The following is a 114,319-nucleotide window of genomic DNA, read 5'->3' as shown; positions in this document are numbered from 1 at the left end:
GGCAACAATAGTTAAGATGGCCTCAATAGAGGAGGCATAGAAAACAGCTAATCCTCAGCGAGATGTTCGCCGCAAGGCGCAATAAAAAGCGGAGGTTTGTTTTGTGAGACATATATCGGTCGCTGCTCTATTGGTGGGTGCCCTGCTTCAAGCCTGCACCATCGTGCCTGGCATGGGCACCGTAGAGCCCTACCAGAGCGCCGAGGATCTTCCACCCAAGTTCCAGTACCTGCCCGACGCGGCGCCCGAAGACCGGATCACCCCCATCACGCCGGCCCTTGTGCGCACGCTGGCCAAGCTGACGCCCAAGAGCGTGCCGCCAGAAGTCGGAGCGCTGTTCGGCAAGCCGCAGCGTTACACCATCGGCCCTGGAGACGTGGTGGGCGTCATCGTTTACGACCACCCCGAGCTGCTGCCCAATGCCGGCGCCGTCATCTCGCAGCAGTCCGACCCTACCGGTGTGAGCGTGGCGCCCGGCTTCATCGTCGACTCGGCTGGCGAAATTGCCTTTCCGTATGTGGGCCGCGTCAGGGTTGCGGGACTCACCGAAGCCGAGGCCGGCGAACTCATCTCCAAGCTGATCGTCACCCAAGTGCGCGAGCCCCAGGTGACGGTGCGCATTCAGTCGTTCAGAAGCCGCCGCGCCTACGTAGAAGGCGAAGTGCGCGCACCAGGCTCGCAGGTCTTCACCGACTTGCCCATGACGCTTGCCGAGGCCATCAACCGGGCCGGCGGCATCACCGCAAACGGAAACTTTGCGAACGTGACACTGGTTCGCGATGGCAAGTCCATCGATATCAACCTGACGCGCCTGCGCGAAGCCGGCCGCGACGGCAACGACATCCCCTTGATGAGCGGCGACACCATTCGCGTGGGCCACCGCGAAGACGCGAAGGTGTTTGTGATGGGCGAAATCTTGCGGCCATCGGCGCTCACGGTGCGCAGCAACGGCCGCCTCAACCTGAACGAAGCGTTGGGCGAAGCGGGCGGGCCGATTCTCACCACCTCCAACCCCGGCCAGATCTACGTGATTCGCCAGGGTGCCACGGGCTTGCCCGCCATCTTCCATCTGGACGCCAAGAACCCGGCCGCCATGGTGCTGGCCCGGCAGTTCAGCCTGGAGGCGCAAGACGTGGTCTACATCGACCCCGTGCCGCTCGTGAAGTGGAACCGCGTGATCAGTTTGATATTGCCCGCCGCCCAAGTGGTGAATCTGGGTAGCGAAACGGCGGATCGGTTCCGCTGATAGCGGCCGGGGTGGTCATGGTGAACGGGTCTTGCCAGGGCACACCGGCCAATTTGGTCGGTTGTTCTCCGAGTTCTTCAAGTCGAACTTGGAGCCTTGCAGTCCGCGGCTTTGCCCAGTTGTGGCTAGAGCGCTTTATCTCCGGGACTAGGCCCGAATGAACTCGAACAATCCAAAAGTTGCCGTAATCGGCTTGGGCTACGTGGGCTTGCCCCTAGCCGTCGAATTCGGAAAGAAGCGCGACGTCATTGGGTTTGACATCAACCCCAAGCGCATTGCCGAACTGAGGGTTGGGCGTGACCACACGCTTGAAACCACATCCGAGGAGTTGAAGACTGCGAGGCAGTTGGTCTTCACCTCCGAGACAGCTGACCTGCGCGATTGCGGAGTCTTCATTGTCACGGTGCCCACTCCTATCGACAACGCCAATCGACCTGACTTGACTCCGTTGATCAAGGCTAGCGAAACCGTGGGCAAAGTCATGCCGCCCGGTGCGATCGTCATTTACGAATCCACGGTCTACCCCGGTGCCACCGAAGAGGTGTGCGTTCCGGTGCTGGAAAAGTTCAGCAATGGCAAGAAGTTCAACATTGACTTCTTCTGCGGCTATAGCCCCGAGCGGATCAACCCGGGCGACAAAGAACACCGCCTGCCCACTATCAAGAAGGTGACCAGCGGCAGTACACCCGAGGTCGCAGAAATCGTCGACCAGTTGTATCGCGAGATCATTACTGCCGGCACCCACAAGTCCAGCAGCATCAAAGTGGCCGAAGCCGCGAAGGTGATTGAAAACACCCAGCGGGACGTGAACATTGCGCTCATGAATGAGTTGAGCCTGATCTTTCACAGGTTGGGCATTGACACGCTAGAGGTATTGCAGGCCGCGGGCACCAAGTGGAACTTTCTGCCTTTTCGCCCGGGACTGGTGGGTGGCCACTGCATAGGTGTGGATCCGTACTACCTGACGCACAAGGCGGTCGAAGTCGGCTATCACCCTGAGGTGATTTTGGCGGGCAGACGCATCAACGACAACATGGCTACGCACGTAGCCGACGAAGTCATCAAGTTGATGCTGCGCAAAAGCTTGCCCGTACTAGGCAGCAAAGTCTTGGTGCTAGGTCTGACCTTCAAGGAAAACTGTCCGGACGTGCGGAACACGAAGGTGGTGGACATTGTGCGCACTCTTCAGAGTTACAACGTCCATGTGGACGTGTTCGATCCTTGGGTCAATGTGGCCGATGCCGAGCATGAATATGGACTGAAATGCTTGAGCCAAACGCCTCAATCCGGCCAATATGCTGCTGTGGTGCTGGCGGTGGGACACCACCAATTTGTTGCCATGGGGGAGTCTGGCATCAAGGCCTTTGGCCAAGCGGGCGCTGTGCTTTTTGATGTAAAAAGCCTTCTGCCGTTGGGTGCTGCGGATGGCCGGCTATGAATACTTCCGCTCTTAGCCTAACTGCGTACGAGCAACTGCTCGGGCGCCTGACCAGCGAACGGCATACCTGGCTAGTCACCGGCGTCGCCGGCTTCATTGGCAGCAACCTTCTCGAGACGCTTCTGAAGCTCGACCAGCAAGTGGTCGGTTTGGATAACTTTGCAACCGGCCACCAGCGAAATCTTGACGAGGTTCGGACTCTGGTTACCGCAGGCCAATGGGCGCGGTTCACCTTCATCGACGGCGACATTCGCAAGCTGGAGGATTGTCGCCGTGCATGCGAGGGGGTGGAGTACGTTTTGCACCAAGCTGCATTGGGTTCCGTGCCGCGCAGCCTTGCAGACCCGATTACCACGAACGCTACCAACATCGATGGCTTTCTCAATATGTTGGTCGCGGCACGCGATGCGGAAGTGCGGAGCTTCACCTATGCCGCAAGCAGCTCGACATACGGCGATCACCCGGCGTTGCCGAAGGTCGAGGACGTCATTGGCAAGCCGCTGTCGCCCTATGCGGTCACCAAGTTCGTCAACGAACTCTATGCGGATGTCTTTGCGCGCAGCTACGGCTTCACGGCGATCGGTCTACGCTACTTCAACGTGTTTGGTCCGCGCCAAGATCCTAACGGTGCCTATGCAGCGGTGATTCCGAAATGGACCGCGGCAATGATCGCCGGTGAGGACATCTTCATTAACGGAGATGGCGAAACCAGCCGCGATTTTTGCTTCATAGCGAACGTCATTCAGGCAAATTTGCTCGCGGCAACTACAACGCTGGCCGATGCGCGCAATCAAATTTACAACGTTGCGGTTGGAGACCGTACCACGCTCAATCAGCTTTTCGAGTCGTTGCGGGATGTGCTGGCAGCAAACGGATTCGCATATGAGAAAAGTCCGTCTTACCGCAGTTTCCGCGCAGCCGATGTGCGGCATTCACAGGCCGATGTGACCAAGGGCGGGAGACTCTTGGGTTACTCGCCCGTTTATCCGATTCGACGCGGAATTGTTGAAGCGATTGTTTGGTACATAACCCGCAATACACGCCCAACCGGCAACGCGCCTGCGCACTAGATGCGACACGCGAGCAAGATCCAAATGTCAAACCAAGTGGTGAATGCTGGACAAGACCGGTATCGTCGCGCCGCTTCAACAGCGGTTATGAATATGGCGGCGCAAATTATCCAGGTGGCGACTGGTCTGATCAGCGTGCCACTTGCGCTCGACTATGTGGGGCCAGAACGGTTCGGCATCTGGATGACTCTCTCGACCGCCTTTGCGTTCATAACCTTTAGTGATTTCGGTGTCGGCATCGGGATGCAAGATCGCATATCCCGACACGCGGGTAAAGGTGACTACAGGGGGGCGCGAAACGCGTTTTATAGCGCATTTACCTTGGTTGGCGGCATCGTAATTGCAGTAGTGGTGATTGGCTACGTTGCATTGCCACGGTTGGAACTGGCTTCCCTGTTCTCCTTGCAGAGTACTGAAGGCCAAAGTGATATCGGTCCAACTGCATTCGCCACTATCACCGTCATCGCGTTGGGATTGCTCGGTGGACTGGTGCAACGTGCATTTAATGCTATTCAAGAGGGATTTTGGGTCGCCGTCCTGCAAGTTCTAGCTCGATTTCTTTCGCTTGGACTATTGTTTGTTGTTGTTCATTTTCGACTAGGCCTTCCTGCATTGGTCTTTGTCGTAGGCGGCATGGCAAGCTGCGTTCTGCTGCTTGCAGGCATACCCCTCCTGCTTTACCGACACAGATGGTTGAGGTTGCGCCGATCAGAGATTTTCAAAGCAATCGACCTTGAAAGCGCAAAAAGTCTGTTATCGGTTGGTGCTATGGGGTTGGGTGCATCTGTGGCGATTTATCTTGTCAACAATTCGATTCCGGTTCTTATTTCGTACAAGCACGGCGCAGAATCTGTTGCAGACTTTGCAGTGCTAATGAAATTGATTGCAATTCCCGGCATGCTTTTGACGTATGTCTTGAGCCCGCTCTGGCCCGCAATCGCCGAGGCGAACCAAAAAAACGACGCACGATGGATTCTAGGGGCGTACCGAAAATGTTCAATTGCATGTATTGGCGTCGCAACAATTAGCAGCGCTGTAGTCTTATTCGGTGGTTCCGTCATTATTGAGCATTGGATAGGCATAGCCGAAATCGTTCCTTCGCCGCACCTTGTCGTCGCATCGACCGTATTTATGGTTCTCGGCTTTTGGAACAGCGTTGCGTCAATCATTTTGAACGGGCTCTCCCGTTTCAAAGGACAGGCCAGCTATGGGTTATTGCTCGCCGCGGGCGGAGTGCTCGCGGCCGCACTTATTCCGAGCTCTTTTTCAAAAGAGTATGCGATATGGATGATCAATATTGGATTCGCCTTCAGGTGCATTTTGATGCAGATCGAAGTCAATACAAGTTTCGCCCAACTCTCGAGAAAAAGTATGGCGAGTTTACGGGCTAATGAATCGAGTATCTCGTGAGAGTACTATTGTATCGGCTCGCTCAAATAGTTCTCCAGCATTTTTTGTCTAAACTCTTGCGGGCTCATATTTTTTGCGACGTTCGCAGACACAAATAGTGATGATTTGCCAATCTATTTATATTCCGTGAATCATTTTTTGTCGCCAGATCGAGACGTGACAAACAAGTTTTGCCTGACATAAGATTTCTAGCTGCTGAGTGAGAGGTATAACGTGAATTCGATTGAGGCAAAGTTTCCGAAGGTATTGGTGGTCAGCGCCGCTCCAATAAATCGTATCGACGCGACCGGAATCACGATGTCGAATTTGTTTGCCGGATGGCCAATCGATCGTATTGCGCAAATTTACGATTCGGCCAGTGCGCCGGATCCGGCGTATTGCGCAAAGGTATGGCGATTCTCGAGCAATGACATCGCTTCGGTCCGACTGGCGAAAAAAATACTAGGGCGGTTTCGAGCGTCGCGCAGTCGCCAAATTGCCATTTCGACTGATACCTCTACCGTCCAAGTCCAAGATTTCTCTAATGACCTAGGATTGCTTGCCGCCGTAGGCGATATTGCACCCTTTCGAGCGTCGCCTACATTGCTCGAATGGGCGGACGAGTTTGCACCGGATGTCATCTACACACTTCTTGGTGGATCGCGCATCTGCGGTCTGGTTATACAGCTTGCCAAGCGTCTCGGTAAGCCGGTGGTCCCCCATTTTATGGATGATTGGCCCAGTACCCTTTATGAGTCGCACCGTCTTCGCAAACTATTTCGAGGTGTGATGGCTCGTCGTCTCACCGACGTTTTCCGCAGAGCCCCTATTGGGCTGGCAATTGGATCGGGCATGGCCGAGGCAATGAATGCCCGATACGATAAGAAATTTGACTATTTCATGAATTGTGTCGAGTGCAATAGCGGCATACCCGTGATTAAAAATTCTGACTCCAATGCAGTCCGATTCGGATATGTAGGTGGACTGCATCTGAATCGGTGGCGGACCCTGTTGGCACTGGCCGAAACACTCGAAGCGACGACCTTTTCCGGCATATCACTTTCGCTCGAAATCTGTGCACCAGCGAAAGACATCGAGTTGTACGGGAAACATTTCTCGTCCTTTGGTTCCGTTTCGCGGTTGTTTTCCGTTCCCCCAGATCAAGTGGCTAACGTATTAGGTTCGTATGATGTGCTAGTACACGCCGAATCCTTCTCGCCCGAGGATTCGCGCTTTACGAAGCTTTCTGTTTCCACAAAGATCCCTCAGTATATGGCTGCAGGGCGTCCTATCTTAGCGATCGGCCCAAATAGCCTGAGTTCGATTCAGTACATCGTGCAGTCACAGGCTGGCCTAATTGTGACAGAAGAAGGAGTTAATTCGATGCTGACTGATGCGCTACGCCAGCTGGCTGAATCGGAAACTCGAAGGTACATGCTTGGCCAAGCTGGCTATCGCACGGCGCTTAAACGCCACGATGCCATTCCCGAGCGACGGCGGTTCGCATTGGTGCTGTCTCAGGCGGCGGCGCAATTATCTGACTAATCCTTTTCTCGGATTTTCAAAATCATGCGAACAAGCAGTTGGATAGCGTATGTGGGCCCATTTCCTTTTCCCTGGGGGCAGGCCGGGTCTCGCCGAATGGTTGGAATCGCTCGTTCGCTTGCACAAACGGGCTATTCAGTTGTGGTTGCAGGCGGTAGTGATGTGCCTGTCGCTGAGCAGAATTTAAACGAAGGCGAGCCGAAGGATAGCATCCGGTATGTCGGAGTTGGAGAGTCTCCGGCCGCGGGAATGTCTTCATTGAAGAAGTTATGGAGAGTATTTGTCGAGTGGGGAGGAAAGACCGTTCAATGGTTAGACCGTCAACCCTCCAAACCATCTCATGTCGTTGTATATGGAGGGAGCGCGCAATATATGCTGAGGTTGTTGCCGTGGTGCAAGCGACACGGCATACCTCTGATTGCAGACGTTGTCGAATGGTACGACCCACGACAGATGAAGGGCGGACGATTTGGTCCGTTCTACCTTAACGCTCAAGTCGCCCTGCGTTACTTTTATCCTCGATGCGATGGAGTAATCGCGATTAGCTCCTTGCTCGAAAACCATTACCGAGAATTGGGATGCAAGGTTGTTCGAATTCCTCCATCGCTTGACGTACAAACCGATCAAAATATTTTCCGACTAAAGAATCCTGGAGCACCCTTGGTGCTTCTCTATGCCGGAACCCCGGGTAAGAAAGACCTGCTGCTACATGTCATAGAAGCGGTAGAGGCCCTCGACGTCACCGGTACAAGGCTTCGACTGAAAATATTGGGGCCTACTTTGGAGCATCTGAAAGCAAGTTATAACCGCTCCGAATTTTCCTCGAATATCGAGGTCTTGGGATACCTGAATCAAACCGAAATTGCACAGCATATTCGCGCTGCCGATTTAACTGTATTGCTAAGAGAGTCTGCGCGTTTTACTAACGCTGGTTTCCCAACGAAGCTGGTTGAAAGCTTAGCGAACGGTACTCCCGTGATTGCCAACCTGACCAGCGACATCGGAATGTATATCCGCGATGGAGTGGAAGGATTGGTTTGCACCGACTGTTCAGTTCGTGCTCTCACGCTAGCCATTGAACGCGCATTGGAACTTTCCGGCCTTCAACTTCAAGCAATGCGGTATTCGGCGATTGAGCAAGCGAAGCGATCTTTTGATTTTCGTGCTCATTCAGAGGATCTGGATTCTTTTTTTAAAAGCACCGAGCGAGCTTCCAGTTGATTCGTATCCCCATTCGCCTTTGCCTCGTTTCTCCGGTGCCTCCCCCGTACGGTGGCATCGCGCATTGGACTGCTTTGATTTCCGCTTACGCGAAAGGCAGGCAAGATATCGTGATTTCGCAGGTCAATACTGCTCCAAATTGGCGCTCTATTCACCAAACTGGTATTGTAATTAGATCCATTGGTGGATCGTTGCAGTTGCTCTTCGACATTGTGAGGCTATGCATTTCCCTGTGTAGCAATCGTTTCGATGCTATTCATTTAACCACATCCGGGCATTTGGGTGTGGTGCGCGATCTAGCTGTAGCCCTTCTCGGGAAGATTTTTGGAGTGCCATTGGTTCTTCATATTCGATTCGGACGTATTCCAGCGATCGCTTTGGCGAACTCGCTGGAGTGGCGCTTGCTTCGGATTGTTATGGGCATGTCATCCCGGGTTGTCCTAATTGATAAAACAACTTATGAGGCGGTGAGAAGTTATTTGCCTGCGAGCAAGGTTGAGCTGATTCCCAACTGTGTGAACACGCACTTGCTGCCATCCGGTCAGCCTCGAGACCCCTACGCGACTCGGTCGATTGTGTTTTTAGGCTGGGTAATTCCGGCAAAAGGTGTTGATGAACTCTTGTCTGCCTGGGGTCGCCTTCAGCCGCAAGGCTGGCGACTCGATTTCATTGGTTCATATAAGCCCGATTATCGCGATCAGCTAGTTCGGAGCCATGGTGCAGAAAATGTGAATTTTCTAGGCGAGTTGCCCCACGATATCGCCATGCAGCACGTGGCGTCGTGTGACTTGTTTGTTCTGCCCAGTCACTCCGAAGGTTTTCCTAATGTCATTGTCGAAGCCATGGCTCTTGGCCGGGCGATCGTGGCAACGAAGGTTGGCGCAATCCCGGAAATGTTGGCGGAGGGCGCTGGCGTGCTTGTAAATTCCCGAGACCCGGACGAATTAGAGCGCGAAATGCGGAGGCTTATTCTGGATGCACAAGCACGAGTGTCCCTTGGAGAGGCGGCAAAGAAAAAAGCAGAGCGCTGTTATTCAATTGATGCTGTTTTTCTGGACTACATGCGTGTTTGGGGCGGGGTGTCGAATCAAAGATAGTCTAGTGGCTCGAATTTAATCAAAAAGATTTATGTTTTCGAACAAGACATTATTAATTAGCGGCGGCACCGGTTCTTTCGGTAATGCTGTACTCAAGCGTTTTATCCCGACTGATATTGGAGAAATTCGCATCTTCAGCCGCGATGAAAAAAAACAGGATGACATGCGAAAGCGCTACAGCCATCCCAAGGTCAAGTTCTATATCGGCGACGTACGTGATTCGCGAAGCGTCGGCGCGGCCATGCGCGGCGTCGACTTTGTCTTTCATGCCGCGGCGCTAAAGCAAGTACCGTCTTGCGAGTTCCACCCGATGCAGGCAGTCCGCACGAACGTGCTTGGCACCGAAAACGTCTTGGAGGCTGCAATTGCAGCGGGCGTCAAGCGTGTCGTATGCCTAAGTACCGACAAGGCGGTCTATCCCATCAACGCGATGGGCATCAGCAAAGCCATGATGGAAAAGGTCATGGTCGCCGCCAGCCGAAATCTTGAAAGCACAAACACCGTTATTTGCGGCACCCGCTACGGCAACGTCATGGCGTCCCGCGGCTCGGTCATTCCGCTGTTCGTGGAGCAGGTGCTGGCAGGTAGGCCCATCACCGTGACGGACCCGACCATGACGCGCTTCATGATGACACTGGAGGACGCGGTCGAATTGGTGCTGCATGCCTTCAAGCACGGCAGCAACGGCGATATCTTTGTGCAGAAGGCGCCGGCAGCCACGGTGCAGGTGCTGACACGAGCCATTCTGGAGGTAATGCGCAAGCCGAATCATGAGGTGCGTGAGATCGGCACGCGCCATGGCGAGAAGCTCTATGAAGCGCTGTTGAGCCGAGAGGAAATGGCCTGTGCTGAAGACCAAGGCGATTACTACCGCGTGCCGCCCGATGGTCGTGATCTGAACTACGCCAAGTACGTGGAACAGGGCGAGCAGCGCATTACCCGCAGCACGCACGGTGAAGACTACAACTCGCACAACACCACCCGGCTCGATGTGGACGGCATGAAGACGCTGCTGCTCAAGCTCGACTTCATGCGACGCATTGCCCGCGGTGAACCCGCCTTGGCGCAGGAGTAAGGCCATGAAGGTATTGATCACCGGCTCCAGCGGCTTCGTGGGCAAGAACCTGCAGTTGCACTTGGCCGAGCGCAAGGATGTGCAGGTGGTTTGCTTCACTCGCGACGACGGCGTGGAGCAATTGCCTGCGCTGTTGAAGGGGGTGGACTTCGTGTTTCACCTGGCGGGCGTCAATCGTCCGCAAGACCCGCATGAGTTCGCTAGCGGCAACACGGAACTCACAAAAAGCCTGTGCCAGGCCATCGGCACCGTGGCCGAGTCCACAGGCAAGAAGGTGCCCGTCGTCTACACCTCGTCCACACAGGCAGATTTAGACAACCCCTACGGCCGCAGCAAGCGCGGAGCGGAAGAAGCGCTGCAGGCCGCTAACCGCAGCCAGGGCATTCCGGTGCACATCTTCCGGCTGCCCAATGTGTTCGGCAAATGGTGCCGGCCAAACTACAACTCAGCCGTGGCTACGTTCTGCCACAACATTTCGCGCGGCCTTCCCATCCGGGTCAATGACCCGTCCGCTGCCGTCACCCTGGTTTACGTGGACGACGTCATCGAGCGCCTTCTTCAGTTGATGGACGGCGCAGATGCTGAGGCCAACGCAGATGGCTTTGCCGCCGTAGCGCCGCAGTACATCACCACTGTGGGCGAACTGGCCCAGCAGATTCAGTCGTTCAGGGACAGTCGCAACACGCTCACCATCGATCGCGTGGGAACAGGGTTGGTGCGGGCGCTCTATTCAACCTATGTGAGCTACTTGCCACCCGAGTCGTTTGCCTACTCGGTGCCGCAGTACGGAGACGCGCGCGGCGTGTTCGTCGAGATGCTCAAGACGCCGGACGCCGGCCAGTTTTCGTTCTTTACCGCGCACCCGGGCATTACGCGAGGCGGCCACTACCACCACAGCAAGACCGAGAAGTTCTTGGTGATCAAGGGGCAGGCGCGCTTCAAGTTCCGGCACATGCAGACGGGCGAAGCACATGAGCTGCTCACCGCGGGCGAGAAGCCTGAAATTGTCGAGACCGTGCCCGGCTGGACGCACGACATCACCAACATCGGCGCTGAAGAGATGGTCGTCATGCTCTGGGCCAACGAGGTGTTCGACCGCGCGCGGCCCGACACCTTCGCCTGCCCGCTGTAGGCCCTTCGATTACTGATTGTTCCCATGAAGAAACTCAAGGTCTTGACAGTGGTGGGCACGCGCCCCGAGATCATTCGCCTCTCCCGTGTGTTGGCGCGTCTGGACGAGCATTGCGACCATGTGCTGGTTCATACCGGCCAAAACTACGACTACGAACTCAACCAAGTCTTCTTCGATGACCTCGGGGTTCGCAAGCCCGATCATTTCTTGAACAGCGCGGCAGATTCGACAGGGGCCGCGCACACCATAGGCAATCTCATCATCGCGGTCGACAAGGTACTTGGGCAGGAACAGCCCGAGGCAATGCTGGTGCTGGGCGACACCAACAGTTGCCTATCCGTCATTCCGGCCAAACGTCGCAAGATTCCGATCTTTCACATGGAAGCCGGCAACCGCTGCTTCGACCAACGCGTGCCGGAAGAGACCAACCGGCGCATCGTGGATCACACGGCCGATGTGAATCTGACCTATAGCACCATCGCCCGCGACTACCTGCTGCGAGAGGGGCTGCCGCCAGACTTGGTGATCAAGACTGGCAGTCCCATGGTCGAGGTGTTATCGCACTACCGCTCGAGCATCGATGCGTCCGATGTGCTCACGCGGCTGAGGCTTGAGGGAAGCCAGTACTTTGTGGTGAGCGCCCATCGCGAGGAGAACATCGAGTCTCACCAGTCCTTCGCCAAGCTGGTCGATGTGCTCAATGCAGTGGCTGAAGATCATGGATTGCCGGTGATCGTTTCCACGCACCCGCGCACCCAAAAGCGCATCGACGCGGCAGGGGCTCACTTTCATGCAAATGTTCGCCTGCTCAAGCCTCTCGGCTTTCACGACTACGTCAAGCTGCAGATGTCTGCCCGCGCAGTTCTTTCCGACAGCGGCACCATCAACGAAGAGTCGTCAATCCTGAACTTTCCGGCGCTCAACCTGCGCGAGGCGCACGAGCGGCCTGAAGCAATGGAAGAGGGCGCGGTAATGATGGTGGGGCTCGAGGTTGCGCGTGTGCGCCAGGGGCTGGCCATCCTCCAGACCCAGCCTCGCGGTGATCTGCGTGGCTTGCGTCAGATTGCCGACTACAGCATGCCGAATGTCTCGGACAAGGTGCTGCGCATCATTCACAGCTACACCGATTATGTGAATCGGGTCGTGTGGAAGAAGTACTGATCCCATGGCCACGCGTGTATTGCTGCTGACGCAATGGTTCGATCCCGAGCCGACCTTCAAGGGCATTGTGTTCGCGCGTGAGCTCGTGCGGCAAGGCTTCGAGGTAGAGGTCGTCACTGGCTTTCCAAACTACCCGGGTGGAAAGGTCTATCCCGGGTACCGCATCAAGTGGCTGCAGCGCGAAGTGATCGATGGCGTCCATGTCACTCGCTTGCCGCTATACCCCGACCACGGCCAATCCGCCATCAAACGGGTGTTGAACTACGCGAGCTTTGCGGCGTCTGCGTTCATCTATGGTTTGCTCTTCGCCAAGCGCCCTGCGGTCATGTATGCCTACCACCCGCCACTGACTGTGGGCGTGGCGGCTGGGTTGATCCGCCTTCTCCGCCGGATTCCGGTCGTCTATGACATCCAGGACATGTGGCCCGACACCTTGCGCGCAACCGGCATGCTCAACAACGAGCGGGCATTGGGCATCGTCGCATCGGTCTGCCAATGGGTCTACAAGCATGTGGATCACATTGCCGTGCTCTCGCCCGGCTTCAAGAAGCTGCTGGTGCAGCGCGGTGTTCCTGAAGCAAAGATAGACGTGATCTACAACTGGGCCGATGAGGCTTCGCTGACGGCGCCGCAAGGCAAATTGCCGGAAGCGTTTCCAGCGGCCGAGAAGTTCCGCATCCTGTTTGCCGGGAACATGGGCAAGGCACAGGCGCTCGATGCGGTACTGAGTGCGGCCGTGCTGCTGCAGCAACGCGAGTCGCGCGTCTGCTTTGTGTTGTTGGGCGGCGGCGTGGAAGTAGGTCACCTTGTCGAGCGGGCCGCACAACTGCGCCTGAGCAATGTGGTTTTCTTGCCGGCTGTGCCAATGGCTGAAGTTGGCACTTTGCTGAATGCGTCAGATGCATTGCTGGTGCATCTGCGTAAAGACCCGTTGTTCGAGATCACCATTCCCTCCAAGACGCAGGCTTACATGGCCGCCGGCAAGCCGTTGCTCATGGCAGTAGATGGCGATGCTGCCAATCTGGTCAGAGAGTCCGGCGCTGGGGTCATTGCTGCGTCTGAAGACCCGCAGTTGTTGGCGGCCTCCGCCGAAGCACTGGCAGCAATGGCGCCGGATGCGCTGGGAGAAATGGGAGCGAAGGCACAGCGTCACTATCGCGAGTACCTGTCGCTGCAGATCGGCGTTGAGAGGTTCGGAGCGCTTTTCAGGCAGCTGGGCGCGAGCAGAAGATTCGATATGAAGCGAGCGTTTGATGTCTTCTTGGCCGCGGTGGCATTGCTGCTGTTTTCCATCCCCCTTGCAATCTTGACGTGGCAGGTGAGTCGCAGGCTAGGCAAGCCGGTTTTCTTCCGTCAGGTTCGGCCGGGTCTTGGAGGGCGGCCTTTCGAGATGGTCAAGTTCCGCACCATGACCGACGCGCGCGACACCAGCGGGCAGTTGCTGCCTGATGCCGAGCGGCTCACGCCATTCGGCCGCTTCATGCGTTCGAGCAGCCTCGACGAGCTCCCCGAACTCTGGAACGTCCTCAAAGGCGAAATGAGCCTGGTGGGACCTCGCCCCTTGTTGACTGAGTACATGCCGCTGTACTCGGCGGAGCAAGCGCGGCGTCACAACGTGCGCCCCGGCATTACCGGTTGGGCGCAGGTCAATGGCCGCAACACCCTTAGCTGGGAAGAAAAATTCAAACTCGACGTCTGGTACGTAGACAACCGCACGCTGTGGCTCGACTTCAATATCCTTTGGCTCACTGTGCGCAAGGTGCTGGTGCGCGATGGAATCTCCGCGGCAGGCGAGGCGACCATGCCGCGCTTTACCGGCTCTGCTACCGCCTCGCCCGGAGGTGAGTCGTGACGCAGCCTTTGTTCGCCGTTTATGGCGCCAGCGGCTGTGGCCGGGGCGTGATGCCGCTGGCGCGCGCGCAGCTGGCGCGGCAGGGCATCGCAGACGCTCGGCTTGTTTTCATAGACGACGCTCCCGTGGCAGCAGTGGTCAACGGCCAGCGAGTGCTGGGCTACACGGAATTCCTGCAAGAAGAGGCGAGCGAGCGTTACGCCGTCCTGGCCATTGCAAACAGCAAGATGCGCGAGCAGTTGGCCGTGCGTTGCATGGCAGATGGCGTGCGTCCCTGGACGGTGAGCGCGGACAACGTGGTGTGCATGGATGACGTGACGCTGGGCGAGGGCGCGGCTCTCAGCCCCTTCGTCACCATCACTTCCAACATTCGCATCGGCCGGCATTTTCACGCCAACCTCTACAGCTATGTGGAGCACGACTGCGTGATCGGCGATTTCGTCACTTTTGCGCCGGGCGTTAAGTGCAACGGCAATGTGGTCATTGAAGACCACGCCTACATCGGCTCGGGTGCCGTTATCAAACAGGGCCAGCCCGGAAAGCCTCTTGTCATCGGGCGCGGTGCCGTAGTCGGCATGGGCGCCGTGGTCACGCGCGATGTGCCGGCTGGCGCCACGGTGGTGGGCAATCCGGCTCGCCTGTTTTCTTCCAAAGGTTGATTGTGCTGAATACCTCGTTTTCTCCCTGGCCCAGCTTCACCGCCGAAGAGGCAGAAGCGGTGCAGCGCGTGCTGCTCTCCAACAAGGTTAACTATTGGACCGGGCAGGAATGTCGCGAGTTTGAAAAAGAGTTCGCCTCGTGGTCGGGCACTGCGCATGCGGTGGCGCTGGCCAATGGCACGCTGGCGCTCGACGTGGCGCTAAAGGCGCTGGGCATCGGCCCGGGCGACGAAGTGGTGGTGACGCCGCGCACCTTCATGGCCAGCGTGTCGTGCGTAGTCAATGCGGGTGCCACGCCGGTGTTTGCGGATGTAGATGCCGACAGCGGCAACCTCTCGGCGCAAACTATTGCACAGGTTCTCACGCCGCGCACGCGCGCGGTCATCTGCGTGCACTTGGCCGGTTGGCCCTGCGACATGGATCCGATCATGGCGCTGGCCGAAGAGCATGACCTCAAGGTTATCGAAGACTGCGCCCAGGCGCATGGCGCGTACTACAACGGGCGCCCGGTTGGCTCCATTGGGCATATTGGGGCCTGGTCTTTCTGCCAGGACAAGATCATGACCACGGGTGGCGAGGGCGGAATGGTCACCACTAACGACGAATCGCTATGGCGCGCCATGTGGGAATACAAGGACCACGGCAAAAGCCACGAGGCGGTGTTCAACCGCGAGCACCCACTGGGCTTCCGTTGGTTGCACGAAAGCTTTGGCACCAACTGGCGCATGCTCGAGATGCAGGCGGTGATCGGTCGCATTCAGTTGCGCCGCATGACCGAGTGGACGGTGCAACGCACCCGCCATGCAGAAGCGCTGTGGGCGGCCTGCCGCCCCTATGCAGCAGTGCGCGTGCCAGAGCTGCCCGAGGTCAGCGTGCATGCGCACTACAAGTGCTATGTTTATGTCCAGCCCGATCGACTGGCACCCGGATGGAACCGCGACCACATCGTGAATGCCATCCAGGCCCAGGGCGTGCCCTGCTACCAAGGCTCTTGCTCGGAGGTCTACCTTGAGAAGGCTTTCGACGGCACCGGTTGGCGGCCGGCCGACCGCCTGCCGGTGGCGCGTGCCCTGGGGGAAACCAGCCTCATGTTCCTGGTGCATCCCACGCTGACGGCTGCTGAAATGGAGGCCAGCTGTGTGGCCGTCAAGCGGGTATTGAAAGAAGCGAGCGCCGCATGAGCTTGCACACTGCGCGAAGCTGGTTGCCTAAGCCAGGAGCCCGGGTCTGGAGCTGGCTGCTGGCGCTGGCCATGTTCGTGCTGCTGGTGTTGAGCCTGGCGCCGTCCTCGCTAGCCTTGCCCACCACCGGCTGGGACAAGGCCAACCATGCCTTGGGTTTTGTGGTGCTGGGGCTGCTGGGCCAATGGGCCTGGCCGGGGCGTACAGCCGTCGTCCTGACCGCGTTGCTGGCCTATGGCGGCCTTATCGAACTGCTGCAATCGTTCACGCCCGATCGCAGTGCCGAGGCTGTCGATCTGCTGGCCGATTGGGTGGGGTTGCTGATTGGCGCCGGCTTGGCGTTCTTGCTGGAACGCCTGCGCCCCGCCGGGCAGGGGGCGCAATGATGGATTCACAGCATGCCGGGTTGGTAAAAACTTCTCCAGGAGGTTCGCATGATCGATCGTATGGCTCAGCCTATGTTGGCGCTGCCGCGCCCCGTAAAGCGGGTGTTGGCCTTGTTGGTGGATGCCGGACTGTGCGTGCTGTGCGTGTGGCTGGCATTCAGTTTGCGCTACGAGCGGTGGATAGAACTGACGGGCGTGCATTGGCTGGCGGTTGCCGGTGCAATTATGCTGGCGCTGCCGCTTTTTGTGGTCTCGGGCCTGTACCGTGCAATCTTCCGCTACGCCGGCAGCGCGGCGCTGATGGCTGTCGTGCATGCCTGCTCCCTGTTCAGCGTCGGCTATGTCCTCATATTCACCGCATTCGGCGTCGAGGGAATTCCGCGCACGGTGGGGCTCTTGGTGCCTGCGCTGCTGTTGTTTACCGTGGGCGCTTCGCGCGTCGTGGCGCGCTATTGGTTGGGCGGCTTGTACACGCAGGTGCTGCGTGGCAAGGCGCTGCCGCAGGTGGTGATCTACGGTGCCGGCGAGGCCGGCCGGCAGTTGGCCGCGGCACTCGCGCACAGCCCGGAAATGGTGGTGCGGAGATTCGTCGACGATTCAGTGCAGCTGCAGGGCAGTACGCTCAACGAACTGCCCATTGATCCGCCGTCCTGGCTCGCGGCCCATGCCGCCGCTGAGGGCATTACCGACGTGCTGCTGGCGCTGCCGTCGGTTTCCTATGGCCGCAGGGCGCAAATTCTGAACGAGCTCTTGTCGTTGCATCTGCGCGTGCGCACGCTTCCTGGCATGGCCGATCTGGCGCAGGGCCGGGTGCAGGTCAAGGACCTGATGGAAGTCGACATCGAAGACCTACTGGGCCGCGATCCGGTGGCTCCCGTCGACGATCTGCTGAATCGCCATGTGCGTGGCAAAGTGGTTCTGGTGACCGGTGCGGGCGGTTCCATTGGCAGCGAGCTGTGCCGCCAGATTGCACAGTTGAAACCTTCGGTGCTGTTGTTGGTTGAATGGAGCGAGTACGCGCTCTACGCCATTCACCGCGAGCTGGAGCAAGAAGCCCCCGCGCTGAGCGTGGTGCCGCTGCTGGCATCGGTTTGCGATGGCGCGCGCATGCGCCAGATCATGAGCGTGTGGCGGCCCCATACCGTCTACCATGCCGCGGCCTACAAGCACGTGCCGCTGGTGGAGCACAACCCCGTAGAAGGCTTGATCAACAACACGCTGGGTACCCTTACAACGGCATTGGCGGCGCGGGACAACGGCATTGACCAGTTTGTGCTGGTTAGCACCGACAAGGCGGTGCGACCGACCAACATCATGGGGGCAAGCAAGCGCCTGGCTGAGATGACGCTGCAGGGCCTGGCGCAGCAGAAGCCGCGCACCTGCTTTTCGATGGTGCGATTCGGCAATGTGCTGGGCTCCAGCGGCTCAGTGGTGCCGCTGTTTCGCCAGCAGATCGAAGCGGGCGGACCCATCACGCTCACGCATGAAGACATCACGCGTTACTTCATGACCATTCCCGAGGCGGCCCAACTGGTGATCCAGGCCGGCGCCATGGCCGAGGGCGGCGATGTGTTTGTGCTTGAGATGGGGTCGCCGGTTCGCATCATCGACCTGGCGCGTCGTTTGGTGGAGCTGTCGGGGCGCACGGTGCGCGATGCTCGGAACCCGGAAGGTGACATCGAGCTGTTGATCACCGGCTTGCGTCCCGGCGAAAAGCTGTATGAAGAACTGCTGATTGGCGACAACGCCATGGCCACTTCACATCCGCGCGTGATGAAAGCTCATGAAGCGTGCCCGCCGTGGGCAGAGCTGGCGGCACAGATCGATGAGCTTCGCACGCTGCTCGCGCGCAACGACGTGCCTGCAATCAAACGCCAGCTGCAGCAGCTTCTGGGCGGCTATCGACCGCACGCGGAGGTGGTCGACTGGGTACACCTGGAGCGTGAGCGCCAGAGTGAGGTACTCCCGGCACAGGTATCAGTCACGCCAGAGGGCGCGACTGCTGGTGCTGCTGTCTCGCCCTCAGCACTCGCCCCGATCTGACGAACAATTTTTCGTTCCAGAAGGCGCGGTAAGTATCAATCCCTGAGCCGCCTGAACTCGCCCGTCCAATGTCAAAAGCGCTGACATCAACGCTGTCTACTTTCTTCCCGCGGGAAAATAATCTCGAGTGGCTGCGACTTGCCTTCGCAGTTCAGGTTGTGCTGCTCCATGCGGCAGAGCATCTGGGTGTGGTTGGACCTGGATTGGCGCTGATTCAGCATTTTCCTGGAGTACCTGCGTTCTTCTTTGTTAGTGGCTTTTTGATCTACGCAGCCTACGTGAACACGCCGGATCATCGGTATTTTCTGAATCGATTTTTGCGGCTTTATCCTGGTCTAGTCTTCGTTACCCTAGGAGGAGCGGCGGTCGCACTGATCGCCCATGGTTGGTCTGATCTTTTGATCAAGTTCTCAACCTATGCGACGTGGTTCTTCGCGCAAACGACGTTGGGCCAAGCGTATAACCCGGAGCATTTTCGAGACATTGGTGTCGGTGTAATCAATGGCTCGCTCTGGACGCTCACCACTGAGATTTTCTTCTATCTTTGTGTCCCGGCCCTCGTATGGTTAGAGCGGCGGTTTCGCTACGCCGTGCTGCTTCTTAGCTGCGTCTCCTTTGCCATTTATGCGCTGGGGCCAACGATCTGGCAAGACGCAATTTATCGGGGCAAGACGGTTTACGATTTCATCGCACTGACCCCTATCGCTTGGGGTTGGATGTTCGGCGCCGGGATACTGGCAGTGAAGCATTTTTCCACGATACAACGCAGCATTAGATTTCTTCCTCTAGCCATCCTGCCTTTGGCCGCATTGACGCTAGTCGAACCGGGTCCATTCCTCGGATCAGCAGGGAATCGACTAGGACTGATCTACTTCGCCCTTTATATGGCCGTGGTTCTATGGTGCGCGTTCGGGACTCCTTTCCTTCCTCTCAGTTTTGACTTGAGCTTTGGCGCCTATGTCTGGCACATGCCGGTGATCAATCTTCTCTTGGTCCTAGCCGTACCCAGCCTTTCGCTAGCATTGTTCTTGACGTTCTCGATCGCTGCGCTGTCGTGGCTCCTAGTAGAGCGTCCTGCTTTGAGACTCAAGCGTCACTCTTTGAAGCCCGTAGCTAAGGCAGAGGCTGTTTTGGTTCGGCAACGGGCGACTAAGTAGTCCGCAGACTCACTACGACAGCCGCATCCAATGCGGCAGGCCATATTGCCCTCTCGCTCGGCGCCTAGCAAGCTGAACCTCAAGACCATGCTTGAGCCTCAGCGCCAGCGGCCCCGCTGGCCTTCGGATGGCTCGGCTCGAGCGGATGATCGAGAGTGGTCGATTTGAAAGGCTACGGCCGCCGAAACTCAGCGTCGCGCCAAGTGCGCCCTACGAAGATCGGTGCCGCGACGCGGCCGTCTTGGTCAGCTCAGAATCGCTGGCGACACCTGCGATGGCTGATGGCCTGATCGTCACCATTGAATCCTGAGACGCCTTTGCCGCTTGCCGTCCAGCTGCTCGGGCGGCTCATATGGATGCTTCGATGCGCCGAAGTACCAGCCAAATGCCATCCACGCGACGGCAGAAGCCTCCCACACACCCGTCATCGCAATCGGCACCCAAGTCACCAATAGCAAGAAACCGCCCTTGCGCACCTCTGGGTTCGCCGATTTGAAGATAGTGCGCCAAAAAACCGCAAGGACTGTGAAGCTGAAAAGAATAACCCCCGGCAATCCCGTCTCTGCGGCCATCGTCAGAATTGCATTGTGCACAGAAATGCCATCACCGTTGGCAGCACGAAATGCACCAAATCCAATTCCCGAGAACATATTCTCAAAGAATAGCTGTGTTGCTAGGGGCCAGACGTATTCTCGGCCTGAAAGATCTACTGCGTCGCTAGATTGAAAAATGGCTTCGGTAAAAAATTCCATCCGATCTCTCACCGAATCTGGGAGGTAGTCAAATAAGAAATAGATTCCGGCAAAAGCGAGGGCAATTGAAGCGACTGACGAAATGAACTGTCGTTTGATGGACAGCAGAAAATAGAGTAACACCGACGCTCCCCCAGCCATCATGGCGCCGCGCGACCCGGTTAATAAGATTGCCGACATCGCTAAGGGGACATACAGCACCGTAGCCAATTTTACGAACCATCGTTGCGGCTGATAGTTGTGGAGGGTCAGTGCCATTGCAATCGATGTGGCGATTGCATAAGCGATGTAGTTAGCGTTTAGTTCTCCTACAGTTGCTCGATCATCGCCTTGTCCCCCTGTCGCAAAGCTTACTGCGGACGTGAGCACTATTAGGCTTGCAACCACGCATCCAAGAACGTAGAAAAGGCCAACAGACTTCCAGTATTTAGGCGAAAGAGATAGCCGCAGCGTTGCTATGAATACCAAAAAAGCAAGAAGCGAAGTGCCAAATATCTGAGCTGAAGAGAGCGCTGAGTCAAGCGACCATAGGAGGGAGAGGAGGCACCAAATCCACAACAGTGCAATGCTAATCTCAACACTTTCAAGTTTGGCCATTCGCCGCTTGCGCAGCGCATCGTAAATTAGGATGGCGAGCGTCGCAAACGCGAGTGTCCTAAAGAGTGAAATTCCCTCAATTAGAATGGTCACACCCCAACTTGCGGAAAAGGCTGTGGCGGCCATCATCAACGCAGCACTGCGAGTTGCGAGCGTGTCCAGGTGTTTCATTATTTCGGCCTGTTGATCGCACGAATTGTAGGGTGAGCGGGGGCTCGCTGACGCCCACGGTCGTCGACTGCTAGTTGTATCGCATCAAAGGCGCCGAGCACTTCTGCGCTAAGAGGGACTTCTCCGAACTCGCGCAAGCTTTCTGCACCACTGTGATTCCGCATCAAAGCTCGAGCCAGCGCTTCGATGCTGGCTGGCTTGTGGGAGACTCGTCGCCACCGTGACCCGTCAGATCGGTCGCAATGCGCAATGAGAGAAATGTGAACTACAGAAAAGACATTCAGATTTTGCGAGGGATAGCGGTGCTCCTCGTCGTTTGCTTCCACCTTGGGTTTCCCGGATTCGCCAGCGGATTTCTTGGTGTGGATGTGTTCTTCGTAATCAGCGGATACCTGATGGCCGTCATGTACGACCCGACGAAGAAGGCGGATTTTTTCGCTAAGCGGGCCAAACGCCTGTTGCCGGCTTACTTTGCGGTTGTACTTGCGACGTTGATGCTCGCCGCAATCATGACCACGCCGAACGAGTACTCGCAGGTTTCAGACCAGACCGTCTTTGCCACCTTCTTCGCATCGAATATCGGGTTGTGGTACGAAAACTCCTACTTCGACAAGAGTGCCTTTAGGCCGCTTCTGCATCTATGGTCGCTCGGCGTTGAGATCCAGTTCTATCTACTGGTTCCGATGCTCTACTGGTTCTTTAAGAAGTTAAAGGCGAGCTATTTTCTTGTCGCCGTTGCTTCGGCTGTACTGTGCTTTGTGATCGTTGGGCTCTCTCCGAAGACATCATTTTTCTGGATGCCACTGCGCCTCTGGGAGTTCCTCGCTGGCTATGGCGTCGCGAAGTATCTTTCGAACATGAGAGCGCACAAAGGGCGGGCCTGGACTTGGCTGGGTGCCGCCGCGATGCTAGCCATCGTCAGCATTCCATTCTTCCGCGTCAACGGCGAGGCGCTGGGTTTCCTGCGCGGTCATCCAGGGGTGGTGTCCGTTCTGATCAGTCTCGCGACCGCGACCGCATTGACCTTCGGCCTCCCTGCCCGCATTGAGGCAAACCCGCTGGCAACTCTGCTTGAGCGTCTTGGGGGCTACTCTTATTCGATCTACCTGGCACACTTTCCGGTGATCGTCCTCTTTCTGTACAAGCCGTTTAACGGGACCGTGATCAAGGCGGAAAACAACTGGCAGACAGTTGCAATGCTCGCCTTGGTTGTAGTGGTTTCAACGCTGCTCTATGCGCTGGTGGAGCGTCCATTCCGTTTGAAGGTGAATCTTCTGGGGTGGTGCTTCGCCGCGGCCACAGCCTCGCTTACGCTCATTCCCATGGGAGGATTTCTCCAGCGAGCGATCTATCCAGCGAATGAGATGTCGGTGTACCAAGCTTGGTCTGATCGCTCTCCCTATCGATGTGGGAAGCTGATGCGGATCGTGGATCCCAAAGCCATCTCCTGCGACTTGACTCGCGGCGTGCCCGCGCTTCATCGACGCGTTTTGCTGGTGGGCAACAGCCATGCCGATGCGATAAAAACAGTGTTTGCTGGTGTGGCGGCCAGCGGCGGCGTGGGAGTCTCGTTCGTGGCCGACAACTCGCCGTTAATGGCGGGGGGCCTTTCGCCGGCCAGCGTTGTCAAAGAGGCAAAGTCTGGTGGCGCTGACACGATCGTATTGCACTACGCATCCCGCACCCTGGGGACCGACGCTCTGAGAAGAGTAGCGGAGTTCGCACGTAAAGATGGAATTGCAGTAGTGTTGATCAAGCCTGTGCCAGTGTGGCCAGATTTGGTGCCGTCGCTAATTCTGCGGAACATGCAGGGCGAGCCGTTGCCAGTTCTTGGCATCGAAGATGTGCAGGCACAGAACGTTGAGTTGCAAAGCGCGCTTGAAACGACACCAAGTGTCAAGGCATTCGAAGTGGCGGATGCATTCTGCGAGCCAAAATGCACACTGATGGACCGAAATGGGAAGCCCCTCTATTTCGATTCGAACCACCTGACGTTGACGGGGAGCGAGCGCCTCAGACCGGTTTTCGAGCGGGTACTCGATATCAGGTCGTCACGTTCATTGCCCTAACACTGGCGGTGCTGGAGGAGTGTCTTCGGACTACCGAAAATTCGGGATCTAAGCCGAACCTCCTTCGACCCAAAACCACAGCATTGGGGGACACCCGCTTTCGGGTCTAGTCGTTGTACTTGTACGCCGTGTACCGGTAGCCGCCGTAGCGGTACCCTTGGCTGCCGTAGTGGCGCCGCGTCAGGTCGATGCCATTGAAGATCACGCCGCTTACTGCCTTACCGCCGTGTGCGAGGCGTTTGGCGCTTTCGTTGAGTTCGCCAAGCTGGGTCTGATCCGCGCGAGCCACTAGCAGCACCGCGCCCATGTACGGTGCTACGGCGGCCGTGTCGGCGGCAACCAGCACCGGCGGCGTGTCGATGACGACCAGTTCGTATTGCGCGGACATCATGTCAAGCAGGCGCACAAAGCTTTCCGACATCAGCATATCAGCCGGATTGGTCGGCAGCTTGCCTGTGGTCAGAATGTCAAGGTTGGGCAGCACCTGCGAGCGGATCGCCTGCTGTGCCGAAAGCTCGCCGGCCAGCAGTTCCGAGAGGCCGTTCTCGCGCGGCAGGCCGAATTGCTTGTTCAAGTGGCCCTTTCGCATGTCCGCATCGATCAGTAGCACCCGCTTGCCAGCGTGGGCCATGATGGCGGCAAAGTTGCCTGAAACAAAGCTCTTGCCAATGCCCGGCGTTGCGCCGGTAATGAGCACCCGGTTGTTGCCGGCTTCGAGAGTGGCAAATTGCAGCGCGATTCGCAGACTGCGCAATGCCTCAATGGATGGGCTGTCAGGGTGAGTCACAGCCAGCAGCTTGATGCCCTTGACACCAGCGGCAATACTTTGGTCTAGCGCCGTCTGTTCGGCTGTGAAAGGCACGACCGAATAGACCGGAAGGCCGGTGTGGGACTCGATCTCCTGCGGATCCTGAACGCCCCTGAAGAGCCAGCTGCGTACGATAGCCAATGCCGTGCCGGCCAGAAGGCCCAACGCCAACGCCAGCGCCACGATCAGCGACTTCTGCGGCTTGATCGGCTGCTTGGGCTTCGCGGCCTTGTCGAGCAGGCGTACATTGCCCGTCTTGCCTTCCTTCACCAAGCGCAGCTGCAGCGCGTTGTTCTGCAGCGACTGGTAAAGACCGCTATTGACCCGCACGTCGCGCTCTAGGCGCAGTGCATCTTGCTGCAGCGTGGGCATGCGGCTCACGCGCGCGTTCAGACCACCGATCTCCTTTTCGATGGCGGCAATCTGGCCATCAATGGTCCTTACGCGCAAGTTGGCATCGGTAAAGTGCGCGGCCAGTTCGCGGCGCTTCTGCTGAGCTTCGAGCAACTTGGTCTGCAGCTCGATGGTCTGGGCCAGCACGCCCTTGGCTTCTTCGTCGAAGGCCACCGTGCCGTTCTTGTTGCGAAAGCGTGTGTAGGCGTCTTCTGAGGCTTCGAGCTGGCGCCTAAATTCAGGCAACTGCTCGTCCAGGAAGATCAGCGTTTTCTGCGCTTCGGCCGCCTTCCGCTCGACGTTCTGCTGCACATATTGTTCGCCGATAGCATTGAGAATGCGGGAGAGCCGGTCGCGGTCGCTGTCTTCCAGTACGACGCTGATCACGTTGGATTGCTTGCCCTGTTCACTGAGTTGCAGCCGCTTTTGCAGATTTTCGACGGTGCGCAGTTGCGAGGCACGCGATACAATGAATTCCGCTCCGGGCTTTCCTTCGAGCTTGTCGATCAGTAGGTCGATGGCGCCGTCTTCTAGCGCATGGTGCAGCGGCTGGCCGACTATGCCGGTCAGCGGCCGGTCCAGCGCCGCATTTTTCAGTGTGTATTTGCCTTCGCCTTGGGCGGTGAGCAAGAACGACGCTTCGTCTTCAAGCTCCGCCGGCACGTCGAAGCGTACGACCCTGATGCTTTCCTTGCCGTTGACGTAGCCGCCGATTCCAAGGAAGCCGGGCTCTGAAAGGCCACTGGCCCTCCGTGCCAGCCAAGTGCCGAGCACCGGCAGGTAGCGCGGCCTGGCGTCGACGTAAGCGCGCGTTTGGTCCACTGCCGCACCTAGCACCATTCGCGATCGGATGACCTGAATTTCGCCGGTGGCGGGGGTCTTCACTTCGAAGAGGCTGGAAGCTTCGCCGAGGAAACCCTTGGCATCGGGTGCAGCGTCCTCGACCTGCACTAACAAGTTGGACTGGTAGATGGGGGTGGCCATCACCGCGTAGGCCACGCCGAGCACCAGCGCCAGCGCGGTGACGGCGGCCACGAGCCACTTGCGATCGATCAGGATGTCGATCCACTCCGAGATGTTGATCTCGTCATCGTCCGCCGCTGCAGTTGAAATTGCAGCAGGCTGACCAGTGCGCGCGCCGCTGGAAGTGGTGACAGCAGTAGTGTTCATTTGAATTGCCGAATGCGTTCGGCCCAGGTCTTGACGCCAGCGTCGATGAGTTGGAGCGCGTGCTCGAAGGCTTCCTGTCCCATACGGTAGGGATCGGGAATATTCAGCTTGGCGGTTTCGGCAAGGCGAAAGACCCTGCCGCGCGTCAGCGGATAGTTGTTTTCGATGTGGCGGCGCTGACCTTCGTCCATGGTGAGGATCAGGTCGGCCTCAACGCACATAGCTTGGGTGACCTGGCGCGCGCGGTGGTAGCCAAGGTCGAGCCCTCGCTCGGCCATCAACGCCTGGGCAATAGGGTCCGCAGGGTGACCGATCAACGCGCCCGTGCCGGCCGAAGACACGGTCATCTGCGGCAGGCTCTTGGCGAGCAAGGCTTCCGCCATCGGGCTTCGGCAGATGTTGCCGATGCAAACGACTAGAACGGTATTCATGGGCTGCGATCGAAGTTCAAGATGTTGTCTCCGGCACGAGGCTTTTTATCTTCAGGGGCCGCAAAGTTGAAGGCGCCTTTGTCGCGCACGGAGGTAAGTTCGTAAAGGGTGTTGCTGCGGCCCAGGCGGGCGCCGCCATCGCGCGTGAGCGGTGACCATCCAAAGCTCAGCGCAAACTTGGTCGACCGCGGCAGCAACGCGTCGAGCGGAATCGAAAGATAAATGCCCTTGTCGAAATCGCCTTCGCCAAAGCGCGCGGCAGAAACGTTGGTCTTGGTTGCATAGGCGCCAAGCACAAAGCCGTTGTCAAAGCGGCGAATCACTTCAAGGGTCACGCCGCGGTCGCCCGCAAGATACTGACCGGCGCTGATCTTTGCCATGACGCCGTTCCAGCCGGTGTCCCAATACAGAGTGGCGTGGCCGGTCGTCACCTTGTAGTCGCGCAGGCCAAAGTCCTGGTTGAAGTCGCGCTGGCGCACGCGGTTGATGTCCACGCCAAAGGCCACGGGCGAGCGTGCCGGCCGATACAGCCACTCGGCGCCCACGCCGGCGAACATGGATTCGAGCAGGCCGCCATACATGCTGTAGTAGTGGTTGCTCGACATCTGCCCCACGTGCGTGAGCTGCAGCGACGGAATGGTGAAGCGCTTTGACGTGACGTACTCGCGCTGGTAGGTGCGCACGCGCGGAAGGTCACTGGGCGCGGTGTAGGTGAACTTGTCGTAGTTGTCGGCCAGCCGCAAGTTCACCGCGCCGCTGAGCCATGTGCGCGGGGTAAAGCGGTATTCGGCCGTGGCCTGGATGCCAAGCTGGTACAAAAGAAATGCGTCCGGCCCGCCAACGATCTGGCCATAGCTCGGCGCAATTCCAAAGGTGAACTTGTCGCGGGGACGCACCCAAGGGGCCTGCGGCTCGGTGGCGGCGGCCTGGCTGGCAACGCTGCTTTCCGCGGTCTTGCTCTTGTTGTCGGGCCGGGGCAGTTCGGGTTCGTAGTCGCGCTTGGACACGGCGCGCGCCGCATGCGGCGGCAGGGCCTGAATGCGCACGGCCACCCACTCGGCCCGGTCGATCGCCTGTGCATGCACCGCGAGCCCGCGCTCCGAGTAATGAAAGACAAAGCTCTTGATGGTGTCCGGCGCATCGTGGTGGAGCACCGCAATGGCTTTTTCTACGCGGGCAGTGCGGTAGACGGTGTTGCTGTCGGTCACCCACACGTGCAGCACGTCGTCCTTGGGCGCAATGCGCTCCACGGTCCACTCGGTCAGTGCTTCGATCTCTGCCGCGGTGGCGGCCCAGCCGGGCGAGCGCTCGGCCGCCTGTGGCCTGAATTCCGGCACCGGCCGATCGGCCGGTTTGGGCGACTGCGACGCCGCCAGGTTGCTTGCCAGCGTGAGGCCAATCATGAACTTGTCGCCGCGCTCGAAGCCGGCGGACAACGTGACCTTGGGCGACACGCGGTAAGAAAGGCCGATGTTGAAGGGCGTGCGCCGGCGCTGGTTGTTGGCCTGCGGCTCGCTTTGGTAGTCGTTGCCGTCGTACTCGAGCTTGAGCGTGAGCGGGTCCCAAGGCGTGCGCCACTGCACACCGCCAAAGAGGGCGGCCGGGCCACGAAAGTAGGAGCCGAATCTGGCTTCATTGGTGCTTGATCGGGAGCGGGTATCGAAGCGGCTGCCCAGCAGCTTGAATGGGTTGCTGATGTTGCCGCTGGTGCCCAGGTAGCCCCAGCCAATGCCAAGGCTGAAATCGAAGTCGTGCCAGCGCTTGCTGGCCACCAGGTATTCGCCGGAGAAAAGGCCGGTACCGCCAAGGTCGCGAAAGCCCAGCGCCAGCTCGGGCACGCGGGCAGTTTCCTTGAGCAGCCGCACCTTGATGTCGATGCTCTTGTCCTTGTTCGACTGGCCGGTGGTGCTGGCCTCATACGCGCGGTTAGAAATCGACGTGTAGCGAAAGCCCGCTTCCAGCCAGTCCAGCGGCTGGAACATGAAGTTCAGCCGCGTGTAGGGCCAGATCGACGTGAACGACGTGCGCACGTCGCCGGCCAGTCCCATGCGGGCCGATGGCGTTTGCAGCAGGCCGATTTCGCCCCAGTCGTTGCCGCTGATGTCGAGCGGGCGGGGCTGCGAGGCCACGGCGTCGGGGAGGGTGCCGGTGGCAGTCGCACTGGGGGCGGCTGCCACCGATGCGTTGGCGGCCGGGGACGCCTTGATTTCCTGCGGCGACGGGCCTTGCACCGCCAGGAACTTGATCATGCCTTCCGATAGGCCAGCCAAGTCGGCCATGCGGCTCGGCGGGGCCCAGATCCACGCGCCGGGCGAGGGTTCATCGGCCGGTTCGGCGTTCCAGCCCGCAACGCCGGCGCGCGCAGTGCGGCCATCGGGCTGCGCAATCCAGGCCCAGTCGGCTTGGCCGCCGAGTCCGCAGGCGCTGAGATAGTCGAGCACCGAGCGTCCACTTTCGTGCGGCACCTGGCAAAAGCTGCCGTCCGGCTGCATCACGGTCACCGACCGCAGCGGAGCCGGCGGAACGGCGAGCCGCTGGCCTTCGCTCAGCACCGGGTCTTCTTTCGGATTCGCCTGCAGCCAGCGCGCATCGACGATGCCCAGAGCCACGCGGCCCGTGGCCGGCAGGCTGTTCAGCATGGCAAGGAGCCGCTCGCGCGACGCGCGTTCCTCGGGTGAGGGGGCCGATCGAATGGCCGCTTCCACGTGAACCATCAGCGTGTCCTTCAGGAACTGCTGGGGCAAAACTTCCTGCGGCACCTGCCATGCGAGGCCCGGGCCGGCTGCTTGCTCGGGCTGGCGCAGCAGCCAATCGCTCAGCCGCTCGCCCGGGCGCACTTGCGCGGCGTCGGCAGGGGCGCTGGTGGTGGCATGGGTGGGGGACATCATCAGCACGCTCGCTGCGGCCAGCAGGGTGAGGTGAAGTGGATGGGTGACCGGGCCGGGCGGGGGCAGGGTCATGAACCAGCGCTTGACGAAGCAACGTTGGCCGGCACGGAGGGATTCCACCGTTCAAAGCTCAAGCACAGATCACGGGAAAGGCACTGCTTGGAATAAACCACCTCGAGCTTGTCGCCAAGCCAGTCGATCGCGAGGCCCGCTATTCCCACAAGGCGTCCCCGGCCCTCGAAAGTGGTGCCCAAATAGCTGAATTCCGGACGAAACGTCGTGTGGGAGTCCGAGGGCGAGGCCTTGTAGAGGTGCCGAGCCGTGGCAAGTATTGCCGTGCAGCCCGAAGAGCATCCGCCCAAAAAAAAGGATGATGCGAGTACGCAGCATCCTTTCTTTCGCACCGCGCCGGCGGTGCGTTGGACTCTCGCTAGGAACCCCCCCTTGCGGAGGGCTCCGTTCATTACCTGGTGCCGGTGCTGCCGGTGGTGCCCGTCCCGGTTCCGGTCCCCCCTGGGCCGGGAAGGAGGAAACCGCCGCCACCGCCGCCACCGCCGCCGCCAGCGGCTGCCGCCAGCAACACTCCGCTGCCAGCAATGATCCCGACCTGTTGTCCGGTGAGGCTACCGCCGCCTGCTGCGCGCACGGCAGCAGCCGCGTCGACCGGCGGCGTGGGCAGTTGCTGGGCCAGTGCAGGCGCGGTCGCAAAAGCTGCGACGGCCATGGCTGCGATCAGGTGACTGTGTTTCATGGATATTTCCCGTTCGGACGAAGCTTGAAAGGCTACCGTGGCTCGTGAGCTGCGATTGGCATTGTTACCCGTGAGCGTCCAAATGTTAACACTTCGTGAGCAACATCAATAGGCAGAAATGGGTAACAACGGGGGCGGCGTTGCGCCCAAACGGCACCCTTCGCGCGACGAGCGAATTGAAGACTTGAGGCTGACAATGAGAATAAAAATTAGAACTTCCTAATTCTTTTGAGAGCGAATTTTTATAAATTGCAGCGCGGTTGAAGCAGAGGCTTCAGTGCTACTGAAATTATTGGTTTCAATTAACGAATCAAGCGCTTGAAATCGGCCGATTCGAAAGCTTGGGCGCTTTGTTTTTTACTGGAGCGCGCAGTTGGGCGCACCCAGCACCAGGCGCTCGAAGACATCGTCCGATCCCATCTGCCCGCCCTTTAGCATGATCTCCATGCCGTCGAGCGCCGGGTTGTCGCTGTGAACCCGGCACAGCGACGCGCCCGCGCCCATGTCGGCCACGTAAGAAAGCCCCCAGGCATCGAGCGCCTGCACGGCGTGGCTCGAGGTGTCGCCCCCGGCAATGCCGACGCGTTGCAGCGGCACCTTGGCCAGCACCTTGGCCAGCAGGTCGCCGCCGGCGCACGCGAGCGCCTGGGCGTCGAGCTTGAATTCCTTGACTTCCTGGCCGGCGGGGCGGGTACAGGCCAGCACGTTGCAGCCGCGTGCCAGCCCTTTGGCAATTTCTTGCGCTTGGCGCTCCAGCGTGGCGGCGTCGCGTTGCGCGAGCCTTGGCGCGTCGAGCCACACGATGTCGAAGGACTGTGCCGCCGCCACCTGCCGCGCCGTTACGGGCGACAAGCTCCCGGCGAGCACCAGCACGGGGCCGCGCGCGGGAGCGACGTGGCGTTGTTCGGCCTTCGCATTGCCGTGCGCACTGAATGCGGTGGCCAGCGCACCGACAACGCTGCTCGGGCCGACGGCAAGCAGGGTGGCACGCCGTGCCTGCGCCCACAGCACATGGCCGATGGCTGCGAGCTGCGGGGCGTCGGCCACGTCGAATAGCACGGCGCCGGTTTCGGCGTCGTCGGCAAAGGGTGCATGCAATGTGCGGTTCAGCGCCTCGCCGAGCACCTTCGCCCCCTGCGAGATGACCGTGAAGGGAATGGAGCGCACATCGGCCAGGCCCTGTTCGGCCAGATGAAGCCGCAGGTCCGCCTCGTGCATCGGCGTGACGGGATGCCGGCTCATGGTCGGATGCCGATCGATGCGAAACACCTCGCCACCGGCGCCGGCCGCCGCGAAAAGATTGCCGAAGAGGCAATGCCGCCCAAGGTTGGGTTGCCCGCCGACGATGGCGGTCCACGGCTGTTCGACGGCGCCGCGCAGTGCGCGCACTGCCGCGCCGATCGAGCCGATGTGCGGTGCGCTGTCGAAGGTCGAGCAAGTCTTGTAGTGCAGCACGCGTGCGCCCAGGGAGCGGAACAGCGCGGCGACGGGTGCCAGTTCGGCCTCGATGGCTTCGGGCGGCATGGCGCGCGCCGCCCCGGCAATGCCCAGCACGTCGAGCGGCCCTGCTTGCGCGAGCCGCGCGGCATCGGGCGTCTTGAGGAACAGCAGGGCACGCAAGCCGGCGCGCGCCGCGGTGCCGAGGGTGTCGGTGGCGCCGGTGAAATCGTCGCCGTAATAAACGATGACCGGAGCCGGGTTCATCGCTTGCCAAAGAAGGCGAGGGCGCGCGCCAGTTCGGGCGCGCTGAGGGCCGCTTCGTCCAGCGTGGTGCCGGCGCACACGGCCGACCAGGCTTGGCGGATGCTGTTCACGCCGGCCGCCGCGCCATCGGGATGCGCGAGGATGCCGCCGCCGGCCATGAAGAGCAGGTCGTCGCTGCCGATGGCCGCCCAGGTGGCAGGCACGGTGCCGGCCCACTGGCCCGACGAGAAGGCGGGCATCACCCGGTCGTCCGCGGCATCGGCCAGCGGCGTGAAGCAGTCGCGCGCCGATTCGATGACTTCGCTGTCGGGCTGCGAGAACTTGCCCTGCAGGCCGTGCACGTGCATGTGGTCCACGCCCGCAAGCCGCCACAGCGTTTGATAAGCCTGGAACGAAATACCGAGCAGCGGATGCCGAGACAGCGCGCCGTAGCCATTGCGGTGCCCATGCAGCGTCAGGCCGGTATGGCGCCGCAGTGTCTGGATGCCCGAGTGGCCGCACCAGTTGAGGCTGGCCATCACGCAAGATCCGCCTTCGCGCTCCACCAGGTCGGCATGCCGCTTCATCGCATCGGTTTCGTCGGTGATGTTGAAGGCCACCATCACGTGCTTGCCGGTACGCTCCTGGTGTGCGCGCACCGCGGCCATCACGGCGGGCACGCGCTCGGCGAGCGGCGCATGCGCGGGGTCGGCGCAAACCTCGTCGTCCTTGATGAAGTCGACGCCCGCGGCGCAGAGCCTTGCGACCAGCTCGGCGGTCTCGGCCGCGGAAAGGCCCACGTTCGGTTTGATGATCGTGCCGACCAGCGCGCCACTTGCCACTCCCGTCGCACGCCGCGTGCCAGCGATGCCGGCGCGCGGCATCTCGAAGCGTGCGCGGTAGGCGGCAGGAAGGCGCAGCGATTCGAGCCGCAGGCCGGTCACTTCGCCCAGGTCGTACAGGTTGCCCGACACCGTCGCCGCAAGCGTCGGCAAGTTGGCGCCGATGTTCGCCACCGGAAAAGAAATGTCGACATGCGCGCGCCGCCACGGCCCGCGCGTGCCTTTGCGTTCGAGCAGTGCATTCGGCAGGCTGGGCGCTTCGGCGGGCGCAAGCTCGTTGATGGCCTCGACCGTGGCACGCGCGCGTTCGCGCAGCGCATCGGTCTCGCCCTCCACACGCGTGAAGGTGCCGCAGGATTGCTCGCCGGCCATCACCTCGGCGACGGCGGCCAGGTCCAGCGGAGTCTCGATGAGGTAGCGAGCGTGGATGCGTTCGGCATGCGCCATCGACGTGCTCACAGCTTGCTCAGGTCGGGGAAGGGCCGCACCGGTTCGCTGCCGTTCCAGCCTTCGGATGCACTGCGGATCAGGTCGAACATCTTGCCCTTGGGGCCTGCCACTTCGGAGAGCTCGATCACCGTGCCCGGGTGGTATTCGGTATCGAAGTAGATGAATCGGCCGCGCTCGCCCACTTCGCCGCTCATCACGGGCTTGAAGCCCTGCGCGGTGAGGCGCGCCAGGTCGGCGTCGTAGTTGGCTGTCCAGTACGCCACGTGCTGCAGCCCGGTGCGCCCGGCCTGCAAGAAGTCGCGGTACATCGAAGGCACGTCGTTGCGGGTCTGGATCAGCTCCACTTGCACGTAGCCCGAATTGGCCAGCGCCACCGAGTTGTGCGGCTCGTGCGCCTCGCCCTTGTAGCGGTAGTTCTTGATGGGCACCTTCGGGTTGTAGAACCACGGGCCCACGCCCAGCGTGGTGCTCCAGTAGTCCATGGCGGCCTCGATGTCGTGCACGACATAGCCCAGCTGGCGGATCTCGCCGAGGAATCGACTCATTGCGGTTGCTCCGGTGATGTGAGTGTGTTGTTGTTGTCAGAACTTGAGAAAGCCGGTCGAGAACCATGGGAAGGCGGCCACGATCACCAGGCCCACCAGCATTGCGGCGATGTAGCCCCAGATGTGCTTGATGCCTTCGTCGGGGTTGACCTTGCTCACCGCGCAGGCGCCGTAGTAGCCCACGCCAAAGGGCGGCGCGAACAGGCCGATGCCCATCGCGAAGATGACAACCATGGCGTAGTGCACCTCGTGCACGCCCGCGGCCTTGGCAATGGGAAACAACAGCGGCCCGAACAGCACGATGGCCGGAATGCCTTCGAGCACGCTCCCCAGCACGATGAAGGCGACGATCGACACCGCCAGGAAGCCGTAGGCGCCGCCCGGCAGCGCGCCCATCACGCGCGCCAGGTCTTGCGAAAAGCCCGACTGCGTGAGGCCCCAGGCCATGGCCGTGGCACAGCCGACAATGAAGATGATCGCGCCCGAGAGCGATGCCGTGTCGATCAGCATCGGCTTGAGCCGCTTCCAGTCGAACTGCCGGTAAACAAAAAGCCCCACCAGCGCCGAATAGACGATGCCGATGGTCGACACCTCGGTGGCTGTGGCCACGCCTTCGACCACGGCCGCGCGAATCACGAAGGGCAGCAGCACCGCCGGCAGCGCGACCAGCAGCAGCTTGCCGATCTCGCGCTTGCTGTGGCGCTGCACGCCGCTCAGGTCTTCGCGCCGGTAGCGCCACCACACCACCACGCACAGCGCGGCGCCGAGCACCACGGCCGGCAGCAGCCCGCCTGTGAACAGCGCGGCAATCGAAATGCCCGTGACCGAGCCGATGGTGATCAGCACGATCGACGGCGGTATGGTCTCTGTCTGCGCCCCCGTGGCCGAGAGCAGCGCCACCAGGTCGCCGGGCTTGGCGCCGCGCTTGACCATCTCCGGAAACAGCACGGGCGCAATGGCCGCCATGTCGGCGATCTTGGAGCCCGAGATGCCCGATACCAGGTACATCGCGCCGATCAGCACATACGAGAGGCCGCCGCGCACGTGGCCCAGCAAGCTCGCAAGAAACTGGATCATGGCGCGCGCCATGCCCGTCATCTCGATCAGCGCACCCAGAAAGATGAAGAGCGGCACCGCAAGCAGGATGAGGTGCGACATGCCTTCGTCCAGCCGGCCTACCATCACCAGCAGCGGCGTGCGTGTGGTGAGCGCCAGGTAGCCGAATGTGGCCAGCGCGAAAGAGAAGGCAATGGGCACGCCCGAGAGCACCGTGGCCGCCACCACCACCACGAAGAAGATCACCAGGTTGAACTTGCCCAGCGTAGCGAACAGCGGCGCCGCGACCCAGAAGGCCGCCACCAGCGCGCCCATGCCCAGCACCGCGACCGCGATCTGCCGCCCCGTGCACACGCGCAGCAAACGCAGCAGGGCCATCACCACCATGATGCCGATGCCGGCCGGGATGGCCGCGGCGCGCCAGGCGTTGCTGATCTCCAGTGCGGGCGTGACGATGAACGACTCTTCGTGCGCGTAGTCGATGGACGGCCAGATGATCAACACCAGGAACGCGATCGAAGCCGCGATCGCGAAAGCATCGAGCATGGCGCGCGTCGAGGGCGTCACCTTCTGCAGCAGCGCCGTCATGCGCATGTGCTCGCCGCGCCGGAGCGCGACCACCGCACCGAGCATCGACAGCCAAAGGAAGAGGATGGACGCGAGCTCGTCCGACCACACCAGCGGCGCATGGAACACATAGCGCGACACCACGCCCGCGAATAGCACGCAGATCTCGGCCAGCACCAGCAGCGCGGCCACCGCCTCGACCACGCTGCCCAGCACGCGGTCGGCGCGGCCCGCCATGCCGCTCAGTGCGTTGGCGGACGGCCCCGCGCCCACGAACGGCGCAGCCTCGAAAGTGGATTCATGCACCATGGACGATCAGGCCAGCTTGCCGACCGCGCCTTCGAGCAGCGCCCACGCTTCGGGGCCGAAGCGGCCCTTCCACTCGCCATAGAAGCCAGAGTCGCGCAGCTTGGCGCGAAAGCTGTCAGCCACCGGCCGATTGATGGTGAGCCCCTTGGCCTGCAGGTCGCCAACGACAGATTCGTTGAGCTTCTTGATGTCTTCGCGCTGCTGCATGCCGGCGTCATTGATGGCGCGCGCGACGATGGTCTTCAGGTCGTCGGGCAGCGCCTCCCATGCGCGGCCGTTGGCAATGAACCAGTAGCCGTCCCAGATGTGGTTGGTGAGCGAGCAGAACTTCTGCACCTCGAACAGCTTGGCCACCTGGATGATCGGCAGCGGGTTCTCCTGCGCATCAACAATCTTGGTCTGCAGGGCGGAGTAGACCTCGCTGAACTGCAGGCTCGCGGGCGCGGCGCCCAGGCCCTTGAACATCGATATGGACAACGGGCTCACTGGCACGCGGATCTTCAGGCCGTCCATGTCCTTCGCGTTGGTGACCGGGGCCTTGCTGCTGGTGGTCTGGCGAAAGCCGTTGTCCCACATCTTCTCGAAAGCGTAGAGGCGCGACTTGGCAATGGCGCCGCGCACGTGCGCGCCGAGCTTGCCGTCCATCGCCGACCAGACCTGGCCGTAGTCGTTGAAGGCAAAGCCCACCGCGTTGATGGCCGCCACCGGCACCAGCGTGGCAATGACCAGCGCCGAGGGTGTGAAGAACTCGATGCCACCCGATCGCACCTGCGCCAGCATGTCGGTGTCGCCGCCCAGCTGGTTGTTGGGAAAGATCTTGATCTCTACGCGGCCCTTGGTTTCCTTGGCGATGCGGTCGGCCGCCTCTTGCGCCCGAATGTTCAGCGGATGCGTGAGCGGCAGGTTGTTGCCGTACTTGTACGAGAACTCGGCCGCGCGTGCCATGCGCGGCACGGCCGCCACGATGCCGGCGGCGGGGAGGGCGGAAAGCGTGCGCAGGGCGCCGCGGCGGGTCAGGCGGGTGGTCGAGGTCATGTCTTGTCTCCGTGATGCGGTTGATGCAATCTGATGCATCCTTGTGTTTGGTGCCCAGTGAAGATAAAAGCCTGCATGATCCAGGTCAAACTCTGGCTTGATGGTTTTTGATGTATGCGGGATAACCCTTCAACCGATGCACGCCGCGCACGCGTGGTCGACATTGCGCGCGCCGCGCAGGTCTCGACCGCCACCGTCGACCGTGTGCTCAACCGCCGCTCTGGCGTGCGCGACGCCACGGTGCAGCGCGTGCTCAAGGCCGCGGGCGAACTCGACTACCTGCCCGGCCCCGAGCTCTACGCCGCGCTCACGCCGCCGCCGCTCAGGCTGGTGTTTCTGCTGCCGGCGGGCACCAACCGCTTCATCCGCATGCTTGGCGACATGGTCGGCTATTCGCAGGAACACTGGGCGCCTTTCAACGTGCAGTGCCGCACGGTGTTCATCGAGAGCTTCAACCCGCAAGAGCTGGCCGATGCGCTGCGGCGCCATGGCCAGCGCTGCGATGGCATCGCGATGATGGCGCTGGAGCACCCCGCGGTGCGCGAGGCCGTGGCGGCGCTCGCTGCGCGCGGACTGCCTGTGGTCACGCTGATTTCGGATCTATCGAACTCCGAGCGCGCCGCCTTCGTGGGACTCGACAACCGGGCAGCGGGTCGCACCGCGGGCTATCTCATCGGTCGCTTCATCGGCGCGCGCGCCGCCAAGGTGGCGCTCATCGCGGGCAGCCTGAGCTACAAGGCGCACGAGGAGCGCGAAGCCGGCTTCCTCCACGTGATCGACGAGATGTTTCCGAAGCTCGAAGTGGTGGGCCTGCGCGAAGGGCAGGACGACGCCGGCAAGAATTACCGGCAGACGCGTGCGCTGCTGGAGCAGTACCCCGACATGGGCGGCATCTACAACATCGGCGGTGCGTCCGACGGCGTGGCGCGGGCGTTGAAGGAGGCGGGGCGAGAGCAGAAGGTGGTCTTCATCGGGCACGGCCTCACACCCGACACGCGCACGCTCTTGATCGACGGCAGCATGGATGCGGTGATCACGCAGAGCCCGCACACCACACTGATGAACTGCGTGCGCATCTTCGCCAACCTGCGCGACAAGCGCGAAGCGCTCAGCGGCGTGGAGACCACCCGCAGCCAGGTGATCTTTCGCGAGAACCTTCCGTAGGTTTTTCTGATCTTGTTTTCAGTAAGCCGCGCGCGAGACCGGCTCTGCAGCAGGCGGCGCGCCGTTGAAATCGGCGGCCAGCTTGCGGGCGGCGCCCGCAAACAACAGCACGTCGACACCGACCGCCACAAAAGTGCAGCCGAGTTCCAGATAGCGCCGCGCCAGCTTCGGATCCGACGTGAGCGTGCCCGCGGCCTTGCCCGAAGCCACGATGGTGCGCATCGCGGCTTCGATCGCGGCCTGCACCTCAGGGTGGCCGGGCCGGCCCCGATGACCCATCGATGCGGCCAGGTCGGCTGGGCCGATGAAGACGCCGTCAATGCCATCCACTTCGCATATTTGCGTCAGGTTGGAGAGCGCCTTCACCGTTTCCACCTGCACCAGCAGGCAGACTTCTTCGTCGGCGATGTCCAGGTAGTCGGTACGCGCGCTCCACTGAGACGCGCGGCCCACGGCGCTGCCGACCCCGCGGATGCCCAACGGTGGATAGCGAGTGGCCGAAACCAATGCGCGGGCCTGATTGGCGGTATCGACCATGGGCACCAGCAGGTTCTTGGCGCCGATGTCGAGCAGTTGCTTGATAAGCGCCGTCTCGCCCTGCACCGCGCGAACCACCGGCTGCGCGGCGTGGGGCGCCACGGCCTGCAGCGCGGCCAGGGTCGAGCGCAGGTCGTTGGGCGCGTGCTCGCCGTCGATCAGCAGCCAGTCGAAACCCGCGGTGGCGCTCACCTCGGCCAAATAGGGGGCGGCCATCGAGAGCCAGAGGCCGATCTGCGGGCGGCGTGCGGCCAGGGCCGTCTTGAAAGAGTTGTGAGCTGGCATGAGGTCTCTTGAATTGGATAGTGTTGTGTGCGCGCCGTCAGCTGACGATGCCCAGATGCCATGGCACGAATTCATGATCGCCCAGGCCCAGCGCTTCGCTGCGCGTGCGTTCGCCGGAGGCATGGCGCAATATCTGCTCGAAGATCTGTTGCCCCAGCTCGGGGACAGAGAGTTCGCCGTCGATCACCACGCCGCAGTTGATGTCCATGTCTTCTTCCAAGCGCTTGAACATCGGCGTGTTGCTGGCCAGCTTGATGGTCGGCGCCGGCTTGCTGCCGAACATCGAGCCGCGACCGGTGGTGAAGCAGATCAGCTGCGCGCCGCTGGCAATTTGCCCGGTGACCGCCACGGGGTCGTAGCCCGGCGAATCCATGAAGACGAAGCCGGCCTTGTCGATGGGCTCCGCGTATTCGTACACGGCCTGCAGCGGCGTGGTGCCGCCCTTCATGGCCGAGCCGAGCGATTTTTCGAAGATGTTGGCCAGCCCGCCGGCCTGGTTGCCGTGCCCGACCACGCCGTTGAACTGTGCGTTCTGGCCGGCCGCATAGCGCTCCCACCAGGCCAGCCGGTCGAGCAGTTTCTGGCCGACCTCGGGCGTGACGGCGCGCCGCGTCAGCATGAATTCGACACCGTGAATCTCGGGTGTCTCGGAAAGAATGGCCGTGCCGCCATGGCGCACCAGCACGTCCATTGCCGCGCCCAATGCGGGGTTGGCCGTGATGCCCGAGAAGCCGTCCGAGCCGCCGCACTCCAGCCCGATCTTCAGGTGGTTTGCACCGACGCGGGTGCGCTGCGCGGCATTGGCTTCGGGCAGCATGTCTTCGATGGCGCGAATGCCGGCTTCGATCGTCTGGCGCGTACCGCCCACGTCCTGCATCACCATCGTGCGCATCAAGCGGCCCTGCTGGAGCCCTTGCGAGTCGACCAGCGCATCGACCTGGTTGCGCTCGCAGCCCAGGCCCACGATCAGCACGCCGGCCAGGTTGGGGTGGCGCGCATAGCCCGCCAGCGTGCGGCGCAGCACGTCGAAATGCTCGCTCGGCGAAGACATGCCGCAGCCGCTGGTCTGCGCAAAGGCGGCCACGCCGTCCACGTTGGGAAAGGCCGCCAGCCGCTCGGGCGTGAAGTGCGCCGCAATGCGCTTGATGACGGTGGCCGAGCAGTTGACCGACGAGAGGATGCCGATGAAGTTGCGCGTGCCCACGCGGCCATCGGCACGCACAAAGCCCATGAAGCTTGCGCGCTCCGCATCGGGCACATAGGCCACCGGCCGCACGTCCTGGCAAAAAGCCGGGTCGCGGTAGGAGTCGACCAGCGTGAGGTTGTGGCTGTGCACGTAGTCACCCGCCTCCAGGTCGCGCGAGGCCACGCCGATGACCGTGTCGTACTTCTTGACCTGCTCGCCGGCCGCAATGGCGCGCGACGCGATCTTGTGCCCCGCGGGAATCTGCGCACGCGCACGCACGCCGAATTCGGCAATCGTTTCGCCCAGGGCGATAGGGCTCTTGGCAACCAGCACGTTGTCGTGCGGGTGCAGGCGAAGCAGGGGGCTGTCGTTCATCTCAACCCTTCTCCATCAGTTCCTTGAGGTTGAGCTTGCGGATCAGCTCGGTCTCCTGCTTGTAGACGGCTTCGACATACTTCTGGTAGTCGGGCCCGTCTTGGTACATGACCGGCGCATCGATGCTGTCGGCCACCTTCTTGAATTCTTCGCTGTTCACCGCCACGCGGAACGCATCGCGCAGCCTCTTTTCCACCGCGGGCGGCAGCCCGCGCGGCGCGCCAATGCCGTTGGGTGCTTCCACCACCACGTCGTAGCCCAGTTCCTTGAGCGTGGGCGTGTCCTTGAAGCGCGGCGTGCGTGCCTCCCCCCAGGTGGCGAGCAGGCGCAGCTTGCCGCTTTCCACGTGCGGTGCCCAGGAGCTGCTGTCGGCCAGCATGTCGACTTGTTCGCCCAGCACGTCCTGCAGCGCAGCGGCGCCGCCCTTGTAGGCGATGGCGTTGAACTTCACGCCAGCCGCCTGAGCGAACTGCTCCATGCCCACGTGCGTGGCGCCCCCCACGCCTGCATGGGCATAGCTGATCACGCCCGGCTTGGCCTTGGCCTGCGCCACCATGTCGCGCAGCGACTTGAACGGCGAACTGGCGGGCACCGCAATGCCGAAGGTCTGGCCCGAGGTGCGGGCGAGATAGCTCAAGTCTTTGAGCGGATTGATCTGCACGGTGCCGATCTGCGCAAAGCGCGTCACCGAAATAGGAATCTGTCCGATCGTGTAGCCGTCGGGCCGGGCCGATGCCAGCGCCTTGGTGCCGATCATTCCGGACGCACCGGCGCGGTTTTCCAGCGCGATGGGTTGGCCGAGTTCCCGCGCAGCGATCTGGCAGATGGCGCGCATGGATCGGTCCGCGGTGCCACCGGCCGGCCACGGGCAGATGAAGTTGATGGGGCGGTCCGGGTAGTCGGCGGCCATTGCGCGGCCGTGTATGGCGGCCAGTGCGGCGGCACCCAGGCCGCCCAGCATCAGTTGGCGCCGCTGCAGAGAGCGATGGAAGGTCATGTGTCTTGTCTCCGACGATTTGTAGTTCGATGAAAGCAAGGCGCATTCTTCAGCAGACAATCATTGCTATCCAATGAAATAGCGGACTCTCTTCATAGCCCAAAGGTTATGAAGCCAAGAAGAGGCCGCAAGAACCCCGATGAGCCAGATCGACCGCGTCCTGCGTTCCAACCTCAAACTGCGCCACCTGCAGATGCTGGTGGCGCTCGACCAGTTCCGCCATCTGGGGCGCGCGGCCGAGTTCCTGTCGGTGACGCAGCCGGCAGTGTCCAAGTCGCTGGCCGAAATCGAGCGCATGTTCGGCCTTGCCCTGTTCGAGCGCTCCACGCGCGGCACCGAGCCCACGCCGTACGGTGACAGCGTGGTGCGCTTCGCGCGCTCGGTGCTCGCCGACTACGACCGCACGCGCGACGAGATTGCCGCGGTCGCCAGCGGCGCCGCGGGCCGCACCAGCGTGGGCGCCATGGTGGTGGCCTTGCCGGTGCTGGTGGCGCGCGCGGTCGAGATGCTCAAGATGCATTCGTCGCAAACCACCGTGCTGGTGGAAGAGGGCGATCTCACGCGCCTCTTGCCCAAGCTTCGCCTGGGTGAGCTCGACTTGTTCGTCGGGCGGCTCGAGCCCGGCTACGCGGCACCGGATCTCGAAACCGAGGCCCTGCTCTCGGAGCCCATGACGGCAGTGGTGCAGCCCGGTCACCCGCTGGTCGCCAAGCGCCGTGTCAACTGGAACGACCTCGCCAAAGAGCGCTGCGTGATGCCGCCGCCGTGGGCGTCTCTACGCGTCAAGCTCGACCAGATGTTTTTCAAGGACGGCGTGAATCCGCCGGCCGACATCATTGAATCGGCGTCATTTCTGGCGCAGATCAGCTTTCTGCAGCAGCGCGATGCCGTGGCCTTCATGGCGCGTTCCGTCGCGCGGCATTTCCAGCAGCAGGGGCTGCTGAAGGTGCTGGCGCTCAAGGTGCCGATTGACCTGCCGCCGGTCGGCCTCATCACCATGCGCGGCCGCAGGCGCACGCCCAGTACGCAGCAGCTGATCGAGTGCCTTCGGCGCGCGGCCAAGGCCAAGTGAGGCGGCGCGAAGGCCAGAGCCCGTTGCACTCGCGGGCTTTTGCTGGGAAAATCCGCTTCAGTTAACATTTTATAACACTTTGGTTGTATTTGAAGGCAGGCAATGCCGCGCCTGGGAGTGTTTTGTCGATGAACCGCCGCGTCCCGCTGCCGGGAGTGCACTCGACCCTGCACAACGGCATTGCCCACAGCCATTTCAGCGTGGCGGCGGAATCGCCGCAGCGGCGGCTGACCGCATGGCGGGAGCGCGTCGGGCACGTGATCGATGTGCTGCCTTCGCGCTCTGACTTTGAGAAGCCCTTCAACGCATCGATCGACCGCTACGAGCTGGACGGCATGGCCTTCACCGATTGCCGCTCGGACGCCATGTCGCTGGACCGCTCGCTCGCCCGCATCTCGCGCGACAGCGTGCGCAATTTCGCCTTGCACGTGTTCGTCGAGGGTGAAATGCGGGACGTCTCGGTGCGTTCGCTCTCGCGAGCCGCCGCGCCCTCTGCCGCCAAGGTGCTCGCGCTCGACATGGGCCAGCCCGTGCGCATGCGGCGCACCGACTGCCGGATGCTCACCTTGTTTGTGCCGGCCGCCGTGGTGCAGGAGGTGTTTCCCGATCCGGAAGCCATCCACGGACTTGCGCTCCAGAAGCTGGCGACACCAGTCGCCAGGCTGGCGGTCGAACATGTTGCCGCGCTCGGCAGCCGCGTCGGTCGTCTGAGCGCCGCTGCCGTGCAGGCGGATGCGCGTGCGGGCGCGCAGCTGCTGGTCGCGGCCCTGGGCAAGCAGGTGCGTCTGGGCGACACTGCCAGTGCGGCCGCGCGCGCCGCGGTGTTCGGCCAGGCGCGGCGCTACATCCAGGCCCACCTGCATCGTGCGGACCTCTCGCCCGACAGCGTGGTTGCGGCGCTCCGAATTTCACGCCCGACCGTATACCGACTGTTCCAGCATGAAGGTGGCCTGGCGTCCTATATCCGGCACCTGAGGCTGCGCCATGCGGCCGATGAGCTGGCCAAGCACCCGGGCGCGATGGTGGCAGACATCGCCTATGGCGCCGGATTCAAGAGCGCATCGGACTTCACGCGGGCCTTTCGACGTGCCTTCGACATGGCGCCGCAGGATTTTCGGGCCGCGGCGGGGAAGTCCGGGCAGGTCGGCGGCCGCGGCTATCCGGTTGCCAAATTCGATGATCACGCCGGAGGAAATAACGGCGAATTGTGAAAGAAAGTCATTTTTTTCCTGGTTTCTCTCCGGAATTGAGACGCACGGTCAAGCCGGTCAGGCTGTAGAGAGCAATCTTGTGCCTGTGCGAGCCGTCGGGAGGCCGCCGCCGACCTAAAGACAAACGCCGCCATGTACCTGCATCCTCTTCTCGCCAAAATGCCGCCGGCCGAGCGCGAGGCGTTGATCAAGCGCAGCGAATTCCGTTCATATAGGCGCAGCGAGACCGTCATGGCTGCGCAGGAGTGGACGGACTGCATCTACTGCGTGACGAGCGGCCTGCTGCGCGTGGTCGAACATGGCAGCGATCCCAGCGGGGACGTGACGACCGATTTCATTCGCCGCAACGACTTCTTTTTGGGGCCCTCGCTCGGCGAAGACCGCTACGTGGCCCGACAGACGCTTGTCGCAGCATTGCCTTCTTCGGCGTACCTCATTCCGATTCCGGTGGCTCGCAAGCTTTGCGAAGACCATCCAGAAGTGGCCATGGGCCTGTTCGAGTTCGCGGCAACGCGCATCAGGGCGCTTCGCAGCCAGCTTCGCAAGATCTCGGCGCTCTCGTCCGAAGACCTGGTGAGCCGGGTTCTGCACCAGCTGACGCAGCTCGCGCCGGCCAGCACCGGCGGCTTCGACAAGCGCATCACCCAGGCGGTGATCGCGTCCTATACGGGGCTCTCGCGCGAAGTGGTCAACAAGATCATGCGCGACCTGGAGAGCCGCGGCCTCGTGTGGCGCGACGGGCAAAGCGTTCACGTTTCGACGGACTTTGCTTCCACCGATATCGGCGGGCTGGAGCCGACGGGTTCCCCATCTTTGAATAAGCGCGAGGCGAACTTGTAACCGCGCCGCTGGCGCTTGGGAGTGGGATCGGTACGACATCCCCCATTTATGGGTATGTGGCGACGGCAACGTCCCGCATCATTGGGGCATGTATTTGAATGCTTTGGTTTCTGGGTTGCCGGCCTTGGAACGTGCAGCGCTGGTCCAGGCAAGCGAACTTCGCTCTTACCGGCGCAACGAAACCGTTCTTGCCGTGGACGAATGGACGGACCGCTTCTACTGCGTGGCCAACGGTCTTTTGCGCGTCGTGGCGCATGGGCGCGGCGGCAGCGGCGACGTCACCACTGAATTTATCCGGCGTGACGATTTCTTTCTCGGATCCTCTTTCACCGAAGACCGGCACCAAGCCACCCAGACACTGATTGCCGCGCTGCCCTCGTCGGTGTACCTGATCCCCATTGCCGCCATGCGCAAGCTGTGCGAGCGGCATCCGCAAATGGCCTTGGCGCTGCTCGACATTGCCATGAAACGTGTGAGCGTGATGCGGGGGCAGCTTCGCAGGATATCCGCGCTGTCGTCCGAAGATCTGGTGAGTCGGGTGCTTCATCAACTGACGCAACTGGCGCCGGCATCCACTGGCGGCTACGACAAGCGCATCACGCAATCGGTGATTGCTTCCTACTCTGGGCTGTCGCGAGAGGTGGTCAACAAGACCATGCGCGACCTGGAGAGCCGTGGGCTGGTTCGCCGCGACGACTACGGCGTGCACGTGCCCGCCGATTTCGCGGCAACCGATTTCGATCTGCCGTCTCCCGAACTGGACTCGGACAAGCCGGCGACATCGTTGCGGAAGTCGTGAATATAGCTAACTTTAGTTTGCGTTTGTGAACTGCGCCACATCCGCTGGGCGAAAGCCAATGCCACAGAGCGGCGTTGTTCGTAGCATCGAATCAGCTTCATTCATGTTCTCCGGGGCTTGCAACGCGATGGTGTTCAGGTCCCAGTCTTGCGGAACGCCAGAGCCGGCGAGCTTTTGAAATGTCCAACGCAAACATCGAATCGACGATCACGTGGTACCCGTCCTTGAAACAGGGGGACCGATTTCCCATTGGCTCGCTTCCGGGATCTGCCGCAAATGACGATTGGCGCGTGAATTCCACCGCGGCCGCGGGTGTTGTGCGCGATCTCTTCGCAAAAGCCAACGCCACGGATCTCGCTTCGCTGATGCGCTCGATCGAACTCGGCAACTCTCCGGCAGCCTCTCAAATTGCTCGGCGCATCCTGGGCTCGTTCGGCACGCCCGCCGCGCCGAAGCCCGTCGCGGAAGCGAAGGGTCTTTTGTCGCCCCGCGAGCTGAAGGTGGTGCGGTTCATCTCGGAGGGGCAGAGCAACCGGCAGATTGCCGAACAAACCCATCGTTCGATCAACACGATCGAGGCGCAACTCAAGAGCATCTACCGCAAGCTGAACGTCCAGTCGCGCACCCAGGCGGTTCGCACGGCCACCCAGATGGGCCTGCTGAACTGGGACGAATCCTGCTGAGCCGCAGAGGCTCGGCGAGCCCGGCTACTTGCTTTGGCTATTTGCAGGTGCTGGCGCGGTCTGCGGCGCAGTGGTACTTGAAGGCGCCGTCTGCGGCGCAGTGCTCGAAGGAGCGCTCTGCGAACCGGTGGTGCTCGAAGACGGAAGCTGCGGTGCGCTCTGGGTCGGCGTCGACGGTTTGACCGGGCCTTCTTCGCGCGTCTGCGCCAGAAAGTTGTAGGCCAGTGCCAGCAGGAAGATGAAGATGGCGGCGCCGATGCCCCATCGGATCACGCGCTGGTTGTCTCGTTCGTCGCTCCTGGCTTGTTGAGGCTTCATTCTTGATCACCCTTCAGTGCAGTTTTCGAACGCTGCACCGGTGCGCGCGAGCAAGGTGTCGGACAGCGTGCCGGATCGCTGTCGCGAAAAAACAGAAGCACGCGGCGCCGATTCAACGCCGCAGTGCGCTGCACGTCAGCCATTGGAGACGGCTGCATCGCGATGCGAGCCTACGTGGCGATTCTCCCCATCGCACGCGCGCAAAAGCGCAGAGCGGCCAAGCTCGCCGCATGCGCGATGAAACGAACAGCACATCCGCCCCGGGCCCGGCAAGGTCGGCCATGCGAACCGGGTTGATCGCGGGCGCCTTTGCCAGCGTGGCGTCGAGCATTGCGCTCGCGGTGTGTGGTCGCCATGAAGCGGGAAGCTCGGTGGCGCCGACCAATGCCATCAGCCATTGGGTCTGGGACCGCAAGGCGCTGTTCAGGAAATCGCCTTCGCTGCGCTACACCGTGCTCGGCTACGCCATCCACCACGCTTCCGCAACCTTCTGGGCCGTGCTCTATGCGTGGCTGCACGCCAACCGGCGGCCAGCGCAGTCCTTGCCCGCTGCGCTTTCGAGCGCGGGCATTGCCGCAGCGACCGCATGCGCCGTCGACTACATGGCCACACCCCGGCGCTTGACGCCCGGGTTCGAGCACCATCTTTCCAAAGCTTCGCTGGCGGCGGTGTATGCGAGCTTTGCAGTCGGCCTGGCGTTGGGTTGCGCAGTGGCAAACCGCGCGCCACGGCGTTGAAGCCCGGCCTGCCGCGGCACGGCGAAGGACGAGCGATGAGAGTGGTGATCGTCGGGGCGTCCGGGTTTCTCGGCCGCGCGTTCGCCGAAGCATTCGCCCATCGCGGCGCGGACCTGCTGTGCACAGCACGTGACGCTGAGACTGCCCGCACGCAGGCCTCCTGGCCGCAGGCACACACGGAATGGATCTCCGCCGACCTCGCGCAGGTTCCGCCGGCTTCCTTCTGGACGCACCACCTGCGCCGCGGCGACGTCGTCGTCAACGCGGCCGGCCTGCTGCGCGAGCGCGGCAGGGGGGAACTCGAGGCCGTGCATCACCACGGCCCTGTGCAGCTGTTCGACGCCTGCGTCGAGGCCGGCGCCGCGCTGGTCATCCAGATTTCGGCACTGGGCGCTGCACCCGATGCCATCAGCGGCTATCACCGCAGCAAGGGCGAGGCCGACTGCCACTTGCGGCAATGCCGCGTCGCGTCGGCTATCGTGCAGCCCTCTCTTGTGTGGGGCGATGAAGGCGCGAGCGCAGCGCTGTTTGCGGCGCTCGCGGTGATGCCGCTGCTGGCGCTGCCCGGCGGCGGCCGGCAGGCGGTGCAGCCGGTTCACCTGGACGATGTGGTGGCAGGCGTGCTGGCGCTGGCAGAGGCGCGCCCGGTGCGCAGCCGCACCATCGATTTCGTCGGGCCCAAGCCGGTGAGCTTTCGCGATTACCTGGCCGACCTGCGCGTGCAGCTTGGCTACGCCCGCGAGGCATGGGTGCTGCCAATACCCGAGGGCCTGTTCCGCTTTGGCGCAATGCTGGCGGGCCGGTTCAAGGGCAGCTTTCTCGACACCGACACGGCCGGCATGCTGCTGCGCGGCAATGCCGCTCCGGCCGACGACTTCGCGCAGTGGCTCGGGCGCGCGCCGCGCTCGCACCGCGCCTTCGTTCCCGCCCATCGCGCAGAGGCACTGCGCCGCGCCTCGTGGCTGCAATGGATGCTGCCGCTGCTGCGTGTGTCGGTGGCGCTGGTCTGGATCTGGACCTTTGCCGTGTCCATCGGGCTCTATCCGCGCGACCAGAGCCTGGCGCTGCTGGCCCGCGTGGGCGCCAGCGGTGCGTGGGCCGAGCTGCTGCTCGATGGCGCGGCGCTGTTCGACCTGGCGCTGGGCATCGGTACGCTCGTGCTGCCGGCTGCCTGGCGCGCCCGGGTGCTGTGGCCGTTGCAGCTTGCCCTGATCGCCTTCTACATGGCGGCCATCAGCTGGGCGATGCCGGAGTTCTGGCTCCATCCCTTCGGTCCGCTCTCCAAGAACCTGCCGATGTGCGCGGCCATCGTGTTGCTGTGGGCCATGGAGCCGCCCGTGCGCCGCGGCCGGCGCGCCGCACGGCCGCCTCGGGAAAAGCCGCCATGGAATACCTCCTCCTGAAATACGTGCACGTGATCTCGTCGACCCTGCTGTTCGGAACCGGCGTCGGCTCGGCCTTCTACCTGCTGGCCACCACGCTGTCGCGCGACGTGCGGGCGGTGGCGGTCGTGTCGCGCATGGTGGTGCGCGCCGACTGGCTCTTCACCGCGACCACGGCCGTGCTGCAGCCGGTCACGGGGCTTTGGCTCGTGCATCGCATGGGCATGCCGCTGTCCACGCCGTGGCTGGCGGCCTCGCTGGCTTGCTATGCGCTGGCCATCGCGTGCTGGCTGCCGGTGGTGTGGCTGCAGATGCGGCTGCGCGACCTGGCCGCGCAGGCGGCACGCGAGGGCACCCTGCTTACGCCGCGCTACTGGTTCTTCTTCAAGTGGTGGGTGGCACTGGGCGTGCCGGCCTTCTTTCTTTTCCTGGCGCTGTTCTGGCTGATGATCGCCAAGCCCGCGCTCGGCGCCTGATCAGGCCACGGCTTTCGCGTGCTCGATGATTTCATGCACCGTGTACGAAAGGCTGGAGAGATAGCGCGCATCCGCCGCAAACGAACGGCTCATGGCCCCGATCAGCTCGCTGAAGTCCTCGTCGGCGGGGCCGTCGCCGGCATCGCTGCACCCGTGCGACAGCAGATCGTTGATCCGGGTCTGCACGCGCATGTAGTCGGCGCGCAGCAGCACGCTGCGGGCGAGCAAGACATCCAGGTTCAAAAGGTCCAATGCGGTCATGGGATGTTCCTTTCTTCAGCCCAGCGCGGTGTCGAGCACCATCATCACCACGAAGCCGAGCATCAAGCCGCCAGTCGCGAAGGCTTCGTGTCCTTGCCGGTGCGATTCAGGAATGATCTCGTGGCTGATGACGAACAGCATCGCGCCCGCCGCCAGCGCCAGCCCCCACGGCAGCAGGCTGGCCATCAGCGTGACCACTGTTGCGCCCAGCACGGCCATGGCGGGCTCCACCAGGCCGGAGGCCACGCCCAGGCCCACCGACAGGAGCCGCCCGTAGCCCACGCCGCGCAGCGCGAGCGCCACCACCATGCCTTCGGGCACGTCCTGGATCGAGATGCCCGTGGCCAGCGCGGTGGCCGCCACCGGATCGGAGCCTGCAAAGGCGACGCCGATCGCCAGGCCTTCAGGCAGGTTGTGCAGCGCGATGGCCAACACGAAGAGCCAGACCCGCTTCAGCTTGAGCGCCTTCGGTCCTTCGACGCCTTTCACGAAGTGCTCGTGCGGCACCAGCCGGTCGATGGCCAACAGCAGCGCCGCGCCCAGCAGCACGCCGGCGCCCACGATGCCGCCCGCACCCCACGAACCGGCACCCTGCGAGCGTGCCGCCTCCAAGGCTGGAATTACGAGCGAGAACGAGGTGGCCGCCAGCATCACGCCTGCACCAAAGCCCAGCATGCTGTCGAACACGCGCTGCGAGAACTGTTGTGACAGCAGCACCGGTATCGTGCCGAGGGCAGTGGCCAATGCCGCCAGGCTGCCGCCGAGCAAGGCGCCGCGCACGCGCGCATCGCCGGCGGCAATCGCTTCCGCCGCCTCGAACATCAGCAGGGCCAGGCCGGCCGCGACGATGGCAAAGCCAAACACCCGCCGCAACGGTCGCATCCTGGGGCCGCGTGCACACAGCAGATCAAGAGTCGTCATCTTCGATCAGGGCGAGAGGAAGGGCCCGCAAAAAAAGCGGCGGCCACCACGGCCGCCGCCTAACTCGCACCTGCATGAACAAGGTTGTCGAGCCGGTGTCGTCACCTGTCGGCAGATTCGGGTGGCGGCGGAATGCGCCGCGTAGGAACCTTTCTCGTGTGAGTCGGCTGCGCAGACTACACGTGCACGCCCAAGCCGATGCGGGCATGCCGTTTGCCCCTCTCGCGGCGTCCTTCCTCTTCTTCTTCAACGCCTTGGATGTGCCGCCATGAAAAGATCGCAATCGCGCGTGGGCCACGCCAGCGAGTGCTATGAACTGCTTGAACTCCTCTCTCGCCGGCAGATGCCCGTGGTGTGTTCCGAGCCCGACGACATTCACAAGATCCTTGCGCTGCGCAGCGCGTCACTGCTGCAGGCGATGACCGAGCCGACGGTCGTCCTGCGCACGGGGGAGCGGCGGATCGCGCGCGCCATCGTGACCGGTATTACCGCAGAAGGCCGTGCCGCCTGCATGTTGCGCAACGCAACTGCGCTGCCGGCCGGCCGGCGTTGAGAGAGCGAGAGGCAGCGCGCCGCGTGCGCGTGCCCTTCAGAACTGCCCCTGGCCGTCTCCCGTGCGGTCGTGCACCCAGCGCATGGCTTGCTGCTGCGCGTGCCGCAGCGCCTCAGCTTCGGTGGCGTAGGCGATCTCGTCGGTGTCGTCGGGCAGCATGGTTTCCTGGTCATCGGTTCCTTGGCCGAGGCAGACCACCACCGGTCGGTACACACCCGTGCGCATGCGCGGAGCGCTGTATGCGAAGCGCCAGCCCCGGTACACGAAGATGTGGCGCTGCTGCTGGTCTCCGGCAGCCGAAGGGGAGCCGGGCGCCATCTCCGGTGGGTCCTGCGCGGTCATCGGACCTGCTCCACCAATGCCGCCGCGGCTTCCGCCTGGCGGGGAGGACGCGCACTGGCCAGGTCGAGCGCGCTGCGGCCGTCCGGCGTGAGCGCGAGGAACCGGGCCACCTCGGATTTTCCGGCGACGGGCCTGAGCGTCAGGGCCACCACGAGGCCAGCGGCGCGCAGCACCAGCAGCTTGTTGATGTCCTCGGGATCGGTGAGCGTGAGAGGCGCGCGGCACTTGGCGAGCGTGTGCAAGAAATCGATGGACATGGTTCTCCTTGTGCTTATGGTGCGGGCGACATGCGGCGGCGCTCGAAGGGGTCGATGTTCATGCTCTGGCGGTACTTGGTGACGGTGCGGCGCGCAATGCGGAAGCCCTGTTGCGCAAGCTGGCGAGCCAGCGCGGCGTCACTGAGCGGCGCCACGGGCTTTTCCACCGCAATGAGCTCGCGGATGAGACCCTGCAATGCCACCGGCGCGCTGGCGCCGCCGGCCGCATGGTTGAGCCCGCGCGAAAAGAAGTGCTGCAGCTCGAAGACGCCAGCCGGCGTGGCCATGTACTTGTTGTGCACGGTGCGCGAGACGGTGGATGGATGCACCCCCACTTCATCGGCGATCTCGCGCAGCCCGAGCGGCTTCATGGCGAGCGGGCCGTGCTCGAAGAACATCTTCTGGCGCGCGACGATGGCGCGCGCCACGTCCAGGATGGTGTTTGCGCGCTGCGACACGCCGCCGACCATCCAGCGCGCCTGTTCCAGGCATTCCTTCATGGCGGGGCATTGGCTTGCGCCGTGTTTCTCGAACATCTGCGCGTAGGCCGTGTTCAGTTTCACGCGCGGCAGCGCGCTGGCGTTGAGCGATGTCTTCCACGTGCCGCGCACCTTCTTCACGGTCACGTCGGGGATCACGATGCGCGCCGCCGTTTCGCCGAACTGCCAGCCCGGATGCGGGTTGAGGCGCCGGATGCAATCGATGGCCGACTGCACTTCATGCGCCGACGCGTCGAGTGCCTTGGCAAGCTTGCTGACGTCGTGCGCCGCGAGCAGGCCGATGTGCTCTTCGACCATACGGCGCGCGAGCCGGCGAATGTTTTCGTCCCCATGATCGGAGGAAGCCGCCAGTTGGAGGCACAGGCATTCGGCCACGCTGCGTGCCGCCACGCCCGCCGGGTCGAGCGCCTGCACGCGCCGCAGCGCCGTGCGCAGTTCGCGTTCGGCCTCCGCGCCGGTTTCACCCAGGGCGGTGCCGATGTCTCCGAGCGCAATGCGCAGGTAGCCGTCGTCGTCCAGGGCCTCGACCACGGCGCGCGCAAAAGCCATCTCGCGCGCGGACAGGCGCAGCACGCCGAGCTGTCCGTGCAAGTGGGCGCGCAGCGAATCGGGCAATGGCACGCGCTGCATCAGGTCGAAGCTTTCGTCATGCGACAAATGCCTGTCGCTCGAGGCGGGCGCGGCGGTGATGCGGTCGACGGCGGCTGCCGCTTCAAGGTCTGCGGCGGCCTCGGTTTCGGCTTGGGCCAGTGCCTGGGCCGGCGCGGTTTCGGCAGCGTCGTCGTCCTGCGGCGGCGCATCAATGTCGAGAAATGGGTTCAGTTCGGCCGCGTCGCGCAAGGCCTGCGCGTATTCCTGCGCCGACATCTGGAGCAGCCGCACGGCCTGCTGCAGCCGGGGCGAAAAGACAGGAGCCTGCACCTGGCGGGTTTGCAAAACAATCGATGGTTTCATGGTTCTCCGTAGCGCCTGCCACCCCGTGGCCGGATTGGAAAGTGCAACGGTCGTGCCAGGCATTTCGTGCCCGAAATGGCTGAAACTCAATAGAATTTTTGTAAAAATGCGGCCGATCCAACGCGGCGCCGGCAGCCTTGCCGTAAATCTTGCGGCGCTCCGAGGGACAGACAGGGAAGGCTTCTTTGTCGCAAACTTCCGCCATGAAAAATTCATCGCGAGAAGCCGCGGGCGCTGCGGCGGGCACGGCAATGCTGATCGGCCTGAGCGCCGCGGCTCTTGCGGGCATAAGCCTCGCGCTCCGGCAGAAAGCGCGCTCCGACAAGGCAGCCGCCGACCTGCTCGCAACCCACCAGGCGCACCAGGCCCGGCAAGCCCGGCAGGCCATGCAGGCGCAACGCCTCGAACACGATCTGCGCAGCCCTATCGGCGCCATGGCCGTGGCGCTGGAGCTCTTGCGCACCTCTGATGACAGCGCCACAAAGCTCGAAGCCCTGCAGGTGCTGGAGCGGCAGGTCGCGCGTATGACGTCTCTGACAGAGCAAGTGCACCAATTCGCACAGGGCTTGAACGATTGAGCCGTCCGGTGCGCGTGCGTTCGAAGCGCAGTATCTTCACTGGAGCGAGACGAGTCGGAAGCAAAGCAAGAAATCGCGGCGAAGCAGATACAGCGCAGCACGGGCATCACGCCAGGAACGAAGTTGGGCCACGCACTCATAGTTGAAGACGACGAGGACTCGGCGAAGATGATCGCCGCCTTGGTCGCACGCGAAGGGCACACGGTCATGTGCGCCCACGCCATCGCTGCGGCCCGCCGGCTCATTGCCATGCAGCGGCCCGACCTGTTGCTGCTCGACCTGCATCTGCCCGACGGAAACGGCTTCGACCTGCTGGACGACCCGCAGATCGTGAGCGACACCATGCTGGTCCTGATGACCGGGCAGGCGAGCCTCGAGACCTCCATCCGGGCCCTGCGCCTCGGCGCGGCCGACTATCTCGTAAAGCCCATCAACCCGCAGCACCTGAAGGGCCTGCTCAAGCGCCTGATCCCTCCATCGCAGCTGCGCGCCGAGCTCGACGAGGTGCAGGAGCTTTGGCGCGAGACGGGGCGCTTTGGTCACCTCATCGGCCGCTCGCAACCCATGCAGCGCGTCTATCGGCAGATCTCACGGGTGGCCGGCACGGCCGTGACCGTGTTCATCCATGGGGAGAGCGGCACCGGCAAGGAGCTTGTGGCCCGCGCGGTGCACGACCTGAGCCGGCGGCGCGATCAGCCCTTTCTTGCGGTCAACTGCGGTGCGCTGTCGCCACACCTGGTCGAAAGCGAAATCTTCGGCCATGAGCGCGGCAGCTTCACCGGGGCGGAGCGCCAGCACCAGGGCTTTTTCGAACGCGCGCACGGCGGCACGCTGTTTCTGGACGAGGTCACCGAAATGCCGCCCGAACTGCAGGTGAAACTGCTTCGCGTGCTGGAGAGCGGCACCTTCATGCGGGTGGGTTCCACCCAGGTGCAGCAGACCGACGTGCGCATCATCGCGGCCACCAACCGCGACGCCGCCGAGGCTGTGGCGCGCGGCAAGATGCGGGAAGACCTGCTGTACCGCCTCAACGTGTTTCCGATCGGGCTGCCGCCGCTGCGCGAGCGCGGCGACGACATCGCGCTCATTGCCACCAGTTTTCTGCAAGACCTCGGCCGCCAGGAAGGCGGCACCAAGCGCCTCACACCGGCGGCGCTGGCGCGGCTGGCGGCGCACCGCTGGCCGGGCAACGTGCGCGAACTGCGCAACGTGGTGCAGCGCGCCTGGGTGATGGCTTCCGGTAACGAGATCGACGAGGAATGGCTTCCAGCCGGCGGCTCTTTGCCCGAGCCGGAGCTAGAGCCGGCGCTGGGCCAGGCGTTTGCGCCGGCCGCGCTCAACGGCCATCGCAACGGCGCCGAGGCGGTTACCCCGCCCGGCGCAGGGGAAGACCAGATCGTGATCGAAGTGGGGACGCAGCTCGCGGAAGTGGAACGGCGCGTCATCCTGGCTACCTACGAACGGTGCGGACGCCACAAGGAGCGCACCGCGGCGCTGCTCGGCATCAGCATGAAGACGCTCTACAACCGGTTGAAGGAGTACCAGCAATGAGAGGAATGCGGCTGCGTCGGCGCATGCCGACGGCCGCGTGAAGAAGGGCCGGTGGCCGCAGCCGAAGCGCGCATTTGCGCACGGTGGCGTTCCTTCCATCCGCGCAGGCGCAACCGGTACGCCGCGGCGCCTGCGGGATCGAAGTCGGTTCCCAGATAGTTCGCCGGATCTTCCAGGGGATGGCGGGCGAAATAGCTGCTGAGTTCGTTCATTGCGTGTCTCCGGTGCGTGAGGGTTCTCGCTCGGCGAAGGTCTCGCGCAAGGCAACCCGGCAAACAGCGTGCCAGCCGGTGCCGCAGCCCCGGGCCGGAACGCCGTTTGCCGCAGAAAAGGAGAAAACGCATTGGATGCAATGACCCCCGACGAGGCCGAGGAAGAGCAGGGCGATCAGAACGACGACGCCGTGCCTTCGCGCGGCTATCGCATGCTGCCCGTGGTCGGCCTCGGCGGCGCCGCCGGCGGCATCCAGGCTGTGGGCGGCTTCCTCGAGGCCACGCCGGTCGACACAGGCATGGCCTTCGTGGTCGTGCTCTCCCTGCCGGCAGAGGAGGAGGACACGTTGGCCCAGGTGCTGCAGCGGTCCACCCGCATGCCGGTGGTGCCGGTAGCCGGCAAGGAGCGCATCGCGCCCGACACGGTGTACGTCATTCCGCCCGGCAAGGCGCTGCGCACGCGCGGCGAACACATCGAACTGGCGGCGCTGCCGCCGGGCCAGGGCCGCCATGTGGCGGTCGACTTCTTCTTTCGCACGCTGGCCGATACGCACGGCCCGCATGCCATTGCGGTGGTGCTCTCGGGCGCGGACGGCGACGGCACCATCGGCGTCAAGCGCATCAAGGAACGCGGCGGACTGACCATCGCCCAGGAGCCGCAGGAAGCCCTGCACGGCGGCATGGCGCAGTCGGCCATTGCCACCGGAATGATCGACTGGGTCTTGCCGGTGCGCGAGATCGGCGCCCGCGTCCACGCCTATTGCCGCATCGAACGGCAACTCAGGCTGCCGCCCGAACAGCTGCCGGACCACGGTGAGGACGGCGCACCGCCGGCCGAGGACGTCGACGAGGCGGCTTTCCGGGAAGTGCTGGCTTTCGTGCGCAACCGCAGCGGGCGCGATTTCACCCACTACAAGCGCTCCACCGTGCTGCGGCGCATCGGCCGCCGCATGCAGGTGAACGGCGTGAGCAATCTCGCGGCCTACCTGGATTGCCTGCGCACGCGCCCCGGCGAGGCCGGCGCGCTGCTGCAGGACATGCTGATCAGCGTGACCAACTTCTTCCGCGACGGCGAATGCTTTGCGGCTCTCGAAGGCATGGTGCACGAGCTGTTCCGGGGCAAGACGGCGGCCGACACGGTGCGCGTGTGGGTGGTGGCCTGCGCCACCGGCGAAGAGGCCTACTCGATTGCGATGCTGCTGGCCGAGCACGCCCGCATGCTCGAGAGCCCGCCCTCGATCCAGATCTTTGCCACCGACCTGGACGAGGATGCGGTGCAAGCCGCCCGCGAAGGCATCTACCCGATGGTCTCGGAGGCGGATGTCTCGGAAGAGCGCCTGCGGCGTTTCTTCGTCCACGACCAGCGCGGCTACCACGTGCGCCGCGAATTGCGCGAGATGGTGCTGTTCGCGGTGCATGATGTGCTGAAGGATTCGCCGTTCTCGCGCATCGACCTGGCCACCTGCCGCAACCTGCTCATCTACCTCGACCGCGAAGCGCAGGCGCGCGTGTTCGAGACACTGCATTTCTCGCTGCTGCCCAGCGGGCGGCTGTTCCTCGGCGCCTCGGAGGCGGTGGATGAAGACAGCCCCCTGTTCTCGGTGCTCGACAAGAAGCACCGCATCTATGTGCAGCGCCATGCGCCCAAGGCCGCCTCGCCGGTGCCGGTGGGCCGCAGCAGCACGGCCATGGCGCTGGAGCACAGGCGCCCGCCGCCCGTCATTCCAGGTGCGGCCTTCGCGGCCCTGCAGCGCGGCACGCCGCCGACGCTGTCCGACGGCCGCCCAATCACCTGGGCCGAGCTGCACCTGCGGCTGCTCGACCGCCTTGGGCCGCCCTCCATCCTGCTGGACGCCGAGCACGAGATGCTGCACATCTCGCCCGCGGCAACGCAGTTTCTGCACTTCAGCGGCGGCGAGCCGTCGCGCAACGTGCTGCGCGCTATCGTGCCCGACCTGAAGGCCGAGCTGCAGACCGCGCTCTACCACGTGAATGAACGGCGCGAGCCGGTGGAAGTGGCGCCCGTGAGGATACGGCTGGGCGCGACGGGCGAGGCCGACGTGTCGCTGCGCGTGGTGCCGGTGGAAGAGCTGGGGGGCGGTTTGCTGGTGCTCTTGAAACGCGACGATCCGGCGAGCGGCGGCGGCACCATCGTGGTTCCGCGGGTGGACGCCGAGCCCATTGCCGAGCATCTGGAGCGCGAGGTCGGGCGCCTCAAGCTGCAACTGCGCGAAACCGTGGAGCAGTACGAGACGTCGACCGAGGAGCTCAAGGCGAGCAATGAAGAATTGCACGCCATGAACGAAGAGCTTCATTCGGCGACCGAAGAGCTCGAGACCAGCCGCGAGGAGCTGCAGTCCATCAACGAAGAGCTCACCACCGTCAATCACGAGCTCAAATGCAAGGTGGACGACCTCGGCCAGGCCAACAGCGACATGCTGAACCTGATGGACGCGACGGCCATTGCCACCGTGTTTCTGGACCGCGAGTTCCGCGTGACCCGCTTCACGCCCAGTGCGGTGTCGATCTTCAAGCTGATTGCAACCGACCTGGGGCGGCCGCTGTCGGACCTGACCACGCCGCTGGACTACCCGCAGCTGCCTGCCGACGCGCGCCGCGTGCTCGAGACGTTGCAGCCCACCGAGCGCGAGGTGGGCGACAGTGCAGGCAACTGGTACCTTGCGCGCGTGCGGCCCTACCGGACCATCGAGGACCGCATTGCCGGCGTGGTGCTGACCTTTGTAGACATCACCGAACGCAAGGAGGCGCAAGAGTCGCTGCGGCAATCGCAGGAGCGCTTCAGCGCCATCGTCAACCAGGCGTCGGTGGGCGTGGCGCAGACACGGCTCGACGGCGAGATCACCTTTGCCAACACCTGCTACCACGCGCTCATGGGCTATGACGAGAACGAGCTCGTCGGCCAGCGCGCGCTGGACCTGGTGCATGCCGCGGACCACGCGGCCATGTCGGCCTTGTTCGGGCGGCTTGCGCAGTTCGGCGAGCCGTTCCAGTGCGAGAGCCGCAACGTACGCAAGGACGGCTCCTTCATCTGGCTGCACAAGAGCGTGACGGTGCTCACGGATGCGAGTGGCAAGCCCGACTCTGCGCTCATCGTGTGCAGCGACATCAGCGAGCGCAAGGCCGCGGAGGAAGCACTGCGCGAAAGCGAGGAGCGGTTCCGGCTGATGCTGGAGAACGCGGTCGACTACGCCATTTTCTCGGTCGACATGGAGCGCTGCGTGAAAAGCTGGAACACCGGCGCCGAGCGGCTCCTGGGCTACACCGAGGCCGAGATCCTGGGCCGCTCGGCCGACGTCATCTTCACCGAGGAAGACCGTGCGGCCGGTGCGCCCGAGGAAGAAGTGCGCACCGCGCTTCGCGCCGGCAGGGCCTCCGACGATCGGCTGCACCAGCGCAAGGACGGTTCGCGCTTCTGGGCCAGCGGCGCCCTCATGCCCATGCACAACGGCGACGGCGCGGTGATCGGCTTGGTGAAGGTGCTGCGCGACCAGAGCGAACAGCGCGCCGCGCAGCAGGAAGTGGAGCAAAGCCGAAGCGAACTGCTCGATGCGCTGCGCGCCAATGAGGCCGCGCGCAAGGCGCTCGAAGCCGCGGACGCCGCCAAGGACCGCTTCCTGGCGGTGCTCTCGCACGAGCTGCGCAATCCGCTCGCCTCGATCAGCGGCGCCGCGGAACTGCTGGCGCCAGTGGAGCTTCCCACGCCGGAGCAGGGGCGCGCGGCGCGCGTGATCCGGCGCCAGGCTTCGGCCATGAAGGTGCTGCTGGGCGACCTGCTGGACGTGTCCAGCCTGCGCCGCGGACGGCTGGTGCTGCGCCGCGAACGCGTCACGGCACAGGGCATCGTCGAAGCGGCGCTGGAGGCGACCGACCCGCTGATCGAATTTGGCCGCCACAAGCTGGAGCTGGATGTTTCCGGCGACGAGATATTGCTCGACGCCGACCCCATGCGCCTGACCCAGGTGGTCTCGAACCTGCTCTCTAACGCCGCCAAGTACACGCCCGACAAGGGAGAGATCCGGCTGTCCCTGCACGCCGATGGAGGCGATGCGGTTTTCGCGGTCACCGACAACGGCATCGGCATGGACCCGGAGACGGTCGAGACGATGTTCGAGATGTTCACGCAGAGCGTGCATGCCCATGACCGCGCGGCGGGAGGGCTGGGGATCGGTCTTGCGCTGGTGCGCAACATCGTCGAGCTGCATGGCGGCACGGTCACGGGCGAGAGCAAGGGGCTCGGCCTCGGCAGCCGATTCACGGTGCGCATTCCGCTGGCCGAGCGGCGCGTGGCCGAGACAGAGCCTGCGCAGGAAACTCCAGCGGCGGCCTTGTCATCGGCGATGGCTCCTGTAGAGGCCGGCGCGCCGCGCGTGCTGCTTGCGGACGACAACGTGGATGCTCTGTGGGGCATGGCCCGCATGCTGTCCATCTCGGGCTTCAGCGTGAAGACCGCCGACAACGGCGTCGATGCGCTGCGCGTGGCGGAGCACTTCAGGCCCGATGCCGCGGTGCTCGACATCGGCATGCCAGGGCTCGACGGGCACGAGGTGGCGCGCCGCATTCGCGCGCAGCCGTGGGGGCGCGGCATGCTCCTGGTTGCGGCCACTGGCTGGAGCCAACCCGAGGACAAGCTCGCGGCGCTGGAGGCGGGCTTCGACGAGCATCTGGTGAAGCCAGTGGCGGCGACCGATGTGCAGCGCCTGCTGCGTGCGCGCGATGGAAGCGCCGTGACCGACGGCTGACCCACAGCCCTTGGCGCGTGCCGGGCACGCCGCTTGCCACGCAGGAGGGATTCGCCGTACTTCTGCTTGTCAGGAATGCCCCATTCGCCCGAACAACAGGCCATCTTCATAGGCGCTTCCGCGGGAGGCGTCTATGCAATGCTCGATCTCGTCCGTGCGCTGCCGGCCGCGTTTCCCGCGCCCATCTTCTTCGTGCAGCACATCGGCGCCCACCGCAGCCATCTCGCCTTCCTGCTCGACGGCCGCGGCCCCATCCGCGCCGTCGAGGCGAGGGAGGGCGACGTGCCGGCGCCCGGCACCATCTACATCGCGCCGCCCGATCACCACATGCTGCTGGAAGGCGGCGTGGTCCGCCTGACCCGCGGACCCAAGGAACACCATGCCCGCCCCGCCATCGATCCGCTGTTTCGTTCTGCCGCGCTGGATTGCGGCACGCGCGCCGTGGGCGTGGTTCTCACCGGCATGCTCGATGACGGCAGTGCCGGACTGCGCGCCATCAAGGACTGCGGCGGCATCGCCGTCGTGCAGGACCCGGCCGAAGCCCATGAACCCAGCATGCCGCAGAGCGCAATGGCCGCGGTGGAGGTGGACCACGTGGTCCCGCTGCAGGGCATGGGCCAGCTCCTGTTCGAGCTTGCACAGCCGCGCACCGGCCTGCCGGCTCCTGAGGCCCCGGCGACGCTGCGCCGCGAATACGCCGTGGCCCTGGGGGAGCGCGCCGTGGAAAACCTGAAGGCCATCGGCAAGCCCTCGATGTTCAGCTGCCCCGATTGCGGGGGCGTGCTGTTCGAGCTGAACGACAAGCGCCTGGTGCGCTACCGCTGCCACACGGGCCACGCGTTCAGCATGCGCAGCCTGGCCGCCACGCAGGAGCAGGTGACCGATTCCGCACTTTGGACCAGCCTGCGGGCCTTGCAGGAGAAGGAGTCCATCCTGCGCCGGCTGGCCGAAGTGCAGAAGGCGGAGGGCGTCGGCAGCGCCGAGGCCTCGCTGCGCGAAGCCGACGAACTCGCGGCCGCGAGCGCCGCACTGCGCAAGCTCACGTTGAAGGCGCCGAGCTCGGCGAGCTTCGACGCGAGCTGAGGCGGCGCCCGGGCCGCGCGCCTGCGCGCACCGGAAGCGGGCACGCCGGTTGCCAAGAGATCGGTCGGCGCGCAGAGGTTGTGCGCACAGGCCCGCACTGTGTTCGCGGATCGAAGGAAATCACCCAATGAACGACCAAGAAGGGCGTATTCGTACCCGTCGCGGCTTTGCCGGCATGGATCCCGAACGCCAGAGAGAGATCGCCAGGCAAGGCGGTCGCGCGGCCCACGAGCTGGGGCGCGCGCATGAATTCACCCCCGAGGAAGCCCGGCATGCGCGGGCCAAGAGCCTCAATGGACGGGCGCAGGCGGCCGGACGGCTGCAGGAGTGAGCAGGCGGGCAGCAAGGCGCAGCCGCCGCGCTCAGGCGATCGCGGCTTGCAGTGCAGCGGGCTCGAAGCTTCTTGCGAGCACGGCATCGAAGCCTGCAATGCCGCCACTGTCCTGCGGCTCGCGTTGCTCCTGCGCCAATGGAGAATCCTCGACCGCAACCATGCGGCCTTCGAAGCCGGCGCCCCGCGCGCGCTGTCCCAGCGAGAGCGCCGTCCCGGTCGAGGTGCGCACGTCGATTACCGCGATCTCGGGCGCGCGCTGCATGAGGGCGGCATAGCCGCTGTCACAGGTCGCCGCCAGCTCGACCCTGTAGCCCGCGTCCCAAAGCAGCCCACCCAGCACCGCCAGCAGTCCCGCGTCGTCGGACACGGCCAGCGCGCGGCCGGCGTTGCCGGCGCCGCGCTGTGCATGCGCGACGAGCTCGGTCATGTGCGCCGAGAGCTGGCGAACCTGGCGCCCCACCACGATGCTCGCATCGCGCAGCACCGCGTGCGGGAGCTCCACGCGCGCGAGCACCTCGCTCGCCGACGAGATCGCAGCCAGCGCGTTGCGGGCGTCATGCACGCAGCGGTTCAGATCCAGGTTGTTGTCGGGGGGGGAGATCGGGCATGTGAATCCATCGCGTGGAGATGCGAGACGCCATGGCATACGGCGTGCCCGGTAGCAATGGCAAGGCAAGGCAAGGCGGGCGCTATTTGCGGCAAGTTTTGCAGGAATGGCCGGCTCGGTTGCAATGGTGAACGCGGCGCTAGCCGACCACGGCCTCCAGGAACTCGATCAACGCCTTGGATGGATCGTTGCGCGCGAGTGGAATCATCTCGATGCCCCATTGCGCGAGCACGGCCTGCTGCACTTCGTTGGCCGAGGGCGAGAACAGGTAGGAAACCGGCTGCGCCACGTCGGGCACCGACTGCTTCCAAAGTCGCGAAAGTTTGTAGAACAGGTAGCGGATGTTCACGTCCGCCAAGCTGTAGCCGATGAAGACGACCGAGCGGCCGAGCACGTCGGCGCGCAGCTTGATGTCCAGCGGCGACTCGAAGTCCAGCCGCGCAAAGTAGCTGCTTTCATCGAGCACGATGGAGGCGTCGTCCTCCAGGTCGCCGTGGAACTTGATGATCTGCGTGGTGCCCGGATGCAGCTTGGCAAGGTCGGCCACGCTCACGATCTTGGTGTACTTGACCTTGTGGTGATCGAAAGCGGCTTCGAGCCAGCGGTCGTAGTTGGTGGTGTAGATGATCGGAAAGCGGCCCTTCGCCAGCAGCTCGTGGATGCGCGAGGTCTCCACGCGCACGTCGCCACGGTGCCATTCGCGGTCCATCCAGCTGCGCAGCGGGCCGATGCTGCCGTGCCGAAGTCGGAAGTATTCGGCCAGTGTCAGGTAGCCGCCCTTGTCGCCGAAGGAGCGTGCATCGATGCCGAGCTCGCGCGCCATGTGCTCGATGAGCGCCGACCACGGCGGCAGGCCCAGGTCCATCGAGATGCCGGCCCCCACGAATAGCACCACCTTGCCGCGTCGATGGGCTTCGCGCAGCTGCGCCAGCTTTTCGTCGTGCGGCTTGCGCACTGAAGGGCGCGGCGCGACAGGGGGTGCGCTGCGTTTTCTGGCAACGTGTTTTTCGGTGCGGCGCGTGGTGGACATGGGCAGGGCACTAGCGGAGGCTGCCCGGCGTTCGCACGCGGGCCAGCACGCGGTTGAAATCGGCGGCGAAGCGGCGGCGTTGCGCCTCGGCCAGGTACACGGCCACGGGCACGCGAGTGCGGCCGCTGCACAGCGCCGGCGGGTCGGCATCGGCCCTGCATTCGAGCCGGGTCCAGCATGGGTTCAGGCGGACGGTGGCTGAACGAAAGCCCCGCGTGGTGTGCACTTCGAGTGTGTCGCCGGCCAGCACGAGCTCTTCGCCGTCGAGCGCGTGAATCGCCTGGTGAATGAAGGCCGCGGCAAGTGCCAGGGCCTGCAGTGCGCAGAAACCGAACACCATGGGATAGCCGACGATCCAGAAGCCGATGCCGATGGCGCAACTCAAGCCGGCCGCAGCGCCGATGTGCAGCATGAAGGCATGCGGTGTCATCGCAAAGTGGCGCCGGAGGTTCCAGCCAAAGGCCGGTGGTGCGCTGTCGTTGCCCGTTGTAGCGGCCTGCGCGTTGCCGCTTGCGGTGTGATCGATGAGGTCTGGCATTCTTTTTCTCCAGCATGTGTCACGCCCACAGGCATTTTCTCAAGCAATGGGTGTGCCCATTCGCGCTGTGGGCTTCGTCCGACGAGGCCTCTGGGCGTCTGCTGGCGCGGTGTACTGCCATGCGGCCGATGCTGAGTGCGTTTCCCACTTTTCCCGGAGGCAATGGCATGAAGAAGGACTCGGTCAAGGAGATTCGGCCCGGCGCGTCCTCGCAATCGGTGCCCGGCGAAGAAGACCCGGGCGCCTCGGTGGACCTCGTCCAGACGCCGCCGATGCAGCCTGGTGACGAGGCACCGCGCGGCGTGCCCGGAACCGGTGAAGCCATCTGCCGCCTGTGCGGCGGCAGCGGGCGCAGCAAGGGCGGCGAGACCTGCCCGGAATGTGGCGGCACGGGCAAGGTCAACGTGGGCGTCGGAGGCGGCTGAGCACAGGCCGCACTTCATCTCGTCGCCGCCAACCCGCACCATGTCGGCGCCGGCATCGCGAAAAACCCTGGTGGCCGGCGGCTCCGGCCCGTTCGCGGGCTTTGAACGGCTCAAAACCGAGGGAAAAAACCGGCGACAAAACCGGAAACAGCAGCCGACAAAGGGGCAAAATTTAAGGACTGAAACGAGCGCACGGCAAGCCTGGGGTTCCCGCTCCGCCACCGACTTTCAATGCCCACATCGAACCCGCCTCCGCCTTCTTCTCCCGCCAGCGCTGAACGCGAGCTCACGCCCAGCACGCTGAGCTTCCCGATCATCGGCATCGGCGCCTCCGCGGGAGGTCTGGAAGCATTGATCCGTTTCTTCGAGCAGATGCCCGCCGACCCTGGCATGGCCTTTGTCGTCATCCTGCATCTTTCGCCCAAGCACGAGAGCAACGCGGCCGAGATACTGCAACGCTCCACCCAATTGCCCGTGACCCAGGTCACGCAGCCGGTGCCAGTGGAGGTGAACCATGTCTACGTGATTCCGCCGGGCATCGAGCTGACCATGAACGACGGCTACGTGCGGGTTGCGCCCGGCGAGCGCGTCAGGGGCCACCAGGTGGCGGTGGACGTGTTCTTTCGCACCATGGCCGAGGTGCACAAGGAGCGGGCCGTCTGCATCGTGATGTCGGGCACGGGCAGTGATGGTGCGGTCGGGCTCACGCGCGTGAAGGAAAACGGCGGCTTGACCATGGCGCAGTCGCCCGAGGACGCGGCCCACGACGGCATGCCGCGCGCGGCCATCGGCACCGGCATGGTCGACATCGTGCTGCCCGCGGCCGAGATGGGTCCGCGCCTGGTAGAGCATTGGAACAATGCCCGGCGCATTCGCATGCCGGTCGACGAGCAGGTGGACCTTGCCCCGGAGGCCGACGGCGGGGACGCGGCCCGGCAGGCCGAGAAGGCGCTGCAGGAGATCATGGCGCTGCTGCGCACCTACACGCGGCACGACTTTCTCCACTACAAGCGCGCCACGGTGCTGCGCCGCATCGAGCGCCGGCTGCAAGTGAACCGCCTGGCCGACCTGCCGGCGTACCGAGACTTCCTGTACAACCATCCCGAAGAGGCGACGCCGCTGCTGCAGGACATGCTGATCAGCGTGACCAACTTCTTCCGCGACCCCGAGGCCTTCGAGGCGTTCGAGCACGACGCGATTCCCAAGCTCCTTGCAAACAGGCAGCCCGGCGAGCAGGTGCGCGCCTGGGTGGCAGGCTGCGCCACGGGCGAGGAAGCCTATTCGCTGAGCATGCTGCTTCGCGAGCAGGTCGACCGGCAATCCAAGCCTCTCGACATCCAGATATTTGCCACCGACATCGACGAGCGCGCCATCGCCACGGCACGCCGGGGCCTTTACGCGCAGGGCATTGCCGAGGACATCTCGCCCGCGCGGCTGCAGCAGTTCTTCGTGGTCGAGCAGGACCAGTACCGCATTGCGACCTCGGTGCGCGAACCGGTGCTCTTTGCGCTGCACAACCTGCTGCGGGATCCGCCGTTTTCGCGGCTGGACATCATCTGCTGCCGCAACCTGCTGATCTATCTGGACCGTGCGGCGCAGGCCCACGTGCTGGAGATGTTCCGCATCGCGCTGCGGCCGGGCGGCTACCTGTTCCTGGGCACTTCGGAATCGATCGACGCGGTGGGCAGCCTGTTCACCGCGGTCGACAAGAAGAACCGCATCTACCGAGTGAACCCCGATCTGCCGCCCGCGCGGCACGTGCCGCTCATCAGCGATGCGCCGGCAAAGCCCGGTTGGGCCGGCCCCATGGAGGCGCTGCGTTCGCCCAAACGTGCCGCAAGGCTGAGCTTTGCGGAACTGCACCAGCGTGCACTGGAACAGTTTTCGCCGCCCAGCGTACTGATTAACAGCGAACACGAGGTGCTGCACCTGTCCAACGGCGTGGGCCGCTTCATGGAGCGGGCCAGCGGCGAGCCGTCGAACAACCTGCTGAGCAATGTGCGGCCCGATCTGCGCCTGGAACTGCGAACCGCGCTCTTCAAGGCGGCGCAGACGTCCGGCAGTGTGGAGACGCGGCTGGTGCAGCGGCGGGAGGACGGGCGGCAGGTGTTCCTCAACATCACGGTGCGTCCGCTGCAGCAGCAAAAAGACAACGAGAAGGAAGCCGCTCCGCAGCTCACACTGGTGGTGTTCGACGAGGTGGAAGAGAGCATGCGCCCCGAAGGCGGCGAGCCGGCCGATGCGGCGCGCGAGCTGCTCATCGGCCAGATGGAAGGCGAGATCCGCCAGCTCAAGCTGCATCTGCAGGACACCATCGAAGGCGCCGAGACTTCGACCGAGGAACTGAAGGCCTCCAACGAGGAACTGCAGGCCATCAACGAGGAGTTGCGCTCCGCCACCGAGGAACTCGAGACCAGCAAGGAAGAGCTGCAGTCGATGAACGAGGAGCGCGTGACGGTGAACTTCGAGCTCAAGATGAAGGTGGAAGAGCGCGGCCGCATCAACGACGACATGCAGAACCTGATTGCGTCGTCAGAGATTGCGACCGTGTTCGTGGACCGTGGCATGCACGTCAAGCGCTACACACCGCATGCGAGCAACCTGTTCAACCTGATTGCAACCGACCTTGGGCGTTCGCTGTTCGACATCACCAGCCGGCTCGACTACCCGCAGTTGGCGGAAGACACTGCCGCGGCCTTCAAGGAGCTGCGCACCAGCGAGCGCCACGTGACCAGCACGGAAGGGCGACACTACCTGGCGCGGATCCTTCCGTACCGGACGGCGGAAGACAAGATCGAAGGCGCGATCCTCAACTTCTTCGACATCACCGACCTCACCGCCGCCGAAGAGCGGGTGCGCGCGGGCGAAGAAAGGCTGCGGTTGGTGGCGGCCACCACGCGCGACTTCGCCATCATCACGACCGACGACCGCGGCCTGATCGCCACCTGGAACGTGGGCGCCCGCCGCATCTTTGGCTACACCGAAGAAGAAATGCTGCGCAAGCCGCTGGCGACGATCTTCACCGCCGAAGACCAGGCGAACGGCGTGCCGGAAAAAGAGATGCGGCGCGCGCGCGAAGTGGGCCGGTCCGAGGACGAGCGCTGGCACCAGCGCAAGGACGGCAGCCGCTTTTTCTGCAGCGGCGTGACCACGCGGCTGGAGCCCGCGGCAGGCGGCGGCTACGCCAAGATCGCGCGCGACATGACGGGCACCAAACAGCATGAGCTCGCACAGGAGCACCGGCTCTTCAAGGAAAGGAAGGCCAGCCTCAGCGCGCAAATGGCCAACGAGCTCAAGGACAAGTTCCTGGCCGTGATGTCGCACGAACTGAAGCAGCCGCTCAACCTGATCCAGATGAACGCCGAGCTGCTGATGCACACGCCCGCCACCGCCGACAACCCGATCGTGCGGCGCGTGGGCGAGACCATCAAGCGCGCCGTGGCAAGCCAGACGCGCATCATCAACGACCTGCTCGATCTCTCGCGCATCCGCACCGGCAAGCTGCGACTGAACCGCGTGGCTGTCGACCTGGGCGAGCTGGTGCTGGCCACGGCGCACGGCGCGGTTGGCGGCGCGGCCGGCAAGAAGCTCGAGCTGGAGGCGGACTGCGAAGCCGGCGTGATCTGCGACGGCGACCGCGTGCGCATCGAGCAGATCGTGTGGAACCTGCTCAGCAACGCAGTCAAGTTCACGCCCGACGGCGGATGCATTTCAGTGCGCGTGAAGGCCGACGACGAAAACTTTGGCCGGCTCACGGTGCGCGACACGGGTTGCGGCATTGCGCCGGAGTTTCTTCCGCACGTGTTCGGCATGTTCAACCAGGCCAGCAGCGACGCCACGCCGCCCAACGGCGGACTGGGCATCGGCTTGGCGCTGGTGCAGGAGTTGACGCGCGCGCATGGCGGCCGGGTGGAGGTGCATTCGAACGGCGTCGGGCAGGGCGCGGAGTTCGACGTCTGGCTACCGCGAGTGGGCGCGCATGTGCAGGTGCCGGTGAATGAGGTCCCTGCCGAGGTCGACTTGCGCGGCTGGCGCGTGCTCGCGGTGGACGACTATGCCGATGCGCTAGCCCCCTTTGCCGAGGTGCTGCGGCTCGAGGGCGCGATTGTCGACGTCGCGCAAAGCGCGAAAAAGGGCCTGGAGCTGCTTGACGCGAACAATTACGACCTGCTCGTGTCCGACCTGGGCATGCCGGAAATGGACGGCTACCAGTTCATTGCCGAGGTGCGTCGGCGGCCGGCCACGCGCGAGCTGCGTTCCATCGCCATGTCGGGCTTTGGCCGGCGCGCCGACGCGCGGCGTGCGCTCGAAGCGGGATTCAATGCGCATCTGCCGAAACCCGCTTCGCTCGAGGAGCTCAAGGCGGCCATCGGCCGGCTGTGAATCGGCGCTGTCAGCCGATCCGGCGGAAGATGAAGCCGCTGGCCGGTGCGATCCATTCGACCTCGATGCTTGTGTGCGCCGCCGGCATTCCGGCAGTGCCAGTGAAGAGGAAGCGTTCCTCGGCCAGCAGAAATTGTCGCGCGGCCGAGCCATTGTCCGCGGGCCTTGAGTGCAGGGCGTGCAGCGTGGAGCCACCCATGTCGAGGGTCTCCCCAGGTTCAGGCCACAGCACCGTGGCATCCGGCCATGCGGACGATCGGAGCTGTTCGAGCGCGGCGGCCGCTTCTTCAGTGCGCGCTGCGGTCGAGAGCAGCCAGCGCACGCGACCCGGAGCCGCCTCGCTTTGCGCCGAGCCAGGCGGTGCAGGGTCGATCAATGCCCACTGTCCGCCGTCGCTGCCGACGAAGTAGCTGTGCGGCAAACCTGCCTCGCCCGCCACGCGGCGGATGCGTGCCGACAGCTGCGTGACCAGGCCGGCTTCGAGCGCATAGCGCGCATCGCCGCGGCCATCGGGATCGAGGCGGCCGATCTCCTCATAGGCCGCCTCGTCGATGTTCACCGCGCGCCGACCTGCAGGTCCGTCGGCCAGGCGCGGCATGTTCAGCGGAATGCCGGAGAGGGCGCGCGCATGGGCCATGCAATGTTCGGCACTGTCGAAAGCAGCCAACTGCTCAAGCGTGCGCCGCGTCACATTCATCAGCTTGAGACCGCGCGCGGGGTCTACCGCCTCAGCTGGCTTGAGCCACGAGTGAGCCACGATCTCCCGCCCGTCGGGCTTCACGTCCTGGGCGGGAGGCATCCGTGCGATGAAGAAACGGGTGTCGAAGCGGCGCGGCATGCCGGGCGGCGTCAGCCAGTGGCTGAAGTAGGCCAGCCGGTCCATCGCCAGAAGCCAGCCTTGCGCTTCGCACATGGCAAGCAGCGCATCGGTGCCTTGCTCGGCCGCATGGCGCATGGCCTCGAGCCGACCGTCGGGCAACCTGTCGAGTTCGACCAGGCGGTCTTCGCTGTCGCTCGCGAAAAGGATGCCGGCTTCCTCGAAGCATTCGCGCACCGCGGCGGCGTAGTAATCCAGGCCGCCATCAGGCAGGCCCAGGCGCGTGCTTGCCGCGCCGTCGTCCAACCCCTTGCACATCAGGTGCAGGCTGCGGTCGTGCGTGTCCACCACGCCGCCCGGGAACACGCTGGCGCCGCTGTTCTGGTCGTCGGCTTTTTCGGCGCGGCGCAGCAGCAGCACCTCCATGCCGCGGTCGCTGTCGCGCAAGAGAATCAGACTGGCTGCGGTGCGGATGGGGCGCAGCACGGACGATGGCGGGGCCGGCGCGGCCGCCTGAGGCTTGGCGTTCATGGGCGCCGATTGTCGGGCCAAAGCCTCAGATGGCGCGCTGGTTCACCCGCTTCGAAAGCTGCTCGGCGCTTTCCTTGCGCTCGCTGTAGCGGTCGACAAGGTAGTCGGCGGCGCCGCGCGTGAGCAGGGTGAACTTCACGAGCTCTTCCATCACGTCGACCACCCGCTCGTAGTACGAGGAGGGCTTCATGCGGCCGGCTTCGTCGAACTCGAGGAAGGCCTTTGCGACCGACGACTGGTTGGGAATGGTCAGCATGCGCATCCAGCGCCCGAGCACGCGCAGCTGGTTCACCGCATTGAACGACTGCGATCCGCCCGACACCTGCATGACGGCGAGCGTCTTGCCCTGCGTCGGCCGTACGGCGCCCACGCTGAGCGGGATCCAGTCGATCTGCGCCTTCATGATGCCGGTCATCGAGCCGTGGCGCTCGGGCGAGCACCACACCATGCCCTCGGCCCATTGCGCGAGTGTGCGCAGCTCCTGCACCTTGGGATGATCGTCGGGTGCGCTGTCCGGCAGCGGCAGGCCGGCGGGATCGAAGATGCGCGTTTCGCCGCCCATGGCTTCGAGCAAGCGCGCGGCTTCTTCGGTCAAGAGGCGGCTGTAGGAACGTTCGCGCAGCGAACCGTAGAGCAGCAGGAAGCGCGGTGCATGGCGCGGCGATGTCGCGCTGGCCAGTCGCTCGGACGAGGGCCGGTCGAACTGCTCGGCGTCGATGTTGGGGAGTTCACGCAGCGCGATGGACACGGCGGCCCTCCGCATCAATGACGGCTTCGCCGTCTTCCTTGGTGAACGCGCCTTGTTGCGGCGAGGGCAGGATGTCGAGCACTTCTTCGGAAGGGCGGCACAGCCGCGTGCCCAGGGGCGTGACCACGATGGGCCGGTTGATTAGGATCGGATGCGCGAGCATGAAGTCGATTAGCTGCTCGTCGGTCCACTTCGCATCGTCCAGGCCGAGCTCTTCATACGGCGTGCCCTTCTTGCGCAGCAGCGTGCGCGGTGCCATGTTCATTGCGGCAAGCAGCTCGCGCAGCGTCTCCTTGCTGGGCGGCGTCTTCAGGTATTCGATGACCTGCGGCTCTTCGCCGCTGTTGCGGATCAGCGCCAGCGTGTTGCGCGAAGTGCCGCACGCCGGGTTGTGAAAGATGGTGATGGAAGAAGAGGGCTGTGTTTGCATTCTTGCAATTATGCAACTATTATTGAAATATGGAAGAACAAGACATCGTCAGATCCCTCGCAGCGTTGGCCCAGCCCGTACGCCTGCAGGTCTTTCGCGCGCTGGTGGTGGCGGGACCAGCGGGCCTTACGCCCGGCGCGCTTGTCGAAGCGCTCGACGTGCAGGCCACCAGCCTGTCGTTTCACCTGAAGGAGCTCACCCATTCGGGGCTGGTGACGCAGGAGCGCAGCGGCCGCAACCTGATCTACCGGGCTGCGTTCGAACGGATGAATGCGCTCGTCGGCTACCTCACCGAAAACTGCTGCCAGGGCGAGGCGTGCCTACCGCACGCAGCGCAGGCTTGTGCATGCTGAATTAACGAAAAAATGAAGCAACTGCGTATCCATCCAAAGGCCCAGGTCGCCATGGCGAGGCCGCTTCTTTCATGAGCTCCAATCCCGCCGCCGTGGTGCCGTCCACATCTTCCGCACCGCCCCCCGCCATCGGCTTCTTCGAACGCTATCTCACGATCTGGGTCGCGCTGTGCATCGTGGCCGGCATTGCGCTCGGCCAGTGGCTGCCCGGCGTGTTCCGCGGCATTGCATCGCTGGAGGTGGCCAAGGTCAACGTGCCGGTGGGCATGCTCATCTGGGTGATGATCATTCCGATGCTGCTGAAGATCGACTTTGCGGCGCTCGGGCAGGTGAAGGCGCATTGGCGCGGCATTGGCGTCACGCTCTTCATCAACTGGGCCGTCAAGCCTTTCTCGATGGCGCTGCTCGGCTGGATCTTCATTCGTCACGTGTTCGCGCCGCTGCTGCCGCCGTCACAGCTGGACAGCTACATCGCGGGCCTGATCCTGCTGGCCGCGGCGCCGTGCACGGCGATGGTGTTCGTGTGGAGCCAGCTGTGCAAGGGCGATCCGTACTTCACGTTGTCGCAGGTGGCGCTCAACGACGCGATCATGGTGGTGGCCTTCGCGCCCGTGGTTGCGCTCTTGCTCGGGCTGTCGTCGATCACGGTGCCGTGGGACACGCTGCTGACCTCGGTGGGCCTGTACATCGTGGTGCCGGTGATCATTGCGCAGCTGCTGCGAAGGCAGCTGCTCAAGAAGGGCACGGCGCACTTCCAGGCGGTTGCCGCGCGGCTGGGGCCATGGTCGATCTCGGCGCTCTTGCTCACGCTGGTGCTGCTGTTCGCCTTCCAGGGCGAAGCGATCCTGCGGCAGCCGCTGGTGATTGCGCTGCTCGCGGTGCCCATCTTGATCCAGGTGTTCCTGAACTCGGGGCTGGCGTATGTGCTCAACCGCAAGTTGGGCGTGGCGCACTGCGTGGCGGGCCCGTCGGCGCTGATCGGCGCCAGCAACTTCTTCGAGCTGGCGGTGGCCACGGCCATCAGTTTGTTCGGCTTCCAGTCGGGCGCTGCACTGGCCACGGTGGTGGGGGTGCTGATCGAAGTGCCTGTGATGCTGCTGGTGGTCGCGGTGGTCAACCGGTCGCAGGGCTGGTACGAAAAAGGCGCCAAGGCGGCCTGACGCCACGGGTGATTGGCGGCCGCGGGCCGATGCGCCTCAGGGCATGTTCTCCGACATGGCCGGTGCGGCTTCAAGGCCATGATCAGGACTCTCGATTCTCTTCTTCGATGCAGAGTCCATGAAGATTGCGACCTTCAACGTCAACGGCGTGAACAGCCGGTTGCCGCGCCTCCTGGAGTGGCTGGCCGAGTCCCGCCCCGACGTGGCATGCCTGCAGGAACTCAAGTCGCCCGACATAGGCTTTCCCGCGGCCGCGATCCGCGAAGCGGGCTACGGCGTGGTGTTCCATGGGCAGCGCTCGTGGAACGGCGTGGCCATTCTGGCGCGCGGAAGCGAGCCGATCGAAACGGGCCGTGGCCTCGACGGCAATTCCGAAGACAGCCAGAGCCGCTACATCGAAGCGGTGGTGAACGGGGTGATCGTCGGTTGCCTGTACCTGCCCAACGGCAACCCGCAGCCCGGGCCCAAGTTCGACTACAAGCTCGAATGGTTCGAGCGGCTCAACGCCCATGCAGCGCGCCTCTTCCGCTGCGGCCTGCCGGTGGTGCTGGCCGGCGACTTCAACGTGGTGCCGACCGACGCCGACATCTACAACCCGGCCTCATGGCGGGACGATGCGTTGCTGCAGCCCGAAAGCCGCGCCGCCTTTGCGCGCCTCCTGGCGCAGGGCTGGACCGACGCCATCCGCACCCGCCACCCCAGCGAGGCGATCTATACCTATTGGGACTACTGGCGGAACCGGTGGCCGCGCAATGCGGGCCTGCGCATCGACCATCTGCTGCTCAACGACGAACTCGCGCCCTTCCTGGTCGATGCGAACGTCGACCGCGAGGTGCGCGGCCGGCCCGGCGCAAGCGACCATGCGCCGACCTGGGTCGACCTGGCGCTGCCCGCAAGCTGAGTTTTTGGGGCAGAAAATGGGCAACTGGCGCGTAAAAACGACGGATCGCCGGAATCGGTGACATACCGGTTACATTTGAATACTGTGCACTATTCAATTACCCTGGCCCATTCCTGAGGATCCATTCCTGTGATTACCGGAGCAACGGCCAATGCCACCATTCCTCGGGGTTACGACTCCGGGTTTGTCATGGCCTTTCAGCCAATCGTGGATTTCGAGCGGCGGGAAGTCTTTGCGCATGAAGCGCTGGTGCGGGGCGCCTTGGGGGAGGGCGCGCTGGAGGTTTTCTCGCGCGTGACCCCGCAGAACCGGTTCGCGTTTCATGAGGCTTGCCGCGTTAAGGCCATTGAAACCGCATCCGCCCTGGGCATGGAATCGAAGCTCAGCCTCAACATCATGCCCAACGACGTGGCCGGGCAGACCGAGTGCTTTCATACCGCCATGGCGGCCGCCGAGCGTTGCAACTTTCCCGTCCATCGGCTGATGTTCGAGATTACCGAAGGCGAACGCGTGGCCGACCTGCCGGGTTTGGCGGCTGCCTTCCGCACCTACAAGGGCTACGGCTTTACCTCGGCCATCGACGATTTCGGCGCCGCCTATGCGGGCTTCGAACTGCTTGCGGGGTTCCAGCCCGACGTGGTGAAGATCGACATGGGCCTGGTGCGCAACATCCACAATGACCCGGTGCGGCTCAGCATCGTGCGGGGCTTTGTCGGCACCTGCCTGGAGCTCGGCATCCGTGCCGTGGCGGAAGGCGTCGAGTCTTCCGACGAAGTGCATGCGCTCCAGTCGCTGGGCGTGGAACTCTTCCAGGGCTACCTGTTCGCACGTCCCGCCATCGCCACGCTGCCGGCGGTGGCGTGGGATGCCGCCTGAGCGGGGTATCGCCCGGCGCGTTCCGGCGCCAACTCACATGTTGCTGGTGGCCCGGACCTCTTCAATGGTGGTCTTGCCCGCAAGCACCTTGTCGATGCCGTCCTGGCGCAGGGTGCGCATGCCTTCCTGCATGGCCGCTTCCTGCAGTTCCTCGGCGCGGGCGCCGTTCTGGACCAGTCGGCGCAGCGTCCTGGAGATCATCATCAGTTCGTGAATGCCGACGCGGCCGTTGAAGCCAGAACTGTCGCAGTGCGGGCATCCGGTGCTGGTGAAGACTTGCAGCTGGCCATCGCGGCCGTATTGGCCGAGCCATTTCTTACGCACCGCCTCGCGTTCGTCCGGCATGGCCTCGTGCGCGGCGAATGAATGCATGTAGTCGGACAGCAGTTCTTCGACTTCTTCGTCACGCATGGGCCGGCTCTGGACGCAACGTTCGCAGAGGCGGCGCACCAGCCGCTGCGCCAGCACCGCCAAGAGTGAATCGGCGAAATTGAACGGGTCCATGCCCATGTCCAAGAGCCGCGTCACGGTTTCAGGCGCGCTGTTGGTGTGCAGCGTCGACAGCACGAGGTGGCCGGTGAGCGAAGCCTCGATGGCTGTCTTGGCGGTTTCCTCGTCGCGGATTTCGCCGACCATGATCACGTCGGGATCGGCTCGCACGAAGGCCCGCAGCGCCTTGGCAAAGGTCCAGTCGATGCGCGGATTGACCTGCACCTGGCGCAGGCCCGGCTGGGTGATTTCGATCGGGTCTTCGGCCGTCCAGATCTTTCGCTCGGGCGTGTTGATGTGCATCAGCGCCGAGTGCAGCGTGGTGGTCTTGCCCGACCCCGTAGGGCCCACGCACAGCACCATGCCGTAGGGACGCTCGATCGCCTGCGTCAACTGCGCCAGGTTTCGCTCGGAGAGGCCAAGCTGCTTCAGCGCCAGGGGTTGCGCCGAGGCAAGGATACGCATCACCACGTCTTCGAGGCCGTTGGCGGTGGGAATGGTGGCCACGCGCAGCTCGATGCGGTGCTGCGGCGAATACTTGGCGAAGTTGATCTTGCCGTCCTGCGGCTTGCGCCTCTCGCTGATGTCCAGGTCGCACATGATCTTGATGCGCGCCACCACCACGTTGCGGTAGGTGGCCGGCAGCTCCAGGTGGGTGCGCAGCCGCCCGTCCTTACGAAACCGGATGCGGGTCTTCTCCTGTCCCGGATAGCTTTCGATGTGGATGTCCGACGCGCCTTCGCGGTGTGCGTCGATGATCATGCTGTTGATCATCCGCACCAGCGAGTTGTCCGACTGTTCGATGGGCGCCTCTTCGATCGTGGTCGGTCGCTCTTGCCGCTCTTGCCGCTCTTCCTTCTCCAGGGTGACCAGCAGTTCGCTGGTGTCCGCCGTGTCGAACTCGAGCGGCCGCGAGGGATCGTGGACGATGGTGGGGTCGGGCGTGTCCTGCCCGAGCTTTCCGTAAGCCTTGTAGAGCACGGTGTCCAGCACCAGGCACTCCCCGATCACCGGCACCACCTTCATCTGCGTGATGAACTCCACCTCGTCGATCGCGGCCAGGCGGCTGGCTGGATCGTCGAGCGCAAGAATGAGGCGCCCCTCGTGGATCATGAGCGGCATGACCTGCAGGCGCCGCGCCGCGCCGTGGGTGATGGTTCGCAGGGCGTCCACGGCCACCGGGAACACGTGCAGGTTGACGAGCGGATAGCCCATCTTGCGCACCAGCGCCGTCTGCAGCTGGGCCCGCGTGACCACACCCATGCGCACCAGGGTTTCGCCGAGCGGCACGCTCCGATCGAGCTTCTGCTGCTCCAGCCCCGCACGCAGCTGCTCCTCGGTGAGCACGCCGAGCGCCATCAGCGCCTGGCCGATGCGCAGGATCGGCATGCGGCTTTGAACCTCCAGCGCATGCAGCAATTGCTCGGGCGTGACGACTTCGGTGGGGGACATGAATGGATCTCCTGTGGGGTGATTCTGAGGGGGCCGGACGGCCTTGTCAGCAAAGGCGCGCCGGCGGCGCAGTGCGGGCGCAACGCAGCACTACGAAAGTATTCAGAACGACCTGGGCGCGGCTGAGGCGCGTCAATCGGAAAAGCCGAAGGTGTTGCGGCCCGACGACTTGGCGCGGTAAAGGGCTGCGTCGGCGCGCGCCAGCAGGTCGGCGTCGGTGACGGCCGTGTCGGTCGGCTGGTGAAACGCAATGCCGATACTGGTGGTGACCCTGAGGCTCTGGCCATCGAGTTCAAAAGGCGAGGTGCCGATCTGGCTGACGATCTTGCGAGCCACGCTCACTGCGGCTTCGCGCGTGTGGACGTTTTCCAGCACCACCACGAACTCGTCGCCGGCAAGGCGGGCCACCGTGTCGGTGCTCCGCACGCTGGCCAGCAGGCGCTTCGCATACTCGACCAGCACACCGTCGCCGGTCGCATGGCCGAAGGTGTCGTTGATGGTCTTGAAGCGGTCGATGTCCAGGAACAGCACCGCCAGCGCATTGCCCGAGCGCTGGGCGCGGGCCAGGGCGCTCGGCAGGTATTCGTTAAAGGCGAGCCGGTTCGAAAGCCCGGTGAGCGGGTCGAGCCGCGCCAGGTCGATCAGCTGGCGCTCCACCGCTTTCAAGGCGCTGATGTCCAGGCTGAGCGAGAAGATCCCGCGCGTGACGCCGTCGGGACCGATGTCCGGCACGTAGCTCACGCGGGTCGTGCGGTCGAAATCCTTGGTTCGGGTCTTGGCCTCGAACTCCACGCGCTCTCCGGCCAGCGCACGCGCGATCATGGCCTTGCGCGAAAGATAAAGTTCTTCGCCCGCTACCTCGCTCACATGGCGGCCCAGCAGCCGGGCGGGATCCAAGCCCATCCACTCGCGGTAGGTCGCATTGGCAAAGGTGATCTTTTCGTCGCGGTCGATGTAGGTGATGAGCGCCGGCAGGTTGTCGGTGATGGTGCGCAGGCGCATTTCGCTCTCTGCCTGCCGCAGCTCCGCCTGCTTCAAGGCGGTGATGTTGAAGGTCATGAGATAGAAGCCGATGAACTTTCCCTCGGCATCCAGGTCGGGAATCAGGTTGACCTGAAAGTACCCGGTCTTTCCATGGAGCGGCGCCTGCACCGGAAAGCGCACCGACTTGCCCTCGCGCACCAGCGGAAGGTAGGGCCGCTGCTGCCGGTACACCGCCTTGCCCACGGACGAGCGCAGGGTCACGCCGTCCAGCGGGCCGTCGCCAAGGCCGGCCATGCGCCGCGAGCGGCTGTTGGCGAACAGGCAGTTCTCGTTGCTGTCGAAGTAGCCCACCAGTGCCGGAATGCTGTCGGTCACGTCGCGCAGCCGTTTTTCCTGCGCGGTCAAGGCTTTGCGTATGTTCACCTCGTCGGTGATGTCGAAGGTCATGGCGAACACGCCCTGCACCACGCCGTTCGCGTCCTGGTCTGGAATGTAGTGAGCCTTGTAGGTTCGGTCGCCAATGCCCAGCGCCGCGTCGCCGGCTTTCTCGATGACCACCGTTTCGCCAGCCAGCGCGCGCTCATAGGCTGGCTCCACGAGCGAGAAATCAGCCGGACCCCGAACCTCGGGCATCGAGCGGCCGACCATCGCGCGTTCCTTGTGCAGCGCCCTGACCTGGGCGTTGACGAAGGTGTAGCGCAATGACGCATCGACGTGCGACACCAGCGCAGGGATGTTATCCGCGATGATGCGCACCTGCGCTTCGCTGTGCGCCAGGCTGAACTCGATGCGCTTGCGCTCCGTCACGTCCGAGGTCATGGCGTAGTAGCCGCGAACCTGTCCGGCCTTGTTGCGGTCGGGAATGAGCTCGGTCTGGAAGTAGCGGTCTTCCTCGCCGCGGCGCGCATCGCCCCTTCTTTCGAAACTGACGGCCTCGCCGGCCATCACGCGCTGGACGGCGGCCTCCATGGCCTCGTCGTCGTCTCCGAAGCTGCGCGCCTCGCGTCCGATCAGCTGGGCCGCGCCGCGATCGAGCTTTCTGCAAAGCGGAGCGTTCACGAAGGTGTAGCGGCCTTGCGCATCGACGTGCGACACCATCGCGGGCAGGTTGTCGGTGATGTCGCGGAGGAATTTCTCGCTCGACTTGCGCTGCCACATCAGCGTGTCGAAGGTGCGCGCGATGTCGCCGATCTCGTCCTTCGGATAAGTGCGCGGCACGGCGGCTTCGAGCGCGGGGTTGTCCACGTCGAGCATGTGCCGGTGCAGATGCGTGAGCGGCCTGAGTTGCCGGCGCACCAGCGCCAGTGCCAGGGCGCCGGCAAGCGTTGCGAGCACCACCGCGCCCATCCAGGCCGAGCGCTCGATCGCGTCGATCCGGGCAAAGGCCTCCTTGGTGGGATACATGGAGCCCATGACCCAGTTGGTCTCGCGCAGCCGCTTGAAGGCGTACAGGGCGTGCACGCCCGCGTGGTTGACGCCCTCGGCCGCGCCTTCGTAGCCTTCCATCGGACGATCGATCTCGGGATTGCCGACCCCCTTCAGGCCCGTCTGGTTGATGATGCGCTCCGTCGACGGATGGTCGATCACGCTGCCTTCCGTGCTGGTGATGAACAGGTAGCCGGTCTGGCCGAACCTGACGTCGGCGAGCTCGCCCAGGATGTTCCGCTCCCGCAGGTTGATGGCGCCCGAGATCACGTACTTCACGTTGCCGGCCGTGTCCAGCACCGGCTCGGTGAGGGCAATCTGAGCCAAGCCGTTGAGCCGGTTCAGATAAGGATCGGAGAGGACGCCGGTTTTGGACGCGATCGTCTGCTTGAAGTAGGGGCGGTCCGCGATGTTCACCTTGCCGGGCTGCTGCGCGCCGCTGAGGCTCGCGATCAGGTCACCATCGGGCGTGAAGAACGCGACATTGCTGAACGCCTTGCGAAGCGAAGGGTGCTTTTCGATGAAGGCCTGCAAGCTTGCCGCGTCTGCAAAGCCGTTCGTCTTTACGCTGTCGGCAAAGGTCTCGAGCAGCGTGCGCCGGCTGACGAACTTTTGGTCTACCGTGTTCGCAATGGCAGACAGCCGCGCGAATGCTTCGCTTTCGATCGAGCTCTTCATGCTGGTCTTGACCAGCTGCAATGCCACCGTCGCAATAGCGAAGGTGGCCGCCAGGACCACCGCGGCCACGCCGAGACTTAGGCGCGTGTTCAAGCTGATGTGGATGTTCCGGAGACCTGATGAGTTCATTGGCGTGGAAAAAGCAGCGCGATGCGGCCCGCGCTGCGCGCCTAGTGTGTCAGAAGAGGGGGGATGGGTACCTCGCGCAATCCCCCATAACTCGTGGGTTGGCGGGCGGCGTCACATCTCTTCGCGCTTGAGCAGGTAATCCAGAGGGCCGACCCGGAACCACCGGTACCCGTAGGGCTCCAGAAGCATGCAGTGCGTGCCCTTGGAGTTGGCGCGGCTGTGCGCATTGGAGAGCAGGTTGATCAGCTGCCCGCCATGCCGGCCGAACGACTTGGCGTCGAGCTTGATTTCGAGCGGGTCGGCGCGAAAGTTGTGGATGAAGGCCACCGCATTGCCGCGCCATTCGTAGCGGATCACGAGCACGGACTTTTCCACGTGGGGAATCACCTTGAAGTCGCCCCATCCGATTTCCGGCACCTCCTTGCGCATGCGGATCACGCGTTCCATCCAGTTGAGCAGCGAGTCGGGGTCGCGCCGTTGCGCCGCCACGTTCACGTGCTCGAAGCCGTAGGCGCCGCCCGAGATCACCGGAATCACCGGCTTCGACGAGGTGGTGAACCCGCCCTGGCGTTCGGTGGACCACTGCATCGGCGTGCGCGCACAGGTGCGCTCGGGCAGATTGAGGTCGTCGCCCATGCCGATCTCGTCGCCATAGCGCATCACAGGCGTGCCGGGCAGGGTGAGCATGAGGCTGTAGGCGAGCTCGAGCCTGCGCCGGTTGCCGCCGAGCATCGGCGCGAGGCGCCTGCGAATGCCGCGGTCGTACAGCTGCATGTGTTTCTCGGGGCCGAAAGCATCGAACACGCGCTGGCGCTGAGCGGGGCGCAACCGCCCGAGGTCGAGCTCGTCGTGGTTGCGCAGGAACATGCCCCACTGCGATGTAGCGGGCCGCTCCCTGGTGGACTCCAGCGCCTTGGCCAGCGGCCGCGTGTCGCCAGCGGCCATGGCATAGAACAGGTTCTGGTTAACCGGAAAGTTGAACATCATGTGCAGCCGCTCGCCCTCGTCGCCGAAGTAGGCCATGTTGGTCTTCGGCAGCACGTTGGCCTCGGCCAGGATGATGGCGTCGCCGCGGCGCCATTGAAGCAGCTCGCGGAACTCCCGCAACATGTCGAATCTTTCGGTCGGGTGCACGACCTTCGGGCCCTTGGCGCCGATCACGAAAGGCACCGCGTCCATGCGGAAGCCCGACACACCCATCTGCGTCCAGAAGCCCATGATCTTGAGGATCTCCGCCTGCACGGCGGGGTTTGCCGTGTTCAGGTCGGGTTGGAATTCGTAGAAGCGGTGAAAGAACCAGCGCCTTGCGATCTTGTCGAATGTCCAAGTCGATTTCTGCACGCCCGGAAAAACCACACCGTCGCTGAAGTGGGGCGGCTTCTTGTCGGACCAGACATACCAGTCGTGGTATTTTGAATTCCGGTCCTTGCGCGCTGCCTGGTACCAGGGGTGCTGGTCCGAGGTGTGATTGACGACAAGGTCCATCAGCACGCGCATGCCGAGCTGTTCGGCCGAATGCGTGAACTCTACGAAGTCGCCGAGCGTGCCGAATCGGGGATCGACGTTGTAATAGTCCGAAACATCGTAGCCGTCGTCACGGCCCGGCGATGGATGGAACGGCATCAGCCAGAGCGTCGTCACTCCCAGGCCGTGAAGGTACTCCAGGCGCCGTGTCAGGCCTTCGAAGTCGCCGCAGCCGTCGCCGTTCGAATCCATGAAGGTTCCCACGGACAGGCAATACACCACGGCGTTCTTGTACCAAAGGTCGTTGATCATGCCGGGGAACCTCCTAAGAATAGGTGCCTCGCAATGCAACAACACGAAAGGAAATTCGATGTCGGCCGATGCTTGGTGGAAGAACGGAATCGTTTATCAGATCTATCCGCGTTCGTTCCAGGACAGTGATGGAGACGGCATCGGCGACTTGCGAGGCATCCAGAGGCGGCTCGATTATCTGGTCGAGCTTGGCGTGGATGCCGTCTGGATTTCGCCGATCTACCCCTCACCAATGGCCGACTTCGGGTACGACATTTCCGACTATTGCAATGTCGACCCGCGCTTTGGCACGCTGGAGGACTTCGATGCGCTTGCGGCCGAGTGCAAGGCGCGCAGCCTGAAACTGGTGCTTGATTTCGTCCCCAACCACACGTCGGACAGGCACCCGTGGTTCGTGCAGAGCCGGGGCTCGCGCAACAACCCCAAGCGCGACTGGTACCTGTGGCGAGACCCCGCGCCCGGCGGTGGACCGCCCAACAACTGGCTCAGCAATTTTGGCGGACCCGCATGGACCTTCGACGAAGTCAGCGGGCAGTATTACTGCCACTCGTTCCTGAAGGAGCAGCCCGATCTCAATTGGCGCAATCCCGAGGTGCGCCAAGCCATGTACGACGTGCTGCGCTTCTGGCTGCGCCGCGGCGTGGACGGCTTTCGCGTCGACGTGCTGTACCACCTCATCAAGGACGTGGAGTTTCGCGACAACCCGCAGAACCCCTCGTTCCAGGTGGGCCAGGATCCTTCGCACCAGCTGCTGCCGCTGTACACCACCGACCGGCCAGAGATGCAGGACATCATCGTGGAGATGCGCCGCGTGGTCGACGAGTTCAGCGACGAGGCTTCCGCGCGCGTTCTGATCGGCGAGCTCTATCTGCCGCTGGAGCGGCTCATGGCCTACTACGGGCGCACCTCCGACGGGCTGCTGCAGGGCGTTCAGCTGCCGTTCAACTTTCAGCTCATTACCGCGCCGTGGCATGCGGCCGACATCGACCGCATCGTGCGCAACTACGAAGCGGCATTGCCGCACGGCGCTGCGCCCAACTGGGTGCTGGGCAACCACGACAAGCCGCGCATCGCGAGCCGTGTCGGGCAGGAGAGGGCGCGGCTCGCGGCCATGCTGCTCCTCACGCTGCGCGGTACGCCCACGCTCTACTACGGCGACGAGATCGGCCTCACCGACGTTCCCATTCCGCCCGATGAAGTCCAAGACCCGTTCGAGAAGAACGAGCCCGGCAAGGGTTTGGGGCGCGACCCGCAGCGCACGCCCATGCAGTGGAGCGGCGCGCACGCCGCCGGCTTCACGGACGGCACGCCCTGGCTGCGCCTGGGCGGCGACTGGGGCATGCGCAACGTCGAGGCGCAGCAGGGCGATTCCGCCTCCATGCTGCAGCTCTACAAGAAGCTGATCGCACTGCGGCGCAACGAGCCCGCGTTGCACGAAGGAAGCCACGAGCAACTCGAAGCGGGTGCCGATGTGCTGGCCTATGCGAGAAGCGCAGGCAAGCGGCGGTTGGTGGTGCTGCTGAACTTCACGACCAGCGAGACCCCCGTGGCCGCGGAACTGCTGCCGGCCGAGACCGTCGTGCTCGTCTCGACCCATGCGGACCGCACCGGCGCATTGAAGGGCGGCCTGGTGCTGCAGCCGCTCGAGGGCGTGATCGTCGCGCAGTAGGAGGCAGAGCTCCCTTTGGGGGGCGCTTCTACTTGCCGGAGGGATAGGTTTCCGGCACCTCGATATCCGGCGCGGCCGCATCGCGCTCCAGCGGATCGACCGCGCGGGTCCGGTCGAAGTGCAGCAGCGCATCGAACTGGACCGGCAAGCGCGCGAAGAAGTAGTGGCTTTGCCGCTCGGTCTCGGGGCGGTAGATGACGCCGATGGCGCGCTCCAGTCGGGGTTCCCGCAGCGCGAAGAAATGGCTTCCTTCGCCGCGCAGGGGCAGCATGAAGCGTTCGAGGCCAGTGTCGTGCATGAGCCCTTCATAGCTGTCGGGCCGCGAGGCGAGAACCTGCTTGCGCTCGGGCGCCGCACCCCAGTCGGACGCCGCCATGACGGTGCCCGTGTGGGTGGTGAAGCCCACCAGCACCGCATCGCGGCCCTGGCGTTCGCGAACCAGCTGGCCGACGTTGAGCTCGCCGCGCTGCTCGCCCATTTCGGTCGCGCGCGCATCGCCCAAATGCGAGTTGTGGGCCCACACCACGATCTTCGGCCGTTCGCTCGTGCGCCACAGGTGGCGCTCCAGTTCGCCCAGCGTCTCGACCATGTGCCGGTCGCGCAGGTTCCATGACGACACGTCGTGGAGGGACATCGAGCGATAGTAGGCCTCTGCGTTCTTCACCAGGCGCGCGTTCTGCTCGGCATTGAATGCCTCTTCCTCGTTGACTGCATTGCCGTTGCGCCAGGCCTCGCCTGAAGCACGGCGCATCTCGACCAGCATGTCGATCACTTCCTGCCGGCATGAATCCGACTTGCCCAGGCCCGCCATCAGCCCGTAGACCTGCCCGCCGTCGCCGAAGCGATCGAAGCAGCCATAACGTTCGCGAGCGCTGCGTGCGGTGTCCGGATCGGTGCGATCGAAGTAGGCCAGCACGGCTTCGATCGAGGCATGCAGGCTGTACAGGTCCAGCCCATAGAAGCCGGTCTTTCCCTGCGCCGGGTTTGCCGCGTTGAAGGCGCGCTGCCACTCGACGAAGCCGGCCACGTCTTCGTTGCGCCACATCCAGGTGGGAAAGCGCCGAAAGCCCGCCAGTGCATCGCGCGCACTGGCGTCTTCGCCGTCGCCGCGCACATAGCGGTTGACCCGGTAGGCATCAGGCCAGTCGCCTTCGATCGCCACGGCGTTGAACCCCTTTTCGGCCAGCAGGCGGCGCGTGATGTCGGCGCGCGCCGCATAGAACTCGTGCGTGCCGTGCGAGGCTTCCCCGAGCAGCACGTAGTGCGCGTCGCCAATAAGGTCGAGCAGGGCGTCATGGTCGCCCGCGGAGCCGTCCATCGGGCGGGCTGCGGCGCGCAATGCGTCGGTCTCTCGTGAAATGCGTGATGGCTGCATCGTTCGTTGTCCTCAGGCGGAGCGCGGGCTGTGGCGGTTCGCGTCGTCGAGCAGGTGGCACACTTCTTCGTCGCTGGTCTGCGAAAAATCCAGGTACCAGCGGCCCACGCCCAGGAAGGGATCGGGCATCTCGGCGCATACCACCTCGTCGGCCTCGCCGCGCAAAAGCTCGCAGGCTTCGGGCGCCGCCACGGGCGCGGCCACCACGACGCGGGCTGGTGACTGCCGGCGCACCGCGCGTACGGCAACGCGCATGGTCGAGCCGGTGGCAAGCCCGTCGTCCACCAGGATGACGGTGCGGCCACCCAAATCGGGCGCGGGCCGTCCGCCGCGGTACACGCGCTCGCGCCGCTCGAGTTCGTATGCTTCGTTGCTCGCTACTTCCTCGACGTCCCGGGTGGAGATGCCGAGCTCGCGCACCAGCATGTCGTCGATGAGCCGTTCACCACCGCTTGCAATGGCGCCCATGGCAAATTCAGGGTTCCACGGCACGCCGAGCTTGCGCACCACCAGGACGTCGAGCGGAGCATGGAGTGCCTTGGCCACTTCATAGGCGACCGGTGTGCCGCCGCGCGGCAAGGCAAGCACCGTCACGTCGCGGCGGCCGGCGAAGAGTCCCAGGCGCTTGGCGAGCGCGCGGCCCGCGTACTTGCGATCGCGGAAAGATTCGAAAGCCATTTCGATGTCCTTGCTCCCACCTTATTTTTGCGGGCGCGAGGGCGTTGTAGGGGGATGCGCACATCGGCGTAGGCATGCGCTGCCACGCGGAGGGCAGGGTGCCGTGCGGGCGCCGGCTTCGCCTCAGGCGCCGCGATGCCTGGGTTCCGGCCGCGCTTGCTGCGCGGCCTGCCAGGCATTGACGATCAGCTCCCGCGCCTTCGGGTGCTCCGGATCGGTCACCACCCATTCGGGATACGCATCCGGCAGGCTGGCGGCGGTGACGCGTATCGCATCGAACTCGACGGGCGAAAGCGGCGCAGTGGCGCTGGCGCGGTGCGCCAGCGTCTTGTGCAGGCCCGCCTTCCATGCGTCCGGCAGGTGCTCGACGGCGGGCAGAAGCGCCAGCGCGATGTGCGCGGCGCGCGGGCTCAGGGCTGCGGCGTCGGCGCGCAGGCGCGCCAGTCGTTCGGTCCCGCTCATCGTTCATCACCTCCGGAGCGCATGTGGCATCACCCAATCAAGCCAATCAGGCAAGTCAGGCCACTCAGGACGCCTGGATCTCAATGCGGCGCGGCTGGGCGTGCTCGGCCTTCGGGATGCGCAGCTTCAACACGCCCTGCTTGAGTTCCGCCGAGATGTTGTCGGTGTCCAGCTCCTTGCTCAGCGTGAACACGCGGCGGAAGCGGCCCAGGCCCACTTCGGTGTGGCTCGACTCGAGCGCCTCGGGCACCGACAGGTCGGACTCCGCTTCGATGGTCAGCGTGTCCGACGCCACGTGCAGGCCGAGCTTGTCGCGCGAGACGCCGGGCAAATCGGCATAGAGCGTGATGCCACCGCTGTCCTCGATCACGTCCACCGGGGGCGTGAGCGCGGCGTCGCTGTAGCGTGTGTCGTCTTCCTTGCCTTTGCGGGCGAGCTGCGCCCGTTCGGAAACGCTAGGCGATGTGTTGGTAGTCATGGTCGTCTCTCCTTTCGTCTCTTGTCTTACTGAACGGTGATGCGGCGCGGCTGCGACGAAGCGCGGCGCTGCACCGAGATCTGCAGCACGCCGTCGCGGTACTTGGCCGTCACGGCATCGGGGTCGGCGTCGTCGGGCAGGGTGAGCACCCTGCGGAACGTTCCCTCGAAGCGTTCGTTGATGTGGATGGCCGCCTTCTCGTCCTCTTGCGGCAGCGCGTTCTCGCGCTTTCCGGCAATGGTGAGAAGGCCGCGCTCAAGGTTGACCTCAAGGCTCGACGGGTCGACGCCCGGCGCAAACGCGTAGATCTCCACCGTTTGCGGCGTGCCGCCGATGTTCAGGGCCGGGAAGCCGTTGCGGCCGAAGCCACGGATGGTCGGAGACAGATCGAAAGCCTGCTGCATCTCGCGCTGCAGGCGATCCATTTCGGCGAACATGTCGCGCGGGAACAGGGATCGATACATGGCGAAAACCTCCATTCAAAACTAAAGTTGAACGGAGCGCCGGAGGCGTCTCCAGCGCTTCCGATAAGCGAAATAGACGCTGGCTGCGCTTTTTCAAGAGGGGTTTTTTCGCGCTTTTTGCGTTGGTCGCGCCGATTGCTTGCGTGCTATGGAACGCGCCTCACGAAGAAAAAAAACCAATCGTCCGGGCTCTTGAAAGCTCGGCCGCCAAACCTATGTCGTTCGTCGTCGAAATCGTCAATCGTCATTCCAAAGCTAAAGGAGATTTGCCATGTCGATGGACCTGCTCAAGCAGATTGCCGCATCCCGCCTGCCCGTGTCTTTTCGGACGCCCAAAGAGATGGACGCAGTCCGGATTCTTCGCCAGGCCGGGCTCGTGATCGCTTTTGTTCCGGCACCGTCTGATCCATTGAAACTGTCTGGCGCCGAGCCCGCGGCGCAGGTGCTGGCCATCACCGAAAAGGGCCGCGAGGAACTGGCCCGCATCCGGTATCCGGGCGAGGCAGAGCAAGCCGGCTCGCGCCACATGGGCCTGAAGAACTGGCTCATCGGTGGGCGTGGCGGACATGGATTGCAGCAAGTCTTACGCGCACGAGGCCACGATTCCCGGCCCTCTTAACGCATGTAGGGCGCATCCTTCTTGAATATGCGCGGAAGTCCATCCCGACGGGGGCGTGGAGCCGCGCTGAATTCGAGTTGCAGATGAACGCGCTCGAAAGATCAGGAGACAGCCATGGATTTTGAAGGGATCTACTGCTTTGACACGGCGACCGTCCGATTCGCCATTTATCCCGACGGCCATGATGGCGCGCGCATCATCGCGCAGATCTCGGAGGAGACCCTGCACGATGTCTTCGACACCAGGAACCTGGGCGACCGCCTGCTCGACACCTGCAGGATGCACTGCGAAGCCCTCAGCGCCGCCGCGCTCCGTCGCTACATGGCCAACCCGCGTGCGCCCATCGTCCTGACCATCGAGGACTTCTCGCCGCGCTTTGCCACCACGCAAGACGCGGCCTCGTCTGAGGCGCCGGTTGCCGCGTAAGTAAAAAAGCCGCATCGCGCCCGGGTTTTGCATACCCCGGTCGCGTGATGGGCAACTCTCCGACACGGCAAGGCGGCTTCAGCCTTAACTGCGGGGGCCGGTTTTTTTGCAAATTGGGCGGTCAGGTCTTGTGAAAGCCGCAAGCGTGCTCCTTTGGGCACCCGGTTCGCTGGCCTTCTGCACGCAAGGAACACCGGTGCCAGTGAACCCGCCGCCAAGAAAGCCAGAAGCACAAGACGCCTACCTGTTCCGAGAAGGAACCCATTCCCGCTTGTACGACCTCCTGGGTTGCCACCCGGATAAAGACGGCGGTGCGCATTTCGCCGTCTGGGCACCCAATGCCGAATCGGTGTCGGTAGTGGGCGACTGGAACTACTGGTCGGGCGAAGCCGATCCGCTTTCGCCATCGCCCGACAGCACGGGCATCTGGCAAGGCCATGTGCCCCACGCGGCGCTGGGCCAGGCCTACAAATACAGAATCCGGTCCCGCTTCGGCGGCTTCGTCGTCGACAAGGCCGACCCTGTGGCGTTCTGTAGTGAGCCGCCGCCCGCCACGGCCTCGCGCATCTGCAAACTTTCTTATGAATGGCAGGACCACGAATGGATGGCTATCCGCGGCGCGCGCAACGCACTGGACGCGCCCATGTCCGTCTACGAGGTGCACCTGGGTTCGTGGCGCCGACGCGATGGCCAGTTCATGAGCTACCGGGAGATCGCGCATGAACTTGCGGCCTACGTGAAGCAGATGGGCTTCACGCACGTCGAGCTCATGCCGGTGACCGAGCATCCGTTCTACGGCTCCTGGGGCTACCAGACCACGGGCTACTTTGCGCCCACCGCGCGCTTCGGTTCGCCGCAGGATTTCATGTACCTGGTCGACCATCTGCACCAGAACGAGATCGGCGTGCTGCTCGACTGGGTGCCCTCGCACTTTCCGACCGACGAGCACGGCCTTGCGTATTTCGACGGCACGCACCTCTACGAGCATGCCGATCCGCGGCAGGGCTTTCATCCGGAGTGGAACTCGAGCATCTTCAACTACGGGCGCGCGGAGGTGCGCAGCTTCCTCGTGTCGTCGGGCCTCTTCTGGCTCGACCGCTACCACCTCGACGGGCTGCGCGTCGATGCCGTCGCGTCGATGCTTTACCTGGACTACGCGCGCAATCACGGTGAATGGATTCCCAACCGCCACGGCGGCCGCGAGAACCTGGAGGCGATCGATTTCCTGCAGACGCTGAACCGCGCCGTGTACCGCGAGCATCCCGACACGATCACCGTGGCCGAGGAGTCGACTGCGTGGCCGCGCGTCTCGCGGCCCACCGACATGGACGGCCTGGGCTTCGGCGAGAAATGGAACATGGGCTGGATGCATGACGTGCTCGCCTACATGAAGGAAGAGCCCATCCATCGCAGGTACCACCACCACAAGATGACGTTCTCGCTGGTCTATGCGTTTCACGAGAACTTCGTGCTGCCGCTTTCGCATGACGAGGTGGTCCACGGCAAGGGCTCGCTGCTGGGCAAGATGCCGGGCGACCCGTGGCAGCAGTTTGCCAATCTGCGCGCGCTGTTCGGTTTCATGTGGGCGCACCCGGGCAAGAAGCTGCTCTTCATGGGCGGCGAGTTCGGGCAGCGGCGCGAATGGACGCACGACGGCGAACTTGAATGGTGGGTGTGCGACCTCGAAGGGCACTCGGGCCTGCAGCGGCTGGTGGCACAACTCAACCGCGTGTACCGCGCCGCGCCCGCGCTTCACCAGCAGGACTTCACCGCCTCGGGTTTCGAGTGGGTCACCGCGGACGATGCCGAGCACAGCGTGTTCGCCTTCTTGCGCAAGGGGCAGGGCGGCCATCCGCCGCTTTTGGTGGTCAGCAACATGACGCCGGTCCCGCGCACCAACTATCTCCTGGGGGTGCCGCAGGGCGGCTTCTGGCACGAACTCATCAACACCGACGCGGTGGAATTCGGCGGTTCGGGCTGGGGCAACCTGGGCGGCGTGGAGTCGGCGCCCGTGCGTTCGCATGGCCGCATGCAGTCGGTGTCCATGACCCTGCCGCCGCTTTCCACGCTGATCCTCGAACACCGGCCATCATGAAAAAACTGTTCGCTACCCCGCAGTCACCCGCAACTTCAAGAATGCCCGAGGTGCGCGACGGCGAACGGCGCGCGGTCATCGACGCCATCTTGCCGTCGGTGGACAACGGCCGCTTTCCGGTCAAGTGCGTGGTGGGAGAAATGGTGCGCGTGAAGGCGCATTGCTTCACCGATGGCCACGACGTGCTGCGCGTGCAGCTGTGCTGGCGGCCGCACGACAAGGCCGAGTTCCGCGAAGTGCCGATGAAGCTGCTGGTCAACGACGTATGGGAGGCTTCCTTCTCGCCGCCCGCACTCGGGCGCTACTACTACACCGCGGTGGCGTGGGTCGATCCCTTCGAATCGTGGCGCAGCGAAATGACGCGCCGCGTGGAGGCCGACGACGTGCGCATCGCGTCGCAGGTGGGCGCATTGGAAGTGGCCGCGGCCGCCGAGCGCGCAGAGGGTGCCGACAGGCAGGCGCTCGCGCGATGGGCGACCGAGCTCGATGCCGTGGCGGCTCATCCGTCGTCCGAGGTGTCGACCCTCAAGGCGCTGGCGCTCGACGAAGAACTGGCCATGCTCGCGCGCCGTCATCCCGACCGCCGCCATCTGGTGCGCTTTCCGGTCGAGCTGCCGCTGGAGGCCGAGCGCGAGCGCGCGCGCTTCAGCACGTGGTACGAACTGTTCCCGCGCTCGGCCAGCCCGACGCCCGGCGTGCACGGCACCTTCAAGGACGTGGAGGCGCGCCTGCCCGCCATCGCGGCCATGGGCTTCGACGTGCTCTACTTTCCGCCGATCCACCCGATCGGCCGCATACAACGCAAGGGGCCCAACAACGCGCTCACCAGTGGGCCCGACGACGTGGGCAGCCCCTGGGCCATTGGCGCGGCGGAGGGCGGGCACAAGTCGATTCTTCCGGCTCTCGGCACTGCCGAAGACTTTCGCCATCTTTATGCGGAGGCCGCGAAGCACGGCCTCGAGATTGCGCTGGACATCGCGTTCCAGTGCGCGCCCGACCATCCCTACGTGAAGGCGCATCCCGACTGGTTTCGCTGGCGGCCGGACGGCAGCGTGCAGTACGCCGAGAACCCGCCCAAGAAATACCAGGACATCTATCCCTTCAACTTCGAGAGCGAGGATTGGCGGGGCCTTTGGGCGGAGCTGCGCAGCGTCATCGAGCATTGGATCGGCGAGGGCGTGCGCATCTTCCGCGTCGACAACCCGCACACCAAGGCCTTTCCGTTCTGGGAATGGGCCATCGGCGAAATCCGGCGCGAGCACCCGGAGGCGATCTTTCTTGCCGAGGCTTTCACCCGGCCAAAGGTGATGCACCGGCTGGCCAAGCTGGGCTTCTCACAGTCGTATACCTACTTCACCTGGCGCAACACCAAGCAGGAGCTCATCGAATATTTCACCGAGCTTTCGACGCCGCCCGGTGTCGACTACTTCAGGCCCAACGTGTGGCCGAACACGCCCGACATCCTGCACGAGCAGCTGCAAGGGGGCGAGGCCTCGGTGTTCATGGCGCGGCTGGTGCTTGCCGCCACGCTGTCCGCCAACTACGGCATCTACGGCCCGGCGTATGAGTTGCGCGAGCACCTGCCGCGTTCGACCGGCAGCGAGGAATACCTCAACTCCGAAAAGTACCAGCTGCGCCACTGGAACCACGACGACCCGGCGAGCCTGGCGCCGTTCATCGCCCGCGTGAACCGCATTCGCCGCGACAACCCGGCGCTGCAATGGGACCGGAGCCTGCGCTTCTTGCCCATCGACAACGACCAGCTGCTGGCCTATGCCAAGACTTCGGAAGGCGGCGACAACGTGATCGTCACGGTGGTCAACCTCGACCCGTACAACGTGCAGACGGGCTGGGTGGAACTCGATCCTGCGAGCGTGGGCGTGGACCCCCTGCGCGGGTTCCAGATGCATGACCTCTTGAGCGGACAGCGGTTCAACTGGCAGGGCGGGCGGCACTACATCCGGCTCGATCCGCACAGCGTGCCCGCGCACATCTTCGTCGTGAGGCGGCGCCATAGCGACGAGCGCGACTTCGACTACTTCCTGTGAGGCCGCGCCCATGAACGCTCCCGTCTCCCACATTGCACTAGAAACGGTCGAAATCGACATCAGCGACGACCCGCTGTGGTACCGCGACGCGGTGATCTACCAGCTCAACGTCAAGGCGTTCTTCGACTCGAACAACGATGGCATGGGCGACTTCAAGGGCGTGACGGCCAAGCTCGACTACGTGAAGGAACTGGGCGTCAACACCATCTGGCTGATGCCGTTCTACCCCTCGCCGCTGCGCGACGACGGGTACGACATTTCGGCCTACGAAGACGTGAACCCGCAGTACGGCACGCTCGACGATTTCCGCGAGATGCTTGACGCCGCGCACGAGCGCGGGCTGCGCGTGATCACCGAGCTGGTCATCAACCACACCTCGAGCGACCACCCCTGGTTCCAGGCCGCGCGCCGTGCGCCCGCCGGCTCGCCCGAGCGCGACTTCTACGTGTGGAGCGATACCGACCAGATCTACCAGGGCACGCGCATCATCTTCACCGACACGGAGACCTCGAACTGGGCCTGGGACCCGGTGGCCAAGGCCTACTACTGGCACCGCTTCTTCAGCCACCAGCCGGACCTGAACTTCGACAACCCCGCTGTGCTGGAAGCCATCTTCAAGGTGATGCGCTTCTGGCTCGACATGGGGGTGGACGGCTTTCGCCTGGACGCGATTCCCTACCTGGTGGAGCGCGACGGCACCAGCAACGAGAACCTGCCCGAGACCCATGCGGTGATCAAGAAGGTGCGCGCCGCCATCGATGCGCAGTACAAGAACCGATTCCTCCTGGCCGAAGCCAACATGTGGCCGGAAGACGTGCGTGAATACTTCGGCGATGGCGACGAGTGCCACATGGCGTACCACTTTCCGCTGATGCCGCGCATGTACATGGCCATTGCACAGGAAGACCGGCACCCCATCGTGGAGATCATGCAGCAGACGCCGGACATTCCCGAGGGCTGCCAGTGGGCGATCTTCCTGCGCAACCACGACGAGCTCACGCTCGAGATGGTGACAAGCAAGGAGCGCGACTACATGTACACCATGTATGCCGCCGACATGCGTGCGCGCATCAACCTGGGCATCCGCCGGCGCCTGGCGCCGCTGATGGAAAACGACATCGACCGCGTGAAGCTCATGAACGGCATGCTGCTTTCGATGCCGGGCTCGCCCATCATCTACTACGGCGACGAGATCGGCATGGGCGATAACGTGTTCGTGGGCGACCGCAACGGCGTGCGCACGCCCATGCAGTGGAGCCCCGACCGCAATGCCGGCTTCTCGCGCGCCGACCCGCAGCGCCTGTACCTGCAGCCCATCATGGACCCGATGTTCGGCTACGAGGCGCTCAACGTGGAGGCGCAGGCGCGCGACAGCAGCTCACTGCTCAACTGGACCAAGCGCATGCTCGCAGTGCGCAAGACCAGCCATGCCTTCGGCCGCGGCAAGCGGCGCTTCCTGAAGCCGGGCAACCGCAAGATCCTGGCCTACCTGAGCGAGTACGGCGACGACATCATCCTGACGGTGTTCAACCTCTCGCGCGCCGCGCAGCCGGTGGAGCTCGACCTGTCAGCGTTCAAGGGCCGCGTGCCCATCGAGATGCTGGGCCGCGCGCCGTTTCCGCCCATTGGCGAACTGCCATACCTGCTCACGTTGGCCTCGTACGGCTTTTACTGGTTCAGGCTCACGTCCGACGCCGAAATGCCAAGCTGGCACCAGGAGGGCGTGGCGCTGCAGGAGTGGCCCACGCTGGTGCTGTTCGACGGCTGGACCAGCTTCTTCCGCGACCGCGTGATGCCGTGGCGCATCGGCATGTCCGAGCGCATGCGCAATCAGTTCGAGCTGGAGACGCTGCCTCGCCACATCGAGATCCAGCGCTGGTATGCGTCGAAGGGCACCACCATCGAACGGGCGCGCCTGGCAGACCACGTCATCTGGGAGGTCGGCCCGCTGAGCTGGATGCTGCCCCTGCTCGAACTCGACGGCCCGCCCGGCGGTGCCACGTATTTCATGCCGCTGGCGCTGGCCTGGGAAGAGCGCGATGAAGAGCGCATGGCCGGCGTTGCGCAGGCGGCGCTCGCCAAGGTGCGGCAGCAGGCGCAGGTGGGGCTGATGGGCGATGCGTTCTACGACGAGGCGTTTTGCCGCGCGCTCTTGCAGGCCATCCGCAGCGGCATGGAACTGGAAACCGCCAACGGGCGGATGCGGTTCCGCGCGACGGCCGCCTTTGCCGCGATGGGCCGCGACATTGCCAGCCTGCCGGTCGGGCGTCCGAGCGGCGTGAGCAGCAACACCGTCGTGACGGTGGACGAGACCCTGTTCCTCAAGGGCTACCGGCACCTGCGCGAAGGCCTCAACCCCGAACTGGAGATGGGTCGCTTCCTGACCGAGGTGGCCAAGTATCCGCACTGCGTGCCGGTGCTGGGCGCGCTCGAATACACCGGCAACGACGGCCGCACCATGACACTGGCGATGGTGCAGTCCTATGTGTCGAACCAGGGCGACGGTTGGGACCACACGCTGGGCTACCTGGAGCGCTTTCTGCGCGATTTCGCCACCACCAGCGGTGCGCTGCCCAACCCCGTTGCGGTGCACGGCGGCTTTCTCGCGCTCATGGCCACGCTGGGCCGGCGCACGGCGGAGCTGCATCAGGCGCTGTCGATGCGCACCGGCGCGGCAGCGTTCGACCCCGAGGCGCTGCTGGCCGAAGACATCGCGCGCTACACCGCGCAGGCAAGGGCCGACGCCAGTGCCACGTTGGGGCTGCTGCGCGAAAGGGTTGGTCAGCTGCCGGCCGCGGCACAGCCCGATGCGCAGGCACTGCTTGCAATGGAAGACGCGCTGCTGGCGGCGGTCGACGCGCGCAAGCCACGGGCGCAGGGCGCCATCAAGAGCCGTTACCACGGTGACTTCCACCTGGGCCAAGTGCTGCTGCGGGACAACGATTTCGTGATCATCGATTTCGAGGGCGAACCGGCCCGCGGCTTCGACGAGCGCCGGGCCAAGGGATCGCCGCTGCGCGACGTGGCCGGCATGCTGCGCTCGTTTAACTACGCGCGATGGTCGGCCCTCCGGCGTGTGGCCCAAAGCGCGGAAGAAGCTGCCTACCTCGCGCCGGCCGCGGCCGGCTGGGAGCAGGCCGCACGCCAGGCCTTCATGGACGGCTATACAGGGGTGTTTGGCGAGGAGAGTGGCGCGGCGCGCATCGACACCGAACTGCTCGCGCTGTTCGAGCTCGAGAAGGCGCTGTACGAGCTTCGCTACGAACTCAACAACCGCGCCGACTGGGCACAGGTGCCGTTGAACGGCGTGCTCGCGATCTTGCAGGCGGAGCGGCCCGGTTGATGCTTGCACCGCATCCACCGCTTTCGTTTGCCACCGCAACCGCACTCGCAACCGCAATCACGCACCGGAGAGAAACATGGACAGATTTGGCATTCACCTGGAGCCGCTGAACGCAATGCTCTACCAGGTTGGAGCCTTCGTGCCCCGCCTGGCCATTGCGCTGGTCGTGGTGCTCGCCGGCTGGCTCATTGCCAAGACGGTGCGTTTTGCGGTGACCAAGGCGTTGCGCGCCATCAATTTCAACGTGCTGACCGAACGCGCCGGACTGGACAACTTCCTGCGCCAGGGCGGTTGGCCCGGCGACACCAGCAGCCTATTCGGCGTGCTGGCGTATTGGCTGGTCATTCTGGCTGCGCTGCTGATGGCGTTCAACGGCATGGGCCTGAGCTACATCGCCGACTTGCTCGGGCGCGTGGTGTGGTTCGTGCCGAATCTCTTTGTGGCCTTGCTGGTGTTGGCCTTCGGTTCGTATTTCGCCCGCTTCGTGGGAGAGGCGGTGTCGAGCTACTTTCGCGGCGCGCAAATGCGCGATGCCGTGCTGCTGGGGCAGATCGCGCGCTATGCCGTCATGGCTTTCGTCATCTTGATCGCGCTCGACCAGGTGAAGGTTGGCGGCGACATCGTGCGCGAAAGCTTCCTGGTGGTGCTGGCCGGCGTGGTGTTTGCCCTGGCACTGGCCTTCGGGCTGGCAGGCAAGGACTGGGCCGCGGAGCAGATCGAGCGCTGGTGGCCGCGCCTGCCGAAGGACAACATCCCGCCCAAAGGTCCGCACGACGAGCGGCCGCCGCGTTGACATTTTTCTCTCCCACATTCCAATTTGATGACACGCAGCCAACGCAATTCGATCACGGCCGTGTGGCCGGGACGCCCTTATCCGCGGGGCGCCAACTGGGACGGCGAAGGAGTGAATTTCGCGCTTTTTTCGCAGCACGCGCAAGGCGTGGAGCTGTGCCTCTTCGACGAGAAGGGCCGCCATGAACACCAGCGCATTCAGATCCGGGAGCGCACCGACGGTGTGTGGCACTGCTACCTGCCCGAGGCGCGTCCCGGGCAGGCCTACGGCTACCGGGTGCATGGGCCGTACAAGCCGGAAGAGGGGCACCGCTTCAATCCGCACAAGCTGCTGGTCGACCCTTATGCGAAAGACACGGTGGGCGAGCTGCGTTGGGGCGATGCGCTCTACGGCTACACGGTAGGCAGCAAGCGCGAAGACCTTTCGTTCGACCGCCGCGACAGCGCGCCGCTGGTGCCGAAGGGCCGCGTGCTGGAGCCCGCCTTCACCTGGGGCAACGACCACCGGCCGTCGGTGCCCTGGCAGGACATGGTGATCTACGAGCTGCACGTGCGCGGCTTCACCATGCGCCACCCCGATGTTCCGCCCGAGCTGCGCGGCACCTACGGCGGCCTGTGCTGCGCGCCCGTGGTCGACTACCTGAAGCGCCTGGGCGTGACCACCATCGAACTGCTGCCGGTGCACAGCTTCCTGAACGACCGGCACCTGGCCGAGAAGGGCCTGCAGAACTACTGGGGCTACAACTCGCTGGCCTACTTCGCCCCCGAGATGCGCTACAGCGCCTCGGGCAAGGTGAAGGAGTTCAAAACCATGGTGAAGACGCTGCACTCGGCGGGCATCGAGGTGATCCTCGACGTGGTCTACAACCACACCTGCGAAGGCAACCAGCTCGGGCCCACGCTCTCGATGCGCGGCGTGGACAACGCCTCCTACTACATCGTCAACGCCGAGCGGCGGCGCTACTACGACGACTTCACGGGTTGCGGCAACACCGTCAACCTCGAGCATCCGCATGCCCTGCAGCTGGTGATGGATTCGCTGCGCTACTGGGCGGAGGAGATGCACGTCGACGGGTTCCGCTTCGACCTGGCCTCGGCGCTCGCACGCGAAGCCGGCAAGGTCGAGAACCTGGGCGGCTTCTTCGACGCGATCCGGCAGGACCCGACGCTCAACCGCGTCAAGCTCATTGCCGAGCCCTGGGACCTGGGGCACGGCGGCTACCAGGTGGGCAACTTTCCGCTCGGATGGGCCGAGTGGAACGACCGCTATCGCGACGGCATGCGCGGCTTCTGGAAAGGCGATCCGGGCGTGATCGGCGAGGTCGGCAAACGGCTTTCGGGCTCGGAAGATCTCTATGGCTGGTCGGGCAAGCGGCCCAATGCGAGCATCAATTTCATCACCGCGCACGATGGCTTCACGCTCAACGACCTGGTCTCCTACAACGAGAAGCACAACGAGGCCAACGGCGAGGACAACCGCGACGGCAACAGCCACAACATCTCATGGAACTGCGGTGCCGAGGGGCCGACCACGGACCCGGAGATCGAAAGCCTGCGCGAACGCCAGAAGCGCAACCTGCTTGCCACGTTGCTGCTGTCGCAAGGTGTTCCGATGATCTTGGCCGGCGACGAACGCGGCCACACGCAGAACGGCAACAACAACGCCTATTGCCAGGACAACGACATCAGCTGGATCGACTGGACGCCCACGCCGGAACGCCAGGCGCTCATCACCTTCGTGGAGCGCACCATCGCGCTGCGGCGCGCGCATCCTTCGTTCCGGCGGCGCAGCTTCTTTGCCGGCAAGCCCTCTGAGGCCGAGAGCGTGACGGACGTGGTCTGGCTCAAGCCCGACGGCGCCGAAATGCGCCCCGAGGACTGGAGCGATGCCAACGCCCGTTGCCTGGCGATGTACATGTCGGGCGGCGGCATCGCCGACCGCGGACCGCGCGGCGAGGCGCAGCACGACGACGATTTTCTGGTGCTGTTCAACGCGCATCACGACGAGATTTCGTTCACGCTGCCGGCCGCACGTTATGGCGCCTGGCGTTTGCTGCTCGACACAGCCAGCGGCACGCCGCCGCCCGCCACCGAAGACGTGGCCGCGCTTGCACCCGCCTGGTCGGAGCCCGCTTACCCGCTGCAGTGCCGCTCGCTGGTGGTGCTGAGCCGGCCGGACGTGCGGCCATGAAACGTGTCCACGCAATGCCCTTTGGCGCCACGGTGCATGGCGGCGGCGTTGACTTCGCGCTTTGGGCGCCTTCGGCCAACGACATCTTGCTGCTGTACACGCCCGCCGGAGCAGCGACTGTGTCGCACGCCATGCAGCGCAGCGCCGATGGCTGGCACCGTCTCACGCTGGCCGATGCGCACCATGGCGACAGCTATGCCTACCGCCTGCCCGACGGCATCACCATGCCTGACCCAGCCTCGCGCTTCAACCCGCAAGACGTGCACAAGCCGAGCCAGATCGTCGATCCCGTCCGCTTCAACTGGACCGATGCCGAATGGCGCGGCCGCCCGTGGCATGAGGCCGTGGTGTACGAGCTGCACGTCGGTACCTTCACCGAGGAAGGCACCTTCAACGCCACGCGCGAGCGGCTCCGCGAATTGGCGGAACTCGGCATCACCGCAGTCGAGCTCATGCCGCTCGCGGATTTTCCGGGCGCGCGCAACTGGGGCTACGACGGCGTGCTGCAGTTCGCGCCGGACGCGAGCTACGGCCCGCCGGAGGATCTCAAGGCGCTGGTTGCCGCCGCACATGCGCTGGGGCTCATGGTGCTGGTCGACGTGGTCTACAACCACTTCGGCCCCGAGGGCAACTACCTGCATGCGTGCTGCCCCGAGTTCTTCAATACGGCGGAGCGCACGCCCTGGGGTTCGGCCATGAACTTCGACGGCCCGCACTCGCGCACCGTGCGCGACTTTTTCATCCACAACGCGCTGTACTGGGTGGAAGAGTTCCACGTCGACGGCCTGCGCATGGATGCGATCCACGCCATTCGCGATACCTCTCCCAAGCACATCGTGCAGGAGATTCGCGAGGCGCTGGACGCCGGCCCCGCGCGCGAAAGGCACGTGCATCTGGTCCTGGAGAACGACGCCAACCAGGCCTCGATGCTCGCGCGCGACGGCAGCGGCCGGCCCATCGCCGGCACTGCGCAATGGAATGACGATCTTCACCATGCGGTGCACACACTGGCCACTGGCGAAGGCGACGGCTACTACGCGGACTATGCCGACGACCCGGCAGCCGGCTTTGCGCGCGCGCTGGCCGAGGGTTTCATTTACCAGGGGCAGCCGTCGGCTTTTCGCGGCGGGGAGCCGCGGGGCGAACCCAGCACGCAGTTGCCGCCCACGGCCTTCGTGTCTTACCTGCAGACCCATGACCAGGTGGGCAACCGCGCGTTCGGCGAGCGCATTCATACGCTGGGCGACCCGGTGCTGGTGCGCGCCGCGTTCGCCTGCCTGCTGTTGTCGCCGCACGTGCCCATGTTCTTCATGGGCGACGAGTTCTCGGCCTCTTCGCCATTCCTTTATTTTTGCGACTTCGGGCCCGAGCTTGCTTCTGCGGTGGCCGAAGGGCGCCGCGCAGAGTTCGGCGGCTTCGCGGCCTTTGCCGACGAAGCGGCCCGCGCACGCATTCCCGATCCCAATGCCGAGGAGACGTTCCTTGCGTCGAAGCTGCGGTGGCGCGAGCGGGGCACGCGACCGCACTTTGCGCGGCTGTGCGAAGTGCAGCAGTTGCTCGACGTGCGCTATCGGCTGTTGGTGCCGCATCTGGCGGGTGCGCATCGTGCGGGAAACCATCGCGTTGAAGCAGGCGTCATCCAGCTCGATTGGGAGCTGGGCGAAAAGCGTCTTCATCTGGTCTCCAACCTTGGCACGCAGACGGCCGTGCAAGCTGCGGCACCGCCCGGCGCAGTGATCTACAGCACGGGCTCCGCGGCCGATGCAGCGGGCCTGCGGCTCGAGCGCGGCGCCGTGCATGCGACGCTGGAGGACATGGGCGTTGACTGATCCGAGCCACTGGGACCACGGCGCGCTGGAACGCCTGTGCCGGCACCACGGCATTTCGCCCGCCTATGTGGATGCGTTTGGAACGCAGCGCCACGCCACGCCCGAGAGCCTGGCAGCGCTGCTGGGCGAGTTCGGCGTGCATGCGGGGGCCGCCGAAGTGGACGCCGCCGGTTCGTCGCCCGTTCCCGCCATGCCGCCGGTGCTGGTGGTGCAAGCGGATGCGCGGCACTGGTCGCTGCAGCTGCCGCATCTTTCCGGCAGGCTGCATTGGCGGTTGAGCGACGAGGAAGGGCGTTCGCGCCAGGGCGAAGCCGACGCACAGCCATGGCCGCATGGCTGCTGCACGATGGAACTCACGGAGCCGCTCGCGCCCGGTTATCACTGGCTTCACATCGATGGCCTGGTGGGCCGCACCCTGGTGGTCGCATCGCCGGGCCGCTGCTACCGGCCGCCCGCGGTGCGCGATGGCGGCCGGGTGTGGGGGCCGGCGGTGCAGCTGTATGCGCTGCGCTCGCAACGCAACTGGGGCATGGGCGACTTCGGCGACCTGGAGGCGTTGATCGACGGCATGGCCGGGCAGGGCGCCGACGTGGTCGGGCTCAACCCGCTGCATGCGCTGTTCCCCACCGACCCGCTGCGCGCCAGCCCCTACAGCCCGTCGTCCCGGCAGTGGCTCAACGTGCTGTACATCGACGTGGAAGCGGCCGATGATTTTGCGCACTGCGAAGCCGCGCGCCGGCGCGTGGAGTCGCCTGAGTTCCAGGGCCGCCTCGCGGCGCTCCGGGCTGCGCCAATGGTCGACCATGCCGGCGTCGCGGCCGTAAAGTTCGAAGTGCTGGAGCTGCTGTTCGAGCACTTTCGCTCGCATCACTTGTCGCCGGCCGGTGCGCCCGATGAAAGAGGCGAGGCGTTCCTTGCCTTTGTGTCCGCGCATGGCGAACCGCTGCGGCGGCATGCGCTTTTCGAGGCGCTGCAGGCCCACTTTGCCGCGGCCGATCCGCACTGCTGGGGCTGGCTCGCATGGCCCGAAGCCTACCGCGAGGTCGATTCGCCCGAGGTGAAGGCCTTCGAGGCGCAGCACGAGAGCCGCCTTCAGTATCACCAGTATTTGCAATGGATCGCAGATTGCCAGCTGGCACGCGCCGGCAAGCGCTGCACGGCGCTCGGCATGGGCATCGGGCTCTACCTGGACCTGGCCGTTTCGGCGGACCGCGGCGGGTCCGACGCATGGACGTCGCAGCATTGCTTCGCGGTCGGCGCCAGCATCGGCGCACCGCCCGACGAGTTCAATCCCGCGGGACAGAACTGGGGCCTGCCGCCGCTGCGCCCTGACCGGCTTCGCACCCATCACTACGAGCCCTTCGTCCAGATGCTGCGCGCCAACATGCGGCATGCGGGCGCGCTGCGCATCGACCACGTGATGGGCCTGATGCGCCTGTTCTGGATCCCGCCGGGCCGCACCGCGCATGACGGCGCCTACGTCCGCTACCCGGTGGAGGAGATGCTCGCCATCGTGGCGTTGGAGAGCCATCGAAACAGTTGCATGGTGGTGGGCGAAGATCTGGGCACAGTGGAAGACGCGATGCGTGAAGCGCTCGCGCGCGCCGACGTGCTGTCGTACCGGCTGCTGTACTTCGAGAAGCAGCAGGACGGCGGCTTCACACCCCCCGAGACCTATCCCGCGGCGGCGTTGGTCGCCATCAGCACGCACGACCTGGCCACGCTGTCCGGCTGGTGGTCGGGCCATGACCTTCGGCTGCGGCTGGCGCTCGGGCTCTTTCCCGATCCGCGTTTGTTCGACGCGCAGCTGCTCGGCCGTGCGCAGGAGCGCATCCGCTTGCTGCTGGCGGTGCGCGAGGCGGGCCTGCTGTCGCAAGACGAAGCGGCGCAGGCGCTGGCGCATGCCACGCCTTCAACGCGCACCATGCAGGCGGTGCATGCCTTTCTTGCCGCGGCGCCGTCGGCGCTGATGGTGTTTCAGCTGGAGGACGTGGCCGGGGAAGTAGACCAGGCCAACATGCCCGGTACCACCGACACGCATCCCAACTGGCGGCGCAAGCTGGCACCGACGGTGCAGGAACTCGTGGCCGGCGATGCGATGAAGGGCCTCTCGGAGCGCCTGCGCACGGCGCGCCCGCGCCGCACCATGGGCGCGGAGCCGACGCCCCAGCGGCTGCAGGCGCGCGTGCCGAGGGCCACCTACCGCCTGCAGTTTCACCAAGGCTTCGGCTTCGATGACGCGATTCGCGTGCTGCCCTATCTTGCGCAGCTTGGCGTGAGCCACGTGTATTGCTCGCCGATCCAGCGGGCGCGCGCCGGCAGCACGCACGGCTACGACGTGGTGGCCCATGCCGAGATCAACCCCGAGCTCGGCGGCGCCGAAGGATTCGCACGCTTCGTCGAAGCACTGCACGCGCACGGCCTGGGGCAGCTGCTGGACATGGTGCCCAACCACATGGGCGTGCTCGGCGCCGACAACGCTTGGTGGATGGACGTACTGGAGAACGGCCCGGCCTCGCTGTTCGCGCATCATTTCGACATCGACTGGCAGCCGCTCAACAAGGAACTGGCTGGCAAGGTTCTGCTGCCAGTGCTTGGCGGCCATTACGGCGAGGTGCTTTCCAGCGGAGAGCTGGTGCTGCATTTCGAGGCGGCGGAGGGCAGCTTTGCGCTGCGCTACTTCGACCACCGGTTTCCGCTTGCGCCGGAAAGCTACCCCGTGGTGCTGGCGCGCGCGCTGCCGCACCTGAAGGACCCGGCGCTCACGGCGCAATTGGCCAGCCTCTCGACTGCCTTTGGGCACCTGCCCGGCCAGCACGCGCAAACGACCGCCGAGTGCACGGAGCGCGTGCGCGACAAGGAGCTGTTCAAGGCGCGGCTCGCGCATCTGGCGCAGGCGCATCCGTCGTTGGCGCGCGCCGTGCTGGCGGCCGTGGCCGAGCTCAACCTGAGTTCGCCCGAGGCCCGCGACGATCTGCACAAGCTCATCGACGTGCAGGCCTACCGGCTCTCCTACTGGCGCGTGGCGGCCGACGAAATCAACTACCGGCGTTTCTTCGACATCAACGACCTGGCGGCGGTGCGCATGGAGCGCGACGAGGTGTTCGAGGCCACGCAGTCCTTCGCGCTCGACCTGGCGGCGGCCGGCGTGGTGGACGGCTTGCGCATCGACCACCCCGACGGCCTCTACGACCCCGCGCGCTACTTCCGGCAACTGCAGGAAGGCTATGCGCGCCGCGCGGGTATCGTGCTGCCGGCCACCATGGACGCGGACGGCCGTCCGCCGCGCCCGCTCTACGTGGTGGCCGAGAAGATCGCCGCATCGGAAGAAGAAGTGCCTGTGCAATGGCATGTGCACGGCACCACCGGCTACCGCTTTGCGAACGTGGCCAACGGCGTGCTGGTCGACATCACCGCGGCGGGCGCCTTGCGCAAGACCTGGCATGAGTTCACGGGCGAGACGCAAGAGTTCGATGCCGTGGCCCGGTCGAGCAAGCGCGAGGTCATCCGCAATGCGCTGTCGTCGGAACTGAACGTGCTCTCCACAGAACTGCTCAGGATTGCGCGGGCCGACCGCAGTACGCGCGACTACACGCTCAATGCATTGCGCCGCGCGCTCACCGGCGTGGCGGCGTGCATGCCCGTGTACCGCACCTACATCGTCGATGCGCCCTCCGCGCAGGACGCGCATTTCATTGAAGCTGCCACCGAGTCGGCCGAACGCCAGAGCCGCGACGCCGACCGCTCGGTGTTTGCTTTTGTGCGCCGCGCGCTGCGCGGCGAAGCGGCCGAGCATGCGACGCCCGCGCTGGCCGAACGCGTGCGCCGCTTCGCGATGCGCTTCCAGCAGTTCAGCGCACCGGTGGCGGCCAAGGGCGTGGAGGACACCTCGTTCTATCGCTACTTTCCGCTCAGTTCGCTGAACGAAGTGGGCGGCGAGCCCGATCACTTCGGCTTCGACGTGCCGGAGTTTCACTTGCTCAGCGCCGACCGCGCGCGGCACTGGCCGCACACCATGCTTGCGACTTCGACGCACGACAACAAGCGTTCGGAAGACGTTCGCAACCGCATCGACGTGCTCTCCGAAATACCCGGCGAGTGGCGCGATGCGCTCGCGCGCTGGCATGCGCTCTGCTGCGGCGGGCAGGAGGCTGCCGCACCTTCACGCGCCGACGAATACCTGCTCTACCAGACCCTGCTGGGCACTTTGCCGTTCGGCGGCCTCGATGCGGACGCAGTGCCGGCATACGCCGCGCGCATCTGGCAGTACATGCAGAAGGCCGCGCGCGAAGCCAAGCTCCACACGCGCTGGACCCAGCCCGAGCCTCAGTACGAGGGGGCGCTCGAAAGCTTGGTGCAGCGCATCCTGTCGGACCGATCGGAAAGCGGCTGCCTCGCGGACATCCAGCGCATGGCCGATCGGCTGTCGTGGTTCGGCGCATGGAACGGCCTGACCCTCACGCTGCTCAAGTACGCCTCACCCGGCGTGCCCGATCTGTACCAAGGCAGCGAGCTCATCGACCTGAGCCTGGTCGACCCGGACAACCGGCGGCCGGTGGACTATGAACTGCGCACCCGGCGACTGGATCAACTCCGGACGATGGCAGGCGAGCCCGACCTGCCAGCGCGCGTGCAGGCGCTCGCCGCGGCGCCGCACGACGGCGGCGCGAAGCTCTGGTTCATCTGGCGGATGCTGTCGATGCGGCGCGAGTGCGCGGGGCTTTTCCGCGAAGGCGGGTATGAAGGGTTGCCTGTCGAAGGGCCGCTGGCGCGGCACGTGGTGGCTTTCGCGCGCAGGCACGAAGGGCGTACGTTGTTGGTGATGGCCGGGCGGTTGTTTGCCGGAATGCCGCGCGAGGCAGAAGGCAACGCGCCGATGCTTTCGGATGCGGCGGCTTGGCAGGGAACAAGGGTGACGTTGCCCGAAGGGTTGGAAGGCGCGGGGTTCGAGAACGTGCTGACGGGAGAAACGCTCGCGGTCAAAGGGAATGTTGTTCCGCTCGACGAGGCGTTCTGCCGCGTGCCATGGGCTGCTTTCAAGATTGAGCGATAGGCCGCGGCGTCTTTCCAAACCCCGCGGCCCGCACCCTCCTATAACCCGTAATACTTGTCGATCGTCCCGCTGTACCTGTCGTCGTAATCCGGCACCTGGTCATTCGCGTAGCGCGGCGCGCCGTCGATTTGCTCCTTGGTCAACGGCACTACGTAGCCGTCTTGCGAAGTGTCGTACTTCAGCATGGACCAGGGGAGTGGATAGCGGTCGGTGCCCATGCCCAGGAAGCCGCCGAACTCCAATACGGCGTAGCGGACCTGACCTGAGATCTTGTCGATCATGAGATCGTCGATGCTGCCGAGTTTGTCTCCTGCCGGGTTGTAGACGGCTGTTCCCTCGACACGCTCTGAAGAAATAACTGAATTGGCGCTTGCCATGGAAGTAAGTCTCCGGTCGCCATTTCTGGGGAATGACGGCGTTGGTTGCAATGCCCAGACACGCAACTTTCGGCGCGGAAAATTTCCGGCGCATCGGCCATGAGACCGTCGTGCTGTAGGAGTTGGTCGGGCGCGCGGCGTCAGGTCAAACCAGGACCAGCAGCAGGACGCAGGCTGCGGTCACGGCCAATGCGGTCATGTCGGCGCGCGACATGCTGCGCACGCGGCGCACGGTCAGTGTCGCCAGCGGCAGCAGCAGTGCGAGGCCGATCCAGCGGTCCAGCGGCATGAGGCAGATACGCGCGAGCGCCCACAGCCAGGCGCAGTGGCCGACAAAGCCCCAGAACTCGGCGCGGCTGGTGGGGGACGCCAGGTCGAGCGCGCTGCGCCAGCCGCTGGCCACGGTGTCCCACCAGCTGATCTGTTCGTTGTCCAGCAGCTTGAACAGGCCGTGCAAGGCCAGCACGCACAGGAGAACAGGGCCGAAGTAGAGGCTCCACAGCGCAATGCCGGTGAAGAGGGGATGGCCGTAGCCCGTGCCGCCGCTGCTCACGCTTGCGGTGGCCAGCACGGTCATGCCCGCGCCCGCCAGCAGCGTGCCTGCCGATATGACGAGCTTCGGCATGCCGAGGCGAAGCAGGCCGCGCCCGGCGGCGAACAAGCCAAGGGCGAGGACCGTGGCGCCAAGGAAGTATTTCAGCGCCTCCATCGAACCCTTCCAGCCCTGGTGGGGCTGCGCGGCCCAGCGGCTCGAGACAGGCGGCTCCAGCGCACTCGCGCCGGGGGCCCACTGCCGCGCGGGCTCGTGGCGTGCCGTCAGGAGCCGCCGGCTCCACTCTTCGCCCTGCGGCGCGAGTGCCGCAAGCGCCGCCTCCAGGTGATACAGGCGCCGTGCGTTGTCCAGGTCATGCGGCACGAGGAGCGGTTTGGCGGCGGCGCCGACGGCTATGAGCGCGGGCAACTGGTCGCGCCAAAACATGGGGACGGGCTGCGCATCGCAAGCCAAGGGCGCGGATGTTTCGCCGGGTTGCACCAGGGTCACTGCATTGGCCTCCATCTCGCTCAGGCGGCGCTCCGGGCGATCCCAGGCGCAGGCAAAGGCCAGGCTGTCGAGACCGCTGCCGGGCGCACCGCCCAGGACGATGCCGGGCCGGAATATCGGCAGCGGCTGCGTCGAGGTGTTGACCAGGCGCAGCGCCAGCATCAGGTGGACTTTGCCGCCGGCCGCCGGCGCGGCCCAGAGGCCGGGTGCGACGAGCTGCATGTCGCGCATCTCGAAGGTGAAGAAGGGAGCGCGCGCGGCGCCGGTCTCCCATTGCGGGGCCAGGCCCTGGTTGAGTGCTCCTTGCCATGCGGCGCGAAACGGTGCGTCGAGCACGGGGCTTCGCGCTTGGCCGCGGGCGATCGCGGCGGCGACGGTGTCTGCGGGGGCAGGGGCCATGCCCGGCAGCCGGCGCTTCAGGGACGCCCAGGGGCCGGGCCGGGGCGCGGGTGCCGGCGCCGGGCCGGTGATCTGCCCCACGTACGCATGCAGCAGCTCCTGGCGCAAGGCCTCCACCTCGGCAGTCGGCGCTCCGGCGCTGCGCATCAGGCCGACGAGGAAGAAGGCCTGGGCCGCGTTGCCGCCGAGCGTTGTCTCTCGCAGGGCGGTGGTGAATCGGGAGGGCTCCGATGCCAGCACCCAGGCCGGCAGGCAAAGCAGGACAACACAGAGAACGCCGCGCAGGGAGTGCGTCATGGGCGATGCCGGCTGGCGGCGGAGTCAGGGGGGGCGAATCTTAGTGGAGTTGCCGGCTTGCCTTCGGGTTGGGCGATCGCTTGACGGCCCCGGATGCCGCGGCCCGCAAGATGCGCTGGAAGGTCGGGCATTCCATGTGGCTGGGCGCGGGGCAGGCCGCGGCGTGGCGCAGGCCGTCGCGCATGGCGCTGAGTTTGCGGATGGTCTTGTCCAGTTCGTCGGCTTTCGACGCGAGCATCTTGCGGTCGATGCTCGGCTTGCCGTCCCGCGCGAACATGCGCCCGATCTCCTCGAGCGAAAAGCCCGCGTCGCGACCGACGGCAATCAGCGCTAGCTGTTCCAGCACGCCAGAATCGAACAGGCGGCGCAGGCCGCGCCGGCCGATGGAGGCGATGAGCCCCTTTTCTTCATAGAAGCGCAGCGTCGATGCGGGAACGCCCGATTGCTGCGCCACCTGGGAAATATCTAGATGTGTTGTCGCCACCTCTTGACCTCAAGTCGACTTGAAGTTGCACAGTCTAGCTTTCGCCTCTCGAGGCCAGCCAAGGAGAAACGATCATGGACATGACGCAACAGCAATACCAACAGCAAACCGAAGCCGATCAGGCGGCGCTCTGGAATGGCCGCGCCGGTCGCGCCTGGGTCGATGCGCAAGCGTCCCTCGACGCCATATTGCAGCCCTTCGAAGACCGGCTCGTCGACGAGGTCCGCGCCGGTTCCGCGCAGCGGGTGCTCGACGTGGGCTGCGGCACCGGTGCCACCACACTTGCAGTGGCGCGGTTGCTGGCTAGCGCGAAAGGGCAATGCGTGGGCGTCGATATCTCGGAGCCGATGATCGCCGCCGCCCGCGAACGCGCCCGGCGCGAAAGCTCCCCGGCCGCCTTCATCTGCGCCGACGCGCAGCGCCACGTTTTCGCGCCCGCAAGCTTCGACATGGTCATCTCGCGCTTCGGCGTCATGTTCTTCGACAGCCCGGTGCAGGCCTTCGAAAACCTGCGTCAGGCGGCACGGGGCGGCGCGGTACTCCGTGCCCTTGCCTGGCGCAGCCCCGCGGAAAATCCGTTCATGACGACGGCCGAGCGTGCCGCCGCACCGTTGCTGCCGAAAATGCCGGCCCGCCAGCCGGGCGCGCCGGGGCAGTTCGCCTTTGCCGACCGCGAACGCGTGTCTTCCATCCTGGAGGAGAGCGGCTGGACGGGTGTCGACATCCAGCCGATGGATGTCGAGTGCGCGATGCCCGAGAAGGACTTGAACGGCTATTTCACCCGGCTCGGCCCCGTGGGCCTGATGCTTCAGGAAGAGCCCGACGAGCACAGGCGCTCACAGGTCATCGAAACCGTGCGTACCGCCTTCGAGCCCTTTGTACGAGGCGGGGAGGTCCGCTTCACCGCCGCCTGCTGGATGATCGGCGCCCACGCGCCTTCCGCATAGAAGCGCCTACCCCAGCAGCCGTGGCACCAGTTGCACCGTGAGCGCTCCCAGAATGCCTTGCGCGGTCACGCAGTGCCACATCGGGGCCGTGTTATCGATCGTCGCGCGGGCCGCGGGCTGAAGCCGGCCGGCCCACGAGCGCACCAGCACATAGCCGCCCATCAGCAGCAGCACGGCGATGTGAAAGGCCTGGTAGCCCAGCAGCATGCCGACCGATGCGCTCCAGCCTTGCGCGCGCGGCTCGAGCCCGGTCAGCAGATGGCCGCCGATGTCGAGCGCAGCCGAGGCGGCCGCACAGGTCATGGCCAGCGCCATGAGAAGGCGCAGCCCGTGCTGTTTGCGCGCATCGGCCGTGCGCAATGAACGCGTGGCCAGCGCCATGGCGGCGGAGCCAGCCGCGAGCAGCAGAGCCGCGCCGACCGGCCAGCGCGCGGCCGGTAGCGCGGCGCCGGGCGGCGGGCACACGTCGCTCGCCATGGCAAGGTGCAGGTGGGTGTACAGCAGCGAGATGAAGATCGTCATGTCCACGGCGACCAGCACGATCATGGCCCACCACGAATGCGAGGCCCGGCCCTCTGCACCGACCGGCAGTCGCAGGCCGTGTCCCACGTCCGCCATGGGGATGGGCGGTGGACGGTCGGAATCCCAGAGCCAGCGCAGGATGCACGCCACCGCGACCACGCCGCTCGCAAGGGCAAGCAGCGTTTGCGACACCGTGAGAAGAAGAAAGAAACCGGCTGTGCCTGCGGCTGCCGCCAGCGGCCACCAGTTGTCGGTCGGCAGGCGCAGCAGGTGCATCGGGCGGGCATCGCGCCAGCTGGTCACCAACGTTTCGCGGCCGCCGAGAACGGTGCCTGGCAGCAAGTGCCGGCCGGCATCGACCTCTTGCGGCAGCGTGGGGTGTTTCCACAGCGGATAGTCCGAGTCGACCTGCGGAATGCTGCGCGCGCCGTATTCGCGCGTCGGCAGCCATTCGAGCGTGCCCGCACGCCATGGGTTGCCGTGGTCGCGCGAGGGCCGGCGCAGCGTGCGAATGGCATCGACGAAGAAGAGCAGCACGCCGGCCGCCAATGTATAGGCGCCGAGGGTCGACAGCATGTTGAGCGTGTTCCAGCCCAGGTCGCCGCCATAGGTGTACACGCGCCTAGGCATGCCGAGCATGCCCGCGATGTGCATTGGGAAGAACGCCAGGTTGAAGCCGCCGAACATGAGGCCGAACACCCAGCGGCCCCAGCGCTCCGAAAGGCAATGGCCGTTGAAGAGCGGCGCCCAGTAGTAAAACCCCGCGAACACCGGAAACACCATGCCGCCGATCAGCACGTAGTGCAGATGCGCCACCACGAAGTAGCTGTCGTGCGCCTGCCAGTCGAAGGGGAGCACCGCCACCATCACGCCCGTGAGCCCGCCCAGCACGAAGATGAAATGAAAGCCGAGCAGGAACAGCGTCGGCGCGTTGAGCATCACGCGGCCGCGCCAGAAGGTCGCGATCCACGCGAACACCTGCACGCCGCTCGGCAGGGCGACGATGAAGCTCGCGGCGGACACCACCAGCAGCGACAGGTTGCCAAGGCCCGCGGTGAACATGTGATGCGCCCAGAGCGCAAAGCTCACCACGCCCACGCCGATGAGCGCCAGCACCACCGCTCGGTGGCCTACCAGCGGCGTGCCCGCGAGCGTGGCCACCATCATCGAGACCATCCCCGCCGCGGGCAGGAAGATGATGTAGACCTCCGGGTGGCCGAAGAACCAGAACAGGTGCTGCCACAGCAGCGGATCGCCGCCGCGTGCGGGAATGAAAAAGGGCCAGTCGAACGCGCGCTCCAGTTCCAGCAGCATGGTGGCGGCAATCACCGCCGGGAAGGCGATGACGATCATCAGCGCCGTGATCAGCATGGCCCAGGCAAAGATCGGCATGCGCGCGAGCGTCATGCCGGGCGCGCGCGTGAAGAGAATGCCAATGATCAGTTCGATGGCGCCCGCAATGGCCGAGATCTCGATGAAACCGATGCCGAGCAGCCACCAGTCGGCGCCGCGCCCGGGCGAAAATTCCTTGCCGGTGAGCGGCGGGTACATGAACCAGCCGCCGTCGGGCGATACGCCGAAGAAGATGGTGCAGAAAAAAGCCAGCCCGCCGATCGCATAGGCCCAGAATGCGTAGGCGGACAGCAGCGGAAACGGCAGGTCGCGCGCGCCGAGCATGCCCGGCAGCAAGTAGACGGCCACCGCTTCGACGATGGGAACTGCAAACAGGAACATCATCACGGTGCCGTGCATCGTGAAGAGCTGGTTGTAGGTCCGCGGGTCGATCAGGCCGTTGTCGGGCACCGCCAGCTGCGTACGCATCATCAGCGCCAGCACACCGGCCAAGACGAAGAAGAGCATGGCCGTCACGATGTAGAACACGCCAATGCGCGTGTTGTTCACCGCCGAAAGCTGCCGCCATCCCGTTGGCGCGGCCCATGCGCGCTCGAGCGCCTCGCGCTCTCCATCGGGGCGCGGCGGCGGGTTCGAAACGGCGTCGAGGGCTTGCGTCATTTATTTCAATTGCGTGAGCCAGGCGGCGATCGATTGCAAGTCTGCGTCCTCGATGCGTTCGCCCGACGAAGGCATGCGCGCGCCCGGCTTCAACTGCTGCGTGTGGGCCACCCATGCGGCGAGTTGCGCTGCGTCGTTGGGCACGGTGCCGGCACCCAGGTGCAACCGGCTGCCCACGTGGGTGAGGTCTGGCCCGAGGCGGCTTTCTTCGCTCACGCCGCGCACCGTGTGGCAGGCGTTGCAGCGATTTGTCAGGAAGGCCTCGCGGCCGCGGTCGACCTCGCGCGGCGCCGCCGATGCGGCAGCGGGCTTGGCCTGCGCCGCCAGCCAGGCGTCGAACGCGGCCGGAGCTTCGGCCACCACGTGCAGCGCCATGCGCGCATGCTGCTCGCCGCAGTATTCGGCGCACTGTCCGCGCCACGTGCCGGGCCGGTCGGCCTGCAGTTGCAGGTGCTGCACGCGGCCGGGTAGCATGTCCATCTTGCCGCCGAGCGACGGCACCCAGAAGCTGTGGATCACGTCCGCGCTGCCCAGCCCGAAGTACACCGGTCGACCAACCGGAATGCGGATCTCGTTGGCCGTGACCACCTCGGCGCCGGTGGCGGGGTCGCGATAGCGCACTTCCCACCACCACATGTGGCCCGTGACCCCCACGATCAGCGCGTTGGGCGGCGGAACGGGTTTCCACGGCGGCCGGTGCCATTCGCTGTAGGCGAAGAGCGCCGCCAGCACCACGCCCGGAAACACGAGGCCGCCGCCGATGATCCACCAGCGGGTGTCGATGGCGCTGCCGCTGCGGCGACGCACGGCAAGGACAAGCAACAGCATCACCCCGGCAAAGATCAACGTACCGCCCACAGCCAGCACGCCGCTCACTTCGAGCAGCATCTCCGCCACCGGACCCGCGGCGCGCAGGGCGGATTGGGGCTGCCCGTCCGCCATGGCCTTCATTCGAGCGCCAGCAGGTACGCCGCCATGTCGCGCGCGTCTTCCGGCGACACACCCATTGCCGGCATGGTGGTGCCGGGCACCACCGCAGCGGGCGTCACGATCCAGCGCACCAGTTGCTCGGGTCCGTTGGGCACGTGGCCGGCGATGTAGCTGCGGCGCCCGAACGCGCTGAGCGTTGGGCCCGTGCGTCCGCGCGCGGCCTGCACGTCGGGAATGGTGTGGCAGCTGCCGCACTGGTATTGGGCCAGCAGCAAGCGCCCGCGCTCGCGCTGAGAAGAGGGCGCGCGATCGTGTTGTTCCTCGGGCCTGCAACCGCCCGCGAGCAGCGCCAGAACCAACAGGGCGCAAGGGCAGACAGCGCAGTACGACGGGGCGGCCACCATGCCGCGATTCTGCGGACCGGAACGCGGCTTGCGCCGACACGCCGGCGCCGGTGCGCGTCGGACAATGCCGCCAATTGAATGCTGCCGATGGGTGCGCCGAAGACCGTTCTCCTCACTGTGGCCGCGCTGGGCCTTGCAGGCGCGGCGGCCGGCGCGCTGGTGGTGTACGGCGGCTTGTACAACGTGGCCGCCACGGTGCAGCACACGCAGCCGGTTCATTCGCTGCTGGAAACCGCCATGCACCAATCGGTGAAGCTGCGAGCCCGCAACATTGAGCCGCCGCGGCTGGACGACGAGCGGCTGGTGATGCGCGGTGCCGCGTGTTTTCGCGACAAGTGCGTGCAATGTCACGGCGCGCCGGGTGTGGCGCAGGGCGACATCGGAAAGAGCATGCAGCCGCTGCCGGGCCCGCTGGTGGATGCGCGCCACCATTGGAAGCCGCGCGAGCTCTACTGGATCACCCGGCATGGCATCAAGATGAGCGGCATGCCGGCGTGGGAACACAGAATGTCCGAGGAAGACTTGTGGGCCGTTGTGGCATTCCTCGCGCGCCTGCCAGACCTCACGCCGCAGCAGTATGCGGAGGCCACGCGCACAGAGCCCCCAGGTGTACAGGGCCTCCTCGCCGCACCGGCATGCGGCGCGGCGTCCGGTGCGGCACCGGCGCATCCCGGCGATGTGCGGCGCGGCGCGCGAGCGATTTTTCAATATGCCTGCAATGCCTGCCACACGATCCCCGGAGTCACCAGTTCGTCGCCCAACGTGGGACCGCCGCTCGAGGGCATTGGCGGCCGCTCGCTCATTGCGGGAAAGCTGGCCAACACACCCGACAACATGGTCCGCTGGCTGCGCCATACGCACGAGGTCGACCGCCTCACGGCCATGCCAGAAATGGGTGTGACGGAGCAGGACGCGCGCGACATCGCCGCGTACCTTGCCACGCTGCGGTGATGTTTTCTTTCGATGTGGACCCTGGTTCGGGTCCGACGCCCTGGCTAGTATTTGGCGGCCGTGCGCTCGTCGTCGACGGTAGCGATCCGCAGCCGCGCCCGCTCGTGCTTGATGACGAGTTCGGCGCAACGCTCCTGCATGGATGTGTCCGCCGGCGGGCCTTCTCTGCATTCGACGAGAAGTTTCGATTCGTCGAAGTCGAGCCCGTGAAGAACCTCCTGGCCATGCGAATTGATGGCCAGGAGATTTTCCGCCGCCAACTGGGCGCGCAGGGCCTCCGAAATGGCGAGCGTCTGCAATGGCGTCACCATCTCGTCTTTAGAGGGCTGCTTTGCGCCATTCATTACTTTTTCATTGCCTTGATGTCGGCCTTGCCCTTGGCCTCTTCGGCCTTGGCCTGCTTCACGCAGGCGTCCTTGGCATCGCCCTTCTGGTCGTCGCACTTTTCCTTGGCAACGTTGTAGGTGGCTTCCACCTTGGCTTCGGCGACCTTGCGGGCGTTGCCATCGCTGGGCTTCTGCTTCTGGTCGAGCTCGGCCTTGGCAATCTTTTCCTTGCCCTTGGCTTCTTCCATGCAGACGTCCTTGGCGTTGTCCTTCATGGCATCGCAGGCAGCCTTGGCGGCCTTGTAGTCGGCCTCGATCTTGTCGCGTGCAGCCTTGTATTCGGCCATGGCCGGATCCGTTGCTGCCGAGGGCGTGGTGTTCACTTGCGCATGCACCTGGACGACAGTCAGGCAGGAAGCCGCGGCGCACATCAATAACAGTTTCTTCATGGTGTGATCTCCTGGACGCACGGCGGGTTTGTCTGCAACGGAGAGTCCGGCGTCGGAATCAATATAGAGATCGGCAGAGCTGAGACGGTAGGACGCTTCGCGAAGCGGCCGTAAGCACACGCCGACGTTTTGGCGCAAGGTGTTTTGTGCCATGCGGTCGTCGGCAGGCACCGCCGTGGGTCATGCGCCGTGTCCTACCGGGCAGAGGGGAGCGGGGCGCACACTGGCTGGACGCGGATGTAAGGAGATCGCCATGCAAAAGCTTCACGCGTTGTTGTTTGTTGCCCTTTGGCTTATGGGCGCAGCCGTGGTGCCGGCAGCAGCACAAACCCCGCCGCCGCACCCGGCCGAGATCGACCCCACCATCGTCGAATACGGCGCCGCCCGCGAGCGGATCGGCGCCACTTCCAAGGCGGCCCTGGAGAAGTGCGAGGCACTGGCTGGACCGGGCAAGACCGTATGCATCAAGGAAGCCAGGGGCCGCGAAAAGATTGCCCTGGCCGAACTCGACCAGCAGCGCAATCCGAGCGACGCCAATGCCCGCCGACTCGCGGAAACCAAAGTGGCCGTGAACTACGAGATTGCCATCGAGAAATGCAACGACCGCCAAGGCGGCGACAAGGCCGAGTGCCTTTCACGCGCCAGCGCGGACGAGTCGAAGGCCCGTGCCGGCATGAAGGCGGGACAGTAACGAATCGGGGCGCTGTTCGGACCAATGGCGCTGGCCGCGCACCCAGTGCAGCCACCGCCAGACTGCTCCGACGCACAAGCCCTGCGTCTTCCGACCCAATCGGTGGGTGGGCGGTGCACGATGCAATTTCCTTCACACTTCAGGAGAGCAATCATGCCGAGAGGTGACAAGTCGTCCTATACGGACAAGCAGAAACGCAAGGCCGAGCACATCGAGGAAGGCTACGAGCATCGCGGCGTGGGCAAGGCCGAAGCCGAGAAGCGCGCATGGGCCACGGTGAACGCCGAAAGCGGCGGCGGCAAGAAGAGCGGCAGCGGCCGCGGCAAGGCCGAGAACCATGCGCCTTCGCGCAAGGGCGGCCACAAGGGCGGGGCAGCGGCTGCATCGCGTACCGCGGCGGAGCGTTCCGCATCGGCCAAGAAGGCCGCGGCCACCCGCAAGCGCAACGCCGAGCATCGCAGCAGCTGACCAACGATGAATCCGGGAGATTCAGAATGACCCGCGTATCCGAACTCATGACCCGCGGCGTGCGGTCCCTGTCGCCCTCCGACTCGGTGGCGCTGGCGGCCCAGGCCATGGACGAGCTGGACATCGGCGCCATTCCGGTGTGCGACGGCCAGCGGCTGATGGGCATGGTGACCGACCGCGACATCGTTCTTCGCGTGGTGGCGCAGAAGCTTTCGCCAGACACCGCGT

The 114,319-nt window shown here is 64.3% G+C and carries 95 protein-coding genes and 1 pseudogene (1 of these 96 only partly in view); 54 read left to right on the top strand and 42 right to left on the bottom strand.

What is annotated here, in order from left to right:
* Positions 1-172: 172 nt before the first annotated feature.
* The 17 genes and pseudogenes from J2X92_RS07135 to J2X92_RS07055 all read left to right on the top strand — a co-directional run bounded on the left by J2X92_RS07135 (position 173) and on the right by J2X92_RS07055 (position 19,652).
* The gene (locus J2X92_RS07135) at positions 173-1,246 is read left to right on the top strand and encodes a polysaccharide biosynthesis/export family protein (protein WP_307574748.1); all 1,074 of its coding nucleotides are present in this window, start codon (positions 173-175) and stop codon (positions 1,244-1,246) included.
* A gap of 157 nt (positions 1,247-1,403) precedes the next feature.
* On the top strand, positions 1,404-2,684 hold the full coding sequence (tviB, locus tag J2X92_RS07130; protein WP_307574506.1) for a Vi polysaccharide biosynthesis UDP-N-acetylglucosamine C-6 dehydrogenase TviB: 1,281 nt from the start codon (positions 1,404-1,406) through the stop codon (positions 2,682-2,684).
* Entirely contained in the window at positions 2,681-3,754 is a 1,074-nt protein-coding gene (locus J2X92_RS07125) for an NAD-dependent epimerase/dehydratase family protein (protein ID WP_307574505.1), read from the top strand. Before tviB ends, J2X92_RS07125 begins: the two co-directional genes overlap by 4 nt.
* A 24-nt stretch (positions 3,755-3,778) precedes the next feature.
* The gene (locus J2X92_RS07120) at positions 3,779-5,164 is read left to right on the top strand and encodes a lipopolysaccharide biosynthesis protein (protein WP_307574503.1); all 1,386 of its coding nucleotides are present in this window, start codon (positions 3,779-3,781) and stop codon (positions 5,162-5,164) included.
* A gap of 213 nt (positions 5,165-5,377) precedes the next feature.
* Positions 5,378-6,688 carry a hypothetical protein gene (locus J2X92_RS07115; protein ID WP_307574501.1) on the top strand — a complete coding sequence of 437 codons (1,311 nt, stop codon included), beginning with the start codon at positions 5,378-5,380 and terminating at the stop codon, positions 6,686-6,688.
* A gap of 96 nt (positions 6,689-6,784) precedes the next feature.
* Complete coding sequence (locus J2X92_RS07110) at positions 6,785-7,909, top strand: glycosyltransferase (RefSeq protein ID WP_307574500.1); 1,125 nt, start codon at positions 6,785-6,787, stop codon at positions 7,907-7,909.
* The gene (locus J2X92_RS07105; RefSeq protein WP_307574499.1) at positions 7,906-9,006 is read left to right on the top strand and encodes a glycosyltransferase family 4 protein; all 1,101 of its coding nucleotides are present in this window, start codon (positions 7,906-7,908) and stop codon (positions 9,004-9,006) included. Before J2X92_RS07110 ends, J2X92_RS07105 begins: the two co-directional genes overlap by 4 nt.
* Positions 9,007-9,037: 31 nt before the next feature.
* On the top strand, positions 9,038-10,081 hold the full coding sequence (locus J2X92_RS07100) for a polysaccharide biosynthesis protein (protein WP_307574497.1): 1,044 nt from the start codon (positions 9,038-9,040) through the stop codon (positions 10,079-10,081).
* A 4-nt stretch (positions 10,082-10,085) separates the two neighbouring features.
* Positions 10,086-11,213 (top strand): UDP-2-acetamido-2,6-beta-L-arabino-hexul-4-ose reductase, encoded by a 1,128-nt coding sequence (wbjC, locus tag J2X92_RS07095; RefSeq protein WP_307574495.1) that lies wholly within the window; start codon positions 10,086-10,088, stop codon positions 11,211-11,213.
* Positions 11,214-11,237: 24 nt separating this feature from the next.
* Complete coding sequence (wecB, locus tag J2X92_RS07090; RefSeq protein ID WP_307574493.1) at positions 11,238-12,374, top strand: non-hydrolyzing UDP-N-acetylglucosamine 2-epimerase; 1,137 nt, start codon at positions 11,238-11,240, stop codon at positions 12,372-12,374.
* A gap of 4 nt (positions 12,375-12,378) precedes the next feature.
* A pseudogene (locus J2X92_RS07085) lies at positions 12,379-13,464 on the top strand (glycosyltransferase family 4 protein); the annotation flags it as partial.
* A 147-nt stretch (positions 13,465-13,611) separates the two neighbouring features.
* Positions 13,612-14,226 (top strand): sugar transferase, encoded by a 615-nt coding sequence (locus J2X92_RS07080; protein WP_307574746.1) that lies wholly within the window; start codon positions 13,612-13,614, stop codon positions 14,224-14,226.
* A complete protein-coding gene (locus J2X92_RS07075; RefSeq protein ID WP_307574492.1) occupies positions 14,223-14,885 on the top strand; it encodes an acetyltransferase in 663 nt (220 codons plus the stop codon). The genes J2X92_RS07080 and J2X92_RS07075 overlap by 4 nt, the downstream gene beginning before the upstream one ends.
* A 2-nt stretch (positions 14,886-14,887) precedes the next feature.
* Complete coding sequence (locus J2X92_RS07070) at positions 14,888-16,066, top strand: DegT/DnrJ/EryC1/StrS family aminotransferase (protein ID WP_307574490.1); 1,179 nt, start codon at positions 14,888-14,890, stop codon at positions 16,064-16,066.
* Positions 16,063-16,452: a VanZ family protein gene (locus J2X92_RS07065; protein ID WP_307574489.1), complete on the top strand. Its 390-nt coding sequence runs from the start codon at positions 16,063-16,065 to the stop codon at positions 16,450-16,452. The genes J2X92_RS07070 and J2X92_RS07065 overlap by 4 nt, the downstream gene beginning before the upstream one ends.
* 48 nt (positions 16,453-16,500) lie before the next feature.
* Positions 16,501-18,495: a polysaccharide biosynthesis protein gene (locus J2X92_RS07060; protein WP_307574487.1), complete on the top strand. Its 1,995-nt coding sequence runs from the start codon at positions 16,501-16,503 to the stop codon at positions 18,493-18,495.
* Between the two features lie 68 nt (positions 18,496-18,563).
* Positions 18,564-19,652: an acyltransferase family protein gene (locus J2X92_RS07055; RefSeq protein WP_307574485.1), complete on the top strand. Its 1,089-nt coding sequence runs from the start codon at positions 18,564-18,566 to the stop codon at positions 19,650-19,652.
* 293 nt (positions 19,653-19,945) lie between these two features.
* On the opposite strand, the gene J2X92_RS07050 is transcribed toward J2X92_RS07055, so the two are convergent.
* A complete protein-coding gene (locus tag J2X92_RS07050) occupies positions 19,946-21,172 on the bottom strand; it encodes an O-antigen ligase family protein (RefSeq protein ID WP_307574484.1) in 1,227 nt (408 codons plus the stop codon).
* A gap of 260 nt (positions 21,173-21,432) precedes the next feature.
* On the opposite strand from J2X92_RS07050, the gene J2X92_RS07045 reads away from it, so the two are divergent.
* Positions 21,433-23,241 carry an acyltransferase family protein gene (locus J2X92_RS07045; RefSeq protein ID WP_307574483.1) on the top strand — a complete coding sequence of 603 codons (1,809 nt, stop codon included), beginning with the start codon at positions 21,433-21,435 and terminating at the stop codon, positions 23,239-23,241.
* A gap of 106 nt (positions 23,242-23,347) precedes the next feature.
* Here J2X92_RS07045 and J2X92_RS07040 read toward each other — a convergent pair whose 3' ends face one another.
* From J2X92_RS07040 to J2X92_RS07000, 9 genes are all read right to left on the bottom strand, one after another.
* Positions 23,348-25,612: a polysaccharide biosynthesis tyrosine autokinase gene (locus tag J2X92_RS07040; RefSeq protein WP_307574482.1), complete on the bottom strand. Its 2,265-nt coding sequence runs from the start codon at positions 25,610-25,612 to the stop codon at positions 23,348-23,350.
* Positions 25,609-26,043, bottom strand: coding sequence for a low molecular weight protein-tyrosine-phosphatase (locus J2X92_RS07035; protein WP_055804661.1), 435 nt, complete (start codon positions 26,041-26,043; stop codon positions 25,609-25,611). Before J2X92_RS07035 ends, J2X92_RS07040 begins: the two co-directional genes overlap by 4 nt.
* Positions 26,040-29,003 (bottom strand): YjbH domain-containing protein, encoded by a 2,964-nt coding sequence (locus tag J2X92_RS07030; RefSeq protein ID WP_307574481.1) that lies wholly within the window; start codon positions 29,001-29,003, stop codon positions 26,040-26,042. Before J2X92_RS07030 ends, J2X92_RS07035 begins: the two co-directional genes overlap by 4 nt.
* Positions 29,004-29,394: 391 nt before the next feature.
* Complete coding sequence (locus J2X92_RS07025; RefSeq protein WP_307574480.1) at positions 29,395-29,682, bottom strand: hypothetical protein; 288 nt, start codon at positions 29,680-29,682, stop codon at positions 29,395-29,397.
* Positions 29,683-30,039: 357 nt separating this feature from the next.
* Complete coding sequence (locus J2X92_RS07020; protein WP_307574479.1) at positions 30,040-31,386, bottom strand: four-carbon acid sugar kinase family protein; 1,347 nt, start codon at positions 31,384-31,386, stop codon at positions 30,040-30,042.
* Positions 31,383-32,654, bottom strand: coding sequence for a ribulose-bisphosphate carboxylase large subunit family protein (locus J2X92_RS07015; RefSeq protein ID WP_307574745.1), 1,272 nt, complete (start codon positions 32,652-32,654; stop codon positions 31,383-31,385). Before J2X92_RS07015 ends, J2X92_RS07020 begins: the two co-directional genes overlap by 4 nt.
* A gap of 8 nt (positions 32,655-32,662) precedes the next feature.
* Positions 32,663-33,202, bottom strand: a complete 540-nt coding sequence (locus J2X92_RS07010; protein WP_307574478.1) for a VOC family protein — start codon at positions 33,200-33,202, stop codon at positions 32,663-32,665.
* A 36-nt stretch (positions 33,203-33,238) separates the two neighbouring features.
* Complete coding sequence (locus J2X92_RS07005) at positions 33,239-35,134, bottom strand: TRAP transporter large permease (protein ID WP_307574476.1); 1,896 nt, start codon at positions 35,132-35,134, stop codon at positions 33,239-33,241.
* Between the two features lie 6 nt (positions 35,135-35,140).
* Positions 35,141-36,169, bottom strand: a complete 1,029-nt coding sequence (locus J2X92_RS07000; RefSeq protein ID WP_307574475.1) for a TRAP transporter substrate-binding protein — start codon at positions 36,167-36,169, stop codon at positions 35,141-35,143.
* Positions 36,170-36,283: 114 nt separating this feature from the next.
* Between J2X92_RS07000 and J2X92_RS06995 the strand changes: the two genes are divergently transcribed.
* On the top strand, positions 36,284-37,333 hold the full coding sequence (locus J2X92_RS06995) for a LacI family DNA-binding transcriptional regulator (RefSeq protein WP_307574474.1): 1,050 nt from the start codon (positions 36,284-36,286) through the stop codon (positions 37,331-37,333).
* An 18-nt stretch (positions 37,334-37,351) separates the two neighbouring features.
* On the opposite strand, the gene hpaI is transcribed toward J2X92_RS06995, so the two are convergent.
* Genes hpaI through J2X92_RS06980 form a run of 3 tightly spaced genes read right to left on the bottom strand, consistent with a single transcriptional unit; the run spans position 37,352 to position 40,713 of the window.
* Positions 37,352-38,155, bottom strand: a complete 804-nt coding sequence (gene hpaI / locus J2X92_RS06990) for a 4-hydroxy-2-oxoheptanedioate aldolase (RefSeq protein ID WP_307574473.1) — start codon at positions 38,153-38,155, stop codon at positions 37,352-37,354.
* 37 nt (positions 38,156-38,192) lie between these two features.
* Entirely contained in the window at positions 38,193-39,716 is a 1,524-nt protein-coding gene (locus J2X92_RS06985) for a UxaA family hydrolase (protein WP_307574472.1), read from the bottom strand.
* A 1-nt stretch (position 39,717) separates the two neighbouring features.
* Positions 39,718-40,713, bottom strand: coding sequence for a tripartite tricarboxylate transporter substrate binding protein (locus J2X92_RS06980; RefSeq protein ID WP_307574471.1), 996 nt, complete (start codon positions 40,711-40,713; stop codon positions 39,718-39,720).
* A 139-nt stretch (positions 40,714-40,852) separates the two neighbouring features.
* Here J2X92_RS06980 and J2X92_RS06975 point away from each other — a divergent pair, with 139 nt between their 5' ends.
* The 5 genes from J2X92_RS06975 to J2X92_RS06955 all read left to right on the top strand — a co-directional run bounded on the left by J2X92_RS06975 (position 40,853) and on the right by J2X92_RS06955 (position 45,318).
* Complete coding sequence (locus J2X92_RS06975) at positions 40,853-41,785, top strand: LysR substrate-binding domain-containing protein (RefSeq protein ID WP_307574470.1); 933 nt, start codon at positions 40,853-40,855, stop codon at positions 41,783-41,785.
* 128 nt (positions 41,786-41,913) lie between these two features.
* Positions 41,914-42,996 (top strand): AraC family transcriptional regulator, encoded by a 1,083-nt coding sequence (locus J2X92_RS06970; RefSeq protein WP_307574743.1) that lies wholly within the window; start codon positions 41,914-41,916, stop codon positions 42,994-42,996.
* A gap of 132 nt (positions 42,997-43,128) precedes the next feature.
* Positions 43,129-43,836, top strand: coding sequence for a Crp/Fnr family transcriptional regulator (locus J2X92_RS06965; RefSeq protein ID WP_307574469.1), 708 nt, complete (start codon positions 43,129-43,131; stop codon positions 43,834-43,836).
* A gap of 88 nt (positions 43,837-43,924) precedes the next feature.
* Positions 43,925-44,635, top strand: coding sequence for a Crp/Fnr family transcriptional regulator (locus J2X92_RS06960; protein WP_307574468.1), 711 nt, complete (start codon positions 43,925-43,927; stop codon positions 44,633-44,635).
* A 179-nt stretch (positions 44,636-44,814) separates the two neighbouring features.
* Positions 44,815-45,318, top strand: a complete 504-nt coding sequence (locus J2X92_RS06955) for a response regulator transcription factor (RefSeq protein ID WP_307574467.1) — start codon at positions 44,815-44,817, stop codon at positions 45,316-45,318.
* A 24-nt stretch (positions 45,319-45,342) separates the two neighbouring features.
* On the opposite strand, the gene J2X92_RS06950 is transcribed toward J2X92_RS06955, so the two are convergent.
* Positions 45,343-45,636, bottom strand: coding sequence for a hypothetical protein (locus J2X92_RS06950; RefSeq protein ID WP_307574466.1), 294 nt, complete (start codon positions 45,634-45,636; stop codon positions 45,343-45,345).
* A 281-nt stretch (positions 45,637-45,917) separates the two neighbouring features.
* On the opposite strand from J2X92_RS06950, the gene J2X92_RS06945 reads away from it, so the two are divergent.
* From J2X92_RS06945 to J2X92_RS06935, 3 genes are read left to right on the top strand one after another with little or no spacing between them, the layout of a single operon-like run.
* Positions 45,918-46,373, top strand: coding sequence for a hypothetical protein (locus tag J2X92_RS06945; RefSeq protein ID WP_307574465.1), 456 nt, complete (start codon positions 45,918-45,920; stop codon positions 46,371-46,373).
* Between the two features lie 35 nt (positions 46,374-46,408).
* Positions 46,409-47,776 carry an SDR family oxidoreductase gene (locus J2X92_RS06940; RefSeq protein WP_307574464.1) on the top strand — a complete coding sequence of 456 codons (1,368 nt, stop codon included), beginning with the start codon at positions 46,409-46,411 and terminating at the stop codon, positions 47,774-47,776.
* Positions 47,758-48,231, top strand: a complete 474-nt coding sequence (locus tag J2X92_RS06935; protein ID WP_307574463.1) for a DUF2269 family protein — start codon at positions 47,758-47,760, stop codon at positions 48,229-48,231. The genes J2X92_RS06940 and J2X92_RS06935 overlap by 19 nt, the downstream gene beginning before the upstream one ends.
* Here J2X92_RS06935 and J2X92_RS06930 read toward each other — a convergent pair whose 3' ends face one another.
* Both J2X92_RS06930 and J2X92_RS06925 read right to left on the bottom strand, forming a co-directional pair.
* The gene (locus tag J2X92_RS06930; protein ID WP_307574462.1) at positions 48,232-48,492 is read right to left on the bottom strand and encodes a hypothetical protein; all 261 of its coding nucleotides are present in this window, start codon (positions 48,490-48,492) and stop codon (positions 48,232-48,234) included.
* A gap of 15 nt (positions 48,493-48,507) precedes the next feature.
* On the bottom strand, positions 48,508-49,413 hold the full coding sequence (locus J2X92_RS06925; protein WP_370878332.1) for a ZIP family metal transporter: 906 nt from the start codon (positions 49,411-49,413) through the stop codon (positions 48,508-48,510).
* 268 nt (positions 49,414-49,681) lie between these two features.
* Here J2X92_RS06925 and J2X92_RS06920 point away from each other — a divergent pair, with 268 nt between their 5' ends.
* Positions 49,682-49,966, top strand: a complete 285-nt coding sequence (locus tag J2X92_RS06920) for a hypothetical protein (protein ID WP_307574461.1) — start codon at positions 49,682-49,684, stop codon at positions 49,964-49,966.
* Between the two features lie 36 nt (positions 49,967-50,002).
* Here J2X92_RS06920 and J2X92_RS06915 read toward each other — a convergent pair whose 3' ends face one another.
* The 3 genes from J2X92_RS06915 to rpoN are packed head-to-tail and all read right to left on the bottom strand — an operon-like array spanning position 50,003 to position 52,019.
* Positions 50,003-50,308, bottom strand: coding sequence for a hypothetical protein (locus tag J2X92_RS06915; protein ID WP_307574459.1), 306 nt, complete (start codon positions 50,306-50,308; stop codon positions 50,003-50,005).
* Positions 50,305-50,565: a hypothetical protein gene (locus tag J2X92_RS06910; RefSeq protein WP_307574458.1), complete on the bottom strand. Its 261-nt coding sequence runs from the start codon at positions 50,563-50,565 to the stop codon at positions 50,305-50,307. Before J2X92_RS06910 ends, J2X92_RS06915 begins: the two co-directional genes overlap by 4 nt.
* Before the next feature lie 14 nt (positions 50,566-50,579).
* Positions 50,580-52,019: an RNA polymerase factor sigma-54 gene (gene rpoN, locus J2X92_RS06905; protein ID WP_307574457.1), complete on the bottom strand. Its 1,440-nt coding sequence runs from the start codon at positions 52,017-52,019 to the stop codon at positions 50,580-50,582.
* 203 nt (positions 52,020-52,222) lie between these two features.
* Here rpoN and J2X92_RS06900 point away from each other — a divergent pair, with 203 nt between their 5' ends.
* Positions 52,223-52,597, top strand: coding sequence for a histidine kinase dimerization/phospho-acceptor domain-containing protein (locus J2X92_RS06900; protein WP_307574456.1), 375 nt, complete (start codon positions 52,223-52,225; stop codon positions 52,595-52,597).
* A 123-nt stretch (positions 52,598-52,720) separates the two neighbouring features.
* Positions 52,721-54,148, top strand: a complete 1,428-nt coding sequence (locus J2X92_RS06895) for a sigma-54-dependent transcriptional regulator (RefSeq protein ID WP_307574455.1) — start codon at positions 52,721-52,723, stop codon at positions 54,146-54,148.
* On the opposite strand, the gene J2X92_RS06890 is transcribed toward J2X92_RS06895, so the two are convergent.
* Positions 54,118-54,360: a hypothetical protein gene (locus J2X92_RS06890; protein WP_307574454.1), complete on the bottom strand. Its 243-nt coding sequence runs from the start codon at positions 54,358-54,360 to the stop codon at positions 54,118-54,120. The two genes, J2X92_RS06895 and J2X92_RS06890, sit on opposite strands and share 31 nt — an antisense overlap.
* A 140-nt stretch (positions 54,361-54,500) precedes the next feature.
* Here J2X92_RS06890 and J2X92_RS06885 point away from each other — a divergent pair, with 140 nt between their 5' ends.
* From J2X92_RS06885 to J2X92_RS06875, 3 genes are all read left to right on the top strand, one after another.
* Positions 54,501-59,120, top strand: coding sequence for a PAS domain S-box protein (locus J2X92_RS06885; protein WP_307574740.1), 4,620 nt, complete (start codon positions 54,501-54,503; stop codon positions 59,118-59,120).
* Between the two features lie 75 nt (positions 59,121-59,195).
* Positions 59,196-60,203, top strand: coding sequence for a chemotaxis protein CheB (locus J2X92_RS06880; protein ID WP_307574453.1), 1,008 nt, complete (start codon positions 59,196-59,198; stop codon positions 60,201-60,203).
* A 127-nt stretch (positions 60,204-60,330) separates the two neighbouring features.
* Positions 60,331-60,534, top strand: a complete 204-nt coding sequence (locus tag J2X92_RS06875; RefSeq protein WP_307574452.1) for a KGG domain-containing protein — start codon at positions 60,331-60,333, stop codon at positions 60,532-60,534.
* A 31-nt stretch (positions 60,535-60,565) separates the two neighbouring features.
* On the opposite strand, the gene J2X92_RS06870 is transcribed toward J2X92_RS06875, so the two are convergent.
* The 3 genes from J2X92_RS06870 to J2X92_RS06860 all read right to left on the bottom strand — a co-directional run bounded on the left by J2X92_RS06870 (position 60,566) and on the right by J2X92_RS06860 (position 62,712).
* Entirely contained in the window at positions 60,566-61,099 is a 534-nt protein-coding gene (locus J2X92_RS06870) for a hypothetical protein (protein ID WP_307574451.1), read from the bottom strand.
* A 184-nt stretch (positions 61,100-61,283) separates the two neighbouring features.
* Complete coding sequence (locus J2X92_RS06865; RefSeq protein WP_307574450.1) at positions 61,284-62,174, bottom strand: SIR2 family protein; 891 nt, start codon at positions 62,172-62,174, stop codon at positions 61,284-61,286.
* A gap of 10 nt (positions 62,175-62,184) precedes the next feature.
* Positions 62,185-62,712, bottom strand: a complete 528-nt coding sequence (locus tag J2X92_RS06860) for a DUF2244 domain-containing protein (RefSeq protein ID WP_307574449.1) — start codon at positions 62,710-62,712, stop codon at positions 62,185-62,187.
* Between the two features lie 167 nt (positions 62,713-62,879).
* Here J2X92_RS06860 and J2X92_RS06855 point away from each other — a divergent pair, with 167 nt between their 5' ends.
* Positions 62,880-63,137 (top strand): hypothetical protein, encoded by a 258-nt coding sequence (locus J2X92_RS06855; protein WP_307574448.1) that lies wholly within the window; start codon positions 62,880-62,882, stop codon positions 63,135-63,137.
* A 231-nt stretch (positions 63,138-63,368) separates the two neighbouring features.
* Positions 63,369-67,520, top strand: a complete 4,152-nt coding sequence (locus J2X92_RS06850; RefSeq protein WP_307574447.1) for a CheR family methyltransferase — start codon at positions 63,369-63,371, stop codon at positions 67,518-67,520.
* A 10-nt stretch (positions 67,521-67,530) separates the two neighbouring features.
* On the opposite strand, the gene J2X92_RS06845 is transcribed toward J2X92_RS06850, so the two are convergent.
* The 3 genes from J2X92_RS06845 to arsC are packed head-to-tail and all read right to left on the bottom strand — an operon-like array spanning position 67,531 to position 70,046.
* Positions 67,531-68,868, bottom strand: coding sequence for an NUDIX hydrolase (locus J2X92_RS06845; protein ID WP_307574446.1), 1,338 nt, complete (start codon positions 68,866-68,868; stop codon positions 67,531-67,533).
* 25 nt (positions 68,869-68,893) lie between these two features.
* A complete protein-coding gene (gene arsH, locus J2X92_RS06840; RefSeq protein WP_307574445.1) occupies positions 68,894-69,631 on the bottom strand; it encodes an arsenical resistance protein ArsH in 738 nt (245 codons plus the stop codon).
* Positions 69,597-70,046, bottom strand: a complete 450-nt coding sequence (gene arsC, locus J2X92_RS06835; RefSeq protein ID WP_307574444.1) for an arsenate reductase (glutaredoxin) — start codon at positions 70,044-70,046, stop codon at positions 69,597-69,599. The genes arsH and arsC overlap by 35 nt, the downstream gene beginning before the upstream one ends.
* A gap of 29 nt (positions 70,047-70,075) precedes the next feature.
* On the opposite strand from arsC, the gene J2X92_RS06830 reads away from it, so the two are divergent.
* The 4 genes from J2X92_RS06830 to J2X92_RS06815 all read left to right on the top strand — a co-directional run bounded on the left by J2X92_RS06830 (position 70,076) and on the right by J2X92_RS06815 (position 73,336).
* Positions 70,076-70,399 (top strand): ArsR/SmtB family transcription factor, encoded by a 324-nt coding sequence (locus tag J2X92_RS06830; protein ID WP_307574443.1) that lies wholly within the window; start codon positions 70,076-70,078, stop codon positions 70,397-70,399.
* A 71-nt stretch (positions 70,400-70,470) separates the two neighbouring features.
* The gene (gene arsB / locus J2X92_RS06825; RefSeq protein ID WP_307574442.1) at positions 70,471-71,559 is read left to right on the top strand and encodes an ACR3 family arsenite efflux transporter; all 1,089 of its coding nucleotides are present in this window, start codon (positions 70,471-70,473) and stop codon (positions 71,557-71,559) included.
* A 118-nt stretch (positions 71,560-71,677) separates the two neighbouring features.
* Positions 71,678-72,460: an exodeoxyribonuclease III gene (locus J2X92_RS06820; protein WP_307574440.1), complete on the top strand. Its 783-nt coding sequence runs from the start codon at positions 71,678-71,680 to the stop codon at positions 72,458-72,460.
* A 189-nt stretch (positions 72,461-72,649) separates the two neighbouring features.
* Positions 72,650-73,336, top strand: a complete 687-nt coding sequence (locus J2X92_RS06815; RefSeq protein ID WP_307574438.1) for an EAL domain-containing protein — start codon at positions 72,650-72,652, stop codon at positions 73,334-73,336.
* Between the two features lie 33 nt (positions 73,337-73,369).
* Here J2X92_RS06815 and J2X92_RS06810 read toward each other — a convergent pair whose 3' ends face one another.
* The 3 genes from J2X92_RS06810 to J2X92_RS06800 form a co-directional block, all read right to left on the bottom strand.
* Complete coding sequence (locus J2X92_RS06810; RefSeq protein ID WP_307574437.1) at positions 73,370-75,277, bottom strand: GspE/PulE family protein; 1,908 nt, start codon at positions 75,275-75,277, stop codon at positions 73,370-73,372.
* A gap of 132 nt (positions 75,278-75,409) precedes the next feature.
* Positions 75,410-78,493 (bottom strand): sensor domain-containing diguanylate cyclase, encoded by a 3,084-nt coding sequence (locus J2X92_RS06805; RefSeq protein WP_307574436.1) that lies wholly within the window; start codon positions 78,491-78,493, stop codon positions 75,410-75,412.
* Between the two features lie 111 nt (positions 78,494-78,604).
* Positions 78,605-80,269 carry an alpha-amylase family protein gene (locus J2X92_RS06800; RefSeq protein WP_307574434.1) on the bottom strand — a complete coding sequence of 555 codons (1,665 nt, stop codon included), beginning with the start codon at positions 80,267-80,269 and terminating at the stop codon, positions 78,605-78,607.
* 58 nt (positions 80,270-80,327) lie between these two features.
* Between J2X92_RS06800 and J2X92_RS06795 the strand changes: the two genes are divergently transcribed.
* Complete coding sequence (locus J2X92_RS06795; protein ID WP_307574433.1) at positions 80,328-81,938, top strand: alpha-amylase family glycosyl hydrolase; 1,611 nt, start codon at positions 80,328-80,330, stop codon at positions 81,936-81,938.
* A 28-nt stretch (positions 81,939-81,966) separates the two neighbouring features.
* Here J2X92_RS06795 and J2X92_RS06790 read toward each other — a convergent pair whose 3' ends face one another.
* The 5 genes from J2X92_RS06790 to J2X92_RS06770 form a co-directional block, all read right to left on the bottom strand.
* Positions 81,967-83,313 carry an erythromycin esterase family protein gene (locus tag J2X92_RS06790; RefSeq protein ID WP_307574432.1) on the bottom strand — a complete coding sequence of 449 codons (1,347 nt, stop codon included), beginning with the start codon at positions 83,311-83,313 and terminating at the stop codon, positions 81,967-81,969.
* Positions 83,314-83,325: 12 nt separating this feature from the next.
* On the bottom strand, positions 83,326-83,991 hold the full coding sequence (locus J2X92_RS06785) for a phosphoribosyltransferase (RefSeq protein WP_307574430.1): 666 nt from the start codon (positions 83,989-83,991) through the stop codon (positions 83,326-83,328).
* Positions 83,992-84,114: 123 nt separating this feature from the next.
* Positions 84,115-84,453, bottom strand: a complete 339-nt coding sequence (locus J2X92_RS06780; protein ID WP_307574429.1) for a hypothetical protein — start codon at positions 84,451-84,453, stop codon at positions 84,115-84,117.
* Positions 84,454-84,517: 64 nt separating this feature from the next.
* Positions 84,518-84,931 carry an Hsp20/alpha crystallin family protein gene (locus J2X92_RS06775; protein ID WP_307574427.1) on the bottom strand — a complete coding sequence of 138 codons (414 nt, stop codon included), beginning with the start codon at positions 84,929-84,931 and terminating at the stop codon, positions 84,518-84,520.
* A gap of 26 nt (positions 84,932-84,957) precedes the next feature.
* Positions 84,958-85,395: an Hsp20/alpha crystallin family protein gene (locus J2X92_RS06770; protein WP_307574425.1), complete on the bottom strand. Its 438-nt coding sequence runs from the start codon at positions 85,393-85,395 to the stop codon at positions 84,958-84,960.
* Positions 85,396-85,666: 271 nt separating this feature from the next.
* Here J2X92_RS06770 and J2X92_RS06765 point away from each other — a divergent pair, with 271 nt between their 5' ends.
* From J2X92_RS06765 to J2X92_RS06725, 9 genes are all read left to right on the top strand, one after another.
* Positions 85,667-86,014: a hypothetical protein gene (locus tag J2X92_RS06765; protein WP_307574423.1), complete on the top strand. Its 348-nt coding sequence runs from the start codon at positions 85,667-85,669 to the stop codon at positions 86,012-86,014.
* A 114-nt stretch (positions 86,015-86,128) separates the two neighbouring features.
* Positions 86,129-86,440 (top strand): hypothetical protein, encoded by a 312-nt coding sequence (locus J2X92_RS06760; protein WP_307574422.1) that lies wholly within the window; start codon positions 86,129-86,131, stop codon positions 86,438-86,440.
* Between the two features lie 202 nt (positions 86,441-86,642).
* Positions 86,643-88,535, top strand: coding sequence for a 1,4-alpha-glucan branching protein GlgB (glgB, locus tag J2X92_RS06755; RefSeq protein ID WP_307574738.1), 1,893 nt, complete (start codon positions 86,643-86,645; stop codon positions 88,533-88,535).
* The gene (locus J2X92_RS06750; protein WP_307574421.1) at positions 88,532-90,583 is read left to right on the top strand and encodes an alpha-1,4-glucan--maltose-1-phosphate maltosyltransferase; all 2,052 of its coding nucleotides are present in this window, start codon (positions 88,532-88,534) and stop codon (positions 90,581-90,583) included. Before glgB ends, J2X92_RS06750 begins: the two co-directional genes overlap by 4 nt.
* Positions 90,584-90,593: 10 nt before the next feature.
* On the top strand, positions 90,594-93,926 hold the full coding sequence (treS, locus tag J2X92_RS06745) for a maltose alpha-D-glucosyltransferase (protein WP_307574420.1): 3,333 nt from the start codon (positions 90,594-90,596) through the stop codon (positions 93,924-93,926).
* Positions 93,927-94,002: 76 nt separating this feature from the next.
* Positions 94,003-94,719, top strand: coding sequence for a mechanosensitive ion channel family protein (locus J2X92_RS06740; RefSeq protein WP_307574418.1), 717 nt, complete (start codon positions 94,003-94,005; stop codon positions 94,717-94,719).
* Between the two features lie 27 nt (positions 94,720-94,746).
* Positions 94,747-96,909 (top strand): glycogen debranching protein GlgX, encoded by a 2,163-nt coding sequence (gene glgX, locus J2X92_RS06735; RefSeq protein WP_307574416.1) that lies wholly within the window; start codon positions 94,747-94,749, stop codon positions 96,907-96,909.
* Complete coding sequence (gene treZ, locus J2X92_RS06730; protein WP_307574415.1) at positions 96,906-98,738, top strand: malto-oligosyltrehalose trehalohydrolase; 1,833 nt, start codon at positions 96,906-96,908, stop codon at positions 98,736-98,738. Before glgX ends, treZ begins: the two co-directional genes overlap by 4 nt.
* Positions 98,731-103,791, top strand: coding sequence for a malto-oligosyltrehalose synthase (locus tag J2X92_RS06725; protein ID WP_307574413.1), 5,061 nt, complete (start codon positions 98,731-98,733; stop codon positions 103,789-103,791). Before treZ ends, J2X92_RS06725 begins: the two co-directional genes overlap by 8 nt.
* A gap of 38 nt (positions 103,792-103,829) precedes the next feature.
* On the opposite strand, the gene J2X92_RS06720 is transcribed toward J2X92_RS06725, so the two are convergent.
* The 3 genes from J2X92_RS06720 to J2X92_RS06710 form a co-directional block, all read right to left on the bottom strand.
* Positions 103,830-104,168, bottom strand: a complete 339-nt coding sequence (locus J2X92_RS06720) for a PRC-barrel domain-containing protein (protein ID WP_307574411.1) — start codon at positions 104,166-104,168, stop codon at positions 103,830-103,832.
* Positions 104,169-104,313: 145 nt separating this feature from the next.
* On the bottom strand, positions 104,314-105,906 hold the full coding sequence (locus J2X92_RS06715; protein ID WP_307574410.1) for a hypothetical protein: 1,593 nt from the start codon (positions 105,904-105,906) through the stop codon (positions 104,314-104,316).
* Positions 105,907-105,946: 40 nt separating this feature from the next.
* A complete protein-coding gene (locus tag J2X92_RS06710; protein ID WP_307574409.1) occupies positions 105,947-106,390 on the bottom strand; it encodes a helix-turn-helix domain-containing protein in 444 nt (147 codons plus the stop codon).
* Positions 106,391-106,464: 74 nt separating this feature from the next.
* Between J2X92_RS06710 and J2X92_RS06705 the strand changes: the two genes are divergently transcribed.
* Entirely contained in the window at positions 106,465-107,337 is an 873-nt protein-coding gene (locus J2X92_RS06705; protein WP_307574408.1) for a class I SAM-dependent methyltransferase, read from the top strand.
* A gap of 6 nt (positions 107,338-107,343) precedes the next feature.
* Here the strand turns inward: J2X92_RS06705 and J2X92_RS06700 are convergent, their stop codons facing one another.
* From J2X92_RS06700 to J2X92_RS06690, 3 genes are read right to left on the bottom strand one after another with little or no spacing between them, the layout of a single operon-like run.
* The gene (locus J2X92_RS06700; RefSeq protein WP_307574407.1) at positions 107,344-109,872 is read right to left on the bottom strand and encodes a cbb3-type cytochrome c oxidase subunit I; all 2,529 of its coding nucleotides are present in this window, start codon (positions 109,870-109,872) and stop codon (positions 107,344-107,346) included.
* Positions 109,873-110,823 carry a cytochrome c oxidase subunit II gene (locus J2X92_RS06695; RefSeq protein ID WP_307574406.1) on the bottom strand — a complete coding sequence of 317 codons (951 nt, stop codon included), beginning with the start codon at positions 110,821-110,823 and terminating at the stop codon, positions 109,873-109,875.
* The gene (locus tag J2X92_RS06690; protein ID WP_307574404.1) at positions 110,820-111,206 is read right to left on the bottom strand and encodes a c-type cytochrome; all 387 of its coding nucleotides are present in this window, start codon (positions 111,204-111,206) and stop codon (positions 110,820-110,822) included. Before J2X92_RS06690 ends, J2X92_RS06695 begins: the two co-directional genes overlap by 4 nt.
* A gap of 87 nt (positions 111,207-111,293) precedes the next feature.
* Here J2X92_RS06690 and J2X92_RS06685 point away from each other — a divergent pair, with 87 nt between their 5' ends.
* Positions 111,294-112,157: a c-type cytochrome gene (locus tag J2X92_RS06685; RefSeq protein ID WP_307574403.1), complete on the top strand. Its 864-nt coding sequence runs from the start codon at positions 111,294-111,296 to the stop codon at positions 112,155-112,157.
* A 44-nt stretch (positions 112,158-112,201) separates the two neighbouring features.
* On the opposite strand, the gene J2X92_RS06680 is transcribed toward J2X92_RS06685, so the two are convergent.
* Together J2X92_RS06680 and J2X92_RS06675 are read right to left on the bottom strand one after the other, a co-directional pair.
* The gene (locus J2X92_RS06680; RefSeq protein WP_307574402.1) at positions 112,202-112,501 is read right to left on the bottom strand and encodes a hypothetical protein; all 300 of its coding nucleotides are present in this window, start codon (positions 112,499-112,501) and stop codon (positions 112,202-112,204) included.
* Positions 112,501-112,932 carry a hypothetical protein gene (locus tag J2X92_RS06675; RefSeq protein ID WP_307574400.1) on the bottom strand — a complete coding sequence of 144 codons (432 nt, stop codon included), beginning with the start codon at positions 112,930-112,932 and terminating at the stop codon, positions 112,501-112,503. Before J2X92_RS06675 ends, J2X92_RS06680 begins: the two co-directional genes overlap by 1 nt.
* A 253-nt stretch (positions 112,933-113,185) precedes the next feature.
* Here J2X92_RS06675 and J2X92_RS06670 point away from each other — a divergent pair, with 253 nt between their 5' ends.
* The 3 genes from J2X92_RS06670 to J2X92_RS06660 all read left to right on the top strand — a co-directional run.
* The gene (locus tag J2X92_RS06670) at positions 113,186-113,623 is read left to right on the top strand and encodes a hypothetical protein (RefSeq protein ID WP_307574398.1); all 438 of its coding nucleotides are present in this window, start codon (positions 113,186-113,188) and stop codon (positions 113,621-113,623) included.
* A gap of 153 nt (positions 113,624-113,776) precedes the next feature.
* Positions 113,777-114,091 carry a plasmid stabilization protein gene (locus tag J2X92_RS06665; protein WP_307574396.1) on the top strand — a complete coding sequence of 105 codons (315 nt, stop codon included), beginning with the start codon at positions 113,777-113,779 and terminating at the stop codon, positions 114,089-114,091.
* A 26-nt stretch (positions 114,092-114,117) separates the two neighbouring features.
* On the top strand, positions 114,118-114,319 hold the 5' portion of the coding sequence (locus J2X92_RS06660) for a CBS domain-containing protein (protein ID WP_307574394.1). 272 nt of this gene lie beyond the right edge of the window; the window shows 202 of its 474 coding nt (coding positions 1-202); its start codon is at positions 114,118-114,120; its stop codon lies beyond the right edge, outside the window.

The organism is Variovorax paradoxus, assembly GCF_030811855.1.
Taxonomy (GTDB): Bacteria; Pseudomonadota; Gammaproteobacteria; order Burkholderiales; family Burkholderiaceae_C; genus Variovorax; species Variovorax paradoxus_L.
The sequence above is the reverse complement of the archived record's forward strand: the minus strand, read 5'-3'. Positions and strand labels throughout refer to the sequence as shown.

Excerpts from the sequence above, each read along its gene's own strand:
- J2X92_RS07135 (WP_307574748.1), top strand. The coding sequence starts at position 173 with ATGGGCACCGTAGAGCCCTACCAGAGCGCCGAGGATCTTCCACCCAAG.
- tviB (WP_307574506.1), top strand. The coding sequence starts at position 1,404 with ATGAACTCGAACAATCCAAAAGTTGCCGTAATCGGCTTGGGCTACGTG.
- J2X92_RS07125 (WP_307574505.1), top strand. The coding sequence starts at position 2,681 with ATGAATACTTCCGCTCTTAGCCTAACTGCGTACGAGCAACTGCTCGGG.
- J2X92_RS07120 (WP_307574503.1), top strand. The coding sequence starts at position 3,779 with ATGTCAAACCAAGTGGTGAATGCTGGACAAGACCGGTATCGTCGCGCC.
- J2X92_RS07110 (WP_307574500.1), top strand. The coding sequence starts at position 6,785 with ATGGTTGGAATCGCTCGTTCGCTTGCACAAACGGGCTATTCAGTTGTG.
- J2X92_RS07100 (WP_307574497.1), top strand. The coding sequence starts at position 9,038 with ATGTTTTCGAACAAGACATTATTAATTAGCGGCGGCACCGGTTCTTTC.
- wbjC (WP_307574495.1), top strand. The coding sequence starts at position 10,086 with ATGAAGGTATTGATCACCGGCTCCAGCGGCTTCGTGGGCAAGAACCTG.
- wecB (WP_307574493.1), top strand. The coding sequence starts at position 11,238 with ATGAAGAAACTCAAGGTCTTGACAGTGGTGGGCACGCGCCCCGAGATC.
- J2X92_RS07080 (WP_307574746.1), top strand. The coding sequence starts at position 13,612 with ATGAAGCGAGCGTTTGATGTCTTCTTGGCCGCGGTGGCATTGCTGCTG.
- J2X92_RS07065 (WP_307574489.1), top strand. The coding sequence starts at position 16,063 with ATGAGCTTGCACACTGCGCGAAGCTGGTTGCCTAAGCCAGGAGCCCGG.
- J2X92_RS07060 (WP_307574487.1), top strand. The coding sequence starts at position 16,501 with ATGATCGATCGTATGGCTCAGCCTATGTTGGCGCTGCCGCGCCCCGTA.
- J2X92_RS07055 (WP_307574485.1), top strand. The coding sequence starts at position 18,564 with ATGTCAAAAGCGCTGACATCAACGCTGTCTACTTTCTTCCCGCGGGAA.
- J2X92_RS07050 (WP_307574484.1), bottom strand. The coding sequence starts at position 21,172 with ATGAAACACCTGGACACGCTCGCAACTCGCAGTGCTGCGTTGATGATG.
- J2X92_RS07040 (WP_307574482.1), bottom strand. The coding sequence starts at position 25,612 with ATGAACACTACTGCTGTCACCACTTCCAGCGGCGCGCGCACTGGTCAG.
- J2X92_RS07035 (WP_055804661.1), bottom strand. The coding sequence starts at position 26,043 with ATGAATACCGTTCTAGTCGTTTGCATCGGCAACATCTGCCGAAGCCCG.
- J2X92_RS07030 (WP_307574481.1), bottom strand. The coding sequence starts at position 29,003 with ATGACCCTGCCCCCGCCCGGCCCGGTCACCCATCCACTTCACCTCACC.
- J2X92_RS07025 (WP_307574480.1), bottom strand. The coding sequence starts at position 29,682 with ATGAAACACAGTCACCTGATCGCAGCCATGGCCGTCGCAGCTTTTGCG.
- J2X92_RS07020 (WP_307574479.1), bottom strand. The coding sequence starts at position 31,386 with ATGAACCCGGCTCCGGTCATCGTTTATTACGGCGACGATTTCACCGGC.
- J2X92_RS07015 (WP_307574745.1), bottom strand. The coding sequence starts at position 32,654 with ATGGCGCATGCCGAACGCATCCACGCTCGCTACCTCATCGAGACTCCG.
- J2X92_RS07010 (WP_307574478.1), bottom strand. The coding sequence starts at position 33,202 with ATGAGTCGATTCCTCGGCGAGATCCGCCAGCTGGGCTATGTCGTGCAC.
- J2X92_RS07005 (WP_307574476.1), bottom strand. The coding sequence starts at position 35,134 with ATGGTGCATGAATCCACTTTCGAGGCTGCGCCGTTCGTGGGCGCGGGG.
- J2X92_RS07000 (WP_307574475.1), bottom strand. The coding sequence starts at position 36,169 with ATGACCTCGACCACCCGCCTGACCCGCCGCGGCGCCCTGCGCACGCTT.
- J2X92_RS06995 (WP_307574474.1), top strand. The coding sequence starts at position 36,284 with ATGCGGGATAACCCTTCAACCGATGCACGCCGCGCACGCGTGGTCGAC.
- hpaI (WP_307574473.1), bottom strand. The coding sequence starts at position 38,155 with ATGCCAGCTCACAACTCTTTCAAGACGGCCCTGGCCGCACGCCGCCCG.
- J2X92_RS06985 (WP_307574472.1), bottom strand. The coding sequence starts at position 39,716 with ATGAACGACAGCCCCCTGCTTCGCCTGCACCCGCACGACAACGTGCTG.
- J2X92_RS06980 (WP_307574471.1), bottom strand. The coding sequence starts at position 40,713 with ATGACCTTCCATCGCTCTCTGCAGCGGCGCCAACTGATGCTGGGCGGC.
- J2X92_RS06975 (WP_307574470.1), top strand. The coding sequence starts at position 40,853 with ATGAGCCAGATCGACCGCGTCCTGCGTTCCAACCTCAAACTGCGCCAC.
- J2X92_RS06970 (WP_307574743.1), top strand. The coding sequence starts at position 41,914 with ATGAACCGCCGCGTCCCGCTGCCGGGAGTGCACTCGACCCTGCACAAC.
- J2X92_RS06965 (WP_307574469.1), top strand. The coding sequence starts at position 43,129 with ATGTACCTGCATCCTCTTCTCGCCAAAATGCCGCCGGCCGAGCGCGAG.
- J2X92_RS06960 (WP_307574468.1), top strand. The coding sequence starts at position 43,925 with ATGTATTTGAATGCTTTGGTTTCTGGGTTGCCGGCCTTGGAACGTGCA.
- J2X92_RS06955 (WP_307574467.1), top strand. The coding sequence starts at position 44,815 with ATGTCCAACGCAAACATCGAATCGACGATCACGTGGTACCCGTCCTTG.
- J2X92_RS06950 (WP_307574466.1), bottom strand. The coding sequence starts at position 45,636 with ATGAAGCCTCAACAAGCCAGGAGCGACGAACGAGACAACCAGCGCGTG.
- J2X92_RS06945 (WP_307574465.1), top strand. The coding sequence starts at position 45,918 with ATGCGAACCGGGTTGATCGCGGGCGCCTTTGCCAGCGTGGCGTCGAGC.
- J2X92_RS06940 (WP_307574464.1), top strand. The coding sequence starts at position 46,409 with ATGAGAGTGGTGATCGTCGGGGCGTCCGGGTTTCTCGGCCGCGCGTTC.
- J2X92_RS06935 (WP_307574463.1), top strand. The coding sequence starts at position 47,758 with ATGGAATACCTCCTCCTGAAATACGTGCACGTGATCTCGTCGACCCTG.
- J2X92_RS06930 (WP_307574462.1), bottom strand. The coding sequence starts at position 48,492 with ATGACCGCATTGGACCTTTTGAACCTGGATGTCTTGCTCGCCCGCAGC.
- J2X92_RS06925 (WP_370878332.1), bottom strand. The coding sequence starts at position 49,413 with ATGACGACTCTTGATCTGCTGTGTGCACGCGGCCCCAGGATGCGACCG.
- J2X92_RS06920 (WP_307574461.1), top strand. The coding sequence starts at position 49,682 with ATGAAAAGATCGCAATCGCGCGTGGGCCACGCCAGCGAGTGCTATGAA.
- J2X92_RS06915 (WP_307574459.1), bottom strand. The coding sequence starts at position 50,308 with ATGACCGCGCAGGACCCACCGGAGATGGCGCCCGGCTCCCCTTCGGCT.
- J2X92_RS06910 (WP_307574458.1), bottom strand. The coding sequence starts at position 50,565 with ATGTCCATCGATTTCTTGCACACGCTCGCCAAGTGCCGCGCGCCTCTC.
- rpoN (WP_307574457.1), bottom strand. The coding sequence starts at position 52,019 with ATGAAACCATCGATTGTTTTGCAAACCCGCCAGGTGCAGGCTCCTGTC.
- J2X92_RS06900 (WP_307574456.1), top strand. The coding sequence starts at position 52,223 with ATGAAAAATTCATCGCGAGAAGCCGCGGGCGCTGCGGCGGGCACGGCA.
- J2X92_RS06890 (WP_307574454.1), bottom strand. The coding sequence starts at position 54,360 with ATGAACGAACTCAGCAGCTATTTCGCCCGCCATCCCCTGGAAGATCCG.
- J2X92_RS06885 (WP_307574740.1), top strand. The coding sequence starts at position 54,501 with ATGACCCCCGACGAGGCCGAGGAAGAGCAGGGCGATCAGAACGACGAC.
- J2X92_RS06880 (WP_307574453.1), top strand. The coding sequence starts at position 59,196 with ATGCCCCATTCGCCCGAACAACAGGCCATCTTCATAGGCGCTTCCGCG.
- J2X92_RS06875 (WP_307574452.1), top strand. The coding sequence starts at position 60,331 with ATGAACGACCAAGAAGGGCGTATTCGTACCCGTCGCGGCTTTGCCGGC.
- J2X92_RS06865 (WP_307574450.1), bottom strand. The coding sequence starts at position 62,174 with ATGTCCACCACGCGCCGCACCGAAAAACACGTTGCCAGAAAACGCAGC.
- J2X92_RS06860 (WP_307574449.1), bottom strand. The coding sequence starts at position 62,712 with ATGCCAGACCTCATCGATCACACCGCAAGCGGCAACGCGCAGGCCGCT.
- J2X92_RS06855 (WP_307574448.1), top strand. The coding sequence starts at position 62,880 with ATGAAGAAGGACTCGGTCAAGGAGATTCGGCCCGGCGCGTCCTCGCAA.
- J2X92_RS06850 (WP_307574447.1), top strand. The coding sequence starts at position 63,369 with ATGCCCACATCGAACCCGCCTCCGCCTTCTTCTCCCGCCAGCGCTGAA.
- J2X92_RS06845 (WP_307574446.1), bottom strand. The coding sequence starts at position 68,868 with ATGAACGCCAAGCCTCAGGCGGCCGCGCCGGCCCCGCCATCGTCCGTG.
- arsH (WP_307574445.1), bottom strand. The coding sequence starts at position 69,631 with ATGCGGAGGGCCGCCGTGTCCATCGCGCTGCGTGAACTCCCCAACATC.
- arsC (WP_307574444.1), bottom strand. The coding sequence starts at position 70,046 with ATGCAAACACAGCCCTCTTCTTCCATCACCATCTTTCACAACCCGGCG.
- J2X92_RS06830 (WP_307574443.1), top strand. The coding sequence starts at position 70,076 with ATGGAAGAACAAGACATCGTCAGATCCCTCGCAGCGTTGGCCCAGCCC.
- arsB (WP_307574442.1), top strand. The coding sequence starts at position 70,471 with ATGAGCTCCAATCCCGCCGCCGTGGTGCCGTCCACATCTTCCGCACCG.
- J2X92_RS06820 (WP_307574440.1), top strand. The coding sequence starts at position 71,678 with ATGAAGATTGCGACCTTCAACGTCAACGGCGTGAACAGCCGGTTGCCG.
- J2X92_RS06815 (WP_307574438.1), top strand. The coding sequence starts at position 72,650 with ATGGCCTTTCAGCCAATCGTGGATTTCGAGCGGCGGGAAGTCTTTGCG.
- J2X92_RS06810 (WP_307574437.1), bottom strand. The coding sequence starts at position 75,277 with ATGTCCCCCACCGAAGTCGTCACGCCCGAGCAATTGCTGCATGCGCTG.
- J2X92_RS06805 (WP_307574436.1), bottom strand. The coding sequence starts at position 78,493 with ATGAACTCATCAGGTCTCCGGAACATCCACATCAGCTTGAACACGCGC.
- J2X92_RS06800 (WP_307574434.1), bottom strand. The coding sequence starts at position 80,269 with ATGATCAACGACCTTTGGTACAAGAACGCCGTGGTGTATTGCCTGTCC.
- J2X92_RS06795 (WP_307574433.1), top strand. The coding sequence starts at position 80,328 with ATGTCGGCCGATGCTTGGTGGAAGAACGGAATCGTTTATCAGATCTAT.
- J2X92_RS06790 (WP_307574432.1), bottom strand. The coding sequence starts at position 83,313 with ATGCAGCCATCACGCATTTCACGAGAGACCGACGCATTGCGCGCCGCA.
- J2X92_RS06785 (WP_307574430.1), bottom strand. The coding sequence starts at position 83,991 with ATGGCTTTCGAATCTTTCCGCGATCGCAAGTACGCGGGCCGCGCGCTC.
- J2X92_RS06780 (WP_307574429.1), bottom strand. The coding sequence starts at position 84,453 with ATGAGCGGGACCGAACGACTGGCGCGCCTGCGCGCCGACGCCGCAGCC.
- J2X92_RS06775 (WP_307574427.1), bottom strand. The coding sequence starts at position 84,931 with ATGACTACCAACACATCGCCTAGCGTTTCCGAACGGGCGCAGCTCGCC.
- J2X92_RS06770 (WP_307574425.1), bottom strand. The coding sequence starts at position 85,395 with ATGTATCGATCCCTGTTCCCGCGCGACATGTTCGCCGAAATGGATCGC.
- J2X92_RS06765 (WP_307574423.1), top strand. The coding sequence starts at position 85,667 with ATGTCGATGGACCTGCTCAAGCAGATTGCCGCATCCCGCCTGCCCGTG.
- J2X92_RS06760 (WP_307574422.1), top strand. The coding sequence starts at position 86,129 with ATGGATTTTGAAGGGATCTACTGCTTTGACACGGCGACCGTCCGATTC.
- J2X92_RS06750 (WP_307574421.1), top strand. The coding sequence starts at position 88,532 with ATGAAAAAACTGTTCGCTACCCCGCAGTCACCCGCAACTTCAAGAATG.
- treS (WP_307574420.1), top strand. The coding sequence starts at position 90,594 with ATGAACGCTCCCGTCTCCCACATTGCACTAGAAACGGTCGAAATCGAC.
- J2X92_RS06740 (WP_307574418.1), top strand. The coding sequence starts at position 94,003 with ATGGACAGATTTGGCATTCACCTGGAGCCGCTGAACGCAATGCTCTAC.
- glgX (WP_307574416.1), top strand. The coding sequence starts at position 94,747 with ATGACACGCAGCCAACGCAATTCGATCACGGCCGTGTGGCCGGGACGC.
- treZ (WP_307574415.1), top strand. The coding sequence starts at position 96,906 with ATGAAACGTGTCCACGCAATGCCCTTTGGCGCCACGGTGCATGGCGGC.
- J2X92_RS06720 (WP_307574411.1), bottom strand. The coding sequence starts at position 104,168 with ATGGCAAGCGCCAATTCAGTTATTTCTTCAGAGCGTGTCGAGGGAACA.
- J2X92_RS06715 (WP_307574410.1), bottom strand. The coding sequence starts at position 105,906 with ATGACGCACTCCCTGCGCGGCGTTCTCTGTGTTGTCCTGCTTTGCCTG.
- J2X92_RS06705 (WP_307574408.1), top strand. The coding sequence starts at position 106,465 with ATGGACATGACGCAACAGCAATACCAACAGCAAACCGAAGCCGATCAG.
- J2X92_RS06700 (WP_307574407.1), bottom strand. The coding sequence starts at position 109,872 with ATGACGCAAGCCCTCGACGCCGTTTCGAACCCGCCGCCGCGCCCCGAT.
- J2X92_RS06695 (WP_307574406.1), bottom strand. The coding sequence starts at position 110,823 with ATGAAGGCCATGGCGGACGGGCAGCCCCAATCCGCCCTGCGCGCCGCG.
- J2X92_RS06690 (WP_307574404.1), bottom strand. The coding sequence starts at position 111,206 with ATGGTGGCCGCCCCGTCGTACTGCGCTGTCTGCCCTTGCGCCCTGTTG.
- J2X92_RS06685 (WP_307574403.1), top strand. The coding sequence starts at position 111,294 with ATGGGTGCGCCGAAGACCGTTCTCCTCACTGTGGCCGCGCTGGGCCTT.
- J2X92_RS06680 (WP_307574402.1), bottom strand. The coding sequence starts at position 112,501 with ATGAATGGCGCAAAGCAGCCCTCTAAAGACGAGATGGTGACGCCATTG.
- J2X92_RS06675 (WP_307574400.1), bottom strand. The coding sequence starts at position 112,932 with ATGAAGAAACTGTTATTGATGTGCGCCGCGGCTTCCTGCCTGACTGTC.
- J2X92_RS06670 (WP_307574398.1), top strand. The coding sequence starts at position 113,186 with ATGCAAAAGCTTCACGCGTTGTTGTTTGTTGCCCTTTGGCTTATGGGC.
- J2X92_RS06665 (WP_307574396.1), top strand. The coding sequence starts at position 113,777 with ATGCCGAGAGGTGACAAGTCGTCCTATACGGACAAGCAGAAACGCAAG.